Consider the following 91,066-nt stretch of genomic DNA (forward strand, 5'->3'; position numbering starts at 1 on the left):
AAATCCATGACAAACTTAATGGCGTTACCTCCAGCTTGACAACCGAAGCAATAAAACATTTGCTTGCTGGGGCTAACGGTGAAACTGGGGCTTTTTTCATCATGGAAAGGACATAAACCGACAAAATCTTTCCCTCGCTTCCGCAATACCACATACTCCGAGACAACATCGACAATATCAGCCCGGAGTTTAACTTCTTCAATTGTGTCTGGATGTAAGCGGGGGATTTCCATTTTTTAAGGAACTAGGGATTGGTGATTGGTGACTGGTAAACACTTTTTCGGGTTCTAGATTATTCTAAATCCTCTTCTTCCTCCTGACTCCTTGCCCTGAGCGTTCACGTAGTGTGTCGAAGACAAGCCGATAGCGTAGCCATAGGGCTGACTCCTTGCCCTGAGCGAAGCCGAAGGGCTAACTCCTAACTCCTGTCTCCCGCCTTCAAAGACTATTATAATTCTTGTTTTCAGCCGGGAATACTCGCTAAAATTGCATACGCTGGAGCTTAACAACGGGAAGAATCAAAATGGGACGTATTTTTATTTCGGCGGCGCATGGAGGAAGGGAAGCCGGGGGAATTGATCCTGGTGCGATCGCAGGTGGTACAACTGAAGCCAAAGAAATGATTCTGTTACGTGATTTAATTGTGACAGAACTCAGAGCGCGTAGCATTGAAATTTTATCGGTTCCTGATGATTTAAGCGCTGCCCAAACTATTACCTGGATTAATTCTCGCGCTCGTTCCACGGATGTAGCGCTAGAAATTGCAGCTGATGCTGCTAGTAGTCCTACGGTGAGAGGGGCTAGTGCTTACTACATTGCTAACAACAATCAACGCAAGCAAAATGCAGAAATGTTGCTGATGGGATTGTTGCGCCGTGTGCCTCAACTACCTAATCGTGGCGTTAAGCCAGATACAGATAGCGGCTTAGGTAGTTTGCAATTTTGTCGTCAAACAACTGTCCCTGCGATGTTAATACAAGTCGGCTTTCTTAGCAGTCCAGATGATCGCAATTTATTACAAACTCGTCGCCGTGATTTTGCCTTGGGTATTGTTGACGGATTAATAGCTTGGAGTCGCGCAATTGACCCAACTCCAGGAACACCTCCAGAAGCAAATTATCCACCAATTAATATTAATATAAATGGTCAAAATTATCCAGAGCAAGGAGTATTAATTAATGGCAACTCTTATATACCCATTGATTTAGTAGATCGCTTGCGAATTGATTTATCAACATCACCTAATGTGATTCGTACTACTTATCGGCGTATAGTTTATATCAAAGCTATAGAACTTCGAGATTTTAATATTTCTGTTGGCTGGGAGGCTGCAACTAGCACTCTCAATCTGCGTTCTATTCTCACTGTTTGTACTGGTCAAATAAACCAGATTATCTCTAATGGTAATACCACAGAAGTACAGCTACAAATCTTTCTGAAAAACAACAATGAAAATGCCATTGTCCAATTTCCTGATATACCAAAACTCTATCGAGAGGAAGCCAATATTGAGGGAGTAAATTATGATATTGCCTTTTGCCAAATGTGTCTAGAAACAGGATTTTTACGTTTTGGCAGTGATATCAAACCTCAGCAAAATAACTTTGCAGGTTTAGGTGCAATAGGTGGTGGAACAGAAGCAGCATCTTTTCCTAGTGCCAGAATTGGTGTGAGAGCGCATATTCAACATTTGAAAGCTTACGCCAGTTTAGAACCTTTAGTCCAGCAAGAAGTAGATCCTCGGTTTAGATTTGTAACCAGAGGTATTTCTCCTTCTGTTGATCAACTATCAGGAAGATGGTCAGCGGATTTAGATTATGGTACAAAAATTAAAGCGATGTTTAAAAGGCTTTATGAATCAGCAAAATTACTTTGAGTAATGAGCGGTCATACTCTCCTCAAAAAACTAATATTGTATGACTTTGAATATGTAGAATTATGATCTATAGCGTTTCCTAATCGAATGAAGTACAAATTTATCTGCGTCCATCTGCGTTTAATTCTTTCTTTTTGTACCTCACTTGAATGGGAATTGCTATAATTCATGCCATACTTATAAATAATAGAAAATGCATAGAATATTCTCACTTCGTTTCTTTACTATTGAGGTGATTTTTTTGGTTGAGTATAAGGATAGATTCAACGTCATCATCCCAATCACAACATAAAAAGGATAACTTTGAGAAACTTCTGCAACTTTTGCACCTAAAGCTCGTCTATAATCTCTGTCAGTAATAACAACTATTAATTACAAGAGATGTAGACTTTTATGCGCTTACCTATTGCTATTGGTGCAGGATTACTAATTTCTTTTGGGTTATATTCACCATTGATTGCTCAACCACCTATTCAAATCGCACAAGCACGACCCACCGATTCCAATTTGGGACAATTAAGAAAAAATAGGCAATTATGGAAACAGCAAAAGATATCTAAATATCGTTATCAATTGACGCGGAGTTGCTTCTGTACAGCAGAAGCCAGAGGCCCTGTGATTGTTGAAGTTCGTAACGGTGTGACAACTTCTGTGATTTCTGTAGCCACTGGTAAGCCTGTTGATAAGGAATTATTTAAACAATATAATACTGTCCCCAAGCTATTTAGTGTAATTCAGGATGCGATCGCTCGCAAGGCAGATAGTCTAACGGTGAAATACAACCCCAAACTCGGCTACCCGACCCAAATTAACGTTGATTATAGCCAACAGATGGCAGATGAAGAATTATATTTGACAATTGAAAATTTTCAAGTACTGAAATAATGCATCTATTCCTCTGCAACAATAATAGAACTTTTTCAAGATGTGACTAAAAACCTTGTAGGGTAGGTTAGGATAGTAGTCCGTAACCCACCCTCCAAATTGGGGATTTTTTATTTAGAAGTCCCTCAGACAGCCAAAACTGAAATGTCAATGGTGCATTATTAATTTAATGGTAGCAATTTTCCTGATGTCAGCCGAGTAATGCTGAAACAGCAAATAAAGAACTTAAGAGTTTTTTATGAAAAAAAACACTATTTCTCGGTTCTGTAGTTATACCTTAATTGGCATCATATCTTTCACATCTATTTTAGGTACAACGACATCTGCGTTTCCTCAAATAGTCAAAGCTTCCCTCGTTAAGCCAACTTCTTTAATAGAGACTACTTTAATCTGGCCTACTCACGGAATTGTTTCTCAAGGTTTCCGTAAATATCAACATGAAGGAATTGATATTGCTGGAGCAACTGGAACTCCTATTTTCGCGGCTGCATCTGGTACAGTTGTTAAGGCTGGTTGGGATGATTGGGGTTTAGGTAATTTTATAGAAATTAAGCATCCTGATCATAGTGTGACAGTCTATGGTCACAATCGTCGTTTATTGGTCAGTAAAGGTCAACAAGTTAATCAAGGTCAAATAATTGCAGAAATGGGATCTACAGGTAATAGTACAGCGCCTCATTTACACTTTGAATTTCATCCAGACAGCCGTTTATCAGTTGATCCTCTGCACCTATTACCATCTTCAACTACAGCAAAAATACCATTAAAGAAACCAGTTTCGCCTTCACAACCAATTCTTACACCTGTGAGTACTGATAATAAATGCAGTGGTGTTACAGTTATAGCAGGTGAGACAGAAAAAATTCGTGTCCAAGTTTGTGAAGAAAAGGGTCAATTATTTTACATTGGTCAATCAAAGCAAGATGCAAGTAAACCTGTGAAGGTAGTCGCTTGGAATGTTGGCGAAAATAAATATCGAGCAGATAATGGTACTTTTTCATACTTAGTTAGCCCAGAAAAGGTAGAAGTATGGCGGTATGGAAGTCCGATTCGATCTGATAATTTCAATACTTCTGATGGCGAGAGTAATTGAAGCTACTGTCCAGTTCGGTAAATTATGATTTCGTTAAAAATACCCTTTGTGACAGTTGAAAGGGCGGAATATGCAGTCAAAATTTCTGCTAATTAAAGAGTATAAAATACATCTAGATTAATTAAATCTAGACAAACGCAAATTAAATCTCTGTAATAGCCAACCATTCACATCAAGGAGCAGGGCATCATGGAATATATGGCTTATTCATATATGTATATGGCGAATGAAGAGGAACCTGTAAATATTGAATTGAATCTTCCCGAATTTTCAGTTAATTGGCAAAAATTGCTGAAATCTTCTGCTTGGTTAACTTTAGCCGGGATAACTGTCTTGCTTGCGGCTGTATCCCAAGTTCAAGAAGCTTCAGCAGAATATGTGAGAACTAATGGAAATTGTTTATATATTCGTAGAGGTGCTAGTGCTGGTAACTCTTCTGTAGCTTGTGTACCTAATGGGACAAACATTGGGAATACGGGAAATGTTAGAAATGGTTTTGCTCAAATCACTTCAGGACGCTACCAGGGATATTATGTCTCTGAAAGATGGATTAGTATGAATCGGGGGACATCTCCTAATCGTCCTGGTCTTGGTGTTGGTGGTCGGGTCTTGTTAAGACGTGGCTCTAGAGGTGAAGCGGTGAGATCAGTGCAAAGAGCTTTAGGGATAAGAGTTGATGGTGTCTATGGCCCAAATACTGCTCAACAAGTTCGCAATTTTCAAAGCAGAAATGGTCTGCGTGTAGATGGTGTGGTTGGCCCCGCAACTCGTAGCGCTTTGGGTATTAGTTAGAGGTGATTGGGTATATCATGTTCGGTTGATTATTTACTATTCTCGAAGAATTTCACCCCGTCAAAAGATCCTTTTGAATCCCCTCCCTGCAAGCTAGGCTACGGTGTACACACAAGTACTATTTGCAAGGGTTTTAGGCGTTATAGACCCCTTAAATTGTCATTACGAGCGGAGCGAAGTAATCACATAATCCCGTGGTTTTTGCGATTGCTCCGTCGTTCCTCCTCTCTACGAGACGCTAACGCGAACGCAATGACAGGTTTCCAGAGCGATCGCAAAACCTCAAGCTAGATGACGAAACCAAGTACTAGTAGGAATTTTAAGACTTGTGTGTACACCGTAGGCAAGCTAGGAGGGGTTTTGAGTTTTTATTTTTACCGCAAATAATTCTGCACTATTGCCAAAATACGTTCTGCTGCATGACCATCACCAAAGGGATTAATTGCATTAGCCATTGCTGTATAAGCTTCAGGGTTACTTAATAACTCACTTGCAGCAGCAACAATACTGTCTGTTTCGGTTCCCACCAATTTGGCTGTACCTGCTGTAACGGCTTCTGGTCTTTCTGTGGTGTCTCTGAGAACAAGTACTGGTTTACCTAAACTGGGTGCTTCTTCTTGTAAACCACCGGAGTCTGTTAATAATAAGTGCGATCGCACTATTGCCCCTACTAATTCACCATAATCTAAAGGTTCTGTCAAGAATATACGCGGATGATTACCTAACAGTTGCTGCAATGGTTCTCTAACTGTAGGATTCCTGTGTAAAGGTAATAATAAGGCTGTGTCAGGAAATTTTTCGAGAATCTGTAAAAAACTTTGTGCGATCGCTTGCAGTGGTTCTCCCCAATTCTCCCGGCGATGTACTGTTGCCAGTATAGTCCTATATTTATCCCAATTTAAACCCGGTATATCACAAGCAGGTTTAGTTGCAGCCACACTCAACAACGCATCAATTACTGTATTACCCGTTAGGTGAATTTTCCCCAACACCCCAGAAGCTTGCAAATTTTCCATTGCTAAAGAAGTCGGAGCAAAATGTAACTGCGTGATTTGCGAAATCAACCTTCTATTAGCTTCTTCTGGGTAAGGATTAAATAAATCATCAGTTCTTAACCCCGCTTCCACATGACCTACAGGGATTTTTTGATAAAAAGCTGCCAAAGCTGCCGCAAAAGCTGTTGTCGTGTCTCCCTGGACTATAACTAAATCTAGCTTTTGTTCTCTAAATAAAGCTTCTAAACCTTGCAAACTCCGACAGGTAATATCATTTAGAGATTGTTTAGGCTGCATAATCTCTAAATTATGATCTGCCTTTAAGTTGAACAACTGCATCACCTGTGCAACCATTTCCCGATGCTGTCCAGTCAGAATTACCTGTACTGCCAAATCTGGACAACCTTGGAAAACCTGAATGACTGGTGCTAGTTTAATCGCTTCGGGACGAGTACCTAAAATAATGCCAACTCGGTTTTGATTAGTCATGAGTTATTAGTCATTAGTCATATCGTGTTCGGTTAAATATTTATCCTTAAATTAAGGCAGCACAGCGGTATTAAGAATTTTGGCGTTGCTGAATTTGGATATGAATTTCAAAAAAGCTAAATCTTGAACCTTGATTCTTTGCGTCTTCCCTGCGGGACGCTACGCGAATGCGCCTACTTTTACGAGATCGCTAAAAGCGATTGCGTGAGGTATATTCATATTTTCAATCAGCAACGCCAGAATTTTGTTACAGATGCAGGAATTATAACTAATCAGCCGCACCCATATCATTTACCGTTCTCGTTCATATCTCAACTCAGGGTGAATACTGTATACTACAGCATCATGTATTTAGACCACGCTCTTGATTCCTCTCTGTGCGACGGACACTTTGCTCAAGTCGGGAGACCCGCCCACGCAAGTGTCCTCCTCTGCGCCTCTGCGTGAGACAGAAAAATGTGGTTCATTTACCCAAAAATCGCTGTAAAATTATTTATTGGGCTTTCAACCTTACAATCCCCTACTCTCTTCGGTAATGCCAAAATTTGAAGACCAATTGGAAACTATTTATGCTACTGATCGGCAAGAATGGCGGGAGTGGTTAGAAAAGAATCATCTCACCTCACCTGGTATATGGTTGATTTACTACAAGGTGAAAAGCGGTAAACCAAGCGTTAAATATAGCGAAGCAGTCAAACAAGCTCTCTGCTTTGGTTGGATTGATAGTAAAGTTAAATCATTGGATGCAGAGCGTTATCAGCAAATTTTCACACCCCGAAAACCAAAAAGTGTGTGGTCAAAATTAAATAAGCAATATATTGAAGAGCTAATTGAACAAGGCTTAATGACTGAGGTGGGTCTAGAAAAAATTCAAGCTGCAAAACAAAATGGCTCATGGAAAGCCTTGGATGCGATCGAAGCATTGATAATTCCCATAGATTTGAAACAAGCTCTAGAAGTAAACTCTTCAGCCAATCTTAATTTCGAGGCGTTTAGTAATTCATTGAAGAAGAATATTCTATTTTGGATTGACAGTGCAAAACGTCCAGAGACTAGATTGAAAAGAATTGAGCAAACCATAATTTCATCAGCACAAAACAGAAATCCATTGAGCCGATAAAGGGGCTTTCATGCACTTAGGGTTTGGTGGAATACAAGACTAATTGCTGATTCTGATAGTCCGGAAGTCATGAAAAAACCCGGCTTAACCGGGCAGATGCACTGTTTGTCGAGTTTAACAATGTGTTAACTATTTGAGTTCACAAGTTAAAGGACAAGCTGCAAAAACAGTAGTCTGCGCCTTGTCTGCCTCACCATGTAGCCAGCTTAACCATCTGACTTCTTTGGGATGAACACCTTTTGCAGTCAGCACACCGGCCATGATCAACACTGCCATAACATTGAACATTATTAAACCACCTGCCACCAACAAAACGGCACTAACAGGCATTACAGATTGCAACACAATGGATAACAGGCATCCGACCGTAGCCATTACCACAACCAATGGAAAACCAACAACCAGCAAGCACACTGCCAATGTGAAAGTCCATATCAAAAAGCTTTTCATCATCAACAAGGAGTAGGTCTTTCCTTGATTAGAGCTTTCAGCCAAAACCATGACTTTTCCTCCCAAAATTACACAGCTAAAGTTTAAAGTTTGACTTCAGTTACTTCTCGCTGTTTGCGAGCTAACTGAAATTGATTCAGTGAAATCCAGTATATAGAAACCTGATGGAAAGATGAGCATTTCTTTACTAAAGTTTACAGTTAATCTTTTGTAATTATGAATCGAAAGTCCAATTTACGTTTTAGCAGTCAGACCAGTTCCGCTATATGCCTTCAGGAATAGACCCTCATAGGTACAAGAGTAATATCTTGATCCCCAAATTCTGATAACGATTGAGCTTAACATTTCTTATAAAAACTAGGATTGATTCTCATAATTCTCAGACAGGGCTGCAAAAATTATCTGCTGCTGATTTTGTTACTCAATTGGGTGGAAAAAGGTCAGAAATTTCTCATATAACGCCGTGAAATATTTGTAATTCGCAATCTGAGTTTTATTAGACACAATACATTAATCAAGTATTTGCGCGATAGTACTGAAGATTAACTGGTGTAAAACCAGGTTATATTGGTAAAAGAATTTGTATATAACCGATAACGCCGGAAATTAGCAGCAACAAAACACAGATTGAGGTGGATAACCTAAAACTGAGTGTTGTGCCTAATTTCCTATCATCTTCCTATCTGCCTCAAGTGTGGAAACAGATGTGAGTATTTCTTACTTTTGTTGAGATGGGTTAATGAACAGATAGAAAATTGAAATTTTTTTGTATAAAACCCGAAAACATTCTCCGCCCCAAAAGCCCCAAAAGATTTATATGACAGAATCCCAATCCCGCAATCTACCAGCACCACCACCGCCACCACCAAATCACGAGCCTACACAAACAATGCAGATGTCAACACAGAGGAAGAGTCATTCCCCTGTTAGTCCACCACCACCACCTGCAACGGCTCAACGTCCAGTAGCACCACCACCCTCAATGCCACCTGCTCCAGCTACTTCTAAACAGCCTGCGGGATTGAGCTTGGCGCAGTTGATTCAGGAAGCTTTTGATCAGGGATTTTCTGACGTTCACGTGGGTGTAGGTGAAATACCCCGCTTCCGTAATAAAGGAGAAATTCAAACAACGAATTATCCAGAAGTTGATAAGCCTACTTTTATCGGTTGGTTACGGGAGATCCTGACAGATGCAGAAATCCAAAAGTTTCAAGACAATCTGGAATTTGACGGTGCAACTCAGTACGAATTTGCCAGGGTACGGATTAATGTTTTTGACTCCCTGCGAGGATATGCATTGGTGCTGCGGTTAATTCCGCTGAAAATATTATCCATGGATCAGTTGAGATTACCGCCAGTTTTTCGGGATATTTGCCACTATCATAAAGGTTTGATTTTGGTGACTGGGCCTACTGGTTCTGGTAAATCTACGACAATGGCGGCAATGGTTGATTACATCAACAGAGAGATGCCGAAACACATTATTACTATTGAAGATCCAATTGAATTTGTACACCAAAGCCGTAAGTCTTTAGTTAAGCAGCGGGAAGTGGGAATGCATACCCGCAAATTTGACAACGCCTTGAAAGCAGCTTTGCGGGAAGATCCAGATTTGATTCTGGTGGGGGAAATGCGGGATAAAGAAACTGTTAATACTGCCTTGAAAGCTGCTCAAACTGGTCACTTGGTGATGGGAACATTGCACACCAATAGTGCGGTGAAAACTATTGAACGGATTCTCAATTTGTATGCAGGTGATGAACAGGATGCAATGCGGGTGGCAGTTTCGGAGTCTTTAGTGGCAATTATTGCCCAAGGTTTGTGCCGCACTACTGATGGCAAGCGGGCTGCTTTCCACGATGTTCTGATTAACACTGAGGCTGTAAAAGAGTGGATTAAAGATGGTAAGTATGATGAAATTGGTGAATTGATGAAGCAAGCTAGTTTTGATGGCATGATTACCATGAATCAGGCTTTATTCAATCTCTACCAAGAAGGTCGTATTACTGAAGAAACTGCCATAGAAATGTCACCAACTCCAAATGAAATGATGCAATTCCTCCGAGGACGTGTTTAATAAGGATGGGTCATTGGCTTCCGCCGTGAGCGTCAGCCGAACGGTCATTGGTTATTGGTAAGAGTTTTTCCCAATCCCCAGTCTCTAATCCCCAGTCCCCAGTCCCCAGACACCTGTGACCAAGTTGACTACAGACAAACTATCTACACCCCAGTTGTTTAAAGGTATTGCGCTGTTTACACCTGGGGGAGATTTAATTTACTGTATTGACCCTAGTAAGCAGGGTCGATGGCATTTGCATTTGTGCGCGGCTTTGCAAGAAATCCTAGATTTATCGGAGCCGCCGCATTTTTTGGTTCCTTGCTATACAGCAACTATTGATCATTGGTTAAATCCACGCACGCAACAAGTGCAAACTTTTGCCGAAGCGTATCCGGCTGTGATGCGTCATCAATCGGTGCTGAAAGCTATTTTTAGTACGGGGGATATAGTATGGCAAACGGCCCCTTGGCAAGAAGGATTGTGCGATCGCATGGTATTAACAACTTATCGCTCTGCATTTCCCCAACTGTGGGAAGATCATGACTTAATTGTCCGCTTAGACCGTGCTGATATGGCTCCAAGATACCAGCAAAAGATTTTGAACCCAAAACAGCCAATAATCAACACTCCAGGCTATGTTTTGCGTCTGTTTGTGGCTGGTCATAGCGTTGCTACAGAACGCAGTTTAGAAAGTTTACACGAATTATTAGAGCGATCGCTTGGTTATCCTTACACCCTCAAAGTCATTGATGTTCTCACCCACCCAGAACAAGCAGAAATCGATCAAGTTTCTGCAACTCCCACCCTAGTCAAGGTTTGGCCTCACCCAATTCGGCGCATTGTTGGCGAATTGGACAATGTTGATAAACTATTACAAATGTTAGATGCAAAAGAAAATTCATGAGGTAGCGGCAGGCAGAAACAAGATAATAAAAACAGGCATTACTGAATACTACCTTCACATATATATATGTACTTGACTTGGTTAGACAGCAATAGTTGGTTGATAGAAATTGGTGAACAGCGGATACTAATAGATCCTTGGTTAGTTGATTCCTTAACCTTCAACAATTTAGATTGGTTATTTAAAGGTTATCGGATTCAAGAGAGACCAATACCAGAAAATATTAATTTGATTTTGTTATCCCAGGGATTGGAAGATCATGCTCATCCACCAACTCTCAAACAGCTTGATAAAAATATTCAAGTTGTGGCTTCTCCTAATGCAGCCAAAGTAGTAGCACAATTGGGTTATACCCAAGTGACAACTCTCAATCATGGTGAAAAATTTACCTTGAATAATCAAGTAGAAATTAAGGCTTTTCCCGGTTCTCCAATTGGTCCAACTCTTTTAGAAAATGCTTATTTTCTCAAGGAATTAGCAAGTGGATTAAAGCTCTATTACGAACCACATGGATATCATTCTCCACAACTTAAAGAGATTGCACCAATTGATGTAGTGATTACACCAATAATTGATTTAGGTTTGCCTATACTAGGGCCAATTATTAAAGGGATGAATAGCACCTTAGAAGTCGCCAAATGGTTACAACCTCAAATAATGCTACCTACAGCAGCAGGAGGAGATGTTATATTTGAGGGATTGTTAAACAAATTTATTCAAACTCACGGAAGTGTGGAAGAATTTCAGGCATTATTAGATAAAAACAATTTAGCAACACGAGTAATTGCACCTAACCCTGGGGAACAGGTTGCTTTTTAAGGAGATATTAAAGCTGTAGTGGCATATTGCAATACGCCACTACTATATTTACTCAAACCAGATTTTTGATTAAAATAAGTCAATCAAAAAACCGCAGAAATATGATAAATGGATTGGATTACCTTACTGCGATCACTACAATCTGACTTTCTTCAAAGGTTAAAATCTGGTTGTCTACTTCATTGTCAAACAGAAGGTCAACATAGTGAAATAACTATCATATCTGGTGAGAGATTAAAAGCATTACGGGAATTTTGCTGGTTAATGGCAGAAAAATATAAACGGACTTCCCCAGTTCGTGACGTTTTTATTAATAATCTCAAAGGTAAATTAGGTGAAGAAGTAGTCAAAGAACGACTATCTAATTTTATTACTGAAGTCGATTATGAAAAACGCTTCGGTGGTGATGGCAAAAGTGATTTTACTCTCACTGCTCATCCCACTATTGGCGTAGAAGTTAAATCTCGTCATGGTAGTATTGATAAAGTTAGATGGACAGTTAGTTGTGAAGAAGTTGAAAAAAATACGGTTATTGTTTGTATTTTAATTCAAGAAGAAGTTAATGAAGCTCAATCTGAATATCATCTTTTTTTAGCTGGGTTTCTTCCTACCAAAATGATTAAGCTAAAAACTGGTCAAATTTCTTTTGGGATAAATCAGTTATTATATGGTGGCGGTTTATTGTGCTATCTAGAACAGTCACAAAATCATACCAATAATTCACATCAACAACGATCACCTATTAATCAATTTAAAACATCTAAAAATGAATTAATTAAATCTCATGTTTATTCAGAATTAGATAAATATCCAGAAATAAATTCAACTCTTATTTATGAAAAATTAGGTGATAAATATTTCCAAAAAGGTGATTATGCAGCAGCAATTAATAACTACAATCAAGCGCTACAACATAAACCACAAGATGCTGATATTTATTATAAATTAGGTTTAGTTTATCATCAATTAGGTAATTATGAAAAAGCAATTATAGATTACACTCGGGTAATTAATATTAACATTAATTATAGTCAAGCTTATAATAAAAGGGGTTTAGCTCATTATCAATTAGGTAATTATCAGACCGCAATTGAAGATTATAATCAAGCAATTAGAATTAATCCTGATGTTGCCATTAATTACAGAAATCGTGCTGATGCTCGTTCTCGCATTGGAGATCATCAAGGAGCAATTGAAGATTACAATCAGGCAATTAAAATTAATCCTCATGATGCTATTACTCAGAAAAACAGAGAAATTACTCGTTATCTACTAGATGATCAACAGAAATTAATCCCAGGAATCAAGATTGCTCCTGATGACGCAGTTGCTTATAAAAAGAGGGGTAATACTCGTTTGGAATTTGGAAACTATGAAGGAGCAATTGAAGATTATAATCAGGCAATTAAAATAAATTCTAATTATGCCGATGCCTATTATAATCGGGGTAATGCTCATTCTGATTTAGGAAACTACGAAGCAGCAATAGATGATTTTAGCAAAGTAATTAAAATGAAGTCTAATTACACCGATGCTTATTATAATCGGGGTAATGTGCGGTTAATTATAGGAGATAAACAGGGAGCAATTGAGGATTTTCAGCAAGCAGCAGATTTATATTGGCAAGATGGAAAACTAGAAGAACACAAAGAAACGCAAGCTCGAATTTTAGATTTAGAAATAGAAAAATCATTAGATATTTTAAATTTCTAATAAATAGAAAAATGTATTTTATTCAGTAATGTTGTTTTTTTGATATGATTCGCACAACAAGAAATATCAGTGTTTTACCTGCATTATTTTTGCTTGTTAGTAGCAGTATTTATCCTAATTTTGCTCTAGTATCTGTCGCAAATCAACCCCAGATATTAGCAAAACAGCAAATTAATAGCAAAACTTCCCAACCACACCCAGTTTTTAAGTCGATTCTGCCCAAATTAAAGAAACAAAGTCAAATTAACATTTTATTACCTAAGTATATTCCTGAATCAGATGGAGAAAATCCTCTTTACGCTATTATCGAAACTGCTACAAAAAATAAATACGAGATTTTACTGGGTTTCAGTCCAGATTGTAATGGAGGAACAGCTTGCCGTCTTGGTATTATTACTGGTGAAGCTGTAACTCGCAAAACGCCCAAATTGACTGGCAAGGCTATATATTTAGCTAACGGGTTGTCCGGCTATTTTGTAGATTTTCAATGTGGTGCTAACTGCTCTGACGCTACTTTAACTTGGCGAAAAAAGGCTGTGCAGTATAGGATTGGGTTAAAAGCAGGTAAGCAGGCTGATTTGGTAAAAATGGCAAAGTCAGTAATTACACAGTAGTACAAAAGCTAAACTTCATACAAACTATATATGGCAATATAGACAATGAAATTGTAGTCCAATGTATAACGCAATTATTTCTAGCAGCCAAGTATCAAAGTATTTACAATTTCCAGCTTTATCAGCCATATTAGCTGCTAATTTAGGAATTACAGCAATAGATGCTCCAGCTTTAGCCGTTACTCCAGTTTCATCTGTCGGTAATAGTGTTACCTTTACTTGCAATGACACTGAAGCGACAATCAAAGCTAAAAATGGTCCAAAAGTAACTGTTGGTATAACCACAATCTACATTGGTTATCAGCAAGTATCATCTACTAACAAAGACCCCCGCATTGTCCGTTTTGATAACGGTGTGAAGAAATGGTGTCGCAGCGACTACGAAACAACTGGTGATGATGGTAGTGGCTATGGACTGCTTTGGGATGGAGGAAGTACTTTATACGGCGTTTTTTCCTCTACTGGCTCCCAAACAGGTAATGATTTTCGGCGCTTTGCTACTGGCCGTTGGCTATCCAGCTATGGTAGTGGTGGGGGTGCAAAAGTAGCAATCATAGCCCGAATTGACCCTGCAAATGGCAACGTTAATTATGCTACATTTTTATCTGCCAGAAAGACAAGTGATGGGAAAAGTAATACTTTAGTTGTTAAAGGACTGTCATTGAATGGGACAAATTTAAGTGTTCAGTCAGATTCCTGGTGGAGTCCCCGTCGTCCTGATAAAAGTTCTATGGCTTGTTCTGGTTCATCACCTTTTAAATACACAGCTGTATTCGCTGGAGACTTAAAAACTGTTAGTTCGGCTTCAGCTGTTGGTTGTACTTAATTAGGGTTTGCTGAAAATGTTTTGCACCAGGGGAACAACAAAAAATAAATTACCCAAAAATTGTAGGGTGGGTTTCGCTGTGCTAACCCACCATTATCCCTACTAGCGTTATCTCGCAGGTATTAGACCTGTTTTTGCCACTAGTGTCGCAGGGTTAATAACCGCCCTCTTCTTCGTATTCGGGCTGTCTTTCTTTCACCTTTTTGGGAATATTGACTGGTTTTGGTGCATCTTCCCAAGCATCACCTTCTACATCGTCATAATCATCGTAATCGTCCGCATATGCCTTGTTTTGGGGTTGAGGCGCGTATCTTGGTGGTGTTTGATACCTATCTGTACCTGATGCCTCACTCCAGTTATCTTCTTCGTCTTCTTCATATTGAATGGATTCATAAGAACGCGCTTGCATAACGCGACGTTGGGGACGTTCTTCTTCAATATAATCCTCACTCCATTCTTCCTCTTCCCGCGCTATAGGTTCAGGAGTACGAACTTTTGGTCTGGGTGGCTGTAATGGTACTCCGCTAGGTAATTGATTAGCTGGAGAAACTGTGCGGGGAGCAGAATAGCCATATTCTTCTTCTGCATCTCTTTCCCAAGGTGCTTTACCAATACCCAACCGTTCTAGTACGCCGACTGTCAATTGGTTAACTCGTTCTTCAGCACCTTCAAAAACAATCAAGCGACTAGGGCCAGTACTGACTATTTCATCTATTGATATTTCGTAGGTACTCAAAAACTGGTCAGGTATTTGGGGTACTCCCAAGGAAGCGATGACTATGGAGTAAATTTTGCCTGTTTCTCCATTGAACTTAAATCCCCTCACTTTGCCCAATACTTCCCCAGTTTCGGTGATGACTTCCCAGTTCATCAAGTTGCTGAGGGCTTCTACTTCAATATCTTCAATCACATCTTCGTTATCAACTAAGATGACATCACCAATTTGGTTGATGCTGTTGAGATACATATATCGTGGCAGACCAGAAATAGAGATCAGGCTGTCTCGTAAACCAAGAGCCACAACCTCTCGCTGATCAATATCAACCCAGACTTGACTGATGATGCCTAGCCGCTTACCGTTGTCGCGGGTAATCACCTGGGTGTTTAATATGTCGGAACGCCTAATTACTTGTTCAGAGGTCATTCTATACCGAGTCCTGATCTCGAATCCGGTTTATGTATACACTATTTTTAACAGAAACTCAAGCTTTTATATTAACTCAAGTTGCTAATTACCTATTTTAGGCTGATTATGGGTAATTGGTAATGGGTGATTGGTAATGGGTAATTGGTAATTGGTAAAATCTGTATCTGTCACCTGTCACCTGCTCCCTAACCAGAAGATTGTTGTAACTTAATACCCAATACTTGAGTGTAGGCTCCCCGTGCTTGAGTTACGCCTATTGTGCGTTCGGCTGATTCTATCATCGGACGACGCAAGCTCACAACAATAAACTGTGCTTGTTGTGCCTGTTGTTTAATCATTCTAGCTAATCGTTCGACGTTTGCTCCATCTAAAAACATATCTACTTCGTCAAAGGCGTAAAATGGGCTTAGGTGCGTTTGAGCGTCAACCATTCTGTGAAACAGCGCTTGCGCTATCACACTCCCGCACCAATCGCACGCGGCAGAAGATTACTTTCACTTTTTACTTCCCAAGAGAGTTATCTTCTTATAATTGTTGCAACAATTCCTGTATTGATAGCACAGGTATAGAAGAACTCAAAAAACCTTTAGCATCGCGTGTCAGAATAGCGTCTAATCCTTGCTCGACTGCACAAAAAATTTGAACGGCATCTTCAAAATCAGCCAAACCAGATTTGAACGCTGATTCTAAAACGGCTCGGTTAACGGGACAAATAACCATAACAGTCAAAGTTTCTGAGACTGCTTGCCGTGCTTGCTCAATGCTGAGAGTATGTTTGCGAGAAAATATAGAAAATATCCGTTAGCGTTGTTGCTGTCACATAGCCAACAACTTGACCAGTATCGATCGCTTGAAACAGCAGTTCTGCGTCTTGGGAAAATGGCTCTCGTTGCAACAGAAAATCTAGGACAATATTGGTATCAACTAAAACTCTCACTAAAGATATTTCTCCGCTCGCCGCTCTTCTAACATTGCAGCTACTTGCTCATCAGTTGGTGCGGGTTGGTCTGTTTTCAATAAGCCCCGCATCCGTTGAATCGCGCCAGAGCGATCAACATCGAAAGTTGGCTGATTTTGCAATGACTCAATTATTGCACTTACTAACGCAAGGCGATCGCTTGATGGTAGTTTGAATATCTGCTCTTTAAGTTCTTGTAACAACATAGATAGCTCCTATGCTTGAATCGTTGTCTAAATGTATTGTGAACGATCTCGCTTTATATGTCCAATTTGATCGATCACTGATTACACTTAACATCAATAGGCGAACTAGCACTAATGAATAATCAAACTATCTCTAGTCATTTCTAAAAAATCATACGTCAAAAACAATTCGATTATTTGAGTAATATTTTGTAGAGAAAGTTGTTCAATTTGTTTGTTACTAATATTACCTGTGGTTATTAGTAGTAGTTTGTAAGGCTCTTGTTTGATTAAAAAAGAATCTAAAAAATCTTTATCTTTGGTAATAACAATTCTCTGTTCCAGGATTGATAGTTTGTTGATTTCCGAATCTGGAGTTGCATTTTTTTAAAGGAAGATACTTGGTATGTATAACATCACAACCTAAGTTCTCTAATAAATTGGCAATTCGCATTGGTAATTGAGCATCAATCAAGAATTTCATGAAACTAATTGGAGAATACTTTTAACTTGAGTGAGTCGAGTAGCAAAGCTGAGAACTGCTAAAATGTCTTCGTATTCTAAATCATCATAATCTTCTAAAATATCATCAATATTCATGCCTGAACTCAAAAGTTCTAAGATCATTTCCACCGGATAGCGCAATCCACGAATACACGGTTTACCATGACAAATATCATAGTTAATTGTTATTCTATTTAATAGAAGGTTATTCATAATATTAGTATTAGATGTTATGTTGGCACTAAATTAATTGTACTTGATTTTTCGAGTTCTATGAAAATGGAAAAAATCGAACTGAAAGTCAGCGTTGCGAGATTCCTAGGTCGCGCCTAGCGATCGCACTTGATCAATCTAACCTACGAGCGATCGCACCACAATATCAACGCTCTGACTCGTGGTTAAAGCAACCCAAGTTTTTGCAGTGCGTCCTCGGCAGCACGCTTCTCAGCTTTTTTTGTACTACTATCTTTGCCTCTACCATACTCAACACCAGCGACATAAACCACGGATATAAATTCTGGGTTGTTGTCAGTTCCACCTGAACGAATAGTGTCATACTTAGGAGGCTGACGGCTAGGATTGCGAGCAAATCCACTACCTAAAACAACTTGTTGTAACCAACCTTTCACATCATCTTTAATATTAGGGATAGAGTCTTCAGTAGTGGGTAGATCGTTAACAACTTCCTCGAAAAAAGGATCAACCAAGTCACGTACTGCTTCAACACCAGAATCAAGGTAATAAGCACCGACAACCGCTTCAAACATATTACACAGCAACGAAGGCTTGCTACTCCCTCCGCTAATATTCTCACCTTTTCCAAGCCGCATCCATTTTCCAATATCTAATTCAGTAGCAAACTTCGCCAACTGAGGTGTATCAACTAAATTTGAGCGCAAGATGGTCATTTTGCCCTCTCTCAAATCTGGATTACGTTTATATAAAAAATCACCACTTAGAAACGTGAGTAGGGCATCTCCAATAAACTCTAACTGTTCATTATCGTCGCCTGTATTGGGATTCTCGTATTTGTAAGAAGTGTGTGTTAGAGCTTGATTCAAAAGATAAGCATTTTGAAAGGGAATGCGCTTCAATAGCTCATCAAGTCTCTGTCTGATACGAGATTCTTCAGCAGGTGAAACGGGTATAGGTCGTACTTCATGCCTTGCTTGCTCTTGAGTTAAAATACGGAGAACATCTTGTCGTTGCTTTTCCACGTCCGCTACTTGGGGTGACGACATGGATTTGAGCAACCTAAGCACACTATCCACCGCTCGATAGGTGTCATCGGTTGAAAAAGTAGATTGGTGCGCCCATTGATTTCGGACTTCAAGTAACTCATTGACAAGCGCACGATCTGGTTGACTCAAGCTACTCTTAAATACATTATCCCACTCTCTATTAACTACCGTTAATAGTGCAGATACGTCTTCGCGGATAATTTTATTTACATCCTGTTTGGATTTTTTTTTATGCTTCGGTAAATAGTCGGCAACTTTTTCCGTCCAATTGCTGCTATGTAATGACTGCATCTTTTGTTCAACGTAGGAATATAAACCTTGCCGTAGAAAATCTAAAGCTTTTCCTATTCTCTCCTTATGACTTACTCCCATCTATAAATAGCCCCAAAATGTGTTATGGTCAACTCCACAGATTACAACTACGATTCCTGAAATAGAAGAGAGAAATTTGACTTTTATCATACCCAGATTTCATGCTGGTGATATCTAAATAATGCAGGTGGTGAAGGAATTACAACCTATTCAAAACTTGATCGCTCTTTTTAACTGCTATTAATGATTCAGTGATCAGATGACTGCAATTTAATACCTAAAACTTGAGTATAAGCGCCTCTAGCTTGAGTTACGCCAATGGTGCGCTGTGCTGACTCTATCATCGGACGACGCAAACTCACAACTATAAACTGTGCCTGTTCCGCCTGTTGTTTAATCATTCTCGCTAATCGTTCCACATTTGCTCCATCTAAAAACATATCTACTTCGTCAAAGGCGTAGAATGGTGATGGGCGATAACGTTGCAGGGAAAAGATAAAACTTAAGGCCGTGAGGGATTTTTCTCCACCTGACATGGAAGCAAGACGTTGTACAGGTTTGCCTTTGGGGTGTGCGACTAGGTTTAAGCCACTGTTAAACGGATCTTCTGTATTATCAAGTTGTAGATAGCCGTCACCGTCAGAAAGGGTGGCAAAAATAGTTTGAAAGTTTTCGTTTACTGCGTCAAAAGCTTCTTTAAAGGCGATTTGGCGTAAGGTGGTAAAGTTTTCAATTCGCAAAAGTAGTTCTGTACGTTCTGCTTCTAATGTTTGCAGTTTATCTGTAAGTTCTTGGAGACGGCTTTGGACTTTATCATGGTCTTCTAACGCTAACATATTCACAGGTTCCATTGCCTGTAAGCGTTTGGACAGACTTCGCAATTCTTTTTGCAGTTCCTCTAAATCAACTTGATTAGGAACTTCTGGGAGGGGACTTGGTAATTCTGCACCTAATTCTCGCAATTGGGTTTGCAGTGCTGTTAATTCTTCCCGGCGTTTTTCCTGGGTTTCTTGCAGTTTTTCAATTTCCCATTGTAGTTGTTGTTGTCGCAATAAGAGCGATCGCACTTCGGTTTCTGTAATATCCCGTTTCTTTTTCTCTTCTCCTAAGTTTTCCTCCATTTTTTTCAAACTAACTTGAATTGCACTAATTTGATTATTCAGTTCTACTAGTTGACTGTTGACTGTTGACTGTTGACTGTTAAAAGTTTCCTGTTCTTGTTGATATTGTAAAACCCGCGTTTCTGCTTCTTGGATTTTTTCTTGTAACCGCTGTTGTTGATTTTCGAGATTTTTTAATTGTTGTTGCGAATCCCTTAAAGCAGTTTCCTTTTGTTGTAATTGTTGCTCTTGGGTTTTAATGATTACTTGGATTTGTTGCCATTCGCTAGGAGTTTGGGAAGATTCCAACTCAGATAAAGTATGTCTTAATTCTTGCAGTTGCGATTCTTGTCCCGGTAATTCCCGATCTAAAACTTGCAAACGAGATTGTGCAGTGGTGAATTTTTCGGTATTTTGGGAAAGTTGAGCGCGTGTAGCTTCTAATTGCGCTGTCAACGCCTTCACATCTTTTTGCAACTGTTCCAACTTTAACTGCTGTTCCCGTCTTGCTTGTCGAGTTTCCGTCAGTTCTAGCGTCAGAGTTTTAGTTCGACTGGCTAAATTAGCGATCGCTTCTCCACAACGTTCTAAAACACGTTCAATATCAACCAAGCGAGTTCTTAAATTTACTACTTCTTCAGATTCAGAAGGTTCTCCCGTACCAAAGCGCAAAGCTGAACGCTGGGTATTACTCCCCCCAGTCATTGCCCCGCTGGTTTCTAACAATTCCCCTTGTAAAGTGACAATGCGATATAAACCTAGCTGTTTTCGCGCTTGTGCGAGACTGGCAAAAACCACAGTATTCCCAAAAACATAGTTAAACACATCTCGATAACGGCGATCGCACTCCACCAAATCAGCAGCATAATTAACAAAGCCATCAGCATAACGCAAAGTGGCATCTTGAATAGCTTTCGATGTTTTAATTTTATTCAAAGGTAAAAAAGTTGCTCTGCCGGCACGTTTTTGTTTGAGGAGTTCAATACCAGCCGAAGCGATGCTATCATCTTCCACCACAATATGTCCCAAACGTCCACCAGCAGAGATTTCTAACGCCAACTGATAACGAGGATCTACCGTTCCCAACTGCACAACCAAACCACATAAACCAGGCATTCCTGACTGTAAAATTACCTTACTCGCCTGTGTCCCTTGTACCTCTTGTTGTGCTTGGGTTTGTGCCTCCAATTTATCTAATTGACGTTGTTTTTCCCGCTGTTCTTGCAAAAGACGCTTTTGGGTTTCTTGTTGAATTTGTAACTCTTGTTCAGTCGCGGCGAGATTTTCAGCTAACTTTTGAATAGGTTCACTAGAACGATTAAATTCTGTTTCAACTTGCGTACATTCAGCTTGTTTTTGAGCCAATTCAGGTTCTAAAGTGGCAATTAGCTGAGATTGTTCTTCAATAAGTTGCTGTAGCTGAGTATTTCGTTCTTGTAGTTGTGCTTGTTCAGTGCGTTGGGGTTCAAGAGTTTGCAACAAAGTCTCAATTTGCCGATTTAATGCCGTTTGTTGCTGTACCCACGCTTCCGAAGCAGTCGCAATTTCCGCAGCTGCTTGACGAGAAGAATCTAAAGCTTGTTGTGCGTCATTTCGTTCTTGTTGTAAATTCGTCACCTGCAAAGTTTCAACATTTTGTTGTTGTACAGCTTGAGTCAGAGACAACTGATATTGCTGAATTTCTTGCTGAGTTTGAATTAAACGCCTTGCAGATTCTTGTAAAGCCGTTTCTAAATCCCGTTGTTGACGCTGGAGTTGTTTACGTTCAGCCTCTTGAGTAGCGAGGTGAGACTGTACAGATAAAAGTTCATCTTCTCCCAAAGCTTTAACGCGGATATTGAGTTCGTCAAGTTCAGCAGTTTTTTGAATAATTTCCGAATTAGCAGTTGTTAATTGGGTGGTGAAATCGGTAAAATTGCGATCGCCTGTTTGAATTTGCGCCGTTAACTTTTCCTGCTGTGCTTGCAGAGAACGCCAAGATAGAACCGCTTCCCAAGACTGCTTCTGTACAAATTCTATTTTGAGCTTTTGATATCTTTCTGCCTTAGCCTTATCTTGTGCCAAGCGATCGCGTTGTACAGTTAATTCAGTCTCAATAATTCGACAACTATCTTCCTTTTCCTTCACCTCATCCAAAGTTGACTTAGCTTGGATAATCTTCCGATCATACGCAGCCACCCCAGCCAACTCATCAATAATTTCCCGACGTTCCCGCGCATTCATCGAGATAATGCTAGTCACATCACCTTGCAACACCACATTATACCCTTCAGGATAAACCCGCAGTTCCTGTAATTGCTCATGCAACTCCGTCAGAGTGCAAGCAACACCATTTATATAATAATTCGACGTATAAGTCCCTTGAGGAGTCACCCTTAACCGTCGAGTAACACTCCATTCATTAGACTTTGGATTTTGGACTTTAGATTTTAGATTTTCTTCTCCAACCTCTCCAACCTCTTCAACTTCCTCATCTCCCTTACCCCCTGCACCCTGCCCCTCTGCCTCTTCACTTTGCGCCTTTGCGCCTTTGCGTGAGACATCATCCCCCAAATCAAAAGTCACCGTCACACTAGCTTCCAGCGACGAACGTCCCTTATGCTTTTGAGCATTATTTACCAAATCTGGTAAACGTTCAGCCCGCATACCCTTAGAACTAGCAAGCCCCAAACAAAACAGCAAAGCATCGAGAATATTTGATTTACCCGAACCATTAGGCCCAGATATGACAGTACACCCCGGCAGCAAAGGGACAGAAGTAGTACCGCCGAAGGATTTAAAATTGGTAAGTTCAACGCGCTTGACGTACACCATAGAGGCGCTGCCTAACTTGTAACTAGGCTAAAAGAACAAGTGTATCAATTATTTGCATATTCGCAACTCTTGAGAAGAGGTAATTTTGATTTATAGTACTCCATATGTGCAAATCATGTTTAATTTATGTATAATTTAAAACTTATATCTATTCACAGCTTATACTGATAGAGCTTTTTTACTACCTTTCCGACTTTTAAAACATCCTCTAAAAATATAATCCACTTATTTTGAGTTTGAATTTCCTGCTTACCGCGAGGTCTTATGACGTTAGAAACAGAAAGTTTAGGATTACTCCAAGAAGCATTATCACGATTAGAAGAAGGTTTTCACAGCTTACCAAAAGTCGAACACTCTCCTAATCTAGATGCTCTACGAATCGTGCTGTTGGAAGTTGCCGAGCGAATGCAAGACAATTATCCTTATCCCCATCCCTTGTACGTTGGGCAAATGCTCAAGCCGCCCACAGAAATTGCCCGTCTTGCATATATGTTATCGCTGTGGATTAATCCCAACAATCACGCTCTTGATGGTGGGCGGGCAAGTTCGGCAATGGAGAAGGAAGCAGTGGCAGAAATTGCCAAAATGTTCGGTTGGGAATATCATTTAGCACACTTGACCAGTAGCGGGACAATGGCGAATTTAGAAGCTTTGTGGGTGGCAGGAAATTTGCACCCAAACAAAAAAGTTGTTGCCTCAAGTCAGTCACACTATACCCATTCCAGAATTTGCGGTGTGCTTCGCATTCCCTTCCAATCCGTTCTCTGTAATAGTCTTAATCGGATGGATATAGCAGCCCTGAAAAAACTTCTCCAAGAAGATGATATTGGCACGGTTGTTGTTACCCTTGGGACAACAGCAACGGGTTCTATCGATCCCCTACCAGAAATTCTCGAACTTCAGTCTGAATATGGATTTCGCATTCATGCAGATACCGCCTATGGGGGTTATTTTACCTTAGTAGATAATCTTGATGATTCAACTAGAGCCGCTTATGACTGTCTTAAAAACGTTGATTCCATTGTTGTCGATCCGCATAAACACGGACTCCAACCTTACGGCTGTGGTTGCATTCTCTTCAAAGATCCCTCTGTTGGGAAACTTTATAAACATGATTCACCCTACACATATTTTAGTTCTGAGGAATTGCATTTAGGAGAAATTAGCTTGGAATGTTCTAGAGCAGGTTCATCTGCGGTAGCACTCTGGGCAACTCAACGGTTATTACCTTTAATTCCAGGTGGTGAGTTTGCTGGTTATTTGAGTAAGTCACGAACAGCAGCGCTGACTATTTTTGAGAAACTGCAAAATGATTCACGATTTATAGTAGCTTTTCCGCCTGAATTAGATATCGTTGTTTGGGTTGTCAAATCTCAGAGTGCGAGTGAATCTTCTCGACTGGCGAAAGAGATTTTTAAAGTGGCGGAACAGGAAAAACTTTACTTAGCTTTAGCTAATCTACCGAAAGAGCTATTTTTAGAAAGTGGGGAAGGAATTAATTGGGATCAAGACTCTATTACCTGTCTGCGTTCTTGTTTGATGAAACCCGAACATTTAGATTGGATCGACCGAATTTGGCAAACACTTGATGCAGTAACTACAAAGGTATTAAAATTATCCATGTCAATAGCTACTTAGGACTGTGAATTAGTTCCTATTCTGTAGCTGTAATCGTTTGTAATCTTTACCAAATACATGAATTCCTTCAATAAAAATACTGAAATATTATGCCAAAAAATGCAGCATAGTGATATTAAGCAAACCGCTACTTGTATCTCCCAGGTTTTTTCAAGTTTTGAGCCTATGGCCAAAGCTCTAAAAATTTCCTTTGATGAGTTTTATCGGTTTGCTGTACCTGTCTGTCAGAAAGCAGCAGATGAAGAAATCTCACTAATTGCTAAAGATCAAAAAACAGGAGAAGTAGTGGGGTTCATTATTTCTGAAGATTTGATGAAAGTCTATTCTGACTCTTTGAAGGGTATTGATAATAAGTTTGAACCCGTTTTCTCTCTGCTGTCAGAATTGGAGGAAAATTACCGCCAATGTCATCTATTTAAAGCCGGACAGATCCTACATATTTTGATGCTTGGAGTCCAGGAGAAATACACCAAGAGACATATTGCTACAACCTTAGTGAGAGAAAACCTGAACTTAGCTAAACACCATAACTTTGAAATTGCTATTGCTGATGCTACTGGAGTTGCTTCTGGACACATATTTCAAAATCTTGGGTTTACTGAAGAGTTTGCCATTGAATACAAGTCATACAAGTTCAAGGATAAACATATTTTTAGTTCTATTGAGAATCCCCCTAATTGCCTGTTGATGTCGCGCTGTATAAAAGACTTATCCATAGACAACACTGCTAGAGGTAATTCATGAATTATCTCTAAGTAAAGACACTATTAACAGCTTCCTTATTCAACATTAATGAGACCTAATTAGCAATGAAACAGTATGCTCTTTCTCAACTGCCCCATTATATGGTGCCAAGTAGAATCATCGCTATAGATAAATTGCCCATAACTCCTCATGGTAAAGTAGATCGCCAAGGCTTATCTGCCATGAGTAAGTGGATGTTTGCAAGCATAATCTTTAGCCCTCTCTAACTTTCAAAACATCCTCTAAGTCTCACAATTATTCTAAAATCCGAAAAACAAGTAATGAAACAATATTACCAAGATTTTATAATTCGTAATTGGGAGGAGCGCGATGATCGCACACAAGCAGCAGAAGTCATTCATTCTGTATTATCAGAATATGGTTTAGGTTGGGAACCGAGCGGTGCGGATAGAGATGTATTGCAAATAGAAGAATATTATTTAGCTACTGGGGGCGAATTTTGGGTAATCGAACACCAAAATAAAATAGTAGGTACAGGGGCATATTATCCTATTGAACGGGGTGAAAAAGCTGTAGAAATCCGAAAGATGTATCTTTTACCTAATGTGCGTGGTTTAGGTTTAGGGAAATATTTGTTGCAAGAACTAGAAACAGCCATAGCATCCCGTGGCTATGAGCAAATTTGGATAGAAACCGCCAGTGTCTTAAAGGAAGCAGTCAAGCTTTATGAAAACAATGGTTACATCCCCACCACAGGAGTAGAAACACAAAGATGCGATCGCATTTATGTTAAACATCTCCTACCAAGAATTTAGAAGATGCATATTTTGTCTATTAAATACTTCTTTGACTAATGACCATATTCAAAAGCTTACTAAATCTCTTTCTGCAAGCCCATTGCCCCTTATGTCAACGCAGCACACAAACGGAATTATGTCAATACTGTACCAAACAACTGCAAAGCTGTCATCTCAAAAATCCTCATTATTTATGGCAACAACCATTACCAGTATTTAGTTTGGGTAGTTATGGAGGTGCTTTAAAAAGAGCGATCGCACTTATCAAATATGACAACCAACCCCAAATTGCCAGACTTTTAGGTAATTATTTAGGGGAAGCCTGGTTATTACATACTCCATCAGCAAACCCAAAACCTGTAATTGTACCCATACCACTCCATCCCAAAAGACTCAAAGAAAGAGGATATAACCAAGCTGCAATAATAGCTCAAGGATTCTGTCAAACAACTGGATTAAAGTTACAATTAAATGGGTTAGAAAGAATAAAAGATACTAAAGCACAGTTTAGCGTCTCCGGTTCTGAACGAGAAAACAACCTCGCAGATGCTTTTTCTGTAGGATCAGATTTTCGTCGTCACCCAAATGCACAAGTGCTGCTAGTAGATGATATTTATACCACAGGTGCTACTGCCAAATCTGCTGTGTCTACACTCAATCAAAGTAACATATCTGTCCTTGGTTTAGCTGCTGTTGCTACTACCATCAAAGATAGATCAACCTCGAGTTGATAGGCAAATTGTGTTTGAAAAATCTATAATTAGCAAGATTACCCTGTATTTTTGGCAACACTATATTAAATTTATGAATAAAGCTTTTGCAGCGACTTTAAGAAAAATTATTATCTTTCCTGTTTCCATACTATCCATAGGCATCAGCATCAATACAGCTTTTGCTCAAAAAAATAATTTGTATAGTCCTATCCCTTTGAATAGTAATATTGAACTGACAGATACTCTATCAATCAATGATATTCCCACAGGTCAAGGTGGATTTGCTCGTGATTACACGATGAAGTTAAATAAAGGTGATAATCTAGCAATTGATTTATCATCAGAGAACTTTGACAGCATTATTACACTATTAGCACCTGATGGTTCAACAGTGTCAGAAAATGATGATGGACCAGATGGTACTAGCAATTCTCTCTTATTTGCTCGCATCAACGAAACAGGAACCTACATCGTTCGAGTCCGTTCTTTTGGGGAAACTGGAGTGGGTACATTTAAACTCAAGGTGACAAAACTGCAACCAGTTAAATAAAAAACGCTTCTAAATTCCCTTATTCCTTGGTAGTGAAGGAGATTAACTCTGTTTTAGATCAAATTACATCTGACTACGTTTTGTGTAGTAGCTAACCAACTCAATCATAAAATTAAATAACATTCTATAATGGTAGTTAGTTGCATAAGTGTCTGATACTTTGCCTTCTGTTTGAAAAGAATACTAGGTAAGCTACACCCTAATTTCTTAACAGCAGAATGTAGAGGCTTTGACAGATTAACTTACTGGGAGAAGATTCATGTCTAAGGAAAAAAAAGGTAACAAAGAAGCTAAGAAGCCTAAAAAAGATCCCAAAGACAAAAAGGAGAAAAAAGATCCCAATAGATATGATGGTTTAACTAAATAACTATAGCAAAAACTAACTCTTGCATTGTCTAAACAAGCAGGAGTTTTTGTTTGCTTTAGATATAGCAATCCTATCTGAGTTGAGAGAATGTTAAAAATAAAAACCTGAAGGTAGGAATATTTTTGCCGTGCTGTACTAACGTAAGTTGCTAGTTAGGGAAATTGTCAGAAATGGCTTACGCCACGCTACGCTAACAGGATTTACAGGATTTAAGGATGGAACAGGATTAAGACTGAGATTTTATCACCAATTACCAATTACCAGCCTTAACTAGATGACTAGCAACTTGGGTTACTAGTTAGTTATGCTCCTGCCTTTTCAGCAAGACCTGTGCTTTTTGCAAGCTGTTTTGAATCTCGGTGTTATTAGGATCTAATTTAAGTGCTTGCTGATATTTTATGATGGCTTCTGCCAACTTGCCCTGCTGCTGTAAACTTTTACCCGTTTCAGTCAGATAATTAGAAAACTTAGGGTCACGTTGTATCGCATCACGATAGGCAATGGCAGCTTCGTAAAGCTTACCTTGGCTCTCCAATATCTCCCCTAAGAATACGTAGGTGTAAGCGTCCGGATACAGTTCCAGGGATTTGCGATAGGCCGCTACAGCTTGATTAAAGTTCTTCTGTTTATTCAACGTACTACCTAAATTGGTATAATAAGTAAAATCACTCGGATTTATTTGTATACCTTTACGGTAGGCCACGACCGCTTCATCAAGTTTGTTTTGCTCATTTAAGGCATTACCCCAGTAAAAGTAAAGCTCAGAAAAGTTCGGCTTCAGTTGAATAGCCTTTTGATAAGCAGTAATTGCTTCATCTGATTTACCTTGAGCAAGTAAGGCATGACCTAAATTTGCATATGCCCAAACATCATGAGGGTCAAGTTCATTTGCCTTTTTACAGGAAGCAATTGCCTCATCTAAATTTTGTAAACCCAATACATCACATAACTTTGTATATGCCAAAACTTTATGAGGGTCAAGTTTTATTGCCTTTCGGTAGAGAGCAATTACTTCATCAAGCTTTTTTTGCTCAACTTGCCCGGTGATACTATGATATGTATATAGAGCATTTGCCAAATGTTCATAAGCATCCGCATCATTTGGATTGAGTTGAATTGCCTTGCGGTAAGCTTCCACTGCTTCTTTTAGCTTGTGCTGAGATTCCAAACTATGACCTAAGTTTTTATAGAAGGTTGCATCCCTCTGTTCATGCTCAACAGTCTGAACGATTGCTTTTGTATTGCTAAGAGCTTTGTTGTAGGTAGATAGCAGACAGATAGTTGCAAGGGGCAACGCAACTGAAACAGTGAATAGTTTGAGACGCTGTAGTTTCATATGGATTTTCTTGATTTACTTAATATTTTGTAATAAGACAATCATGGCATATATACAGAGAGATTTTGGCAAAAAACATCCAAATAAGGATATTAATTATAGGGACAGAGCCTAAGCACAATACAGTTTAGTTTTACGCCAAAATGGTAATTACACACAAAAATAAAGCTTCAGTCCATTCCACAACTGCACCATAAGTATCTCCTGTATGTCCACCTAATTTATGATTAAACCAAGCTGCTGTTGAAATAGAAATCGCAGTTCCAGCAATAATTATCCCAATAGCAAAAATCAAATTCTGAGGATTGATTAACCAAACGAAACCACTCAAACCCAGCAGCAAAAACCAACTTGGTAATAAATCTTTGTAAGAACGAATTGCTTGTTTATGAAATGCACCTTTACCTGTAGGTTTTAAATAAGGATAAAAAGCGATCGCAACTTGTTGTCCCCAGCGTCCCCACCCACAAGCCGCAATCAACGCCAAACAACGGTTTTCTGACAAATCACTCAATGCTGTGGTTTTCAATAGCAAGATAGCGATCGCAGCCATCGCTCCAAATGCACCTGTGGCACTATCCACCATTACCTGCAAACGTCTTTCTGGATCAGTCACCGCTAAACCATCAGCAGTATCCATTGCTCCATCTAAATGTAGCCCACCCGTAATTCCTATCCAAAGTATTACTACCAAAGCGCTACGAGTTAATACAGGGATACCCAAATAATCAATTGTCCTATCCAATAAACCTAAAATTGTGCCAATCATCAACCCAACAACAGGAGCAAAACAGGCTACCCGCTCAAATTCTAAGTTTTTGATATAGGGTAAAGGAATAGCGGTATAAAATATTATGGTTGCAACAAACTGTAATAGTTGTCTTCTCCACCACTGCAATATTTGATTCATCTAATTTAAAAGTATAATTACTAGCTAAATATATATTTACAACACAACACTTGTAGCAATATGTAGTAGATATTCAAGCTTGATTAGTAACTAGAGACTGATGCCAAAAAGTTTGTTATGCTAACGTCATTAGTAATCAAAAGTTCCAGTAACAGATAATATAAGCGCATTCAATGACGAAAAAACCCACAAAATTATCAGGGACGGTCTGCTTTTCGATTCTTTAATGGACGATCGCCCTACAAAATTGATATTTTGGAAATGTAGGGTTTTTTTCCAGTCCAAAAGCTAGGCAATTGACTTTTTAGCTGTGTTGTCACTCACCTTCCCTCAATAGCTATTTCTCTATGAGTCACCATCTACCCGACACTAGGATACCAGCACCGTGCATTGTTAATACTGGCATTATTGTCAATAAACTCGATATCAGACGATTACTGGCTGATTTAGGTCGAGTTCGCTACATCTACACCCAAGAAGACAAGCTACTCAGCGAAGGTGAGGGTGATGTGATGGAAGTATTTACAAGCCCACAAAGGTCTACCATAGTCGCCAACAAGGCACTATATCTGAACATTTATAGTTTTGACTACCTGGAACTCAAACAATCACCCCAACAAGAACCCTACTTTGATTTAATCCAAGAGGATATCTGTTTGCGTTTGATTCCCCTGTCCATACCTTTGCAAGAACGGTGCGATCGCCATTTTAACGTCGTCGCTATGGAAGCGATGATGGAGCAAGTACTATCAGCAAGATGGGATGCAGAAATTGACGATGACTGTTCCGATTGCTTTTAGTCTTAAAAATAATATACCCAATTAGGCAGTATATAATGCAGGGCTTGACCCCTAAATACTGGGTAATGGGGATTGGGTACTGGGTACTAGGAACTTAGGACTTAGGAAAAACTCTGACCCCATGACCAATTACTAATTACCAATGACCAATTTTTCCTTTGAATGTCTAGCTAGTTGTAGTCAAACAAAAGCCAGAGCCGGAGTATTTTTTACCCCTCATGGTGCTGTAGAAACTCCCAGATTTATGCCTGTGGGTACACTAGCAAATGTGAAAACCATTACCCCTGCTCAACTCAAAGATACTGGGGCGCAGATGGTTTTATCAAATACCTATCATTTGCACCTCCAACCAGGAGAAGCAATTGTTGCCGGTGGTGGTGGGCTACATAAGTTTATGGGCTGGAATGGTCCCATGCTCACAGATTCTGGTGGGTTCCAGGTTTTTAGTTTGAGTGAAATGCGAAAGATTACAGAAGAAGGTGTAACTTTTCGCTCGCCCCGTGACGGTCAGATTATTAAATTAACGCCAGAACGCTCCATTGAAATTCAGAATATTTTAGGGGCTGATGTGATCATGGCTTTTGATGAGTGTCCCCCTTATCCAGCCACTCGTGAAGAGGTAGAAGCAGCCACAGACCGGACTTATCGCTGGCTAGAACGCTGTATAGTTGCCCATCAACGCAGCGACCAAGCCTTGTTTCCCATCGTGCAGGGAGGGGTATATTTAGATTTACGCGCCCGTGCTGCCAATGCTTTGGCCGAGTTGGATATGCCAGGATATGCGATTGGTGGGGTGAGTGTGGGGGAACCGACGGAATTGATGGCGCAAATTGTCAAAACTACAGCGCCGTTGTTACCTGTTAATAAGCCCCGTTATTTGATGGGTGTGGGAACTTATCGAGAAATGGCGATTGCGATCGCTTCGGGGATAGATTTATTTGATTGCGTGATTCCCACCAGATGGGCGCGACATGGAACTGCGATCGTCTCCGGTGAACGTTGGAATTTAAAAAATGCTAAATTTCGTGAAGATTTTACGCCCTTAGATGAAACTTGCCCTTGTTATGCCTGTCAAAATTTCAGTCGTGCATACATATCTCATTTAGTGCGATCGCAGGAAATATTAGCCTACACATTGTTGAGTATTCACAACATCACCGAACTAATTCGCTTTACCCAAAAGATTCGGGAATCAATTTTGAGCGATCGCTTCCTCACCGACTTTGGACACTGGCTTACAGAAGAAGGTGACAGGCAGGGAGCAGGGAGCAGGGAGCAGGGGGAGAGTTATCTATAATCTCTTACCAATTACCAATCACCAATTACCAATCACCAATCACCAATTACCAGTCCCCAAACCATGTTAATATACATCTCAAATATGAAAGCTGTGTTGGATTAGTTGGATATAAACAAACATGGAAGCCGCACTGTTATTAGCAAAATTGCCTGAAGCCTACCAAATCTTCGACCCCTTGGTAGATGTTCTCCCAATCATTCCTGTTTTCTTTCTGTTGCTTGCTTTTGTTTGGCAAGCTGCCGTAGGTTTCAGGTAGATCAATGTATTGTTAACTCCGTGGACAGGAAACACACACCTGTCCTAATTTTTTGTGTAATCATCTTATTAAAAATTGATATTTATTAATATTTTGCAATAAATAACCATAATTAAGTGGGATAATGTATCAAGCTTGGTCAAAACAAAGCCAATAGCCACATTTACACTCAGCGAGGAATTAGTTATGGGAAATATTAAATTTGTTAAAGAGAATAAAGAAATAGTGACGGCAGATGGTGCAAATCTCCGACTCAAAGCAATGGAAAATAACATTGATATATATACTTTAATTGGCAAAATGACCAATTGCGGCGGTGCTGGTCAATGTGGTACTTGTATAGTCCAGGTAGTAGAAGGACTAGAAAATCTCTCACCACGCACTGATTTTGAAAACCGGAAATTTAAAAAAAAGCCTGATAACTACCGTCTAGCCTGTCAAACCCTAGTTAATGGCCCTGTTAGTGTCGTTACAAAACCTTAACTTTTGGTTATGTACTCATGATTAGTATTGGTAAGAGCAGAAAATTTGGAAAAACTCAGTCATAGATGATGCTATTCTAAAGTTGTTGACTGGAAATCAAAGAGAGGCTATCTTGCCATGCAAGTTAATGACCTGGGGTTCGTAGCAAGCATTTTGTTCGTGCTAGTGCCTGCCGTTTTTTTAATTATGCTTTACATCCAAACTGCCAGCCGAGAAGGTTGAAAAAATAGTTAATACTTTAGCTATAAAATAAAAACCCTTACACTCATTCAGTGCAGGGGTTTTCATTTATCAATCCCTCAAACCAAGATTTACGAGGAAAGTGTTAATTGTTCCAAGCTTTGAAGCAACTGTATTTACACTCAAGACTCAGGACTCATTACTCATTCAAGCAGTAGTCCGTGCTAACAATACTGGACAAGTCGCATTGACTCGAACGTAGTCAGACAAAGAAGCGCCAATCAGTCGGTCTAGATCAACAAAACTCTTAGCAATAGATGGACGACGATCTGGAGAACCTAATACTAACAAGTCTACATTCAGTTCTTCAGCTAAACGGCAAATTTCTTCACCAGGTTTGCCACTACTAGTAACACAACGAACTGCTACACCTTGTCTCTCTGCTTCTGCAACTGCAAGTCCTAAAACTGAATTCTTTTCTGGCTTGATATCAGTGATTCCTGATAATTTGCCACCCAAATCTGTATTAATATTAGCCAAAATTAACTGCCCACCTGTGACACCACGCAGCATGAACAGAGCTAAATTCAAACAACTTGTTGCTGCTTCAGATTTGTCTATAGCCACCATAGCACGCTTGATTCTTTTGACATAAATGTCATCTTTAACCAGCAACATGGGACGAGAAGATAATTGGAAAACATACTGACTAACAGAATTCCCTAAAATTGATTGCAGCCGCTTGAGTCCCCGTGAACCCATGACAATCAAGTCAGCATCCACTTCTTCTGCTACTTGACAAACGACATCCTTAGGATCTCCTTGCCGCAAAATCGAAGAAACTTGGCTAGGATCTAAGTCCAGAGACTGAATCGCATTAGCCAGAATTTTACCACCTTCTTCCCATTTATCTGTCATTACAGCCGCAGTGCTTTGTGGGGATACAACGTGCAGAACCGTAACTTTTGCAGATTGGATTGAGGGCATTTCTTTCAATGTCTTCATCATTTCTTCTGCGTGTCCCAGTCCAGAGACAGCCAGCAAAATTTTTTCTATCATCTTCCGTAATTGTTCTTAAGGGTTCTTTGGGATTCGCTGCTAGTACTGAGCATCAGAACTGATGTTCTCCACTTTGCTCAACAACCTAGTCAGTAAATAGGCACAAATTAACTTTAGCTATTAGTCATTAGTGAGTACTACTAAAACTAACTAATGAGCAAGAAACTAATAAATCTTTAAGTTTCTTTGTGCTTAGTTACTTAAAATTGCAACTAGGCTTTCGATAGATTAAGCATACTCTTAATTTACCCTAACAAACTTTACGAAATATGATGATAGTTATTATTTTTAATCTATATTCATCTTTTTTAATTAGAGATTAGTTAAGTAATACTAAAAAAAATTAACTGTGAAATGCAGACCGGAGGAAAAGTGAACGGGGTAGGCAATTCCCACCCTGCTTGTATTTTTTTTGATATTGCAAGCCACCGGATTTATCCGTGGAATCAATAGAAAATCCAAAATCTAAAATCTAAAATCCAAAATTGTCTGACTTACCAAGGATTTCCAACCATTGTGAATGCTGCCCAATAATAAGGATGGGAGAGGGATTCATTAGGTTGTTCAAAACTTTCCGTAGGTAAAGGTAAGCTACCAACTTGTTCCAAACCTTGTAACTGACCATTCTTTAAATAAATCTTCCCTGTTGCCATAGCTACTTGAGCTTCTCGGAGGGCTTCTGCACGAATGGGAGAAGTTTTCAAACTCTCGTAAAATTTTGCCATCAATGCAGCTGTCCCCGCGTCGTTAACAGCCCAAAGACTGGCAACACTAGTTTTGACACCTGCCAATACTGCTAAACCTGCAAACCCAATTTCTGCTTCTTTATTCCCCAAAGCACTTCTACAAGCACTCAGTACCAGCATTTCCACTGGGGGATTATTAAAGCCTAATTGCCTGATTTCGTTCAAACGTAATTTGTTTTCCCATAGTTGAATATAGGAATTATCCACAGCACCACCAATAAAATCAGCATGGGTGGCCATGTGAATAATGCCAAAAGGTTGATAACGACGGAGAGATTTCAGATTATCTAATGTGGCTTGTTCGTTCAACAATAATTTGCCAGGCCAGAGTTTATTCACTAATGTTGATAACTCTACGGGTACTGCGGGTAAAGGTTCTTGCCCTTGGGTACTCTGAGAAATCCCCATTGCTAAGACTTGGGATTGTTTGATGTCTGTATAGAGGGTATTGGTTAAGCTGAGGCTAGGCATTAAACCAATACTATAATTTTCGACCAAAAATCTTTGCCCATCATGAAGAGCAGCCATTGGGGTTGAACGTAAGCCGACATCTGGTAAAAAAACCAGGTTTTTGATGCCTTGAGTTTGTAAATCTGCCTGTATTGGTGCAATTATCCAACGATAAAGTTGTTGAGCCGGTTGCAAATAAGTTTTGCGAGTGCGGAACTGTGGACTAGCGATTTGGTCACGAAATTCCTTAGAAATTTTGAGAACTTCAGCTTTTGTGACATCTGGAATACGTTTACGTATGGGGTTTCCCGTTCCGGTTACTACTATAACTTCTAGTTGGTCACTATCCTGATCAGTTATGATCTTCAACTCTTTATTAGAAGCTTTCCCTCTAGGTGAATCTGGGGAAATTTCTACAGGGACAAAACTGAGATAGATAAATGCAGGTTTGACACCTGTTGCTTTCTCAATTTGGCGAGCAATATCACTGGCTTCATCTGTGCTTTTGACTCTAGGAGTGGGTATACCTAATTGACTAGTAAAGCTGTTTGTAAATTTATCTTCAGGAGTAGGATCAGAATTAAGAATTGGTTTATCAGGAGGGGTGTTTGTTTTTGGTGGGTTTTCTGGTGGTTTTTCACACTGGAAATTACAAGGTGGTAGTGTTGGGGTATCTGCTGGAGGAGTGATGTTAATTGTTACTGTAGCAGGTGTGGAGAATGAAACGCGATCGCTCGACTTAACTGTAAACGCATTAATAGAGCCAGTTGTATCAGTTGGTGGGGTGTAGATTAGCGTATCACCTGAAGAGATGATATCTCCCGCAACTAAAACCGTATTACCTATTTTCAGAGTACCAGCCAGAATAGAATCAATCTCTATAGTCGTGTTATCAGCATTGACATCACCCGTAACCGCATTAAATGTAAAACTTACCGACTGATTTGCTTCAACATTAAATGATATTGGTGAGGTTGCCGTTATCGTGGGAGGTGTGTTGACCGAAGTGATTGTAATCCCTGAGGGAGTTCCAGTTGCATCACCACCAGTAGGTAAAACAGGAAAGTTGCCTAAAGATATGTTTGCATCACCCGCATTCAGCGACCCTACTGTGCCATTAACACCAGCAGATCCGACAGTAAATGCTTCGTTGTCTGGACCACCGTCATGTTGAATTTTAATTGTCCCACCTGTATTGGCAATTGGTACTGTGCTAATAATATTCCCCTCCGGAGATAGGGTAGCCAGATTTCCACCTGTTGCGATGGTATTACTGGAAGTGCCGACAGTTGCTGTTCCTAAAATCAAGCCATTGGTAAGGACTTCTACATTTCCACCTTGGACTGAGTTACCAACGGGTTCTAAGGTATCTGTTGTAGACTGAGTATTAATACTACTAAATTGAATAATGCTACTAGAAGAATTAGTAGTATTCAGGCTCACATTTCCACTCTTAATAATAGTTGTACCGTCTACAAAAGTTGCAATTGTTGAAGTATCAATTGCACCATTAACAGTGATGTTATCTCTGGCATTTAAACTAACTCCTCCACCAACTCCCGTAAAATTTCCTCCGCTGATTCTTGTCATGGAGGAATTAATACCATCCGTGGTGATACTACCTGTTGTACTTGTGATGTCAACACTACCACTGGTAGCGGTACTAGTTGTAGGATCTGTAATGCTAGTATTGATAGCTCCTACATCAACTGCACCATTAGCAGATAAAGTGACATTGCCCCCTAGAGAATTATTATTATTAGAAAAATTCTGGTTACTAAGGTAAGCGTCGAGATTGCCTAGTTGAATACTGCCACTGGTACTATTAACTTGAATATTACCTGCTTGAGCAACGTAACCCTGGCCAAAAGCAACAATGTCACCTGCAATAATATTGCCCACAGCAGATAAAGTGACATTACCACTACTTCCGAAACTTCCTGAGTTTAGCCTTGTATCAAAATTTCCCAGATTTAGGCTTGCACCTGAAATACTAATATCTCCCCCAATAGTCCTGATTGTATTGGTGAGATTAGCAAAGTTGACCGCACCATTACTAGAAGTCAGGCTGAAGCTGCCGCTGTTACCTAAGTTTAATGTAGCTACACCAGCAGCGGTGGTTGCTCCAGGTGTATTACCTGTAATGGCATTAATGGTGATATCCCCTGTGGCTTGTAAATCAATATTTGCACCCGAACCTAAACTTGCCAAAGCCCCCCAAGAAATAGTGTTAGCTCCATTATCTGCATCTCCAGATGCGATCGCTCCAGTAAATGTGGTATCAAATGTACCTGAATTTAAAGGAGCATCAATAATGGTTAAAGTGGTGGGATCTAATAATAAAGTTCCTTTTGTGCCGTTAGGGGCTGTAGTATCTACTAGTCCGTTAAAGGTTAAATAATTTTTACCTGATACTTCTACAAAACCACCATTACCAGCATTTACACCGCCACGAGCGGTAATATTACCAAAGAATTTTGTACTATTATCAGCCCAAATAATTACTCTTCCCCCGTCACCATTCAAATTGCTATCGGCTGAAATAACTGAATTTGCATCAACATAAGTTTGCGTAGCATTGGGTACTGTTCCCTTACCTTGGAAATCTCCTCCGACTAGTACCTTACCACCGCCATTATTACCAGAGGCGTTGATGTTGGCACTTACTAAACCTATTTGATCACCCAGGATATTTACTGTACCGCCAGTTGCACCAGATACATCAATATTTCCAGAAACGATCGCTGTACCAGGGGTGCTGGGTAGTTTAACATCAGAACCTATAACTTGGACTGTACCATCAGAGTTAGCCGTTAAACCTGTGTTACCAACTGTGAGCAATTCAGGTAGAGAAGCAATTGATAAAGCTGGGCTATTCGGTTGATTTTGTCCAGAAAATGGTTGAATTTCCAAACTTAATAAATTTCCTGGCTGACTCAAACGCACCCAATTTCCAGGTACGGATGTGACTGTAATCTGTCCTCCTGGTGCTGTGAGTTGTCCTGTATTGGCAACTGTACCACCCAATAAGTTTAAACTTTGTCCTGTACCTACTACCAAATTACCCGCGTTGATAATTGCTCCTTGCTGACTCATGGTAAAGGCGAAGCCGTTGGGGTTTCCTACCAAAGTGCTGTAGTCATTATTCCCAAAAGCATTAAACCAACTATTACCAAAACCGATACCATTGGCTGTTGTGGCTGTGAAAGCACCAGGGACATTTAAACTAGCGTTGCTGCCAAAAACAAAACCGGCGGGATTCATCAGGTAAAGGTTAGCATTACCTCCTGTTACTTGTATTAAACCGTTGATAATAGAAGCATTGCCACCTGTAATTCTACCCAGAATATTTTGCAGATTGGGGTTAGCGAGAAAGTTGGCTATTTGTCCCTGTGATAAGCCAAATTCTTGAAAGCTATGGAAGAGATTAGCGCCAGATGTTATCCCACCATTGATATTGATTGTGTTGCCATTGGGGGTGACAATTGTTCCTGTATCTGCGTTGGGGACTATTTGGGCGTTGGCTAATCCTGTACTCATGGCTCCCACTAAAGGGATGATATAAGGGGTTAAACGCCAACATAAAGCTTTGATTGTTTTAGTGGCGCTGTTGACAAAATCTTGCCAGGGTTGTTTGCGTCGGAGTATAAAGCGATTTGTGGATAGTTCGAGATCAATTTGATATTTATCGCTGAGTCCCCGACGTTGGAGAGCTTGTGATATTGCTTTTTGGGAAGATAAGAGGGTTTGTTTTCGGCGTACTTGGGAGGTATTATTTGAGTGTTGCCGATAGTAGTAAAGTGGTTTTTGTACACGCCCTACTTGGGTAATTTCTGAAAGTCGCAAGCAGAGATCATAGTCGTCAGCGTAATTTGCGAAACCTTCGATGCCTTTAACTTGCTGATAAACTGAACGACGAATGAGGCGAAATTGAAAGGTCATGAAGTCTACTAACAGACGCTGTGGAGAGTAAGGAATTTGACAGCGATGACCGTAGTTGAGAAATTTTCCGTCTTTGTCTATGTCTATGTAGTCGGTGTAAACAAAGCCGATTTTGGGGTTGCGGTTGAGGATAGCGGCGGTTTCTGCTAGGGCTGTGGGGGCGAGGATGTCGTCACTGTCTACGTAACCAAGGTAGAGTCCGGTAGTTTGGGATATTGCTCTTTGTCGAGCCGTTGCTATTCCCAAATGAGGTGCAGCTATTACTCGCACTCGACTATCTTTTTGGGCATACTCACGAGCAACTGTCACTGATTTATCTGTGGAGCCATCATCCCATACTAGTAATTCTAAGTCTTGCCATGTTTGTTCTAGGACACTAGCGATCGCACTCCCAAGGTAATACTCCCGGTTGTAATTGACGATGACAATAGATATCTGTGGTGACATCGAAGTACTCCGAACTTTTTGCTCTTATCAGAATATAATGCTAGAAATATCACTTAGGTACAATCGTAGCTAAATATTTTTTATTTACAAATTTTCTTAATCTTTGAATGTCACAGGAATAACAAATGTATGATATTCAATCGGTGAACAGTCAACATTGTACCGTAAAGATGGTAATAACTGATAACTGTGAATTAATAACTGCTAAATAAAGCATCCTAAGGAAGTGAAATGAGAAAAGAAACAAAAACTGGTGTGAAAAACGCAGCTAAAAAACAGCCAGGCATTGTATATTTTTTTCATCAATTAGTCGTTCTGCGGAGTCATCAAAGCATCCGGTTTCAATGCACTTTGCTAATTCTGAATATAATCTCGATTGTAGCCATTAATGGTATAAAGGCTACGGCTAGTGATGGTAAGGTTTTTAACCCAGACTCCTATTTGGATCTTGATCATTCCCAATCTGTAATAGTACAGACACCAGATGCTCTGCCTCCTGAATCAGCACCACCAGCAGATACGGAGCGTATTTATATACGCCAAATTAAGGTTATCGGTAGCACGGTTTTCAGTGAAAATGAATTGAATGCGGTTGTACAGCCGTTTACCGACAAAGAATTAACTCAAGAAGATATCAGAAAAGCAGCAGATGCCGTTACCCAACTTTACTTAAATAAAAATTATCTTAATTCCAGAGCTATTCCAGTTACCCAGCAACCCAATACAACAGATGGTATTGTCGTAATTCAGGTAATTGAAGGACGTTTAGCAGATATTGAAATTACAGGAACAAAGCGGTTAAATCCTGCTTATATTCGGAATCGAATTCAACTGGGTGCTGGTGTTCCTTTGAATGCTATTAAACTAGAAGAACAATTAAGATTACTACGAATTGATCCACTATTTGATAATGTGGAAGCTAGTCTACGTCCATCCGGTCAAGTTGGTCAAAGTCTGCTTCTAGTCAGAGTTCAAGAAGCTAAATCTTTTGAGTTTGGTTTGAGTGCAGATAACTATTCACCTCCTAGTGTTGGTTCAGAAAGATTAGGAATTCAACTACGAGAGCGAAATTTAACTGGGATAGGAGATGAATTAGCTGGTTCTTATTATCGCTCAGTCACAGGTGGTGCTGATAGCTTTGATTTTAGTTATCAAATTCCTGTTAATGCCATGAATGGGAAAGTACAATTGAGAGTTGCCCCCAGCAGAAGTGAAATTACAGAACCACCATTTAAAGATTTAGGGATTAGAGCCGAACAAGATGTATATGAAATCAATTATCGTCAACCTTTAGTCAGAACTCCCAGAGAAGAGTTTGCTTTGTCTTTAGGATTTACCTATCAAGATGGTCAAACTTTTCTGTTTGATCAACTCCCCACACCTTTTGGTATTGGTCCTGATGAAAATGGGGTAAGTCGTACCAGTGTAATTAAATTTGCCCAAGATTATACAAAAAGAGATCAGCAAGGTGCTTGGTCAGTGCGATCGCAATTTAATTTTGGCACAGGCTTATTTGATGCTACAACAAACAATTCTCCCACGCCTGATGGTCGCTTTTTCAGTTGGTTAGGTCAACTAGAACGAGTGCAAAAACTCAGCGAAAATCACTTATTAATTGTGCAAGGAGAATTACAACTTACACCAGATAGTTTGTTACCTTCTCAACAATTTGTGATTGGTGGTGGTCAATCTGTACGCGGATATCGACAAAATGCTCGTTCTGGAGATAATGGATTTCGGGTAGCAATAGAAGATAGGGTAACTGTGCAACGTAATGCTTCGGGATTACCCATAATTCAGGTGATTCCCTTTACTAATTTGGGAGCAGTTTGGAATAAATCTGATAATCCCAACAATCTACCCAATCAAACATTCTTAGCCAGTGCAGGTTTAGGATTATTGTGGAATCAAGCTTTGGGAATTGAAAATTTAATCATGCGACTTGATTATGGTATACCCTTCATTAATTTAGATGACCGGGGTAATAATGCTCAAGATGATGGTTTCTATTTTAGTGTCCGTTATCAACCGTAGAAAGGTAAGAATTTAGGAGTCAGGAGTCAGGAGTCAGGAGTTAGGAGTTAGGAGTTAGGAGTTAGGAGTTAGAAAGAAGGAAGGAAGGATATTTTTCTCTTCTGTTCCCTGCTACAGCACTTTGCTCAACTATTTGGTACAAAACGAAATCCTATAACCCTTGTGCTATAAACCTTTTGGATATTTAGGTGTGGTAATTTAAAAAGAAAAGTGCTGTATATCAAATATTCTGTATCCTGAATCCTTACTATTTGGAGATGGAGAAAAAGCAACACTACGAGATATAGAAAATTGGTCTTTACCAAATGTAGACTTAGTAGTTTTAAGTGCTTGTCAAACAGGTTTAGGTGAAAAATTTTTAAGCAACGATTCTCTCTCTCTGTGCCTCTGCGTGAGAAATTAATTAAATTGGGGCGGAAATACCGCCCACAGCAGCTTTTACACAGCAGGCAATAAACCATTATGCTTTAGCAGCGCAGTAGTACTGGGTTCCCTACCCCGGAAAGCTTGAAAAACTTCCATCGGGTGCTTACTACCACCTAGTGCTAACACTGTATCCCGGTAGCGTCTACCAGTATCATGTATTGCTTGTTCATCTCCTAAACCAGCTTCTTCAAAAGCAGCAAAAGCATCAGCGCTGAGAACTTCCGCCCATTTATAGCTATAGTAACCTGCTGCATAACCACCTTCAAAAATGTGACCGAATGCACATAAAAACCCATCTTCGGGTAATGGTGGTAAAACGGTAGTGGTTTTAGCAATGCGTTGACGTACATCTACGGGAGTTTCTTTCCCTCCAGGACGATAACGGTAGTGTAGTTCCAAATCAACGCTGCTGAGGTGAATTTGCCGCAACATCGCCGAACCACTCATGTAATTACGTGCTGCTAACAGCTTTTGGTAATAATGCTCTGGTAGTGGTTCACCGGTTTCGTAGTGTTTAGCCATACCAAATAAAGTGGGGCGATCATAACACCAGTTTTCCATGAATTGGCTAGGTAATTCCACTGCATCCCATTCTACATTATTAATACCTGCGGCTCCGGTATAATCAACTTTGGTGAGCATATGATGCAAACCATGTCCAAACTCGTGGAACAATGTTTCGACTTCATCAAAAGTCATTAAACTGGGCTTGTCATCAACTGGGGGAGTTTGGTTGCAAATCAAATAAGCTACAGGTAAACGGATGCTAGTGATACCATTTTCTTTGATTTTGCGGCGATGAATACAAACATCCATCCAAGCACCACCGCGTTTTTCAGCAGGACGACTGTATGGGTCTAGATAAAAGTAAGCGATCGCATTACCATGTTTATCAGATATTTGGAAATAACGTACATCCTCATGCCAAACTGGGGCTTGACCATCAGCGGGAGTCACCGTTACACCAAACAACCGCTTCACTAGTCCAAATAACCCATCTAGCACCTGCGGCAGGGGAAAATAGGGATGCAACTCTTCCGCTGTAAAGGCAAATTTCTCTTCCTGTTGACGTTCTGCCCAAAAGCTGATGTCCCAATGTTGCAAATTATCAGCTTCTGCTGCTCCCTTAGCTTTAGCAAATACTTTTAGTGCTTCTAAATCTTTAACAGCAGCATCATAACTCGCTTGACGTAGTTCTTCTAACAGCTTTTCTACCGCTTGGACATTCTTCGCCATCTTACTAGCTAAACTCAGTTCGGCAAAATTCTCAAAGCCAATTAACTGAGCAAGTTCTTGCCGCAACTCTAAAATAATGTCAATTAAAGGGTTGTTATCCAATTCCCCAACAGTCGCACGGGTAATATATGCCTTGTACAGCTTTTCGCGCAAATCCCGCCGGGTGCTGTGTTGCATAAAAGGGAAATAGCTGGGAAAATCCAACGTAATGTGCCAAGGGCCATGTTCTGGAGTGGCATTTTCTTCCCCTGCCGCACGAGCAGCTTGAGCAGCGAGACTGAGTAAACTACTCGGTAAACCCTCTATTTCCGCTTTGGTTGTTAAGCTTAAGCTAAAAGCTGTAGTCGCATCCAAAAGATGGTTAGAAAACTTAGTAGCCAGTTCTGCTAACTGCATCTGAATAGCGTTGAAACGCTCTCTGGCTTCTCCTTCTAGTCCCACACCAGATAACTTGGCATCTCGAATCGCGGCTTCAACAATGCGCTGCTGGGCTGATTCTAAAGTTACCCAGGTACGACTAGCGCGGAGGGCTTTAAAAGCATTATAGATAGGCTTACTTTGACCAAGAGTGTTCATAAACTGCACTACTTGCGGCTGAACCTTTTCATAGGCTATGCGTAATTCTGGGCTATTTTGGACAGCCATTAAATGGTTCAGTATCCCCCAACTCCAGTGTAGCCTTTCTGTCAACCGCTCTAGAGGTTCTACCAAACCGCTCCAGGTAGGTTCTACATTAGCTTCTAAAATATCTAGCTGCTGCTTCAGGTCTGCTAACAGATGCCTGAAGGCTGGTTCTACTTGATCCGGTGTAATCTCTGCAAACGGAGGTAAACCACAGCCTTGAACGAGGGGACTTTGAGAAATAGTAGCAGTTGCACTCATGGTTTTAGGTTAGTAGCCGATAAATAGGGAAAACAATGATTTTTATTTATATAACTAATAATGTACCTTCACTACACAATTTAGGCTTGCTAGAATGGCACTCTTCTAAATTTATGAAAATCTACCGGAAAGCAGAAGCCAAATTTTTGCAGTAACCAGTATCATGCGGCTGTCGTTTTTGGAGATTTTGTGGGGATAATTAAGCATGATGAGTGTTTTAGTATTTACAACTTCATGAAAATTCTGCTTTCTATTTTTTTTACACCTGTGGTGATGTTGTTGACTGCTGGGGATGTTTTAGCAGCAATTAGAACCAAAACTATTGAGTACAAGCAAGGAAATACAACTTTAGAAGGTTATTTAGCCTATGATGACGCAATTAAAGGCAAACGTCCTGGTGTGTTAGTAGTTCACGACTGGACAGGCTTACAATCGTTTGCAAAACAACGGACTGAGCAATTAGCCAAAATGGGTTATGTTGCTTTTGCGGCTGATATCTATGGCAAGGGTATAAGACCAAAAAATGCCGAAGAGTCAGGAGCGCAAGCGAAAATGTATCGTGATGATAGACAATTATTGCGCGATCGCGCAACTGCTGGTTTACAAGTTTTACAAAAAAATCAACTCACTGACCCCAAACGCATTGCTGCCATCGGTTACTGCTTCGGTGGTGGTACAGTCCTAGAATTAGCCCGTAGTGGTGCAAATATCAAAGGTGTAGTTAGTTTTCACGGCAACCTTGACACCCCTAACCCCGAAGATGCCAAAAACATCAAATCCAAAGTATTAGTACTGCACGGAGCAGATGACCCCCTAGTACCAGAACAGCAAGTAAACGCCTTTGCAAGAGAAATGCGTCTGGCTAATATAGACTGGCAATTAATTTCTTACGGTGGAGCAGTTCATTCCTTCACCAACCCAGCAGCCAAAGATAAACTCAAAGGCTCAGTTTATAACCCCATTGCCGAGCAGCGTTCTTGGCAATCCATGCGGCAATTTTTTGCAGAAATCTTTCGTACACCAGTTTCAAATAGCAAATCCAGTAATTAGACTTAACTTCAGTCGTCGTTCCTAATTGTACTGTCTTCGTCTCAGTGCAACTACAGAACTTCAAACCTCCGCAACCCTTCTGGTTGTTCATACTCAACCACAACGTTCTTCACCACCGCCGCTGGTGGCCCAATGTGACACCAGCGCACCATCTCTTCTACAACCTCCCCGACTCCCTCAAACACAGCTTCCACTCGATTATCAGGAAGATTCCTCACCCAACCCGTTAACCCCAACTGGCTTGCTGTATCTACAGTGGCATAGCGATAGCCCACCCCTTGAACTCGACCAGTAATCAAGACATGGGCGCGGATTAGTTTTGGTAGTGGTGTCGAATTGTGCATAAACTAGTAAAAAAATACAGAAGGGAAAAAAGCTTGTTTGATTCAGGTATTTACTATTTTCAGTTTACCTAGTTTATGAACACAGGTACTATGAGAAATCCAGTTTGAATTTTTACAATACATTGAGACTCAAATTCATATCCAACAAGGCTTTGATCTTAAAACCCATTCATAAATCAAATAGGAGTCCTATATCAAAAAGGTGTGAACAGTTACAATTATTCCTATGGAAGTACCAAAACCATAACAGTTCATTAAGTCTTTAACCTAAACATAACAAAATAATCTAGGTAAAACTTATAAAAGGACAAATATCATGCACCAACATTTATCTCATCGTGAACAAGTATTACTCAACAATTTAGAAATTCGGCAGTATTTGCTCAAAATGTCGGAAATTGTGAGAAAGCATTTTCCAGAAAATAATTCTGAAGCAGAAATATGGTACGGAAGAATGTTTGAAGGATTTAAAATTTCCATACCTGAAGTACAAGAATCAATTAATGGAGTGATAAATGTATGTTTTTGGCAACAATCATCTGAAGACGGCACTTTTAGCTTGAGCGCCCCTTACAAATTAGATCATATAGAATTTCATTCTATTTGGGACAAAGCAAATAAAATAGATGCTTATTACAGCTTTTGTGGGGATTGGGTTTACAGCGGATGGATTACAGATGATCAAATAGCTAATGATCAAGTTACCGCTGTTTGCGTAGAACTTTTTAATTTGTTCAAAGACGTAAAAATAACTCCATAACTAACAAAATACCCCATGAGAATAGAGTAAAGATCATTTTTTAACAAATTCATCTCTAGGTTGTATCCCATAAATCTTTCCGTCAAATTCCAAAAAGATAAAATCATTTCTGTCTTCATAAATCTATCCAGGTAGTGAAAATAATTTATTATAGCGGTATGCATTTGAATGAAATACATCATAGCCCCCTCCCCGCAAGCAATGAGGGGGGTTGGGGTTCTTGTATATCACTCAACCGAGAACCGCTATATGACAACTGGATAGTATTTATTCTGCACATGACAACAGACCAATTTTTACTTGCTTATGTCTAACCTACCACCACTTAACACAGAAACAATTTGGGCAATCATCAACGATACAATTGATGATGCTACAGTTAATCAATTAGTCTGGTATTACTTAGGTTATCATTACAACTCCACAAACAAACAATGGGATACTAGCGAAGCAGCCGCAGAATGGCTGGATGACTATCCACAACCTATAAATTTTCTTGATTCTCGTCCTGCAACTATGAAATTGACTCGTTCTATCCCCCAAGAGAACAAACAACTACTCAAAGAAAAGCTAGGTTTTAAAGGTTACAAAATCGGCGAATTTGGACCTCGACAAACTCGCAGAGCAACAGCAGCAAATTGGTTATTAAGTCATATGGTACTCACCACTGGGAAAATAGAGTAAGAGATTTCCAACTAAAAAAATATCCCGTCGTTGTGACGGCAGGGGGCAGGGAGCAGGGGGAAGAAAAGTCGCTTTGATTTGGTGAAATTGGATCATCTTTTTTGTGGAGTTCTCTAAGTAGATTGGCGTTAAAAATTGTCGTTGGGATCAGCCCTATGGCTAATGCCATGCTACGCTCTCGACTTTGCTCAGGGTGCATTAAGATGAAATCCTTAACGCACCATTATTAAGACTTTGGTACGTTATGGTAAATATAAACCTAAACAATATTCTTCATCAAAAATTGATTGGAATTTGCTAGGTAATGACCTAAATCGCAGCTTATTTGATTACTATAAAGGCTTGATTAATCTGCGTTAAACTAATCATGCACTCTAGACAGAAAACATTGATTTTATCCACGAAAATCCAGAAACAAAAGTTCTAGCTTAAAGGATGTTTTAAAAAGGTTTTTCTATATCATATTGTATCCCTGACGGGAGCGTTAGCCATACGCAGCGCAGCGGAGTGAAATATCTCTGTATGCAGATGAAAACTATAAGATTTAATATCAATAAGTATTTTGTACATTAAAGGTCGGCTGGATAATTAAATAAAAAATAACTAAAAAATTAAATTAATAATATTATTTAACTTCCATCAAAGAAACTTGTATTTTTTCTTGAAAATGTGTATAGTGATCGTTTACACATTAAATAGCCTTAGAGCAATCAAGCGATTGTCGTCATGATCAACAAATTAATTAACACTAACATTAAGAGTTCCCACGTCTTATTAACTCCCAATGAAGTTAAAGCCAAATTACCTTTAACTAAATCTGTAGAACAGAGAATTTTGCAGTTCAGACAAGAAATAGAAAATATTCTTGATTTTCAAAATAACAGAAAATTTATTGTAGTTGGTCCTTGTTCAATTCATGATCCTAAAGCAGCTATAGAGTATGCAGAGAAATTAAAAATTTTAGCAGCGAAAGTTGAAGATAAACTGCTGCTAATTATGCGGGTATATTTTGAAAAACCCAGAACAACTGTAGGTTGGAAAGGATTAATTAATGATCCAGATATGGATGATTCTTTTCATGTAGAACGCGGGATTTTAATTGCTCGTAATCTGTTATTGAAATTAACAGAACTAGGATTACCAACTGCCACAGAAGCACTTGATCCCATCATTCCTCAATATATTAGCGAATTGGTGGCTTGGTCAGCAATTGGAGCCAGAACAACTGAATCACAAACTCACAGAGAAATGGCTAGTGGACTTTCCATGCCAGTCGGTTTTAAAAATGGCACAGATGGTAATATTAATGTAGCTTTGAATGCTCTAAAATCAGCGAAAGAACCACATAATTTTTTAGGCATTAATCAAAAGGGACAGGTGAGCGTATTTCAAACTAGAGGTAATGCTTATGGTCATGTAATTTTGCGTGGAGGAAGTCAACCTAACTTTGATATAGATAATGTCAAATTAGTTGAAGAACAATTAAAAGCAGCAAATTTACCACCGAGAATAGTGATTGATTGTAGTCATGGTAATACTAATAAAGACTATAGAAAACAACCTTTTGTCTTAGAAAATGTGATTCAGCAAATAGTTGATGGTAATACTTCAATTGTAGGAATGATGCTGGAATCAAATTTATATGAAGGTAGTCAACCAATTACTGGAAAACGAGAAGAATTGCAATATGGTGTTTCAGTAACGGATAAATGTATTGGGTGGGAAGAAACGGAAAAAATTATTTTGGCTGCTTACACTCAACTCAAGTAAATCAAATTTAGCAGAGACGCAGTTTATTTTTTCTGCGTTTCTCTGCCTTGGCAAATTAGAAAATTGAGCGAATTTTCTGCAAATAAAAATTAAAAAAATCTTCTTCTTTGTCTAAAGTGAAATCTTCAATTAACCCCTTATGGCGAATAGAAACATTATTTTCTTTTTTAATCAATGCCATTGCACCATCTATTGCATCTCTGAGTAAGATCATTTCCGTTTCACTGGGATTATCCAAAACAACAATATTACTACCTTGATAAAGCATTCCTTCGGCTTCGAGAATATCTTCTGGATATTCAGCAATTAGTAAGTCTAGTTGAGGATGACGCAACAAAGTTTGCACGTTGTAGTTGTAATCTTGATGTAAAATTTTTTCTGACCGATTGATAAATATTCCCTCATTACATACAGCACCAATTATCAAGTTGGGATATTTTAATAAAACATGATCAATTGTTGCGTGTAATTCGGCGAGACTAATTTTATTAAAAGTGATAATTGGGATTTTGGCATCTTGAGCAGATTTAAAAAAGGTTGATAAAATATGAAAAGGAATATCAATGATTTCACCTTTAACTGGGTTAAAGTGCATTAAAATACCAGGTGCGGCATTAATTTTTAAAATAGTAAAATTACCAGATTTCCAAGATTTAGAGATATTTTTAGCAATGATATCAATACCCAGACAAGTGAGGCGAAAGTTTTGGGCGATGTCTTGGGCTAAGATAATATTGTCCGGGTGAATTGTGTTTGTGGCATTGATGCTAATACCCCCAGATGATATATTTGCACTTTTGCTAAGATAAATAGTGCGATCGCTCTTCACTATACTATCCAAGCCTAACCTCTGTTCATTTAGATACAATTCCATCCCTTCATTAATCAAAATCTTACTCATGGGTGAGGTGGGTGTATCTCTTCGTTTCGGGTTGCGATTTTCTCGCTTGATTAATTCTCTAATAGTTGAATACCCATCACCTACAACCGAAGCTGGCATAAGTTCTGTAGCAGCGACAAATTTACGATTCACACACAGTAACCGAAAATTCTTTCCCGAAATACTTTTTTCAACAATTATCCGCTGTGATTCCTCTTTTGGAATTGCTAATATCGCCTTATTATAGGCAGATTTTAACTCTTTAGCATTTTGTACATCAGGCGTTACACCAATTCCTTTATGACTTACCACCGGTTTAATTGCAACTGGGTAGCCAATTTCTCGCGCTACAGCTAAAGCTGCTTTTTCAGAAATAACAATATCACCACTGGGAACTGGGAAACCCAACCTTTGTAGAAATTCCTTACTGTCATCTTTGCGGGTGGTGAATTCTGAATCTAGATGACTATCAATATCAAAAGTTGTTCCTACTCCACGTACCTGTTTTTTCCCATAGCCATATTGCATTAATCCTTCTTCCCATAAATAGAATGCAGGAATACCCTGTTGATATGCAGCTTGCAATAAAGCATAAACGGTAGAACCACCATAAACAGATTCCCGGAAGCTATTTTGTAATTTTATTAACCGTTCTTCAAAGGGGAAATCTTCATTTTGAGAAATGCTTTCAAACCAATCCCAAACTAAGTAAACTACTCCTCTAATTGTCTGTTCATGCAGTGCTTGAATGCCAATTCTTACATAAGAAGGATATGCCTTAATACTCCAAAGATTAAGATGCAACCCCATATCTAATTTGCCCACTTCTGAGACAAAACGGGCAAATAAATCAGCATATAATTGATATGTTTGACCTGCTAAGTGAGGATATAAATGACTAATAATTGCAACATACTCTTTAATCGGTAGCGGATCTCGATATTCAGTCAAAGCAAAATCAAATACTAACGCCCCTGTATCTAAATAAGGGTTTGAACCAATATAATACTTGAAGTTGAAAATATCAAAGACATCAGTTGTTCTGGCATTGATGCGGATTCTATCAGTGCTTTGCTCTTGAACCATTAATTGTTAACCTTTGGCTAGAAACCTCAAAATCTTGATTCTGAGTCTGATTACTCAGAGTCTTTGAATTTCAATCGACTTACACTGGTTTAGACTATTTTTCTGATTCCAACCTACTTCTATTATGCAAAAAATCAGCTATCTCAGGGCATAATTTAAACTTGATTAAAGTTTTCTAAATCAGTATCTAGATAGGAATGATAAAAATATCACTTGGGAAAGATGTAATAAGTTGGCCAATTTGATATAAATAAAGTGAGCAATTAATGAGACAGCAAAGTTATGAATAATACACAAACTGCTCTAAAAAATGAAGTTAGAGAACTTGCAGAAGAAGCATTTCACCGGAAGCTGATTTCTGGATATGGAGAAGGTCCAGAGATTCACGAATACCAAATTGTTTATCAAGGAAAACCCAGACATATATCTCTAGAACAAGCTCGTCTGTTTTTGATAGATTTGCTTTATAGACATGAAATTTATTAATTTGTCATTGGTGATTGAAAAGAGTAATTATCAATTAGACTAAATTATCTGAACTGGATATTAAAGCAAATCATGATTGCCAAAATTGGAAATTTACATCATTATTAGCCACAACAACCGCAGCAGCAAAATTATCTGCTGGAACTAATTCCTTTAAGCCCCAATCTCCTGATACGAGCAATTGAGCCGATTCTGTAGGTGTTAAATCAATCTCAATTTGTTCCAACTGAACTAAACCATCGCCAGTTGCTTTTAAATAAGCTTCTTTGCAAGTCCAGTAACGAAAAAATACCTGTTGTTGTTGTTGAGGAGATAGTAATTTAATTACCTCATATTCTTTGGGTAAAAAGAAGCGTTTAGCAAGACTTTCTAAATCCGACATGGGGCGGACATATTCTAAATCAACCCCAATTAATCGCTGATAACTGACTCCACATAAACCTAAATCTTGAGAATGTGACAAGTTGAAAAATACCCCACTATCAGCAAATTTAGCGGCTAAAATAGGCTTTCCACGTTGTTGATAATCAAATTCTACTTGTGAGGGGTTTACACTTAAGTACCGTCCTAAAATAGCGCGAAGACTACCACGACCAATAATAAAACGCTGACGATGTTCAGGAAAATAAAACCGTTCAGCGCGAGCAATTTCTTCACTAGATAGAGTTTCTCGGAAAGATTGTATCTGTGATTCTGGTTGGTTGAGGTTTATCTTCCAGATATGCACATGATCTGGCGACAAAATTAAATTTTTAGGAGCAGGTAGCCAAATATGATTAAACGTAGTCATTCTTGATTGTATTTATTCTCTGCTTACTCACTATCTCAGCACTCAGCACTCAGCACTCCTAACTCATTACTATGTCTGTCCCCTATCCACTGTAAAATACGATTCCAAGCCCACCATTGGTCAGAGTCTTGAAATTGATGTTGGCACTTTTTACTACTTACATAACCTACGTGACCACCGTAGGAGGTAAGTAACAAATCTATGGCAGGGTTTTTAGCACTAGCAGCTTTTAGATCGGGAACAATGTCAGGATCAAATAATGGATCATCTGCTGCATAAAGAATTAAAGTTGGTTTTGATAATTTAGGTAACAGATGTAAACCACTGCTGGCTTCATAATATGCTTCTACAGAATCAAAACCCAAACGTGCGATTACCAGTTCTTGATCAAAACCCCAAATGCTGTTAGCGCGGTTAATCGCATCTGCGTCAAAGTAACCAGGATGAGTATTATGGAGTTTCCAAGCGAGGTTTTTTAATTCTCTAGCGATGCGTGGTTCTACGTACTTACCAAAGGGTGTAGTGATTAGATAAGTGAGCGATCGCAATGAATCCAAACTTGGACAAATTACCGCCCCCCCAGCAATATCACTCTCTGTAATTCCTAAATCCCCACTTCTAGTCAAATCTACAGCCGCTTTCAGCCCCCACAACGCCAATTGCCCCCCTAAGGAATATCCCGTAAACCAAAACCTTTTTGGACAGCCCATAGCCGCAGCAGCAGCCGCAATGTGGACAAAATCTTCTCCTTCATACAACCCATCAGAAGTCAACGTTGGAGATAATTCCGCTGTTTTCCCATGCGCCCGCCAATCAAATAACACCACAGCGTATCCTTGAGCGTAGGCTTTTCGTCCCAACAGGCGCAAAAACCATTGCTGATCCAACTCACCTGTAATGCCATACGTGCCAACAATTGTGCTATGAGCATTTTTAGGGATAGCGACCCAACCAAAAATTGGCACACCCTGCCCACCTGTGAAGATTACTTTCTGATAAAGTGGCTCTGGATGTAGAGTAGTACTTTGCCAATTACGTCCTCCCCATAAGGCGGTGTAAGCGGTCATAGCCACACCATTTCGCAAGAAATGAGGCGGATTGTAGGTAGAGTCACACATCATAGATAAAATTTCGTGTAAATTGATCTTGATTTCGTAGTCCTTTAATCTTAATATTTATGTTAGATTTCAAATCTTTTAATAATCAAAATAATAATCTTTGCATATAACAAAGGTTCTTATTTATCCTTAAATAAGTAGTCATAATTTTTTAAGAATGCCGAGGATTCTTGTCATAGACGATGACCCAGCGATCTCAGAACTCGTTGCTGTCAACTTAGAAATGGCTGGCTATGATGTTAGTCAAGCTGAAGACGGCATTAAAGGTCAGGCGCTGGCCCTCCAGCTGCAACCCGACTTGATCATGCTCGATCTCATGTTACCCAGAGTAGATGGATTTACCATTTGCCAACGCTTACGTCGGGATGAGCGCACGGCTGAAATTCCTGTCTTGATGTTGACGGCGTTAAGCCAAACTCAATATAAAGTTGAAGGTTTCAATGCTGGCGCAGATGACTACTTGACCAAGCCTTTTGAAGTAGAAGAAATGTTAGCGCGAGTGCGGGCTTTGTTGCGTCGGACTGACCGCATTCCCCAAGCAGCCAAGCACAGTGAGATCCTCAACTATGGGCCTCTTACCCTCGTTCCAGAAAGATTTGAGGCCATTTGGTTCAATGACACTGTGAAATTGACTCATTTGGAATTTGAGCTACTTCATTGCTTGCTTCAGCGCCACGGTCAGACAGTTTCCCCTAGCGAAATCCTCAGAGAAGTTTGGGGTTACGATCCTGATGATGACATTGAAACAATTCGGGTGCATATTCGCCACTTAAGGACTAAGCTCGAACCAGATCCTCGTCATCCTCGCTATATTAAGACGGTCTATGGTGCGGGATACTGTCTGGAGTTACCCAGTCTACCACCGTCTCATGAGGGAACTGCCGCTACAGTAGTTGAGTAACATTTAACGAAATCTACCTCATCATTGTAGGGGCGTGAAAATCGCGCCCCTGCTTTGTCATGATCAGCAAGCGATTAAATTCGCACTTTATTTACAGGATGATGCTGAATAATCGCTCTTTACTCTACATCAGAAATGTATTAGTAAAGCTTACCGAAACTATCTCTCTAAATTTACAATTCCGAATCATCAAAAACATAGGGAAGGTTACGACGACCACTCACTACGCGTAAAATTTCAATTCCATCATCCAACACTCTATAAAAAATTATATAACCTTCAAGGAGTAATCCTCGCAAATCAGCACGTATACCTGAGTAGCTTTTACCACTATTTGGAAAGGAAACTAATTGTTGACATTTGCGGTTAAATTCCCGAAAAAATTTTTCACCTGCTTCTAGGTTTTTTTGTGAGAAGTATTCAGCAATTTCGTTCAGGTCACGACTAGCGAGAATATTAATAACGTAACGATTCATTTTTGTACCTGTCGCTGTTGCTGAAAACGATCTAAAATTTGATTTACAAATGTTTCACCGTCAATAGGTGCTGTATGTTCTGAGATTGCAATAGCAGCATCAATTTTTCCGCGCACTTCTTTAACCCATTCTGTCTCAGCATTGTCATATTCATCTAGCAACCGGAGAGCAATTTCTAGAACTTCTTCTACAGATTGGTATTTCCCAGTTTGCAGCTTTGTTTGTATAAAGTGTTCTTGCTTAGGTGTGAGACTGATACTCATAATAAATTTTGGTTAAGTTGTCTGTAGACAACAACTATTGTAATATAGAAATCCGGTTTGATTCCTGAACTTACTCTTAGAGGCAGGGAACAAGGAACAGGAAAGAAGGAATAAAGCTATACTGATTTTTGTGCAAAAATCAAATAGGAGTCCTATATAATTCCAAAAACTTAATTATTCTCAAGGCGTTAGTGAAGCTGACCTGAAGGTATCGCTCTCTACGCTACATCAATAATGCGCTTTTCTTAGCTTACCGAAGCTATCGCACTTACTCTCAGTTATAGCTAAACTAAGAATATAACCTGAAGAAATAAAACACCATGTCTAACCATTCCTCAGTTATCAGTGTGTCTCCTGAAATCATGAGTGGTACTCCCGTTTTTACTGGGACAAGAGTTCCTATACAAACACTTTTAGATTATTTGACAGCAGATGATTTTTTGGATGGTTTTCCCACTGTCAGTAGAAACCAAGTAATTACATTCCTAGAAGAAGCAGGAAAATAACTTACCAATGTCTAGACGAGATGATTTACATTTTTCCCTGCGTCGTACTTTAGAAAAAGATGGTTGGACAATCACTGATGATCCATTAGTTTTGGTCTTAGAGAAGACATTACTAAAAGCTGATCTTGGTGCAGAGAAGTTTTTTACGGCTGAGAAAGAAAACCAGAAAATTGCAATTGAAGTAAAAGATTTTGATGCTCCTTCTGTGATTAGTGAATTAGAAAAAACGATGGGTCAACTTCAGCTTTATCAATGGGCTTTAGAAGAACAAGAAGCAGAACGGCAGCTTTTTTTAGCTGTGAGTGAGCCTGTTTATTTAAAACATTTCCAAAAACCTATTTTTCAGTTAGTTATAAAACGGAATAAAATCAATTTACTGGTTTATGAACCAACAGATGAGGTCATTATACAATGGATAACTCACTAAGATATTCTGAGATTTTGACGCAAGTATTACGGAGAGTTGCAACCGCACAACCCCGTTTACAGCCGATTTCAATTCATGCTGTATGTGATACTGAGTCAGGACAATTTCTAATTATTGCAACAGGTTGGGAAAAGAATGTTTGGATGAATACAATTTTGTTTCATGCTCGGTTGCTAAATGGCAAAGTTGTGATTGAAGATGATAATTTTGAGGAGGGTCTTACAGACGTATTAATTGCAGCCGGAATTGCAGCAGAGGATATTATGACAGGACTTTCTGTAGAACAGCAATATTTGAGTTTACATTCTTAAATAGCGATCACACTCACTCTACACCGGAAATGCGATCGCTCATAACTCTACATTAATAATGCGATCGCTCTCAACTATATTTTAATCATATGGTCTAAATGCTAACAGATCAGCGAGTGCCTGGAATTCTAACTGTTGAGGTGTTTGCACGGGAATAAGGTATTTTGAAATATCCTTAAAAATAGAATCATAGTCCTTTAAGTCAGTATCTGTATAAACCATGATAGTAATGCCAAATTCTCGAAAATAGGACTTCAGTTTTTGCATCTCTTTTTCAAAATTTTCTCTAGCTTCTTCATTAATTTCCTTTTGAGTTTTGTTCTTAGTTCCTGTTAATTCTCCATGAGTAGACCAAGGTGATAACTCAAAGCCTACCTTACTCATATTGACCGGATCAATAATTGTAAAATCGAGCCTATATTTATGTTTTTGACTAATTCCTCCATATCTAAATTCGGGAATTAGAAGAGGTACATTACCAGGTTTCTCAGCATTACGAACAAAATCACAATATCTTGTAGCAATCTCTAATTCATGAAAAGATCCAGAATTTCTCACCACTACATTCTTGAAAAATACGAGATAGTCATTAATTTCTTTGAAAGGTATTTTTTCTTCTAAAGATGGAATAACTAAGCCAGTTTCTAAAATATGGGATATTGTCCAATATCCTTGTTTAAAATGCCTGATTTCACTTTTATCATTTTCCCATTGACCATCTTTGAACCTTGGTGTTATTAGCAAACCATAAGAGGCATTATTTTGACCAATCCAAATTACAGAATCTTCGGGTTTTGGCTTATTTTTTGATAATGAATCATAATTTCTTAAAAAAGTCCTTTTCAGAAACAGACTTAGCCATGTTCTAACTTCCTGATGTTTCTGCAAATATTCAAAATTATCAAAGTAGCTATTAGGATATTGAGATTGACTAACAGATTGCTTAACTGATGCTAATTTTTTCTTAAATCCTTCATAATATAAAGCAGTAAATTTATCAGGCGTATCTATTACTGCATTCTGGATATCTATATACTCAGCATATTTCCCACCATATTTTCCATTTAATGATTGTATATTCTTGCTATTTGTAAGTTTCAATACTATTGGTTCTAAATCTCTAATTTGCTTTGTTAAAGCATTAATCTCCTCAGTTATTTTAGCTTTATCTGGATCTCTCTTTATCACACTATGTCTCCTTTTTTGTATATCAATTTTAAAAAACAGCAAATTCCGTATATTTCCGAATTTCAGGAGACTTAAACCCTAAAATAATATGTCCTTTTGGTATTCCAGCAGCAACTAAATCATTAGCAATTCCCTCTTCAGTGCCATCATGTTGAATCATAACTTTATGATCAATTAAATCAAGATGTAATAAAGTTCCATATATCCGATAACCATTTTTCCAACCTGTTTCTACTAATAAATAACGATCATTTTTTTCATCTAACACCAGTTCAACTTTAACTTGTTCATCATTGCCAAGAAAATCAGCATATTCTTCGAGAATCTTCTGAATAATTTGACGATATTGATTAGTTAAGGAGTCCATTTAAGTTTAAGATTGCAATAAACGAGTAAATTCTTCTTGCTCAAAATGTTTATCAGTAGTCAAAGCTTCCTAAATACCTTTCTTCCGCATCAACACAAAACTGATAGCATCACACAAAGAATATGTTTTATTTTGTCGAACTAACAATAAATCCATTGCTTCTCGATGCAAAATTTCATCAACCCAAATCATCTCTACATTCGGATTTTCCATTAATTCCAACGAATACATTAACACCGTTGAACGCGGAAAACGTCGAACTAATGCCAAAGCTATCAACTCAGCGAGAACATAGTTATGTGTGATAAAACGACCGTTATAATTAGAAATTAACCCAATTGCTGTTTTGTGTTGAGCTTCATCTTGATGGAGAAAACAGAGCAACCCTGATGTATCAAGTAACACGATTATAATTTATACCTTATAAGTCATTATCATAAGCCTTCGCCAGATCAGCATCAATCCGTTCATTATCTGTACCTGTAGCGTAACCCAGACTAATAACACCAGCATAGCCAAGCAAACGCTGACGTGCTTCCTCAGCATCGGATTTAGGAGTAACTGACAAGCTATACTGACGATTTAAGGAAGCAGCAACTAATTCTTCTACTGAAAGTCCCACAGCACTAGCTTGTTGCTGCAAAGCTGTATAAACGTCATCGTTCAGTTCCAGGGTTAATACTTTACTCACGATTTTTAAGCTACCTTAAATAACGTTCAAGTAATTATAGCTTTTTCCTACTTGAGAACCCAGAAAAATAAAGCATAATTAACCTTTATAACCATTAACCAACACAGAAAAATCCCTATGAACACACAACCTATCCGCGTCGGAGTTCTCGGTTTTGGCGGACTCGGACAAGCAGCCGCAAAACTCCTTTCCAGCAAACGGGAAATGATTCTCGTCGCAGCCGCAGACCAAAAAGGCTACGCTTACTCAACTGAAGGCTTAAACACCGATGCTTGCATTACCACCTACCAAAAACAGGGTACAGTCGGTTATTTAGAACCAGTCGGGACATTAAGCAATAACAGTATTCAGGATTTAATTCAAGCCACTGGTGACGCTGTAGATGGCTATTTCCTGGCTTTACCCAACCTCCCCAACGACTTTATCCCCTCCGTCGCTAAAGAATTTATCAAAGCTGGTTGGAAGGGTGTGCTAGTGGATGCTATTAAACGCACCAGTGCAGTAGAACAACTTCTAGCGATGAGAGATGAACTGCAAGCTGCGGGCATTACTTACATGACAGGCTGTGGTGCTACCCCTGGACTGTTAACCGCCGCTGCCGCTTTAGCTGCCCAAAGTTACGCCGAAATTCACAATGTAGTAATTACCTTTGGTGTGGGAATTGCTAACTGGGAAGCCTACCGCGCTACCGTTCGGGAAGATATTGGACATATGCCAGGTTATAGTGTAGAAACTGCTAGGGCCATGACTGACGCAGAGGTAGAAGCATTACTAGATAAAACCAACGGCGTATTAACCTTGGAAAATATGGAACACGCTGATGATGTGATGTTAGAAATTGCGGGAATTTGTTCACGGGATAGAGTTACAGTTGGTGGTGTAGTTGATACCCGCAACCCCAAAAAGCCCCTCAGTACCAACGTGAAAATTACCGGACGCACTTTTGAAGGGAAAATTTCTACCCATACCTTTACTTTAGGCGATGAAACTAGCATGGCGGCTAATGTGTGCGGTCCGGCTTTTGGTTATCTCAAAGCTGGTCAAGAATTACATCAAAGGGGCATTTCTGGCTTATTCACCGCTGCGGAAATTATGCCTAAGTTTGTAAAATAGGTAATTGGTAATTGGTAATTGAAAAAAATTTTTACCTGTTACCTAGTTTAAGGAGTTTCAGAAGAATAGGACTCTATAGCCTCTTCCTCAACTAAAACTGGTGGTGCTTGAATTACAAAAGGCAGTTCAGCACCCACCAAACCTCTTTGAATGCGTTCTGATGTCTCATTGAAAATCACAAACAGAGGATAAATAGTATTAGCACCATCACTTAAAATATGACTGTGACGGGGGTGCATTAACCATTCATAGTCCTTGTCTAACCAAACTTGAGATTGTCGCCAACGTCTCAATAAGTCGGAAAAATCCTCGTGAGGACGATGAATGAATAGTAAAATCTCAGCGCCGGTTTTGATTTTCCATTCTGGGTCACACATCAAAATGGCGATATCACAGGGTAAACATAAAGTCTGTGAGGTTTTAGTCTCGATATCACGGAGACGGACTATGGGTAAAGGGATAGTGATGACACTTTCAGAAGGACGACGCAGACTCGGAATCATCTCTAAATAGGGACGGTGTTGTTTCAGGAGTGCGATCGCAGCTACATGATTACTATACTCCGCTAGACTACCTTCATAAAAAGATTTTTGTACAGACATAATTTTTTAGTTATTTCAGTTATCAATTATTTCAGTTATCAGTTTGTTTCCTGTTCACTGATAACTGACTTCTTAGCCCAGGGTTTCAAATACCTTAAACATAGGCAGATACATTGCTAACAAAATTGTACCAACCATACCCCCAAGAACTACAATCATTAGAGGTTCCAACACGCTGGTTAGTGCTTTAACTGCTTGTTCTACTTCATCTTCATAAAAATCGGCAACTTTCATCAACATAGCATCTAATTCCCCAGTTTCTTCTCCGATACTCATCATCTGAATTGCCATAGCGGGAAAAACTGCATCTTTTTGCAAGGCAGTACTAATCATACCTCCTTGTTGAACATCTAAACGGGCTGCATCTATGGCATTAGCAACCACTTGATTTCCTGATGTATCCCGCACGATTTCCAAGCAAGTTAGAATTGGTACTCCTGAACGAGTTAGAGAACCAAAAGTCCGACTAAAACGAGCTACTGAAGATTTTTGAATCAAGTCACCAAACAAAGGTACTTTTAAAGAAAGACGGTCAATATTTTCTTTGCCAACACGGGTTTTGTAATACTGTTTATAAACAAACGATAATGCCATAAAAGCACCGATGATCGCTAAAGACCACCAACTTCGCAGTATTTTACTACAGGTCATCAAAAATTGTGTTAATGGAGGTAATTCTACTCCTATATCTTCAAAAATGTTGGCAAAAATAGGAATCAGAAAAACAGTCATACCCACAAAGATAGCAGTGGCTAAAAAACCTACCACTACAGGATAAGAAAGTGCTGATTTAATTTGGTTTTGTAATCGAGCTACATCTTCTAATAATTTGGCTAGGCGATTTAATACTTCATCAAGTACACCGCCTACTTCTCCTGCTTGAACCATACTGACATACAAACCATCAAAACAGTCAGGATGTTTACGCATGGAATCTGAAAGATTAACTCCAGTTTGAACATCGGCGCAAATCTCAATCAGAGCTTGTTTAAGTTTAGGATTACTACACTGTTCAGAAAGTACTCCTAATCCTCTGACAATTGCTACACCTGCATTTACCAAAGCAGCGAATTGACGGGAAAAAACGGCTTTGTCTTTAACAGAAACCTTCACCAAAGAATTCTGAAATTTTTTGAAATCAAGGATTGAAGCCAAGCTTTGAGATTCTTTTAATTCTTGGACAACAAAACCTTTATTTCTGAGGTCAGTTCGAGCATCTGTTAAGGAATCAGCAACAAATTTCTCTGTGCGAGATTTTCCTTCGGAGTCGCGAATACGGGCAAGATAAGTTGGCATAAATTTGGTGATTGGTGATTGGTGATTGGTAATTGGTAATTGGTAATTGGTAATTGGTGATTGGTACACTTTCTTCTGCTTTCTGCTCCCAGTCCCCAATCCCCAGTCACCAATGTTAACGAGTTCTAGCAGCTGTACCAGGTTTTGCACCTGCTGCTGGTGGTGGTGCTGTTGTACCAATGAGACGTTGAACTTCATCGGGTTTAGAAGTTTTAGACATAGCTGCTTCAAAGGAGATAGCTCCAGTTTTGTATAAATCAGCTAAGACTTTTTCTAGAGTTTGCATTCCCAATTTACCGCCAGTTTGGATAGCTGAATAAATTTGTGCAGTTTTACCTTCACGAATTAGGTTGGAAATAGCAGGAGTAATAATCATAATTTCCTGAGCCATGATTCGACCATATTCACCAGGCTTAGGATTTTTCTTGGGTACTAAAGTTTGGCTAAAGACTGCTACTAAAGAGTTGGACAACTGTACCCGCACTTGGGTTTGTCTTTCATGAGGGAAAACGTCAATCATCCGGTCAACGGTTTGTGCGGCTGAACTGGTGTGCAGTGTTCCAAATACCAAGTGTCCGGTTTCTGCTGCGGAAATGGCCAAAGAAATTGTTTCCAAATCACGCATTTCCCCTACCAGAATAATATCTGGATCTTCCCGCAAAGCAGCTTTTAAGGCATTAGCAAAGCTTTTAGTATCTTCACCTAGTTGGCGTTGGTGAACTAAGCTTTTAACTGGTTCGTAAACAAATTCTACAGGGTCTTCTACTGTTAATATATGTTCTGCTCTGGTGCGATTAATTAGGTCAATCATTGCAGCTAGAGTAGTAGTCTTACCGGAACCTGTAGGCCCGGTGACGAGAATTAATCCTCTAGGCTTTTCAGACATTTCCCGGACAATATCTGGTAGACCTAATTTTTCAAAGTTAGGAATTTTAGAACTTAATGCTCGTAAACAAGCTGCATAAGCACCACGTTCTTTGTAGACATTCACCCGGAAGCGAGCTAATCCTTTGACACCATAGGAACAATCCAATTCCCAGGTTTGTTCTAAGGTTTTTCGCTGGGTGTTGTTGAGCATACTAAAAATCAGTCTTTGGCATTCATCTGCGGTTAGTATGTGATCTCCAATGGGAGTCAGATGACCGCTGACGCGGAAGTAGGGAGGCAAACCTGCTGATAAGTGCAGATCCGAACCACCCATATCAATTAGCTGCTCCATCAAGTCTTCAATCATCATTTCCATAGTTTTGCTCCAATTTAAAATTCAAAATTCAAAATTCAAAGACTAAGTAAATTAATGCCAAGAAATCAAAGGTTTTGAGACTATATCTTTCCTCCTGACTCCTGTCACTAATCTTGAAAACGAGGTGTCATACAGTAAGGACAATCTAGCCATTCTTGTTGTAATGTGGCATCACAAGCTTTACAGGTTAGACCGCTCTTGCGTTTTGCTTTCAATTCAGCTTCCAAACCTGTATCAGTAAATGTCACTCGATCAACTTCTTCTAGTGTGGTGGCACCTTGACGGACTAAATCGAGGCTGTAAGCGAGTAAGGTTTTCATACCTTCTTCTACTGCTACTTCCTTAATGCGTTCTGTGGGTGCGTCTTCGTTGATGAGAGTTTGAAGAGTTTCGGTGATCCGCATGACTTCATAAACACCAACACGTCCCTTATAGCCAACGCCATTACATTTTTGGCAAAGCTGATTTTTGGTTTGAGCTTCTGCGATCGCTTCTGGAAGCAGTGAGTTAGCTTTATAGAAGGTGATGCCCACATCTGTAGAAGCTGATAACCCGTAACGAGCGAGTTCTTCGGTACTGGGAGTATAGGGAATCCGACACTCTGAACAGACGCGACGGACTAGACGTTGTGCTAAAACACCAATCAGGGAACTGGAAACCATGAATGGTTCAATTTCCATTTCTCCCAAACGAGCGATCGCACCAGGAGCATCATTTGTGTGTAAGGTAGTTAAAACCAAGTGACCTGTCAAAGCCGCCTCAATCGCTGTTTTCGCCGTTTCTTTATCCCGTGTTTCACCCACCAATAACACATCAGGATCTTGTCGTAAGAAGGCTCTTAAAGCTGTCGAAAAATCCAGTCCTTTTTCTCGTATTACCTGTACTTGCGTAATCCCCGGCAAACTGTACTCAATCGGGTCTTCTACAGTACTGATATTAATCCCCGGATCATTCTTTTCTGCCAATGCTGAATACAACGAAGTCGTTTTACCAGAACCAGTCGGTCCCGTCACCAAAATCAACCCGAAAGGCCTACTGACCATATCCTGGACAATATGCAAAGTCTCTGGATCGGTAATTAACTTATCCAATCCCAGTTGAGTCGATGAGTTATCCAAAATCCGTAGCACCACCTTTTCCCCATAGCGACTGGGTAAGGTATTGACGCGGAAGTCTACTTTCCTCCCTTCAAACAATCTGCGAATGCGTCCATCTTGGGGTAAGCGTCTCTCAGCGATATCTAAATTAGCAATGATTTTAAATCGGGCTGTCACCGCCAAAATAATTTTTTTGGGCATAGCGGGAAAAGCTTCACGCAACACCCCATCTTTACGGAACCGAATTCTTAAGTTTTCCTCTTGTGGTTCGATGTGAATATCCGAAACCCCTTCATGCAAAGCTTTAAACAGAATTCTGTTGACAAGTTTGATAATAGGTGCATCTTCGGCATCCTTAATTGATGCGTTTATGTCCGCATCCTTATCCTCAGCGACTTCTTCATCATTCAGATTTTCGATATCTACTAAATCTTGACCAACATCTGTAAACTTTTCTTGTTCGAGTTGCTTTTGTTTAACAGCAAACTCATCTAAGTATTGGTTAATCAGTTGTTGGTAATCTTCCTGAGTAATTACCATCCTCTGTAAGGACAAATTTTGGTTACGCAAAATCCGGTTGAGGTCATCAGATGCCTCTAGATTATCCGGATCAACCATTGCCACCAACACATAAGGTGGGGTTTTTTCATCGTGTCTCGACAGAGGCACTAGACGATGACGACGACAGATATCCACTGGAATCAGGGTTTCAATCAATTGACTCACCATCAGTTCGCCAATTTGATTAACTTCAGGATCTAGGAATTCAACGCCATATAGTATTTTTAGTTCAAATAAATGTTGTTTTTTGTATTCCCTGAGAAATTCAGGTGATAGTTGTTGCCCAGTGATTGACTCCAGTACATCTGTCAACATTTTGCCAGACTTGCGGCTTTCAATCAGCGCCTGCTTCATCTGCTCACTGTTGATATAGCCAGATTGTACTAGTTTGTTGCCGAAGGGCGAAAACTCTGTTCTTGTCGTTAGAGCGGTGCTACGCCGTTGTGGTGACGAGTAAGTCATAAGCAATCTCGCAGGGAAACCTCTTATTTAAGTATTCCCACACTGTAGTCAATTATTCTCATAGCGGCTGTATTAATTTCAGTTTAAAATTTTTCTTCTTAAAAATTTTTTTTCCAGCACGTTTCTAGGTACTGGTGCGCCTTTTTCTTCGTGGCTAGAACCAAAACTGCGTATCAAGCTCAATCTCTCTTGTAGGATGCGTCAGACCGAATAGACATAGGAGTGAGAATTAAATGTGCGTGACTTGAAACCCTTGTAGAGAAGATCCATATAACGTCTCTACAATCTTTTTCACTCCTATGTCTAATAAATTGGTGATACTAAAAACGGTTTAAAAGTGTCATTCTGATCGCGGAGCGTGGCGTATGACTCCTGCGTCGTCACGCAAGCTATAGCCATACGAAGTGTATCCCTGACGGGAGCCGTAGGCTCTAGAATCTTCGAGATACTTCCCTGCTCTACGTTACGTATGGCTAACGCTCCCTTCAGGGATACAGTACGACATAAGTCCAAGTTTCACTCATTTGCAGTATAGTATCAACAGATTTTGGACATCTGACACACCTGCTTGTATGCCAGTTGCATAAGTCCTGGGGGCTTTTAGCTTACCATGCTTGTAATTAGTTAAAAAACTGACTTATGATCAGGGACGCAGGCAATTAATTGCCGCTCATTTGTTTACCATTTGTCACAATAAGATAATAGTGACATCACTTCTAGGAAAATTCGGTGATTAAATCAGCCACTGTTGTCAGTCATAAACAGTAGCGGTTGCAAGATGTGTCACCCAGACTTTAGATTAAGAAGACAAAATCTCAAAGCTCATTACAGCGTCACGGCAGTTTCAACTATGGAATAAAACCAAAAATTCTGAAATCAAAAACCAAATCTATGTCTTTAGATAGAGACTAAATCTGGAATCCACAATCCGCAATCCACAATTGCTTGACGCTCTGCCGTAAAAAGCATCTGGGATGAGTAGACAATGATAGAAGAAAATAAACAAGTAAACAATACAAACCAGCAATTGGGTCAACCAATAGAGGTAAAGCAAGCAATGAAGAGCGACTCCCCAGCCGAAATTAACTCTAACGAATCTGGCAGCGATGTGACTGAGCAAATGGCAGTCCAAAATAATATAGCGGCAGAACCCACACTCGCAGAAGAAAATAATGTCGATGCGACAGACAAAACAGAAGTAGATACGGCAGCTTTGGCAGAATTGGCTCAACAACTTGAGTCGATGAAAACACAACTAGAAGATCGCAGTAATCAATATATGCGGATTGCCGCAGATTTTGAAAATTACCGCAAACGCACCTCCAAAGAAAAAGAAGAGATGGAGATGCAGATCAAGCGGAATACGATTATGGAATTGTTGCCTGTTGTTGACAATTTTGAGCGGGCGCGAGCGCATCTCAAACCGCAATCAGAAGGTGAGATGACAATTCACAAAAGTTATCAAGGGGTTTATAAACAATTAGTGGATTGTCTCAAGCGAATAGGTGTGTCACCAATGCGACCGGAAGGTCAAGAATTTGATCCTAATCTGCATGAAGCAGTAATGCGGGAACCTACAAATGAACATCCAGAAGGTACAGTATTAGAGGAGTTAGTACGCGGGTATTATTTGGGAGAACGTGTACTGCGCCATGCAATGGTGAAAGTGGCAGCTCCTACAGAAGATACACCTACAGAGCAAGAAGATGAATCGAGTCAAGAAAATAGTTAAACTTTATTCGCTCGTCGTGCTGACTGAAAAGTTCTAGATTCTCACAAGAGTTAGAATCGCGTTTCTGGAGAAAAGAGGGCTGTTGACCTTTTTTTGGGTTAAGCAGCCCCCTCCGGCAGTGTTTCTCATCCAAGACTCGGTTGCAGCTATCAACATAGCTCACTGTATTTTTACTTCAGTAGCAGCTAAAATTTACACAGAAATACCTTGAGCTTCCAGCCCTGAGTAAAAACGATAGTCGGCGAAAAATCACGGTAAAAGCACTCTACCAAGAATACTGTCAGTATGGGAAAAGTTATTGGGATCGACTTAGGCACTACTAATAGTTGCGTTGCTATTGTCGAAGGTGGGCAACCGGTAGTGATTGCTAATTCCGAAGGGGGACGCACTACTCCTAGCATTGTCGGATTTGGCAAGAGCGGGGATCTTTTAGTTGGTCAGCTCGCTAAACGGCAATCCATTACTAATGCTGAGAATACAATTTATAGTATCAAAAGGTTTATCGGTCGCCGTTGGGATGATACTGGATTAGAACGCGATCGCGTACCCTATAACTGTGTCAAAGGTCGAGACGATACCGTTGACGTGCAGATTCGCGGGCGTAATTACACACCCCAAGAGATATCTTCCATGATCCTGCAAAAACTCAAACAGGAGGCGGAAAATTTTTTGGGTGAAGAAGTCACTCAAGCCGTGATTACCGTACCAGCATATTTTACAGATGCCCAAAGACAAGCAACTAAAGATGCTGGCACAATTGCTGGTTTAGAAGTCTTGCGGATTATCAACGAACCAACCGCAGCAGCTTTAGCTTTTGGTTTAGACAAACAAGACCAAGAACAACTGATTTTAGTATTTGACTTGGGAGGTGGAACTTTTGATGTCTCTATCTTGCAACTGGGAGATGGCGTTTTTGAAGTTAAAGCCACTAGTGGTAACAATCAACTAGGTGGAGATGACTTTGACAATTGCCTCGTCCTCTGGATGGTAGAGCAATTTAAACAACAAGAGAAGATCGACATTGCTAAAGATAAAATGGCACTGCAACGTTTGCGAGAGGCAGCGGAAAAGGCAAAAATTGAACTTTCCAGCATGGTCAATACCTCTATTAACTTGCCATTTATCACCGCTGATGAAACAGGGCCTAAGCATCTGGAGATGGAACTGAGTCGTTCTAAATTTGAAGAACTCACAGCACATTTAATTGCAGCTACCATCGAACCAATGATCCAGGCTCTTAAAGATGCAGACCTCAAACCACAAGATATCGATCGCATTATCTTAGTTGGTGGTTCTACCCGCATTCCCGCAGTTCTCAATGCTGTGATCAAGTTCTACAATGGCAAAACACCTGATCGCTCTGTCAACCCTGATGAAGCTGTAGCACTAGGTGCAGCCGTTCAAGCGGGAGTTCTGGGTGGAGAAGTCGATACCCTGTTACTTTTAGATGTCACTCCCCTATCTTTAGGACTAGAAACCCTTGGGGAAGTATTCACTAAAATCATTGAACGTAATACCACCATTCCCACTAGTAAATCCCAAGTATTTTCTACAGCTGTTGATGGACAAAATTCCGTGGAAATACACGTTCTTCAAGGAGAACGAGCGATGGCGCGAGATAACAAAACTCTTGGTAAGTTTCTCTTAGCCGGTATTCCCCCTGCTCCTCGTGGTGTACCACAAATTGAGGTAGCTTTTGACATAGATGTCAACGGCATTCTCAAAGTTGCTGCTCAAGACAAGGGTACAGGCAGAGAACAAAGTATTCGCATTACTAATACAGGTGGTTTAAGTCAAACCGAAGTCGAAAGAATGCGGCAACAAGCTGAGTTATTTGCCGAAGAAGACAAAAAACGTAAAGAACTGATTGAACTAAAAAACCAAGCAGATAACCTGTTGGCAAGTTACACGTCTACGTTAAAGGAGAATAGTGACTTAATTGGTGAAAAAGTTAAAGCTTCGGCACAGGAGAAATTTACCAAACTCCAAGTGGCCATGAGTGATCCTGCTATCACCGCAGTTACCTTTAGTCCGATATTAGAGGAATTTAAACAAACTCTGTTTGCGATCGGTGCAGATGTTTATAAACGAGCTAATAGCTCAACAGACACACCACCGGAATCACAGGAAGAGGAAAAAGAGCATACTGATATTTCCGTAACTTTAGTAGAAGAAAGTGCTATGACTGAGACGGCAATACCACAATTCAATTTTGATTTTGACGAGGATAATACTGCTTCCGCTGATTATGAAGCGATAGACTAGTGAATAGGTAAACGGTAAGGATCAGAGTTTTTTCTATTACCAATTACCAGTTCCCAGAATTTTGAATATCAAGACAACATGGTTTTATATCTCCAAGGTTTGCTAAATTGTAGAAGCAAATTGTAGGGGAATAAAATTCCTCATATTACAGATGCAACTAAAAGTATATGGTGGTTTTCCACACTAAATAGTACGGCTAGTTCCTCTGTCTGCTGAGACTAGTTTGACCAGTCTAAATAGCACAATTGTAAAAGAGACAGCCTTATGCAGTGAAAATTGTGTGGCTTTATTAACAAAAATTAAGTATTGTCTCTATTCCTTGACCTTAGTCCTTTAAGTACTTCTGCTTTCTTACTTCTAAACTTTTACCCTTGCTTTATGGCCCGCGACTATTATGAAATTTTGGGTGTCTCTCGTGACGCCGACAAAGAAGAAATTAAACAGGCTTATCGCCGCCAAGCCCGGAAGTATCACCCAGATGTGAACAAAGAACCTGGTGCTGAAGAACGGTTCAAGGAAATCAACCGCGCTTATGAAGTGCTGTCTGAGCCAGAAACCCGCGAGCGTTATAACCGTTTTGGTGAAGCTGGTGTATCTGGTGCTGCTGCTGGCGCTGGCTTCCAAGATATGGGGGATATGGGCGGTTTTGCCGATATCTTTGAAAGTATATTCAGTGGCTTTGCTGGCGGAATGGGTAGTCCAACCCAGCAGCAAAGACGACGTAGTGGACCTGTGCGGGGTGATGATCTACGCCTAGACCTGAAGTTAGATTTTCGGGAAGCGGTATTTGGTGGCGAAAAAGAAATTCGGATTTCTCATCTAGAAACTTGTGAGGTTTGTAGCGGTTCTGGTGCTAAACCAGGAACTCGTCCCCGAACTTGTGCAACTTGTGCTGGTTCTGGTCAAGTCAGACGTGTGACTAGAACACCTTTTGGTAGCTTCACCCAGGTTTCGACTTGTCCTACTTGTAATGGAACGGGAACAGTAGTTGAAGATAAATGTGATGCTTGCGACGGTAAAGGCGCAAATCAGGTCACAAAAAAATTGAAAATTACTATTCCGGCTGGGGTGGATAATGGCACACGTTTGCGAATCTCCCAAGAAGGTGATGCTGGTCAACGCGGAGGCCCACCTGGAGATTTGTATGTCTATTTGTTTGTGAATGAAGATGAGGAATTCCAGCGCGATGGAATTAATGTTATTTCGGAAATTAAACTTAGCTACCTGCAAGCAATTTTAGGCTGCCGTTTGGAGGTGAATACTGTAGATGGACTTGTGGAGTTAATGATTCCCCCAGGAACTCAACCCAATACGGTGATGAAGCTGGAAAATCGCGGTGTTCCTCGTTTGGGAAATCCTGTGAGTCGGGGAGACCATATGCTAACGGTGTTAATTGATATTCCCAATAAGATTACCCCAGAGGAAAGAGAACTACTGGAGAAACTGGCTAAAATTAAGGGAGATAGGACTGGTAAAGGTGGTCAAGGTTTTTTGGGAAATCTATTTAAGTAATGAGTGTATCTTCCCTGTTAACTCCTGATGCTCAACTGGATTTGCGCGGTACTCCTTGTCCGATTAATTTTGTGCGGACAAAACTCCGTTTGGAGCAAATGCCAGATGGTGGTTTGTTGGAAGTCTGGTTAGATGCTGGAGAACCAATTGAACAAGTTCCTGATAGCCTGACAATGGCAGGTTTTCAAGTAGAAACTATTACGGATTGTTCTGGCTATTTTTCTCTGTTAGTACGCCGTCCTGTAGTTGCCGAATGAAAGGTGAAACTCTTGCTAATGGACATTTATGGGGTACGGTGTTAGCTGTACAGGCTAATTTTTATCGAGTACAGATGGATGAGGTGGTCGTAGGGGCGAAGCATTCGGAAAACAGCCTTTGGCAAAAACTGATAATTGATCGCCCGAATGCTTCGCCCTTACAGGAGTCAGAAATAATAGAAATTTCTTCTTCACTGTCACCTTCTTCTCCCATTCTCCTCTGTACACGCAGAACACGCCTGAAAAAAATTGGTCAACAGGTGATGGTGGGCGATCGCGTGATTGTGGAAGAACCTGATTGGTCTGGAGGGCGGGGAGCTATTGGTGATGTTCTCCCCCGACAAAGTGAGTTAGACAGACCAGCGATCGCTAATGTTAACCAAATCCTACTGGTATTTGCGGTAGCTGATCCGCCTTTAGAACCTGTCCAATTGAGCAGATTTTTAATCAAAGCTGAGTCTACAGGCGTTGATGTGCTGCTGTGCCTGAATAAATGTGATCTAATTTCCCCTCTTGAAAAACAGCAAATTAGCGATCGCTTACTGGCTTGGGGTTATCAACCACTTTTTATCAGTGTTCAAAACCAAATTAATATTGACCACATAGCAAACTATTTAAACAATAAAATTACTGTGATTGCTGGGCCTTCCGGTGTGGGAAAATCAAGCTTGATTAATGGATTAATTCCCGATATCAACCTGCGAGTGGGAGAAGTTTCTGGGAAATTAGCCCGTGGTCGCCATACTACCCGTCATGTAGAATTATTTGAAATGCCCAGTGGTGGTTTGCTGGCTGATACTCCCGGTTTTAACCAACCTGATTTGGATTGTAGCCCAGAAGAATTAATTTACTATTTCCCAGAAGCCAGAAAACGGTTAGAAGTTGGTAGTTGTCGGTTTAGTGATTGTACCCATCGAGATGAGCCAGATTGTGCTGTGGGTAAGGACTGGGAACGATATACACATTATTTAGAATTTTTAGAGCAAGCGATCGCTCGTCAAACCCATCTTAAGCAGCAAGCTGACCCCGAATCTAGTCTGAAGTTAAAATCCAAAGGCAAAGGTCAGAGTCAGTACGAGCCAAAGCTAGAAAGTAAAAAATATCGCCGCATTTCCCGCAAAACTCAATTACAGGACTTACAGGAGTTATATCGAGAGAGTGAGGAATAGGGGATTGGTCAGGAGTACTGAGTATCGAGTATCGAGTACCGAGTATCGAGTACCGAGTACCGAGTACCGAGTATTGAGTATTGAGTACTGTAATTGGTCATTGATATTTCTCCCCTGCCCCCTACCTGCTCCTAAGACAAATATTTACGGACACCTACTTAATTTTTTATTCCCTCAACTCCTGCAAAAATGAGCCCAATAAAGTCTTAAAATATTGTTAATTTCAGCCAAATCTCCCGACCTTCAATTTACAGAAACACACAGAATTATTATGGCTATAGGCTACGTTGCACTTGTACTTCACGCACATTTACCCTTCGTTCGTCACCCAGAAAGTGACTACGTGCTGGAAGAAGAATGGCTCTATGAAGCCATCACCGAAACATATATCCCCTTATTGAAAGTATTTGAAGGCTTAAAGCGAGACGGTATCGACTTTAAAATCACGATGAGTATGACACCTCCCCTCGTGTCAATGCTACGTGATCCTCTGCTACAAGAACGCTATGACGCACATTTAGCTCAACTAGAAGAACTTATAGAACTAGAAGCCGAGCGCAATGTCCAAAACGGTCATCTTCGTTATTTAGCTGAACATTACGCAGCTGAGTTCAACGAAGCGCGTGAGCTATGGGAACGCTATGGTGGTGATTTAGTAACAGCTTTTAAAGGATTCCAAGATACTAATAACCTAGAAATTATCACTTGCGGTGCTACTCACGGGTATTTACCGCTGATGAAAATGTATCCCCAAGCTGTATGGGCGCAAATTCAGGTAGCTTGTGAACATTACGAAGAAACTTTTGGCAAAGCACCCAGAGGTATTTGGTTGCCAGAATGCGCCTACTATGAAGGTTTAGACCGAATGTTGGCGGACGCAGGTTTGCGTTATTTCCTCACTGATGGACATGGTATTTTATACGCCCGTCCCCGTCCTCGCTTCGGTACTTATGCCCCCATTTTCACTGAGCCTGGTGTAGCAGCCTTTGGTCGAGATCATGAATCGTCTCAACAGGTATGGTCTTCTGAAGTCGGCTATCCTGGTGCAGCTGAATATCGGGAATTTTACAAAGATTTGGGCTGGGAAGCTGAATATGAGTATATTAAGCCTTACATCATGCCTAATGGTCAGAGGAAAAATACAGGTATTAAGTATCATAAAATTACAGGACGTGGCTTAGGTCTTTCTGATAAAGCACTTTATGATCCTTATTGGGCTAAAGAAAAGGCGGCAGATCACGCCGCTAATTTTATGTATAACCGTGAACGGCAATCTGAGCATTTACACGGTATCATGGGTCGCCCGCCAATTATTGTTTCACCTTATGACGCAGAGTTATTTGGCCATTGGTGGTATGAAGGCCCTTGGTTTATTGATTACCTGTTCCGTAAGTCTTGGTATGACCAAGGAACTTATGAAATGACCCATTTAGCTGATTATTTGCGGGCTAATCCCACTCAACAGGTTTGTCGTCCTGCTCAGTCGAGTTGGGGTTATAAAGGGTTTCATGAGTATTGGTTAAATGAGACAAATGCCTGGGTTTACCCACATTTACACAAAGCTGCGGAACGGATGATAGAAATATCCACCTTGGAACCAGAGGATGAGTTGCAGTGGAAAGCTTTAAACCAAGCAGCACGGGAGTTATTATTAGCACAATCTTCAGACTGGGCGTTTATTATGCGGACGGGAACAATGGTTCCTTATGCAGTGAGAAGAACGCGATCGCACTTAATGCGGTTTAATAAACTGTATGAAGATGTGAAAGTTGGTAAAGTTGATAGCGGTTGGCTGGAAAAAGTAGAGTTAATGGATAATATTTTCCCCAATATTAACTATCGCTCTTATCGTCCAATGTAGTTAAGCTATTCTGCTCTTAAACTGTAATAACCTAAATAAGTTTTGTAGGGTAGGCATCCTTGAGCGCCCAAATGCGTTAATAGCTTTCAACAAGATTATTATTTCTATCGCAGTTTGATGCAGCGCAGCTAAGAAATAAGTATAGTATGTTAAATACTAATAGCAAAACCCCCAGCACCATGACTGGGGGTTAATTTTGTAGACATTTTATTACAGTGGCCTTTACTACTATTGGGGTAAAGTGCGGCTTGCATAAGCATCCATTACATAAGCAGGAGTGCGATTACTATAGTCTATTTCCACACCAGTGATAGACTGCGCTAACTGCTCAAAAGACTCAGAACGCCAGTTACGTTCATGAATTGGCTTGGTTTGCTCACCCATAAAATAAGCCAGAGAACCTACAACTGAAGCTGCTACCCAACCTACAACGATTAGCGCAATTAATATAGTCATTCTGGAACCTCGTGTTTTAACTTGTGTTGCTTTATGTAAATAAATATAACAAATGTAAACAAAATTTGCAAACTATCCATAAGGTGTGCTAACCGATAAGATGGGTGAGGTATTCCACACTGTCATCATTTCAAGGCGTGACAAAAATCCGCTAAAAACAAAAAATACGTTTTATGAAACATTGATAGAAGTTAAAACTGTTAATTCACCAGGACTGACGCACTGAAATGTAAAACTGTCATTCTGAGCGCAGCGAAGAATCTCTCCAGAAGTTGAAACACCTATTCTACCGTTCTCAACTTGGCTGAGTGCGTAAGTCCTATTCACTACAAATAAACTTAGGGACTTCCAATTAAAAAAATACCCAAAAATTTCTTGTGGTGCGGGCATCTTGCCCGCAAATCATCAAGGACGGGCAGGATGCCCATCCCACAAAATTGGGTAATTTATTTTTTGGTGATCCCTTAGTCCTTGATAGATTAGTATAAAAGGATACGACTAACTTATAGATTCAAACCTGGATCTGTTTTTGCTTTAGAAACAATAAGTAAATTTTGTGACAGAATTAGTATAAGATTTCCCAACCTTATCTTTTTCACTCTAGTTATCATCTTCCCAATCAAGCAAACCCAAAACTAGTCCTCCTCCCTTGTAGAAATAGGTTAACTCACAAATATTGTTCAATAAGACATAAATGAAACTTTGGCAGCCCAATCAACATCTAAATAATGGTAGATTTATTATCCAAAGAGTGATGCGTAGCGGTGGCTTTGGAGTCACTTATAGCATCAGAGAAAAAGCTACATCTAAATTATTTGTTCTCAAAGCTCTCAATTATATTCAACAAAATAAAGTAGATTTTAAACAGCTACAGGTAAAGTTTGTCAATGAAGCAGTTCGGTTAGCAAGATGTTCTCATCCTCATATTGTCAAAGTCTATGAAGTGATCCAAGAAGATGGACTTTGGTGCATGATCATGGAATATATAGATGGAGAAGATTTAGCAGAATATATTAATGATAATGGAGTGTTAGCAGAAGAAGAAGCACTACTATATATTGATCAAATTGCACAAGCTTTAGAATATATTCATCACCAAGGATTTTTACATCGAGATATCAAACCTAGTAATATCTTATTACGTCGGGGAAAATTAGAAGTAGTGTTAATAGATTTTGGGTTAGCCAGAGAGTATAGCAACGGTCAAATCAAAAGTATGACTAATGAGAGAACCGATGGTTATGCACCAATTGAACAATATCAAAAAAGAGGTAATTTTGGTGCTTATACCGATGTTTATGCCTTAGCTGCTACCCTCTATACTTTACTGACTAAAAAAGTACCTATACCTGCTGAATATAGAAACAAAAATAATACTTTACCACCACCAAAGCAATTTAATTCACAAATTAGCGATAGAGTAAATGATGCGATTCTTCAGGGAATGGCTTTGGAACCAGAAAATCGTCCTCAGTCGGTATTTGAGTTTAGAGAATTACTAGGTCTAGCTAGTATGTTACCTTCTCAAGAGATAGAGGAAAAACTAATTTCAGTAGTGGGAATGGACTACACTCGATTACGGGAATTACTTGCATCTGGGAAATGGAAAGAAGCAGATGAAGAAACAACACGAGTAATGTTAGCCGTAGTAGGAAGAGAAAATGACGGTTGGTTAAGTGAAAAAGATATTTATAATTTCCCTTGTCAAGATATACGTACTCTTGACCAATTGTGGGTGAAATATAGTAATGGCAGGTTTGGGTTTTCTGTGCAAAGACGTATTTATCAAAGTCTGCGAGGAACTAGAAAATTTCACCGAGAAGTTTGGGATGCTATTGGTGATAAAGTTGGTTGGAAGAAAGATAAAAAGTGGATGTATTATGATGATTTGACCTTTGATATTACAGCACCAGAAGCCCATTTACCAAGTGGAATTTTTTGGTTTGATTCATGGTGGGGTCGTTATGGGTGGTTTTTATTAGATGGAGTAGAAAGGCGGTTTTATTATTTAGTAGCGCGAGTGATTAAGTGTAATATATAAAATCAATGATTCTGCGCGGTAATTTATGATTAATCAACAATAGTTTCTTTGGGATGAGAAATATTTATAGATTGCAACATTCTTTCTCGTTTTTTACGGGCAATTTCTTGTAAATCAACAGTTTTATCAGTCTCATCTACAATTTCACCAGTTATTACCTCTAGTACATCCTCTAAAGTAATAACACCAGCTACACACCCATATTCATCAACAACTACTGCAAGATGTTCACGGGCTTCTATGAAGTTTTTCAGAAGTTTATCAGCCCGGATTATCTCAGGAACAAAGCGAACATTTCGACATAAATCTGCAATTTTTTTATCATTACTACCCTCAATCATTGCTGTTAGTAAGCTTTGTTTGAGAGCAAATCCAATAACTTGATCAATAGATTCATCAATAACAATAATTCGCGTATGTTGAGAAGCAATAATATCTGCTTTAGATTCAGCAAGAGTTAAATTACCACGTATATAGGTCAGCATAATTTGGGGTGTCATCAAATCTGAAGCTGTCACATCATTTAATCTAAACACCCTTTGAATCATTTCAGCTTCATCGCTTTGGATAATTCCTTCTTGTTGACCAATATTTGCTAATAGTTTGATTTCAGCCTCATTTGTTGTTGGTTTTTTTCTCCCTTTAGAAAAGGGTGCAGTGACATTTTCTAGAATCCATACTAAAGGCGTAAAAGCAATAGAAAGTCCAGTGATAGGTATAGCTGTAAGTATGGCTATTTGTTCAGAATATCTCTCTCCAATTGTCTTGGGGATAATTTCTCCAAAGATAATAATCATAAATGTTAGTATTCCTGAGAATACACCGAGCCAATTATCTCCTAATACTTGAGTCGCAATATTACCTGTAAGAATACTACCAATAATGTTGAAAGTATTATTGAGAATGACAATAGTAGCAATAGGTCGATTCATGTTTTCACGAATCGCTAGAAGTGCAACTGCGGCTGGATTTTTCGATTGAGCTAATTGTCTAACTCTCAACGTTGAAACTGAAAACAGCGCCGTTTCTATACTAGAACAAAGTGCTGAACCTACAATAATAATGAATACGGTAATTATAAGCTTTAGCATATAGTTTCCCAAGTATGGGAAGATGGGATTTGGATTAGCTAATAACCTGAATAAGTTAATTTACGCTTTAATGATTATAGCGTGATTTCCAACGTCCCCAGTATAAAAATCTTTTGGTGTGACAATTTTATGATTACTGTATGTTCTCACTTACCGAGCAAAGGCTATATCCAGAAGTGTTGAATGTTAAGATTTTGAGTATATTGCCCAAGTTGTGCATTGGTATTGGTGATACCAAATTTGAGAAGTTAATGACTCTATTCTCAATAAACAGACAATTTGGCCTGGGTTAAACACAAAGATTGTAAAGTTGTGTTGCGAGATTCAACACTTCTGGGCTATATCCTATTGTGAAGCAAGGGTTTTGTCCACAATGGTTAGTTATCTAATATTAGTAGAGTCAGTTAAATACTGATCTGACATGAAACTATACCCTGTGATTCCAAGACTGCTGCAATTTGCAAAATCAGAGCTTCATTATAAGGTGCTGCTATTAATTGTACACCTAAAGGCAGAGAATTTTGGCTTTGAATGGGTACTGATAAAACCGGTAAACCAATAAAAGATAATGGTTGAGTGAATAATCCTAAATGAGGACGGACAAGAATTTCTTCATTATCTAAAATCATCGTTTGCTGACCAATTAACGGGGTTGTAATCGGTGTAGTGGGGGCGATGATTATATCTAAATTTTGAAATATTTCTCGGATTTGATCACGATACCATCTTCTAAAGCGCTGTGATTGAATATACCAGGAACCGGGAATTAATGCACCAGCTAAAAAGCGATCGCGTGTGGCAAAATCAAAGTCTTGCGGACGGGATTTCAATTTCTCTAAATGCAGATTTGCACCTTCACAAGCTGTAATTACAAAGGCCGCAGCACGAGCAATGTCTGCTTCTGGTATTTTTACATATTGGGTGATATTCAACGCTTCAGCCACCTTTTGTACTGCTGCTAAAGCTTCCGGTGTAGAATTTTGGCTAAAATAATCATCTGCGATCGCAATTCTCAGGTGAGAAATATCATTACTTATTTGTGATAAACTCTCTTCAACAGGGCGTTTTGTACAAATTGGATCTTTTTCATCCTCGCCTTGCAGAACATCAAATATTGTCGCAATATCTCTAACTGAAGTCGCAAAATGACCAATATGGTCTAAACTGCTAGAAAATAATTTTATACCGGCACGAGATAACCTTCCATAGGTAGGTTTAAAACCAAACACACCACACAAAGCCGCAGGAACACGAATAGAACCATTCGTATCCGAACCCAACGTCAAAGGAACCAACCCCCCAGCAACCGCAGCAGCAGAACCACCGGAAGAACCCCCAGCAACCCGTTGTAAATCATGAGGATTGCGAGTAGTACCATAATGGGCATTTTCTGTCACAAACCCATAAGCATATTCATCCATATTTAACGCACCAACCAACACTGCACCAGCTTTTTTTAACCTAGTAATAGCAGTTGCATCTTGAGTAGCTGGGGGATTTTCAGCGTTAATTTTTGAACCGGCTAAAGTTGTTAAACCAGCAATATCAAATAAATTTTTAACTGCAAAAGGTACACCACATAAAACACCAATATTTTTACCTTCAGCAATATTTTTATCAATGTTTTCTGCATCTTCTAAAGCTGTTTTTGCGGTAATAGCTGTAAAACAATTTAATTCATTATTCCTAGCAGTAATTCTTGCTAACGCTGTTTGAGTAACTTCTACTGCGCTAACTTTACCTGATAAAACATTTTCAGCTATAGATACAGCATCATTCATAGTACATTTATGGTTCAAATGTAGGTGCAATTTCAATTTCTTCTCCCAAAGGAAAATTATTGACAATTTCTGCTATTGATTTGATTCTCTCAAAATTCACTACCACTTCATCTCGATACTCATCTTTTATCTGCAAGTTTAGTAATAACGACATTTGCTCAACATACTCATTTACATCAATTTTCTGATTTTTCATTTTATTTTTACATCTAGATTTTGAATCTTAATTATTTTAAATTAGCTACTGCTAACGGCAAATCAAAAAAAACCATCTTCTCTAGGAATGAAATCTATAATTTGGTACACAGCATCAATATTTAAAGCACCATAAATGTGAGGAAATAGTTCATTCTCTTCAGCAACTTCATAACGAATTTCTGCTTGAACTTGTTCGGTTTCTATAAACAGCAGAACTAAATTATGTTGATTGTACAAAGAACTTATTTGCTACTGGGGAGAAATGAATAAATCCTTGAATATTTAAGGTACTACAATGATAGCTTGCCAACATTTTTGCCGTTCGGTGATGTGAAAAATGTTGGTCATGCTGCATTAGTGCAAATCAATATGATTTAGAGTAAGTCATATCTTTAGAAATGTGTTGCAAATTTTCTAATGTTAATAGTTCATCCAATTTATCAGAATGAAATTCTATGTATACCTCATCGGCTTGTTTACCTAAAGGTGATATGGATATCTGAACCTTCAGTTTTCCTACCTGCCAGTTTTTACTACCTCTGATTAGTAATTGACAATCTTTAACAAACTGAAATTGAATGTTATTTATGTTTATAACTTCTTCACCGACTTGAACAGTTTTAAATAATTGTATAATTGATCCCTGAGACTGTTGTTCAGAATTACAAGTTTGTAGCATTAAATTTTCTCGAATTTCTCGGATAACTAACTCCTTAAATCTACTTATTTTAAATATATCTTTTCCTAAAGAGAGAATATCATCTTCACAATTCAAAGGAATGTATTTATTATTCATGTTGATTCTGTTCATCTAGATTGAATTCTTTTTAGGCAAACTTAAAACCTAATAAGCGATTTTAGAGAATATTTGTCGAGTTTAGATATAGTCTTAAATCACCCTTTTCAGGAGGATTTTGACTCCAGGTTCCCTTTTATTCAGAGGGTTAGGAGGATCTAAAGATGTTTGATACATCACCAATAACTTTTAAAACATCCTCTTAAAATCCATATATTTGTTGTCATCATAGCCCGCTGCATATACTCCCTTCCTACGGTAATATTACTTATATTCTTTTTTCTTTACGTTCTGCACTACGGAAAACAACTCCGAATTTACGCGTCTTTGCGATTGATTTAATCTGTCTTCTACTGCTAACAAGGCAGTATTTGTGCATTTGGCGTTGCAAATCAACCTTTCAAAATGCAGATATATCAGAAGACAGACATAGGCTAGGCGCACACAAATCAGGAAAATCTAATGTTTGCACGGTTAGCGTTTTTAAATTGACACGGCGGATGGCATGATTATTGGTGTCACTTATATATAGAGATGAATCTATCCCACTGAGTCCTGAAGGTTCTGAAAACCGAGTATTCTTACCTTGTCCGTCTTGAAACCCAGGTAAACCGTCTCCCAAAATAGTTTGACAATTCCCTGTCGTGGTATCTACCAATTTAATTTTGTGGTTGTAAGTATCTGCTACCCACAGATAATTTTGGAAATATTCCACACCTAAACAGTGTTGCAACCGGACATCTAGCTTTTCTCCATCCATATCACCAAAGCCAAATAACATACCACTGCCGCAAATAGTCCGTACTTTACCCTGTTCGTCGAGTTCCATTCCGCGAATTGAGCTAACTTCACTGTCAGCAATAAATAATTCCTGACCATTGGTGGTAATGCCGCTAGGTTGAGCAAAGGCACATTCTGTCAATGTGCTATCGAAACAACCTTCTGCACCTGTACCAGCAAAGGTTTGAATAGTACCTCGTTCTAAATCCATTTCCCAAATTTGATGTGATCCTGCCATTGCAATCAACAATTTATTGCCTACTTTTTGTAAATCCCAAGGGGAATTCAGGGCTGTTTCGAGTGCCACACCTCCGTGAGGACTAATAATATGGTTTTGCTGGCCAGTTCCTGCAATAGTCTCTACCACTTGCCGCTGTAAGTCAATTTGTCGCAAGGTATAATTTTCTGTATCAGCAACGTAAAGAATTTGACTTTCATCATCAAATGTCATTCCCTGGGGTGTAGAAAACTGTGCTTGATTAAAAGCACCATCAGTTAGTCCAGATTTTCCTGTACCAATAACATACATAATTTGCCCATCAAATTGGGTCATGACTATACGATGATGTCCAGAATCAGCAATAAACAAACCTGCTCGTGTAGCTAAGACTTTACCTGGAAACGCTAGGGGTGTAATTAATGGTTGCTGCTGTTTTTCTAAAGTGAATTGAAATTGTTGAAAATTGATGTGATCTTGATTTTTATGTTGAAGTTGAATAATTATGTTTTCAATGGCTTGAAGATGCCCTTCTCCAGCAAATTGCCCAATAACGTATCCTTGTGGGTCAATAATAATTAAAGTAGGCCAAGCTCTGACAGTATAATTTTCCCAAACACGAAAATCATTATCAACTAAAACTGGGTGTTCAATTTCATAACGCAGAATAGCTTGACGGATGCTTTCAATTTCTTTTTCGTTGTCGAATTTCCCAGAGTGAACACCAATAATAGTTAGGCTATCTTGATATTTGCGCTCTAAATATTTCAGGTCTGGTAATATGTGCAGACAGTTAATACAACAGTATGTCCAAAAGTCTAAAATGACAATTCTACCTTTGAGTGATTTTAGAGATAAGGGTTTAACTGTATTTAACCAAGGGTAATTTTGCGGTAGTTCTGGTGATCTAACACGAGGAATCATAGTAAGTTGAGATTGTAGATTTTAGATAGACGGTTTTGATAAAACTCGAAAAAATCAATATAAGTAATTTATCTCTTTGGGTGCAGGAAGCGAAAACCCAAGCAAAACAGGGAAGTGTGATTGAACGTATCCCTCTTTTAGCTGTAGCTGACCCTAATTGGTTTGCGGTTCACATCTGCTGTCAGTCAGGAGAAAATTATAGTTTGGGGGATACAGCTTGTGTATTTCCTTTGATGAGTGTAACTAAGGTATTCTCTCTATTATATTTGCTAAAACTTTTTGAAGCTAAAAAGGTATTCCAATGGGTTGGAATTCAGCCTTCAGAAGCGCCTTTTAATTCTTTTGAACAATTAGTTGCTGATAATGGACATCCCCGCAACCCGATGATTAATAGTGGTGCTATTACCTTATCTGATAAATTGCCTGGAGAGGATGCAAATAATCGCGCATATTTATTTTGTGAATGGCTTAATCAAGCAGCAGGTTGTAAACTATATGTAGATTTAGAAATGTTGGCTTCAGTTCGTGTTACTCATTCACCTGCAAATATAGCGATCGCACATCATCTAATTCAAAATGGATATATTGAAAATATTGAAACTGCTCTTGACACTTATGAACAAATATGCTGTATCTCTGGACGAGTGCAGGATTTAGCTTTATTAGGAAAATTATTAGCTTGTGAAAACAGCTGGATAAATTCAGAAAGCCGCCGCATCGTTAACGCCGTGATGTTAACTTGTGGATTATATGAAGCTTCTGCCGAGTATGCTGTCAAAATTGGCTTACCGATGAAATCGGGTATTGGCGGAGGGTTATTAGCGATCGCACCAAATCAAGGAGCGATCGCTTGCTACAGTCCTGCTCTAAATCATATAGGCAATCCTGTCGCAGGGCTGGCATTCATCGAAGCTTTATCCCAAAATTTACAACTGAGTATCTTTATTTAATTATATTTTCAGGTGTAGACAGGGCTTTACGCTCAAAATAACCACTTAATCGGCTTAATCCCGTTTTTTCAGAAGTTGATTTTTCTTTTTCTGGTAATTCCGCAGGAGTGGGTGTCACTTTCGGCTGTGGTTGCAGAACTTCAATTTTGGGAACAGGTGTTTTCTCTACCTGTGGTTGAGGAACTTCAGGAACTGCAATTTCTGGAACAGGTGTTTTCTCTACCTGTGGTTGGGGAACTTCAGGAACCTCAATTTCTGGAACAGGTGTTTTCTCTACCTGTGGTTGGGGAACTTCAGGAACCTCAATTTCTGGAACAGGCGTTTTTTCTACCTGTGGTTGGGGAACTTCAGGAACTGCAATTTCTGGAACAGGTGTTTTCTCTACCTGTGGTTGGGGAACTTCAGGAACCTCAATTTCTGGAACAGGCGTTTTTTCTACCTGTGGTTGGGGAACTTCAGGAACCTCAATTTTAGGAACAGGCGTTTTTTCTACCTTGGGTTGAGGTGCTGGTGTTTCTTCCACTTTGGGCGTTACGGTAGGAGTAGATTCAGTAACGGGAATCTTAACTGTATAATTCGGGTCTACAATACCGCGTACTTCATCAGCAGTAATTTCCCCTCTAACCATTCTCGAAAGCGTATCTTTACCATTAGGTTGGTAGTTAAATAGCCTAATTGTGCTATTAAAGACATTTTTTACAGGATTGCCCTGGTTATCGAGAAATTCCAGTTGTACCCAGTTTTTACCAGGTTTGAAGCCTTTGAGATAAACTGATTGCCAGCGATCGAGAATAAAGCTTTCATCATTAATTGTGCAGCGAATACGCCAATCGCTCATTGAGTCTTCAAGATTATCCTCAGAAACAATATGCAAAGGCGCGTTAGTTAGGTAAAAATCCAACATGATGGGTTCTGCACCGTAACTACCATTAGGACGACTGTAGGTGAGAAGGGGTAGATTCGGGTCAGGATTGTTATCGTCGGTTTTAGTAAAAAGGTGAAATGTTGTTTGGGCATAAGCGCCCTCATTTTTAAAGCTTTCATGCCAAGGACGAGATGCAAATACACGTAAAGTATGAGTACCTGCGGACAAGTCTGGCAAAATAAGAGGCTGACTGAGGTCGTAAACTGCTATATAAGGTTGGTTATCGAGAATTACGTGCAGATGGGGGCCTAGTTGCCACTGTGGATCTTTAAATATTGGTAGATCCTTCACTTGCAACCGGACTGTAACTGTATTATCTTTGAGAACTTCATTCGGTTGGGGAGTCAGGATAGTTACCTGTGGCTGATAAACTTCCAAGCTAGAACGTAGTTCTTGGATGATATCAGGAGGGGCTGTTTCTGAAAATTGCCGAGAAACTTTAGATATCTGTGATGATCTGTCTTGTTGCTTAACCGATACTTCTTGGCTTCCAGCTTTTTCGACACAGCTGCTTAAAGTCAAGACTAGCAGCAATGTCATTACCCATTTGAAGATCGGGAAACTCTTCTCTAAGAGTTTCTCTAAAGCTTTCTTTTGCCTAGAGGTCATGCATTCCACCCTATGATCGTCTTCAACAACTGACAAATCATTGTGACGCAAATTGCGCCTAGTGAAATATAGACCAAAAGATTTAGGTCTGCGGCAAGATGCTCAATATTTTTTGAATCTCTATCATAAAATATGCAGAAATAGTAATATTTGTGACAGAACTTTCCAATTAAATTAGAGAAACAACGAAAATATATAGCCAGAACAGTAAGTTTTACGCCTTTATTCACGATTAACCATAAGTTTTAAGAATTGTTATAGTTTGTAAATTAAATAGAAAAACTATTGACTTTTTCACAAAAAGTTTGAATATAAAAGGCAGATATGACAATAAATTTGGCAAGTTTGAATTATTGTTAAAATGTCTCTAACAATGTGCCAGTACAGACTCTATAATTCAACAGAAACAACTATTCCACACGGCTCCAGAAAAACCCTGGAAACGATGAGTAAAATTCACTCTGTGGTATTCATGATTCCTCATTCCTTATTGACAGAGGAGGTCGAATGACGATTAGTCCTCCACAGCGAGAGGAGAAAAAGGCAAGAGTTATCGTTGATAAAGATCCTGTACCCACTTCCTTCGAGAAATGGGCGCTACCTGGACACTTCGATAGATCTTTAGCTAAAGGTCCAAAAACCACAACCTGGATTTGGAACCTCCATGCCCTCGCCCATGACTTCGATACACATACAAGCGACCTAGAAGACATTTCCCGCAAAATCTTCGCCGCGCACTTTGGCCACCTGGCTGTAGTGACAATCTGGTTAAGCGGAATGTTATTCCACGGCGCTAAGTTCTCCAACTACGAAGCTTGGTTAACTGATCCATTAGGCGTTAAGCCTAGCGCTCAAACAGTTTGGCCCATCGTGGGACAAGACATTTTAAACGGTGATATGGGCGGTGGTTTCCACGGCATTCAAATCACCTCTGGCTTGTTTCAAGTATGGCGTGGCTGGGGTATCACCAACTCCTTCCAACTCTACTGCACCGCGATTGGTGGCTTGGTACTAGCAGGCTTGTTCCTATTTGCCGGTTGGTTCCATTACCACAAACGCGCTCCTAAACTGGAATGGTTCCAGAATGCGGAGTCGATGCTGAATCACCACTTGCAAGTATTGCTAGGTTGTGGTTCGTTGGGATGGGCTGGTCACTTAATCCATGTGTCCGCACCAGTCAACAAGCTACTAGATGCAGGCGTTGCCATTAAGGACATCCCCTTGCCCCACGAGTTCATTTTGAACAAGGATCTGTTGATAGAGTTGTATCCCAGCTTTGCCAGCGGTTTAACACCTTTCTTCACTTTGAACTGGGGAACTTATGCTGACATTCTGACCTTTAAAGGCGGTTTGAACCCAGTTACAGGCGGCTTGTGGATGACTGATATTTCTCATCACCACCTAGCGATCGCTGTACTGTTCATCATCGCTGGTCATATGTACCGTACCAACTGGGGTATCGGTCACAGCATCAAAGACATCCTAGAAAACCATAAAGGCCCCTTCACTGGTGAAGGTCACAAAGGTCTTTATGAAAACATGACCACCTCTTGGCACGCTCAGTTGGCTACTAACCTGGCCTTCTTAGGTTCCTTGACAATCATCATCGCGCATCATATGTACGCGATGCCTCCCTATCCATACTTGGCAACTGATTACGCTACACAGTTGTGCATTTTCACTCACCATATTTGGATCGGTGGTTTCTTGATTGTTGGTGGTGCTGCTCACGCAGCAATCTTCATGGTGCGCGATTATGATCCAGTTGTTAACCAAAACAACGTACTGGATCGGGTGATTCGTCATCGTGATGCTATCATCTCTCACCTAAACTGGGTTTGTATTTTCCTAGGCTTCCACAGCTTTGGTTTGTACATTCACAACGACACGATGCGTGCCTTGGGTCGTCCCCAAGATATGTTCTCTGACGCAGCAATTCAGTTACAACCTGTGTTTGCTCAGTGGGTACAAAACCTGCACACACTGGCTCCAGGTGGTACAGCACCCAATGCTATAGAACCAGTTAGCTACGCATTTGGCGGCGGTATTTTGGCTGTAGGCGGAAAAGTAGCGATGATGCCCATTGCATTGGGTACAGCTGACTTCTTGATTCACCACATCCACGCCTTCACCATTCACGTTACCGTCCTCATCCTGCTCAAAGGTGTACTTTACGCCCGCAGTTCTCGTTTGATTCCAGACAAGGCAAACTTAGGTTTCCGCTTCCCTTGCGACGGGCCAGGTCGTGGCGGTACTTGTCAAGTGTCCGGTTGGGACCATGTGTTCCTAGGACTGTTCTGGATGTATAACTCCCTGTCAATAGTAATTTTCCACTTCAGTTGGAAAATGCAATCTGACGTTTGGGGAACTGTAGACGCAGCAGGTAATGTGTCTCATATCACTGGCGGTAACTTTGCCGAAAGCGCCATCACCATCAATGGTTGGTTGCGTGACTTCCTGTGGGCGCAAGCTACACAGGTCATCAACTCCTACGGAAGTGAACTGTCTGCTTATGGACTCATGTTCCTAGGCGCTCACTTTGTTTGGGCATTCAGCTTAATGTTCCTGTTTAGTGGTCGTGGCTACTGGCAAGAACTAATTGAGTCCATTGTATGGGCGCACAATAAACTGAAAGTAGCACCAACAATTCAGCCTCGTGCTTTGAGCATCACTCAAGGTCGTGCTGTAGGTGTAGCTCACTATCTATTAGGAGGAATTGCCACCACCTGGGCATTCTTCCACGCACACATCCTTTCAGTAGGGTAGCAATCAGTTGAATTTTGGATTTTGGATTTTAGATTTCAGATTTAATCCAAAATCCAAAATCTAGAATCTAAAATTTTACTGATACCTGATGGCTAAAGGTCAGAGGACATATCAAAACCTATGGCAACAAAATTTCCAAAATTTAGCCAGGATCTCGCACAGGACCCGACTACCCGTCGGATTTGGTATGCGATCGCTACAGGCAACGATTTTGAAAGCCACGATGGCATGACGGAAGAAAATCTTTACCAAAAGATTTTCGCTACGCATTTCGGTCACTTGGCAATCATCTTCCTGTGGGCATCCAGCCTCCTGTTTCACGTAGCCTGGCAAGGTAACTTTGAACAGTGGATTAAAGATCCCCTTCACGTCCGTCCTATCGCCCATGCGATTTGGGACCCTCACTTCGGTCAGCCTGCGGTTGAAGCTTTCACCCAAGGTGGAGCAAGCAACCCCGTAAATATTGCTTACTCCGGTGTTTACCACTGGTGGTACACCATCGGGATGCGGACAAATACTGAACTGTACACTGGTTCATTAGGTCTGCTTCTGTTGGCAGCAGTATTCCTATTTGCTGGTTGGTTACATTTACAACCCAAGTTCCGTCCTAGTCTTTCTTGGTTCAAGAGTGCTGAACCCCGTCTAAATCACCACTTGGCTGGTTTGTTCGGTGTTAGTTCCTTGGCTTGGACTGGTCACTTGGTTCACGTTGCTATTCCTGAATCTCGTGGTATTCACGTAGGCTGGGATAACTTCTTAACCGCCGCACCTCACCCAGCAGGGTTGACCCCCTTCTTCACAGGTAACTGGGGCGTTTACGCTCAGAACCCTGACACTGCGGGTCATCTGTTTGGTACTTCCACTGGTGCTGGTACAGCGATTCTCACCTTCTTGGGCGGTTTCCACCCCCAAACAGAATCTTTGTGGTTGACCGACATGGCTCATCACCACTTAGCGATCGCTGTTATCTTCATCATCGCCGGTCATATGTACCGCACTAACTTCGGAATTGGTCACAGCATCAAAGAAATGCTGAACTCCAAATCCGGTTTAGTTCCCGGTAGCAAGAGTGAAGGTCAGTTCAACCTGCCTCACCAAGGTCTGTACGACACCATCAATAACTCCCTGCACTTCCAACTGTCTTTGGCATTGGCTGCACTGGGAACTATTACCTCCTTGGTGGCGCAGCATATGTACGCCCTGCCTCCTTACGCGTTCATCGCTAAGGACTACACAACACAGGCAGCACTGTACACCCACCACCAGTACATCGCTGGTTTCTTGATGGTTGGTGCATTCGCCCACGCCGCCATCTTCTGGGTACGTGATTACGACCCCGAACAAAACAAGGGCAACGTATTAGACCGGATTTTGCAGCACAAAGAAGCGATCATTTCCCACCTCAGCTGGGTATCTCTCTTCTTGGGCTTCCATACCTTGGGCTTGTACGTTCACAACGACGTAGTAGTTGCTTTCGGTACTCCTGAAAAGCAAATCTTGATTGAGCCAGTATTTGCTCAGTTCATTCAAGCTGCTCACGGTAAAGTACTCTACGGTTTAGACACATTGCTGTCTAACCCCGATAGCGTCGCTTACACAGCCTATCCCAACTACGGTAACGTTTGGTTGTCTGGCTGGTTAGATGCCATTAACTCTGGTACTAACTCCCTCTTCTTAACAATTGGCCCTGGCGACTTCTTGGTTCACCATGCATTCGCTTTGGCTATCCACACCACCACCCTAGTACTTGTTAAAGGTGCTTTGGATGCGCGTGGTTCTAAGCTGATGCCCGATAAAAAGGACTTCGGCTATGCGTTCCCCTGCGACGGTCCAGGCCGTGGCGGTACTTGCGACATCTCCGCATGGGACTCTTTCTACCTAGCAATGTTCTGGATGTTGAACACCATTGGTTGGGTAACCTTCTACTGGCATTGGAAACATCTAGGTATTTGGCAAGGTAACGTTGCTCAGTTCAACGAAAACTCTACCTACCTGATGGGCTGGTTCCGTGACTACCTCTGGGCTAACTCTGCTCAGTTGATTAACGGTTACAACGCCTACGGCATGAACAACTTGTCTGTTTGGGCTTGGATGTTCCTCTTTGGACACTTAGTTTGGGCAACTGGTTTCATGTTCCTCATCTCTTGGAGAGGATATTGGCAAGAGTTGATCGAAACCTTGGTTTGGGCGCACGAGCGTACTCCTCTAGCTAACTTGGTTCGCTGGAAAGATAAGCCCGTTGCTCTCTCCATTGTTCAAGCTCGTGTGGTTGGTTTAGCTCACTTCACTGTTGGCTACATCGTCACTTACGCAGCGTTCCTCATTGCCTCTACTGCTGGTAAGTTCGGTTGATCCTGACTACTAGTTTTAGGTAAGTAATTAAAATCCCCTGCCGCAAGGTGGGGGATTTTTTTATGGGCGGGCAGGATGCCCACCCCACAGTAGATGTATAAATTGTAAGAAAAGATAGTAAAGGATATAATTTTCTGTTTAGAAGATGGGAAATATAAATTAAGGGCAGGCAGGATGCCTACCCCACAAGAAACAAAGAAAAATAAAAAATTGTTTTTCTGCTATGGAAGAAGCAAGGTTAAAAATTTACCAAAGGACATTACCTCATTGGGAGTTAGATGGGGCAAGTTATTTTATTACTTTTAATACTTGGGAAAAGTTGGAACTTAGTCCAGAAGCAAGGGAAATAGTTTTTAATTCTTGTCTATTTTTTAATCACAAAAGATATAAGATTTTTGTCTTGGTAGTGATGACAGATCATGTCCATATCCTCATGCAGCCATTACTAAAGTCTGAAAATGAGTATTGGTCACTCAGCAGCATTATGAATAGTATCAAAGGTTATAGTGCTAAACAGATTCCCAAGGTGATGAAACATATAGGTACTGTTTGGCAAGATGAGCGATATGACAGGATTGTGAGAAATGAGGAGGAATTTCAAGCATATTGGCAATATATCAGACAAAATCCTGTAGAAGCTGGTTTATCATCAACACCAGAAGATTACCCTTATTTCTGGCAAATCTCAGAATAACCTGAATTATTTTATCCTTTCTTGTGGGGTGGGCATCCTGCCCGCCCTTTGTAATAAATAACAAAACTAGGCTAATTTAAGTATTAGCACAATTTATACTGTAATAATTGGAAGTGAGAGGCGGTTATGACTGAAAGCACAAATAAAGCAAATGCTGGAGTTCATCGAGAAGAAGCTAAAAGTATTCTCGATAGATTCTTAAATAATGAAAATTATAGAGTTTTAGCTGTTAACGGAAAATGGGGTATTGGAAAAACTTATCTAGTCGAGAATTTTTTATCTGAACATAAAAAAGGATATTATTATGCCTCAGTTTTTGGTTTATCTTCCATTGAGCAGCTAAAAAGTCAAATTTTATCAAATTTTAAAAGAGTATCTATAGATAGTCAAAATACTTTGACTGAACCTGAAACTCGTTTTGGTAGTGTTAGAAAACGTTTGCAGAATCTTGTGAATTGGAAAAATGTTGATTTAGAAAAAATAAATAAAACTAATCTGGGAAACATAAAACTGGATGATTTAACTCTTTCTTTATCAGGAACGGGTATATCATTAGCAGTTGAAGTATTACGCAATATCAGATTTAATCAAATTAAAGGATCAATAGTATGTATTGACGATCTGGAGAGAAAATCTAAACTACCACTGGAAGAAATACTTGGGTTTGTTGAGTATTTAGTCCAGGAGTTAAAATGCAAAATTATTCTCATTTATAATGAAGATACTCTCTTGAAAGATCCAGATAATGAAAAAATTTTAAAGGATTATCGAGAAAAAGTAATTGATAGAGAATTTACACTTTATCCAACAGTTGATGAAAACTTAGATTTCATATTTAAAGATCATTCTGATATAGAGGTAATTAAATCAGTATTAATAAATGCTGGTACAAATAATATTCGAGTTATACGCAAAACTCAATGGCTTATTGATGAACTTATTCCCTTTATGAAAAATTGGGAGGTTAGTTTACGTCATCAGGTTATTATAAATATAATTATTATTACTGTAGCAAAACTAGATACAGACTTTTGTAACCGCTTGTTTATTGATGGGATAGATCCC

The 91,066-nt window shown here is 39.8% G+C and carries 82 protein-coding genes and 2 pseudogenes (1 of these 84 running past the window's edge); 45 read left to right on the forward strand and 39 right to left on the reverse strand.

The features are described from left to right. Positions 1-233: the 5' portion of a DNA primase gene (gene dnaG / locus ACSQ6I_RS13250; RefSeq protein WP_438890779.1), read on the reverse strand. It extends 1,675 nt beyond the left edge of the window; the window shows 233 of its 1,908 coding nt (coding positions 1-233); it begins with the start codon at positions 231-233; its stop codon lies off the left edge, out of view. Positions 234-523: 290 nt separating this feature from the next. Between dnaG and tftA the strand changes: the two genes are divergently transcribed. The 4 genes from tftA to ACSQ6I_RS13270 all read left to right on the forward strand — a co-directional run bounded on the left by tftA (position 524) and on the right by ACSQ6I_RS13270 (position 4,646). After that, a complete protein-coding gene (tftA, locus tag ACSQ6I_RS13255) occupies positions 524-1,876 on the forward strand; it encodes a hormogonium tapered terminus morphoprotein TftA (RefSeq protein ID WP_438890780.1) in 1,353 nt (450 codons plus the stop codon). Between the two features lie 393 nt (positions 1,877-2,269). Continuing rightward, positions 2,270-2,761, forward strand: coding sequence for a DUF6174 domain-containing protein (locus tag ACSQ6I_RS13260; RefSeq protein ID WP_438890781.1), 492 nt, complete (start codon positions 2,270-2,272; stop codon positions 2,759-2,761). A 238-nt stretch (positions 2,762-2,999) separates the two neighbouring features. Continuing rightward, the gene (locus tag ACSQ6I_RS13265; protein WP_438890782.1) at positions 3,000-3,854 is read left to right on the forward strand and encodes a M23 family metallopeptidase; all 855 of its coding nucleotides are present in this window, start codon (positions 3,000-3,002) and stop codon (positions 3,852-3,854) included. A gap of 219 nt (positions 3,855-4,073) precedes the next feature. Further along, positions 4,074-4,646 (forward strand): peptidoglycan-binding domain-containing protein, encoded by a 573-nt coding sequence (locus ACSQ6I_RS13270; RefSeq protein ID WP_438890783.1) that lies wholly within the window; start codon positions 4,074-4,076, stop codon positions 4,644-4,646. 374 nt (positions 4,647-5,020) lie between these two features. Here the strand turns inward: ACSQ6I_RS13270 and wecB are convergent, their stop codons facing one another. Next, positions 5,021-6,130 (reverse strand): non-hydrolyzing UDP-N-acetylglucosamine 2-epimerase, encoded by a 1,110-nt coding sequence (wecB, locus tag ACSQ6I_RS13275; RefSeq protein ID WP_438890784.1) that lies wholly within the window; start codon positions 6,128-6,130, stop codon positions 5,021-5,023. Positions 6,131-6,665: 535 nt separating this feature from the next. On the opposite strand from wecB, the gene ACSQ6I_RS13280 reads away from it, so the two are divergent. After that, positions 6,666-7,250: a YdeI/OmpD-associated family protein gene (locus tag ACSQ6I_RS13280; protein ID WP_438890785.1), complete on the forward strand. Its 585-nt coding sequence runs from the start codon at positions 6,666-6,668 to the stop codon at positions 7,248-7,250. A gap of 129 nt (positions 7,251-7,379) precedes the next feature. Here the strand turns inward: ACSQ6I_RS13280 and ACSQ6I_RS13285 are convergent, their stop codons facing one another. Continuing rightward, the gene (locus tag ACSQ6I_RS13285; RefSeq protein ID WP_438890786.1) at positions 7,380-7,751 is read right to left on the reverse strand and encodes a hypothetical protein; all 372 of its coding nucleotides are present in this window, start codon (positions 7,749-7,751) and stop codon (positions 7,380-7,382) included. A 766-nt stretch (positions 7,752-8,517) separates the two neighbouring features. Here ACSQ6I_RS13285 and ACSQ6I_RS13290 point away from each other — a divergent pair. From ACSQ6I_RS13290 to ACSQ6I_RS13315, 6 genes are all read left to right on the forward strand, one after another. After that, entirely contained in the window at positions 8,518-9,777 is a 1,260-nt protein-coding gene (locus tag ACSQ6I_RS13290; protein ID WP_438890787.1) for a type IV pilus twitching motility protein PilT, read from the forward strand. A 115-nt stretch (positions 9,778-9,892) separates the two neighbouring features. Further along, positions 9,893-10,663, forward strand: a complete 771-nt coding sequence (locus ACSQ6I_RS13295) for a circadian clock KaiB family protein (protein ID WP_438890788.1) — start codon at positions 9,893-9,895, stop codon at positions 10,661-10,663. 66 nt (positions 10,664-10,729) lie between these two features. Further along, positions 10,730-11,482, forward strand: a complete 753-nt coding sequence (locus ACSQ6I_RS13300; RefSeq protein WP_438890789.1) for an MBL fold metallo-hydrolase — start codon at positions 10,730-10,732, stop codon at positions 11,480-11,482. 108 nt (positions 11,483-11,590) lie between these two features. Next, on the forward strand, positions 11,591-13,195 hold the full coding sequence (locus ACSQ6I_RS13305) for a tetratricopeptide repeat protein (RefSeq protein ID WP_438890790.1): 1,605 nt from the start codon (positions 11,591-11,593) through the stop codon (positions 13,193-13,195). A gap of 44 nt (positions 13,196-13,239) precedes the next feature. Beyond that, positions 13,240-13,809, forward strand: coding sequence for a hypothetical protein (locus ACSQ6I_RS13310; RefSeq protein ID WP_438890791.1), 570 nt, complete (start codon positions 13,240-13,242; stop codon positions 13,807-13,809). Between the two features lie 61 nt (positions 13,810-13,870). Beyond that, on the forward strand, positions 13,871-14,635 hold the full coding sequence (locus ACSQ6I_RS13315; protein ID WP_438890792.1) for a hypothetical protein: 765 nt from the start codon (positions 13,871-13,873) through the stop codon (positions 14,633-14,635). Positions 14,636-14,789: 154 nt separating this feature from the next. Here the strand turns inward: ACSQ6I_RS13315 and ACSQ6I_RS13320 are convergent, their stop codons facing one another. From ACSQ6I_RS13320 to smc, 9 genes and pseudogenes are all read right to left on the reverse strand, one after another. Next, positions 14,790-15,779 carry a PRC-barrel domain-containing protein gene (locus ACSQ6I_RS13320; protein ID WP_438890793.1) on the reverse strand — a complete coding sequence of 330 codons (990 nt, stop codon included), beginning with the start codon at positions 15,777-15,779 and terminating at the stop codon, positions 14,790-14,792. Between the two features lie 188 nt (positions 15,780-15,967). After that, a pseudogene (locus tag ACSQ6I_RS13325) lies at positions 15,968-16,189 on the reverse strand (hypothetical protein); the annotation flags it as partial. A 118-nt stretch (positions 16,190-16,307) separates the two neighbouring features. Then, on the reverse strand, positions 16,308-16,502 hold the full coding sequence (locus ACSQ6I_RS13330) for a PIN domain-containing protein (RefSeq protein ID WP_438890794.1): 195 nt from the start codon (positions 16,500-16,502) through the stop codon (positions 16,308-16,310). Between the two features lie 37 nt (positions 16,503-16,539). Further along, positions 16,540-16,719: a PIN domain-containing protein gene (locus tag ACSQ6I_RS13335; RefSeq protein ID WP_438890795.1), complete on the reverse strand. Its 180-nt coding sequence runs from the start codon at positions 16,717-16,719 to the stop codon at positions 16,540-16,542. Continuing rightward, the gene (locus tag ACSQ6I_RS13340; RefSeq protein ID WP_193941673.1) at positions 16,719-16,946 is read right to left on the reverse strand and encodes a hypothetical protein; all 228 of its coding nucleotides are present in this window, start codon (positions 16,944-16,946) and stop codon (positions 16,719-16,721) included. Before ACSQ6I_RS13340 ends, ACSQ6I_RS13335 begins: the two co-directional genes overlap by 1 nt. Before the next feature lie 111 nt (positions 16,947-17,057). Next, positions 17,058-17,288 carry a DUF5615 family PIN-like protein gene (locus ACSQ6I_RS13345; protein WP_438890860.1) on the reverse strand — a complete coding sequence of 77 codons (231 nt, stop codon included), beginning with the start codon at positions 17,286-17,288 and terminating at the stop codon, positions 17,058-17,060. Between the two features lie 117 nt (positions 17,289-17,405). Next, positions 17,406-17,642, reverse strand: coding sequence for a DUF433 domain-containing protein (locus ACSQ6I_RS13350; RefSeq protein ID WP_438890796.1), 237 nt, complete (start codon positions 17,640-17,642; stop codon positions 17,406-17,408). A gap of 185 nt (positions 17,643-17,827) precedes the next feature. Next, entirely contained in the window at positions 17,828-19,042 is a 1,215-nt protein-coding gene (gene rnc, locus ACSQ6I_RS13355) for a ribonuclease III (protein WP_438890797.1), read from the reverse strand. 188 nt (positions 19,043-19,230) lie between these two features. Next, on the reverse strand, positions 19,231-22,896 hold the full coding sequence (gene smc, locus ACSQ6I_RS13360) for a chromosome segregation protein SMC (RefSeq protein WP_438890798.1): 3,666 nt from the start codon (positions 22,894-22,896) through the stop codon (positions 19,231-19,233). Between the two features lie 264 nt (positions 22,897-23,160). Between smc and ACSQ6I_RS13365 the strand changes: the two genes are divergently transcribed. From ACSQ6I_RS13365 to ACSQ6I_RS13385, 5 genes are all read left to right on the forward strand, one after another. Continuing rightward, positions 23,161-24,534: a pyridoxal phosphate-dependent decarboxylase family protein gene (locus ACSQ6I_RS13365; protein ID WP_438890799.1), complete on the forward strand. Its 1,374-nt coding sequence runs from the start codon at positions 23,161-23,163 to the stop codon at positions 24,532-24,534. A 165-nt stretch (positions 24,535-24,699) separates the two neighbouring features. Next, a complete protein-coding gene (locus ACSQ6I_RS13370; protein WP_438890800.1) occupies positions 24,700-25,278 on the forward strand; it encodes a GNAT family N-acetyltransferase in 579 nt (192 codons plus the stop codon). A 281-nt stretch (positions 25,279-25,559) separates the two neighbouring features. Further along, positions 25,560-26,054, forward strand: a complete 495-nt coding sequence (locus ACSQ6I_RS13375; protein WP_438890801.1) for a GNAT family N-acetyltransferase — start codon at positions 25,560-25,562, stop codon at positions 26,052-26,054. Between the two features lie 38 nt (positions 26,055-26,092). After that, entirely contained in the window at positions 26,093-26,767 is a 675-nt protein-coding gene (locus ACSQ6I_RS13380) for a ComF family protein (RefSeq protein WP_438890802.1), read from the forward strand. Between the two features lie 73 nt (positions 26,768-26,840). Further along, positions 26,841-27,299 carry a PPC domain-containing protein gene (locus ACSQ6I_RS13385; protein WP_438890803.1) on the forward strand — a complete coding sequence of 153 codons (459 nt, stop codon included), beginning with the start codon at positions 26,841-26,843 and terminating at the stop codon, positions 27,297-27,299. Between the two features lie 665 nt (positions 27,300-27,964). On the opposite strand, the gene ACSQ6I_RS13390 is transcribed toward ACSQ6I_RS13385, so the two are convergent. Next, a complete protein-coding gene (locus tag ACSQ6I_RS13390) occupies positions 27,965-29,002 on the reverse strand; it encodes a tetratricopeptide repeat protein (RefSeq protein ID WP_438890804.1) in 1,038 nt (345 codons plus the stop codon). 133 nt (positions 29,003-29,135) lie between these two features. Further along, positions 29,136-29,912: an adenosylcobinamide-GDP ribazoletransferase gene (cobS, locus tag ACSQ6I_RS13395; RefSeq protein WP_438890805.1), complete on the reverse strand. Its 777-nt coding sequence runs from the start codon at positions 29,910-29,912 to the stop codon at positions 29,136-29,138. Between the two features lie 347 nt (positions 29,913-30,259). Here cobS and ACSQ6I_RS13400 point away from each other — a divergent pair, with 347 nt between their 5' ends. The 5 genes from ACSQ6I_RS13400 (at position 30,260) to psbM (ending at position 32,973) form a co-directional block, all read left to right on the forward strand. Further along, a complete protein-coding gene (locus tag ACSQ6I_RS13400; RefSeq protein ID WP_015216292.1) occupies positions 30,260-30,712 on the forward strand; it encodes a hypothetical protein in 453 nt (150 codons plus the stop codon). A gap of 142 nt (positions 30,713-30,854) precedes the next feature. Next, a complete protein-coding gene (gene tgt / locus ACSQ6I_RS13405; protein ID WP_438890806.1) occupies positions 30,855-32,009 on the forward strand; it encodes a tRNA guanosine(34) transglycosylase Tgt in 1,155 nt (384 codons plus the stop codon). A gap of 121 nt (positions 32,010-32,130) precedes the next feature. Further along, positions 32,131-32,268 (forward strand): photosystem II reaction center protein K, encoded by a 138-nt coding sequence (locus ACSQ6I_RS13410; protein ID WP_010995059.1) that lies wholly within the window; start codon positions 32,131-32,133, stop codon positions 32,266-32,268. A 186-nt stretch (positions 32,269-32,454) separates the two neighbouring features. After that, positions 32,455-32,751 carry a 2Fe-2S iron-sulfur cluster-binding protein gene (locus ACSQ6I_RS13415; RefSeq protein WP_015216294.1) on the forward strand — a complete coding sequence of 99 codons (297 nt, stop codon included), beginning with the start codon at positions 32,455-32,457 and terminating at the stop codon, positions 32,749-32,751. Between the two features lie 117 nt (positions 32,752-32,868). Then, a complete protein-coding gene (gene psbM / locus ACSQ6I_RS13420) occupies positions 32,869-32,973 on the forward strand; it encodes a photosystem II reaction center protein PsbM (protein WP_015216295.1) in 105 nt (34 codons plus the stop codon). A gap of 165 nt (positions 32,974-33,138) precedes the next feature. On the opposite strand, the gene ACSQ6I_RS13425 is transcribed toward psbM, so the two are convergent. Together ACSQ6I_RS13425 and ACSQ6I_RS13430 are read right to left on the reverse strand one after the other, a co-directional pair. Next, positions 33,139-33,990, reverse strand: a complete 852-nt coding sequence (locus tag ACSQ6I_RS13425) for a universal stress protein (RefSeq protein ID WP_438890807.1) — start codon at positions 33,988-33,990, stop codon at positions 33,139-33,141. A gap of 494 nt (positions 33,991-34,484) precedes the next feature. Further along, positions 34,485-39,575, reverse strand: coding sequence for a CHAT domain-containing protein (locus ACSQ6I_RS13430; protein ID WP_438890808.1), 5,091 nt, complete (start codon positions 39,573-39,575; stop codon positions 34,485-34,487). A 231-nt stretch (positions 39,576-39,806) separates the two neighbouring features. On the opposite strand from ACSQ6I_RS13430, the gene ACSQ6I_RS13435 reads away from it, so the two are divergent. Both ACSQ6I_RS13435 and ACSQ6I_RS13440 read left to right on the forward strand, forming a co-directional pair. Next, the gene (locus ACSQ6I_RS13435; RefSeq protein WP_438890809.1) at positions 39,807-41,609 is read left to right on the forward strand and encodes a ShlB/FhaC/HecB family hemolysin secretion/activation protein; all 1,803 of its coding nucleotides are present in this window, start codon (positions 39,807-39,809) and stop codon (positions 41,607-41,609) included. A gap of 244 nt (positions 41,610-41,853) precedes the next feature. Beyond that, positions 41,854-41,964, forward strand: a pseudogene (locus tag ACSQ6I_RS13440) (CHAT domain-containing protein); the annotation flags it as partial. 83 nt (positions 41,965-42,047) lie between these two features. On the opposite strand, the gene ACSQ6I_RS13445 reads toward ACSQ6I_RS13440, so the two are convergent. Continuing rightward, on the reverse strand, positions 42,048-44,153 hold the full coding sequence (locus tag ACSQ6I_RS13445) for a M3 family metallopeptidase (RefSeq protein ID WP_438890810.1): 2,106 nt from the start codon (positions 44,151-44,153) through the stop codon (positions 42,048-42,050). A 234-nt stretch (positions 44,154-44,387) separates the two neighbouring features. Here ACSQ6I_RS13445 and ACSQ6I_RS13450 point away from each other — a divergent pair, with 234 nt between their 5' ends. Beyond that, positions 44,388-45,203 (forward strand): dienelactone hydrolase family protein, encoded by an 816-nt coding sequence (locus ACSQ6I_RS13450; RefSeq protein ID WP_438890811.1) that lies wholly within the window; start codon positions 44,388-44,390, stop codon positions 45,201-45,203. A gap of 50 nt (positions 45,204-45,253) precedes the next feature. Here ACSQ6I_RS13450 and ACSQ6I_RS13455 read toward each other — a convergent pair whose 3' ends face one another. After that, positions 45,254-45,547: an acylphosphatase gene (locus tag ACSQ6I_RS13455; protein WP_438890812.1), complete on the reverse strand. Its 294-nt coding sequence runs from the start codon at positions 45,545-45,547 to the stop codon at positions 45,254-45,256. A 316-nt stretch (positions 45,548-45,863) separates the two neighbouring features. On the opposite strand from ACSQ6I_RS13455, the gene ACSQ6I_RS13460 reads away from it, so the two are divergent. The 3 genes from ACSQ6I_RS13460 (at position 45,864) to ACSQ6I_RS13470 (ending at position 48,761) form a co-directional block, all read left to right on the forward strand. After that, positions 45,864-46,307 carry a hypothetical protein gene (locus ACSQ6I_RS13460; RefSeq protein ID WP_438890813.1) on the forward strand — a complete coding sequence of 148 codons (444 nt, stop codon included), beginning with the start codon at positions 45,864-45,866 and terminating at the stop codon, positions 46,305-46,307. Between the two features lie 306 nt (positions 46,308-46,613). After that, the gene (locus ACSQ6I_RS13465; protein ID WP_438890814.1) at positions 46,614-46,991 is read left to right on the forward strand and encodes a DUF1823 family protein; all 378 of its coding nucleotides are present in this window, start codon (positions 46,614-46,616) and stop codon (positions 46,989-46,991) included. A 726-nt stretch (positions 46,992-47,717) separates the two neighbouring features. After that, a complete protein-coding gene (locus ACSQ6I_RS13470; protein ID WP_438890815.1) occupies positions 47,718-48,761 on the forward strand; it encodes a 3-deoxy-7-phosphoheptulonate synthase in 1,044 nt (347 codons plus the stop codon). A 55-nt stretch (positions 48,762-48,816) separates the two neighbouring features. On the opposite strand, the gene ACSQ6I_RS13475 is transcribed toward ACSQ6I_RS13470, so the two are convergent. After that, entirely contained in the window at positions 48,817-50,727 is a 1,911-nt protein-coding gene (locus tag ACSQ6I_RS13475) for an acetate--CoA ligase family protein (RefSeq protein ID WP_438890816.1), read from the reverse strand. A 282-nt stretch (positions 50,728-51,009) separates the two neighbouring features. Between ACSQ6I_RS13475 and ACSQ6I_RS13480 the strand changes: the two genes are divergently transcribed. After that, the gene (locus tag ACSQ6I_RS13480) at positions 51,010-51,213 is read left to right on the forward strand and encodes a hypothetical protein (protein WP_438890817.1); all 204 of its coding nucleotides are present in this window, start codon (positions 51,010-51,012) and stop codon (positions 51,211-51,213) included. 70 nt (positions 51,214-51,283) lie between these two features. On the opposite strand, the gene hetI is transcribed toward ACSQ6I_RS13480, so the two are convergent. Both hetI and ACSQ6I_RS13490 read right to left on the reverse strand, forming a co-directional pair. Further along, entirely contained in the window at positions 51,284-52,003 is a 720-nt protein-coding gene (gene hetI / locus ACSQ6I_RS13485) for a 4'-phosphopantetheinyl transferase HetI (protein ID WP_438890818.1), read from the reverse strand. Positions 52,004-52,038: 35 nt separating this feature from the next. Next, on the reverse strand, positions 52,039-53,124 hold the full coding sequence (locus ACSQ6I_RS13490; protein WP_438890819.1) for a YheT family hydrolase: 1,086 nt from the start codon (positions 53,122-53,124) through the stop codon (positions 52,039-52,041). 154 nt (positions 53,125-53,278) lie between these two features. Here ACSQ6I_RS13490 and ACSQ6I_RS13495 point away from each other — a divergent pair, with 154 nt between their 5' ends. After that, positions 53,279-54,022 carry a response regulator transcription factor gene (locus tag ACSQ6I_RS13495; protein WP_015216313.1) on the forward strand — a complete coding sequence of 248 codons (744 nt, stop codon included), beginning with the start codon at positions 53,279-53,281 and terminating at the stop codon, positions 54,020-54,022. Between the two features lie 173 nt (positions 54,023-54,195). Here ACSQ6I_RS13495 and ACSQ6I_RS13500 read toward each other — a convergent pair whose 3' ends face one another. Continuing rightward, complete coding sequence (locus tag ACSQ6I_RS13500) at positions 54,196-54,498, reverse strand: type II toxin-antitoxin system RelE/ParE family toxin (RefSeq protein WP_438890820.1); 303 nt, start codon at positions 54,496-54,498, stop codon at positions 54,196-54,198. Next, a complete protein-coding gene (locus ACSQ6I_RS13505; protein WP_438890821.1) occupies positions 54,495-54,761 on the reverse strand; it encodes a ribbon-helix-helix domain-containing protein in 267 nt (88 codons plus the stop codon). Before ACSQ6I_RS13505 ends, ACSQ6I_RS13500 begins: the two co-directional genes overlap by 4 nt. A 320-nt stretch (positions 54,762-55,081) precedes the next feature. Here ACSQ6I_RS13505 and ACSQ6I_RS13510 point away from each other — a divergent pair, with 320 nt between their 5' ends. From ACSQ6I_RS13510 to ACSQ6I_RS13520, 3 genes are read left to right on the forward strand one after another with little or no spacing between them, the layout of a single operon-like run. Beyond that, positions 55,082-55,267, forward strand: a complete 186-nt coding sequence (locus tag ACSQ6I_RS13510; protein ID WP_438890822.1) for a DUF433 domain-containing protein — start codon at positions 55,082-55,084, stop codon at positions 55,265-55,267. A gap of 7 nt (positions 55,268-55,274) precedes the next feature. Then, positions 55,275-55,694: a XisH family protein gene (locus ACSQ6I_RS13515; protein ID WP_438890823.1), complete on the forward strand. Its 420-nt coding sequence runs from the start codon at positions 55,275-55,277 to the stop codon at positions 55,692-55,694. Then, positions 55,679-56,005 carry an element excision factor XisI family protein gene (locus ACSQ6I_RS13520; protein ID WP_438890824.1) on the forward strand — a complete coding sequence of 109 codons (327 nt, stop codon included), beginning with the start codon at positions 55,679-55,681 and terminating at the stop codon, positions 56,003-56,005. The genes ACSQ6I_RS13515 and ACSQ6I_RS13520 overlap by 16 nt, the downstream gene beginning before the upstream one ends. A gap of 81 nt (positions 56,006-56,086) precedes the next feature. On the opposite strand, the gene ACSQ6I_RS13525 is transcribed toward ACSQ6I_RS13520, so the two are convergent. From ACSQ6I_RS13525 to ACSQ6I_RS13540, 4 genes are all read right to left on the reverse strand, one after another. Next, complete coding sequence (locus ACSQ6I_RS13525) at positions 56,087-57,193, reverse strand: hypothetical protein (protein WP_438890825.1); 1,107 nt, start codon at positions 57,191-57,193, stop codon at positions 56,087-56,089. A 28-nt stretch (positions 57,194-57,221) separates the two neighbouring features. Continuing rightward, positions 57,222-57,560, reverse strand: coding sequence for a XisI protein (locus ACSQ6I_RS13530; RefSeq protein WP_438890826.1), 339 nt, complete (start codon positions 57,558-57,560; stop codon positions 57,222-57,224). Positions 57,561-57,629: 69 nt separating this feature from the next. Further along, on the reverse strand, positions 57,630-57,965 hold the full coding sequence (locus ACSQ6I_RS13535; protein ID WP_438890827.1) for a type II toxin-antitoxin system VapC family toxin: 336 nt from the start codon (positions 57,963-57,965) through the stop codon (positions 57,630-57,632). A 16-nt stretch (positions 57,966-57,981) separates the two neighbouring features. Then, positions 57,982-58,251, reverse strand: coding sequence for a hypothetical protein (locus ACSQ6I_RS13540; protein ID WP_438890828.1), 270 nt, complete (start codon positions 58,249-58,251; stop codon positions 57,982-57,984). A gap of 117 nt (positions 58,252-58,368) precedes the next feature. On the opposite strand from ACSQ6I_RS13540, the gene bioU reads away from it, so the two are divergent. Further along, complete coding sequence (bioU, locus tag ACSQ6I_RS13545) at positions 58,369-59,364, forward strand: (S)-8-amino-7-oxononanoate synthase BioU (protein WP_438890829.1); 996 nt, start codon at positions 58,369-58,371, stop codon at positions 59,362-59,364. Between the two features lie 47 nt (positions 59,365-59,411). On the opposite strand, the gene ACSQ6I_RS13550 is transcribed toward bioU, so the two are convergent. From ACSQ6I_RS13550 to ACSQ6I_RS13565, 4 genes are all read right to left on the reverse strand, one after another. Then, on the reverse strand, positions 59,412-59,966 hold the full coding sequence (locus ACSQ6I_RS13550; protein WP_438890830.1) for a hypothetical protein: 555 nt from the start codon (positions 59,964-59,966) through the stop codon (positions 59,412-59,414). A 72-nt stretch (positions 59,967-60,038) separates the two neighbouring features. Next, positions 60,039-61,262 (reverse strand): type II secretion system F family protein, encoded by a 1,224-nt coding sequence (locus ACSQ6I_RS13555; protein ID WP_438890861.1) that lies wholly within the window; start codon positions 61,260-61,262, stop codon positions 60,039-60,041. Between the two features lie 115 nt (positions 61,263-61,377). Beyond that, complete coding sequence (locus ACSQ6I_RS13560; protein WP_438890831.1) at positions 61,378-62,505, reverse strand: type IV pilus twitching motility protein PilT; 1,128 nt, start codon at positions 62,503-62,505, stop codon at positions 61,378-61,380. Between the two features lie 107 nt (positions 62,506-62,612). Next, complete coding sequence (locus tag ACSQ6I_RS13565) at positions 62,613-64,625, reverse strand: GspE/PulE family protein (protein WP_438890832.1); 2,013 nt, start codon at positions 64,623-64,625, stop codon at positions 62,613-62,615. A gap of 985 nt (positions 64,626-65,610) precedes the next feature. Between ACSQ6I_RS13565 and grpE the strand changes: the two genes are divergently transcribed. The 6 genes from grpE (at position 65,611) to ACSQ6I_RS13595 (ending at position 73,421) form a co-directional block, all read left to right on the forward strand. Further along, positions 65,611-66,357 (forward strand): nucleotide exchange factor GrpE, encoded by a 747-nt coding sequence (grpE, locus tag ACSQ6I_RS13570; protein ID WP_438890833.1) that lies wholly within the window; start codon positions 65,611-65,613, stop codon positions 66,355-66,357. A 285-nt stretch (positions 66,358-66,642) separates the two neighbouring features. Next, positions 66,643-68,622 carry a molecular chaperone DnaK gene (dnaK, locus tag ACSQ6I_RS13575; protein ID WP_438890834.1) on the forward strand — a complete coding sequence of 660 codons (1,980 nt, stop codon included), beginning with the start codon at positions 66,643-66,645 and terminating at the stop codon, positions 68,620-68,622. Between the two features lie 378 nt (positions 68,623-69,000). Then, on the forward strand, positions 69,001-70,134 hold the full coding sequence (gene dnaJ / locus ACSQ6I_RS13580) for a molecular chaperone DnaJ (protein ID WP_438890835.1): 1,134 nt from the start codon (positions 69,001-69,003) through the stop codon (positions 70,132-70,134). Next, positions 70,134-70,391, forward strand: a complete 258-nt coding sequence (locus ACSQ6I_RS13585; RefSeq protein ID WP_015216333.1) for a sulfurtransferase TusA family protein — start codon at positions 70,134-70,136, stop codon at positions 70,389-70,391. Before dnaJ ends, ACSQ6I_RS13585 begins: the two co-directional genes overlap by 1 nt. Beyond that, complete coding sequence (rsgA, locus tag ACSQ6I_RS13590; protein WP_438890836.1) at positions 70,388-71,560, forward strand: small ribosomal subunit biogenesis GTPase RsgA; 1,173 nt, start codon at positions 70,388-70,390, stop codon at positions 71,558-71,560. Before ACSQ6I_RS13585 ends, rsgA begins: the two co-directional genes overlap by 4 nt. A gap of 271 nt (positions 71,561-71,831) precedes the next feature. Continuing rightward, complete coding sequence (locus ACSQ6I_RS13595) at positions 71,832-73,421, forward strand: glycoside hydrolase family 57 protein (RefSeq protein WP_438890837.1); 1,590 nt, start codon at positions 71,832-71,834, stop codon at positions 73,419-73,421. Between the two features lie 228 nt (positions 73,422-73,649). Here the strand turns inward: ACSQ6I_RS13595 and ACSQ6I_RS13600 are convergent, their stop codons facing one another. After that, entirely contained in the window at positions 73,650-73,877 is a 228-nt protein-coding gene (locus tag ACSQ6I_RS13600) for a photosystem II protein, Psb35-related (protein ID WP_438890838.1), read from the reverse strand. A gap of 694 nt (positions 73,878-74,571) precedes the next feature. Here ACSQ6I_RS13600 and ACSQ6I_RS13605 point away from each other — a divergent pair. Further along, the gene (locus ACSQ6I_RS13605) at positions 74,572-75,918 is read left to right on the forward strand and encodes a protein kinase domain-containing protein (protein WP_438890839.1); all 1,347 of its coding nucleotides are present in this window, start codon (positions 74,572-74,574) and stop codon (positions 75,916-75,918) included. Between the two features lie 29 nt (positions 75,919-75,947). Here ACSQ6I_RS13605 and ACSQ6I_RS13610 read toward each other — a convergent pair whose 3' ends face one another. The 6 genes from ACSQ6I_RS13610 to ACSQ6I_RS13635 form a co-directional block, all read right to left on the reverse strand. Then, the gene (locus tag ACSQ6I_RS13610) at positions 75,948-77,009 is read right to left on the reverse strand and encodes a hemolysin family protein (protein ID WP_438890840.1); all 1,062 of its coding nucleotides are present in this window, start codon (positions 77,007-77,009) and stop codon (positions 75,948-75,950) included. Between the two features lie 404 nt (positions 77,010-77,413). After that, positions 77,414-78,790, reverse strand: a complete 1,377-nt coding sequence (locus ACSQ6I_RS13615) for an AtzE family amidohydrolase (RefSeq protein WP_438890841.1) — start codon at positions 78,788-78,790, stop codon at positions 77,414-77,416. Positions 78,791-78,797: 7 nt separating this feature from the next. Continuing rightward, entirely contained in the window at positions 78,798-78,986 is a 189-nt protein-coding gene (locus ACSQ6I_RS13620; RefSeq protein ID WP_438890842.1) for a DUF4089 domain-containing protein, read from the reverse strand. A 62-nt stretch (positions 78,987-79,048) separates the two neighbouring features. After that, entirely contained in the window at positions 79,049-79,225 is a 177-nt protein-coding gene (locus ACSQ6I_RS13625; protein ID WP_438890843.1) for a DUF952 domain-containing protein, read from the reverse strand. A gap of 127 nt (positions 79,226-79,352) precedes the next feature. Continuing rightward, a complete protein-coding gene (locus ACSQ6I_RS13630) occupies positions 79,353-79,784 on the reverse strand; it encodes a KGK domain-containing protein (RefSeq protein ID WP_438890844.1) in 432 nt (143 codons plus the stop codon). Positions 79,785-80,184: 400 nt separating this feature from the next. Continuing rightward, positions 80,185-81,705, reverse strand: coding sequence for a thioredoxin-like domain-containing protein (locus tag ACSQ6I_RS13635; protein WP_438890845.1), 1,521 nt, complete (start codon positions 81,703-81,705; stop codon positions 80,185-80,187). 35 nt (positions 81,706-81,740) lie between these two features. On the opposite strand from ACSQ6I_RS13635, the gene glsA reads away from it, so the two are divergent. Then, positions 81,741-82,655 carry a glutaminase A gene (gene glsA, locus ACSQ6I_RS13640; protein ID WP_438890846.1) on the forward strand — a complete coding sequence of 305 codons (915 nt, stop codon included), beginning with the start codon at positions 81,741-81,743 and terminating at the stop codon, positions 82,653-82,655. Here the strand turns inward: glsA and ACSQ6I_RS13645 are convergent. Further along, positions 82,648-84,189: a hypothetical protein gene (locus tag ACSQ6I_RS13645; protein ID WP_438890847.1), complete on the reverse strand. Its 1,542-nt coding sequence runs from the start codon at positions 84,187-84,189 to the stop codon at positions 82,648-82,650. The genes glsA and ACSQ6I_RS13645 overlap by 8 nt on opposite strands. Before the next feature lie 507 nt (positions 84,190-84,696). Between ACSQ6I_RS13645 and psaA the strand changes: the two genes are divergently transcribed. The 4 genes from psaA to ACSQ6I_RS13665 form a co-directional block, all read left to right on the forward strand. After that, the gene (gene psaA / locus ACSQ6I_RS13650) at positions 84,697-86,955 is read left to right on the forward strand and encodes a photosystem I core protein PsaA (protein ID WP_438890848.1); all 2,259 of its coding nucleotides are present in this window, start codon (positions 84,697-84,699) and stop codon (positions 86,953-86,955) included. A 120-nt stretch (positions 86,956-87,075) separates the two neighbouring features. Beyond that, positions 87,076-89,307, forward strand: coding sequence for a photosystem I core protein PsaB (gene psaB / locus ACSQ6I_RS13655; RefSeq protein ID WP_438890849.1), 2,232 nt, complete (start codon positions 87,076-87,078; stop codon positions 89,305-89,307). A 223-nt stretch (positions 89,308-89,530) separates the two neighbouring features. Beyond that, complete coding sequence (locus tag ACSQ6I_RS13660) at positions 89,531-90,001, forward strand: REP-associated tyrosine transposase (protein WP_438890850.1); 471 nt, start codon at positions 89,531-89,533, stop codon at positions 89,999-90,001. Between the two features lie 126 nt (positions 90,002-90,127). Next, positions 90,128-91,066, forward strand: a 939-nt coding sequence (locus ACSQ6I_RS13665) for a P-loop NTPase fold protein (RefSeq protein WP_438890851.1), incomplete at its 3' end; no start/stop codon positions are given.

The sequence above is a fragment of the Anabaena sp. WFMT genome, assembly GCF_051781005.1.
In the GTDB taxonomy this organism is placed as follows: domain Bacteria; phylum Cyanobacteriota; class Cyanobacteriia; order Cyanobacteriales; family Nostocaceae; genus Anabaena.

Excerpts from the sequence above, each read along its gene's own strand:
- tftA (WP_438890780.1), top strand. The coding sequence starts at position 524 with ATGGGACGTATTTTTATTTCGGCGGCGCATGGAGGAAGGGAAGCCGGG.
- ACSQ6I_RS13260 (WP_438890781.1), top strand. The coding sequence starts at position 2,270 with ATGCGCTTACCTATTGCTATTGGTGCAGGATTACTAATTTCTTTTGGG.
- ACSQ6I_RS13265 (WP_438890782.1), top strand. The coding sequence starts at position 3,000 with ATGAAAAAAAACACTATTTCTCGGTTCTGTAGTTATACCTTAATTGGC.
- ACSQ6I_RS13270 (WP_438890783.1), top strand. The coding sequence starts at position 4,074 with ATGGCGAATGAAGAGGAACCTGTAAATATTGAATTGAATCTTCCCGAA.
- wecB (WP_438890784.1), bottom strand. The coding sequence starts at position 6,130 with ATGACTAATCAAAACCGAGTTGGCATTATTTTAGGTACTCGTCCCGAA.
- ACSQ6I_RS13280 (WP_438890785.1), top strand. The coding sequence starts at position 6,666 with ATGCCAAAATTTGAAGACCAATTGGAAACTATTTATGCTACTGATCGG.
- ACSQ6I_RS13285 (WP_438890786.1), bottom strand. The coding sequence starts at position 7,751 with ATGGTTTTGGCTGAAAGCTCTAATCAAGGAAAGACCTACTCCTTGTTG.
- ACSQ6I_RS13290 (WP_438890787.1), top strand. The coding sequence starts at position 8,518 with ATGACAGAATCCCAATCCCGCAATCTACCAGCACCACCACCGCCACCA.
- ACSQ6I_RS13300 (WP_438890789.1), top strand. The coding sequence starts at position 10,730 with ATGTACTTGACTTGGTTAGACAGCAATAGTTGGTTGATAGAAATTGGT.
- ACSQ6I_RS13305 (WP_438890790.1), top strand. The coding sequence starts at position 11,591 with ATGGATTGGATTACCTTACTGCGATCACTACAATCTGACTTTCTTCAA.
- ACSQ6I_RS13310 (WP_438890791.1), top strand. The coding sequence starts at position 13,240 with ATGATTCGCACAACAAGAAATATCAGTGTTTTACCTGCATTATTTTTG.
- ACSQ6I_RS13315 (WP_438890792.1), top strand. The coding sequence starts at position 13,871 with ATGTATAACGCAATTATTTCTAGCAGCCAAGTATCAAAGTATTTACAA.
- ACSQ6I_RS13320 (WP_438890793.1), bottom strand. The coding sequence starts at position 15,779 with ATGACCTCTGAACAAGTAATTAGGCGTTCCGACATATTAAACACCCAG.
- ACSQ6I_RS13330 (WP_438890794.1), bottom strand. The coding sequence starts at position 16,502 with ATGGTTATTTGTCCCGTTAACCGAGCCGTTTTAGAATCAGCGTTCAAA.
- ACSQ6I_RS13340 (WP_193941673.1), bottom strand. The coding sequence starts at position 16,946 with ATGTTGTTACAAGAACTTAAAGAGCAGATATTCAAACTACCATCAAGC.
- ACSQ6I_RS13350 (WP_438890796.1), bottom strand. The coding sequence starts at position 17,642 with ATGAATAACCTTCTATTAAATAGAATAACAATTAACTATGATATTTGT.
- rnc (WP_438890797.1), bottom strand. The coding sequence starts at position 19,042 with ATGGGAGTAAGTCATAAGGAGAGAATAGGAAAAGCTTTAGATTTTCTA.
- smc (WP_438890798.1), bottom strand. The coding sequence starts at position 22,896 with ATGGTGTACGTCAAGCGCGTTGAACTTACCAATTTTAAATCCTTCGGC.
- ACSQ6I_RS13365 (WP_438890799.1), top strand. The coding sequence starts at position 23,161 with ATGACGTTAGAAACAGAAAGTTTAGGATTACTCCAAGAAGCATTATCA.
- ACSQ6I_RS13370 (WP_438890800.1), top strand. The coding sequence starts at position 24,700 with ATGGCCAAAGCTCTAAAAATTTCCTTTGATGAGTTTTATCGGTTTGCT.
- ACSQ6I_RS13375 (WP_438890801.1), top strand. The coding sequence starts at position 25,560 with ATGAAACAATATTACCAAGATTTTATAATTCGTAATTGGGAGGAGCGC.
- ACSQ6I_RS13380 (WP_438890802.1), top strand. The coding sequence starts at position 26,093 with ATGACCATATTCAAAAGCTTACTAAATCTCTTTCTGCAAGCCCATTGC.
- ACSQ6I_RS13385 (WP_438890803.1), top strand. The coding sequence starts at position 26,841 with ATGAATAAAGCTTTTGCAGCGACTTTAAGAAAAATTATTATCTTTCCT.
- ACSQ6I_RS13390 (WP_438890804.1), bottom strand. The coding sequence starts at position 29,002 with ATGAAACTACAGCGTCTCAAACTATTCACTGTTTCAGTTGCGTTGCCC.
- cobS (WP_438890805.1), bottom strand. The coding sequence starts at position 29,912 with ATGAATCAAATATTGCAGTGGTGGAGAAGACAACTATTACAGTTTGTT.
- ACSQ6I_RS13400 (WP_015216292.1), top strand. The coding sequence starts at position 30,260 with ATGAGTCACCATCTACCCGACACTAGGATACCAGCACCGTGCATTGTT.
- tgt (WP_438890806.1), top strand. The coding sequence starts at position 30,855 with ATGACCAATTTTTCCTTTGAATGTCTAGCTAGTTGTAGTCAAACAAAA.
- ACSQ6I_RS13410 (WP_010995059.1), top strand. The coding sequence starts at position 32,131 with ATGGAAGCCGCACTGTTATTAGCAAAATTGCCTGAAGCCTACCAAATC.
- ACSQ6I_RS13415 (WP_015216294.1), top strand. The coding sequence starts at position 32,455 with ATGGGAAATATTAAATTTGTTAAAGAGAATAAAGAAATAGTGACGGCA.
- psbM (WP_015216295.1), top strand. The coding sequence starts at position 32,869 with ATGCAAGTTAATGACCTGGGGTTCGTAGCAAGCATTTTGTTCGTGCTA.
- ACSQ6I_RS13425 (WP_438890807.1), bottom strand. The coding sequence starts at position 33,990 with ATGATAGAAAAAATTTTGCTGGCTGTCTCTGGACTGGGACACGCAGAA.
- ACSQ6I_RS13430 (WP_438890808.1), bottom strand. The coding sequence starts at position 39,575 with ATGTCACCACAGATATCTATTGTCATCGTCAATTACAACCGGGAGTAT.
- ACSQ6I_RS13435 (WP_438890809.1), top strand. The coding sequence starts at position 39,807 with ATGAGAAAAGAAACAAAAACTGGTGTGAAAAACGCAGCTAAAAAACAG.
- ACSQ6I_RS13445 (WP_438890810.1), bottom strand. The coding sequence starts at position 44,153 with ATGAGTGCAACTGCTACTATTTCTCAAAGTCCCCTCGTTCAAGGCTGT.
- ACSQ6I_RS13450 (WP_438890811.1), top strand. The coding sequence starts at position 44,388 with ATGAAAATTCTGCTTTCTATTTTTTTTACACCTGTGGTGATGTTGTTG.
- ACSQ6I_RS13455 (WP_438890812.1), bottom strand. The coding sequence starts at position 45,547 with ATGCACAATTCGACACCACTACCAAAACTAATCCGCGCCCATGTCTTG.
- ACSQ6I_RS13460 (WP_438890813.1), top strand. The coding sequence starts at position 45,864 with ATGCACCAACATTTATCTCATCGTGAACAAGTATTACTCAACAATTTA.
- ACSQ6I_RS13465 (WP_438890814.1), top strand. The coding sequence starts at position 46,614 with ATGTCTAACCTACCACCACTTAACACAGAAACAATTTGGGCAATCATC.
- ACSQ6I_RS13470 (WP_438890815.1), top strand. The coding sequence starts at position 47,718 with ATGATCAACAAATTAATTAACACTAACATTAAGAGTTCCCACGTCTTA.
- ACSQ6I_RS13475 (WP_438890816.1), bottom strand. The coding sequence starts at position 50,727 with ATGGTTCAAGAGCAAAGCACTGATAGAATCCGCATCAATGCCAGAACA.
- ACSQ6I_RS13480 (WP_438890817.1), top strand. The coding sequence starts at position 51,010 with ATGAATAATACACAAACTGCTCTAAAAAATGAAGTTAGAGAACTTGCA.
- hetI (WP_438890818.1), bottom strand. The coding sequence starts at position 52,003 with ATGACTACGTTTAATCATATTTGGCTACCTGCTCCTAAAAATTTAATT.
- ACSQ6I_RS13490 (WP_438890819.1), bottom strand. The coding sequence starts at position 53,124 with ATGATGTGTGACTCTACCTACAATCCGCCTCATTTCTTGCGAAATGGT.
- ACSQ6I_RS13495 (WP_015216313.1), top strand. The coding sequence starts at position 53,279 with ATGCCGAGGATTCTTGTCATAGACGATGACCCAGCGATCTCAGAACTC.
- ACSQ6I_RS13500 (WP_438890820.1), bottom strand. The coding sequence starts at position 54,498 with ATGAATCGTTACGTTATTAATATTCTCGCTAGTCGTGACCTGAACGAA.
- ACSQ6I_RS13505 (WP_438890821.1), bottom strand. The coding sequence starts at position 54,761 with ATGAGTATCAGTCTCACACCTAAGCAAGAACACTTTATACAAACAAAG.
- ACSQ6I_RS13510 (WP_438890822.1), top strand. The coding sequence starts at position 55,082 with ATGTCTAACCATTCCTCAGTTATCAGTGTGTCTCCTGAAATCATGAGT.
- ACSQ6I_RS13515 (WP_438890823.1), top strand. The coding sequence starts at position 55,275 with ATGTCTAGACGAGATGATTTACATTTTTCCCTGCGTCGTACTTTAGAA.
- ACSQ6I_RS13520 (WP_438890824.1), top strand. The coding sequence starts at position 55,679 with ATGGATAACTCACTAAGATATTCTGAGATTTTGACGCAAGTATTACGG.
- ACSQ6I_RS13530 (WP_438890826.1), bottom strand. The coding sequence starts at position 57,560 with ATGGACTCCTTAACTAATCAATATCGTCAAATTATTCAGAAGATTCTC.
- bioU (WP_438890829.1), top strand. The coding sequence starts at position 58,369 with ATGAACACACAACCTATCCGCGTCGGAGTTCTCGGTTTTGGCGGACTC.
- ACSQ6I_RS13550 (WP_438890830.1), bottom strand. The coding sequence starts at position 59,966 with ATGTCTGTACAAAAATCTTTTTATGAAGGTAGTCTAGCGGAGTATAGT.
- ACSQ6I_RS13555 (WP_438890861.1), bottom strand. The coding sequence starts at position 61,262 with ATGCCAACTTATCTTGCCCGTATTCGCGACTCCGAAGGAAAATCTCGC.
- ACSQ6I_RS13560 (WP_438890831.1), bottom strand. The coding sequence starts at position 62,505 with ATGGAAATGATGATTGAAGACTTGATGGAGCAGCTAATTGATATGGGT.
- ACSQ6I_RS13565 (WP_438890832.1), bottom strand. The coding sequence starts at position 64,625 with ATGACTTACTCGTCACCACAACGGCGTAGCACCGCTCTAACGACAAGA.
- grpE (WP_438890833.1), top strand. The coding sequence starts at position 65,611 with ATGATAGAAGAAAATAAACAAGTAAACAATACAAACCAGCAATTGGGT.
- dnaK (WP_438890834.1), top strand. The coding sequence starts at position 66,643 with ATGGGAAAAGTTATTGGGATCGACTTAGGCACTACTAATAGTTGCGTT.
- dnaJ (WP_438890835.1), top strand. The coding sequence starts at position 69,001 with ATGGCCCGCGACTATTATGAAATTTTGGGTGTCTCTCGTGACGCCGAC.
- ACSQ6I_RS13585 (WP_015216333.1), top strand. The coding sequence starts at position 70,134 with ATGAGTGTATCTTCCCTGTTAACTCCTGATGCTCAACTGGATTTGCGC.
- rsgA (WP_438890836.1), top strand. The coding sequence starts at position 70,388 with ATGAAAGGTGAAACTCTTGCTAATGGACATTTATGGGGTACGGTGTTA.
- ACSQ6I_RS13595 (WP_438890837.1), top strand. The coding sequence starts at position 71,832 with ATGGCTATAGGCTACGTTGCACTTGTACTTCACGCACATTTACCCTTC.
- ACSQ6I_RS13600 (WP_438890838.1), bottom strand. The coding sequence starts at position 73,877 with ATGACTATATTAATTGCGCTAATCGTTGTAGGTTGGGTAGCAGCTTCA.
- ACSQ6I_RS13605 (WP_438890839.1), top strand. The coding sequence starts at position 74,572 with ATGAAACTTTGGCAGCCCAATCAACATCTAAATAATGGTAGATTTATT.
- ACSQ6I_RS13610 (WP_438890840.1), bottom strand. The coding sequence starts at position 77,009 with ATGCTAAAGCTTATAATTACCGTATTCATTATTATTGTAGGTTCAGCA.
- ACSQ6I_RS13615 (WP_438890841.1), bottom strand. The coding sequence starts at position 78,790 with ATGAATGATGCTGTATCTATAGCTGAAAATGTTTTATCAGGTAAAGTT.
- ACSQ6I_RS13620 (WP_438890842.1), bottom strand. The coding sequence starts at position 78,986 with ATGAAAAATCAGAAAATTGATGTAAATGAGTATGTTGAGCAAATGTCG.
- ACSQ6I_RS13630 (WP_438890844.1), bottom strand. The coding sequence starts at position 79,784 with ATGAATAATAAATACATTCCTTTGAATTGTGAAGATGATATTCTCTCT.
- ACSQ6I_RS13635 (WP_438890845.1), bottom strand. The coding sequence starts at position 81,705 with ATGATTCCTCGTGTTAGATCACCAGAACTACCGCAAAATTACCCTTGG.
- ACSQ6I_RS13645 (WP_438890847.1), bottom strand. The coding sequence starts at position 84,189 with ATGACCTCTAGGCAAAAGAAAGCTTTAGAGAAACTCTTAGAGAAGAGT.
- psaA (WP_438890848.1), top strand. The coding sequence starts at position 84,697 with ATGACGATTAGTCCTCCACAGCGAGAGGAGAAAAAGGCAAGAGTTATC.
- psaB (WP_438890849.1), top strand. The coding sequence starts at position 87,076 with ATGGCAACAAAATTTCCAAAATTTAGCCAGGATCTCGCACAGGACCCG.
- ACSQ6I_RS13660 (WP_438890850.1), top strand. The coding sequence starts at position 89,531 with ATGGAAGAAGCAAGGTTAAAAATTTACCAAAGGACATTACCTCATTGG.